The 104,826-nt window shown below is 34.7% G+C and carries 91 protein-coding genes, 1 tRNA gene, 1 other RNA gene and 1 pseudogene (1 of these 94 running past the window's edge); 45 read left to right on the top strand and 49 right to left on the bottom strand.

All coding sequences use genetic code 11. The features are described 5' to 3' along the window. From glnA to fruA, 11 genes are all read left to right on the top strand, one after another. Positions 1-292, top strand: partial view of a glutamate--ammonia ligase gene (gene glnA, locus A9G22_RS03155; protein WP_065587524.1) — the 3' end only. It extends 1,118 nt beyond the left edge of the window; only the last 292 of its 1,410 coding nucleotides appear in the window; its start codon lies off the left edge, out of view; it ends in the stop codon at positions 290-292. Between the two features lie 75 nt (positions 293-367). Then, positions 368-1,417, top strand: coding sequence for a nitrogen regulation protein NR(II) (gene glnL, locus A9G22_RS03160; protein WP_065587525.1), 1,050 nt, complete (start codon positions 368-370; stop codon positions 1,415-1,417). Positions 1,418-1,428: 11 nt separating this feature from the next. After that, positions 1,429-2,883: a nitrogen regulation protein NR(I) gene (glnG, locus tag A9G22_RS03165; protein ID WP_075508340.1), complete on the top strand. Its 1,455-nt coding sequence runs from the start codon at positions 1,429-1,431 to the stop codon at positions 2,881-2,883. A gap of 216 nt (positions 2,884-3,099) precedes the next feature. After that, on the top strand, positions 3,100-4,053 hold the full coding sequence (locus A9G22_RS03170) for a siderophore ABC transporter substrate-binding protein (RefSeq protein WP_081297031.1): 954 nt from the start codon (positions 3,100-3,102) through the stop codon (positions 4,051-4,053). Between the two features lie 8 nt (positions 4,054-4,061). Further along, positions 4,062-5,021, top strand: a complete 960-nt coding sequence (locus A9G22_RS03175) for an ABC transporter permease (RefSeq protein WP_075508341.1) — start codon at positions 4,062-4,064, stop codon at positions 5,019-5,021. Then, complete coding sequence (locus tag A9G22_RS03180; protein ID WP_065587528.1) at positions 5,011-5,982, top strand: iron chelate uptake ABC transporter family permease subunit; 972 nt, start codon at positions 5,011-5,013, stop codon at positions 5,980-5,982. Before A9G22_RS03175 ends, A9G22_RS03180 begins: the two co-directional genes overlap by 11 nt. Next, positions 5,979-6,734, top strand: a complete 756-nt coding sequence (locus A9G22_RS03185) for an iron ABC transporter ATP-binding protein (RefSeq protein ID WP_075508342.1) — start codon at positions 5,979-5,981, stop codon at positions 6,732-6,734. The genes A9G22_RS03180 and A9G22_RS03185 overlap by 4 nt, the downstream gene beginning before the upstream one ends. A gap of 188 nt (positions 6,735-6,922) precedes the next feature. Beyond that, entirely contained in the window at positions 6,923-7,927 is a 1,005-nt protein-coding gene (gene cra, locus A9G22_RS03190; RefSeq protein WP_065587530.1) for a catabolite repressor/activator, read from the top strand. Between the two features lie 225 nt (positions 7,928-8,152). Next, positions 8,153-9,355 (top strand): fused PTS fructose transporter subunit IIA/HPr protein, encoded by a 1,203-nt coding sequence (gene fruB / locus A9G22_RS03195; RefSeq protein ID WP_065587531.1) that lies wholly within the window; start codon positions 8,153-8,155, stop codon positions 9,353-9,355. Then, positions 9,356-10,291, top strand: coding sequence for a 1-phosphofructokinase (fruK, locus tag A9G22_RS03200; RefSeq protein WP_065587532.1), 936 nt, complete (start codon positions 9,356-9,358; stop codon positions 10,289-10,291). It begins immediately after the preceding gene. Positions 10,292-10,301: 10 nt separating this feature from the next. Beyond that, entirely contained in the window at positions 10,302-11,996 is a 1,695-nt protein-coding gene (gene fruA / locus A9G22_RS03205; RefSeq protein WP_075508343.1) for a PTS fructose transporter subunit IIBC, read from the top strand. A 58-nt stretch (positions 11,997-12,054) separates the two neighbouring features. On the opposite strand, the gene A9G22_RS03210 is transcribed toward fruA, so the two are convergent. Then, a complete protein-coding gene (locus tag A9G22_RS03210) occupies positions 12,055-12,630 on the bottom strand; it encodes a TIGR00730 family Rossman fold protein (RefSeq protein WP_065587534.1) in 576 nt (191 codons plus the stop codon). 148 nt (positions 12,631-12,778) lie between these two features. On the opposite strand from A9G22_RS03210, the gene A9G22_RS03215 reads away from it, so the two are divergent. Both A9G22_RS03215 and A9G22_RS03220 read left to right on the top strand, forming a co-directional pair. Continuing rightward, positions 12,779-12,854: transfer RNA gene (locus tag A9G22_RS03215), tRNA-Asn, on the top strand. A 916-nt stretch (positions 12,855-13,770) separates the two neighbouring features. After that, positions 13,771-13,980 carry a hypothetical protein gene (locus A9G22_RS03220; RefSeq protein WP_141669956.1) on the top strand — a complete coding sequence of 70 codons (210 nt, stop codon included), beginning with the start codon at positions 13,771-13,773 and terminating at the stop codon, positions 13,978-13,980. Positions 13,981-14,455: 475 nt separating this feature from the next. Here the strand turns inward: A9G22_RS03220 and ssrA are convergent. Next, positions 14,456-14,821: a transfer-messenger RNA gene (gene ssrA, locus A9G22_RS03225) on the bottom strand. 1,172 nt (positions 14,822-15,993) lie between these two features. Between ssrA and A9G22_RS11065 the strand changes: the two genes are divergently transcribed. Together A9G22_RS11065 and A9G22_RS03230 are read left to right on the top strand one after the other, a co-directional pair. Beyond that, entirely contained in the window at positions 15,994-16,368 is a 375-nt protein-coding gene (locus tag A9G22_RS11065) for a DMT family transporter (protein WP_255314938.1), read from the top strand. Between the two features lie 314 nt (positions 16,369-16,682). After that, positions 16,683-17,324 (top strand): HD domain-containing protein, encoded by a 642-nt coding sequence (locus A9G22_RS03230; protein WP_176700219.1) that lies wholly within the window; start codon positions 16,683-16,685, stop codon positions 17,322-17,324. Positions 17,325-17,440: 116 nt separating this feature from the next. On the opposite strand, the gene A9G22_RS03235 is transcribed toward A9G22_RS03230, so the two are convergent. The 10 genes from A9G22_RS03235 to A9G22_RS03280 form a co-directional block, all read right to left on the bottom strand. After that, a complete protein-coding gene (locus A9G22_RS03235; protein ID WP_075508345.1) occupies positions 17,441-18,364 on the bottom strand; it encodes an AEC family transporter in 924 nt (307 codons plus the stop codon). 24 nt (positions 18,365-18,388) lie between these two features. Beyond that, complete coding sequence (glnD, locus tag A9G22_RS03240) at positions 18,389-21,043, bottom strand: bifunctional uridylyltransferase/uridylyl-removing protein GlnD (protein WP_075508346.1); 2,655 nt, start codon at positions 21,041-21,043, stop codon at positions 18,389-18,391. Between the two features lie 137 nt (positions 21,044-21,180). Continuing rightward, positions 21,181-22,935, bottom strand: a complete 1,755-nt coding sequence (locus tag A9G22_RS03245; protein ID WP_141669957.1) for a hypothetical protein — start codon at positions 22,933-22,935, stop codon at positions 21,181-21,183. 127 nt (positions 22,936-23,062) lie between these two features. After that, on the bottom strand, positions 23,063-23,938 hold the full coding sequence (locus A9G22_RS03250) for a hypothetical protein (protein WP_065587540.1): 876 nt from the start codon (positions 23,936-23,938) through the stop codon (positions 23,063-23,065). Between the two features lie 719 nt (positions 23,939-24,657). Continuing rightward, positions 24,658-25,788, bottom strand: coding sequence for a class Ia ribonucleoside-diphosphate reductase subunit beta (gene nrdB, locus A9G22_RS03255; protein WP_075508371.1), 1,131 nt, complete (start codon positions 25,786-25,788; stop codon positions 24,658-24,660). Positions 25,789-25,932: 144 nt separating this feature from the next. Continuing rightward, a complete protein-coding gene (nrdA, locus tag A9G22_RS03260) occupies positions 25,933-28,218 on the bottom strand; it encodes a class 1a ribonucleoside-diphosphate reductase subunit alpha (RefSeq protein ID WP_075508348.1) in 2,286 nt (761 codons plus the stop codon). A gap of 280 nt (positions 28,219-28,498) precedes the next feature. Next, positions 28,499-29,860: a hypothetical protein gene (locus A9G22_RS03265; protein ID WP_075508349.1), complete on the bottom strand. Its 1,362-nt coding sequence runs from the start codon at positions 29,858-29,860 to the stop codon at positions 28,499-28,501. 452 nt (positions 29,861-30,312) lie between these two features. Beyond that, on the bottom strand, positions 30,313-31,686 hold the full coding sequence (locus tag A9G22_RS03270; protein WP_065587543.1) for a hypothetical protein: 1,374 nt from the start codon (positions 31,684-31,686) through the stop codon (positions 30,313-30,315). A gap of 604 nt (positions 31,687-32,290) precedes the next feature. Further along, the gene (locus A9G22_RS03275; protein WP_065587544.1) at positions 32,291-33,673 is read right to left on the bottom strand and encodes a hypothetical protein; all 1,383 of its coding nucleotides are present in this window, start codon (positions 33,671-33,673) and stop codon (positions 32,291-32,293) included. Between the two features lie 321 nt (positions 33,674-33,994). Next, complete coding sequence (locus tag A9G22_RS03280; protein WP_442899734.1) at positions 33,995-35,329, bottom strand: replication-associated recombination protein A; 1,335 nt, start codon at positions 35,327-35,329, stop codon at positions 33,995-33,997. Positions 35,330-35,503: 174 nt separating this feature from the next. Here A9G22_RS03280 and lolA point away from each other — a divergent pair, with 174 nt between their 5' ends. After that, positions 35,504-36,100: an outer membrane lipoprotein chaperone LolA gene (gene lolA, locus A9G22_RS03285; RefSeq protein WP_065587546.1), complete on the top strand. Its 597-nt coding sequence runs from the start codon at positions 35,504-35,506 to the stop codon at positions 36,098-36,100. 132 nt (positions 36,101-36,232) lie between these two features. Here lolA and A9G22_RS03290 read toward each other — a convergent pair whose 3' ends face one another. From A9G22_RS03290 to A9G22_RS03310, 5 genes are all read right to left on the bottom strand, one after another. Further along, entirely contained in the window at positions 36,233-37,747 is a 1,515-nt protein-coding gene (locus tag A9G22_RS03290; RefSeq protein WP_075508351.1) for a UxaA family hydrolase, read from the bottom strand. Between the two features lie 70 nt (positions 37,748-37,817). Then, positions 37,818-38,834: a zinc-binding alcohol dehydrogenase family protein gene (locus A9G22_RS03295; RefSeq protein WP_075508372.1), complete on the bottom strand. Its 1,017-nt coding sequence runs from the start codon at positions 38,832-38,834 to the stop codon at positions 37,818-37,820. Positions 38,835-38,861: 27 nt separating this feature from the next. Then, the gene (locus A9G22_RS03300; protein ID WP_065587548.1) at positions 38,862-40,301 is read right to left on the bottom strand and encodes a tagaturonate reductase; all 1,440 of its coding nucleotides are present in this window, start codon (positions 40,299-40,301) and stop codon (positions 38,862-38,864) included. A 118-nt stretch (positions 40,302-40,419) separates the two neighbouring features. After that, a complete protein-coding gene (locus A9G22_RS03305) occupies positions 40,420-41,337 on the bottom strand; it encodes a GntR family transcriptional regulator (protein ID WP_065587549.1) in 918 nt (305 codons plus the stop codon). Positions 41,338-41,429: 92 nt separating this feature from the next. After that, complete coding sequence (locus A9G22_RS03310) at positions 41,430-42,710, bottom strand: MFS transporter (RefSeq protein ID WP_075508352.1); 1,281 nt, start codon at positions 42,708-42,710, stop codon at positions 41,430-41,432. Between the two features lie 438 nt (positions 42,711-43,148). Here A9G22_RS03310 and A9G22_RS03315 point away from each other — a divergent pair, with 438 nt between their 5' ends. From A9G22_RS03315 to A9G22_RS03325, 3 genes are read left to right on the top strand one after another with little or no spacing between them, the layout of a single operon-like run. Further along, positions 43,149-44,378 (top strand): oligosaccharide MFS transporter, encoded by a 1,230-nt coding sequence (locus A9G22_RS03315; protein ID WP_065587551.1) that lies wholly within the window; start codon positions 43,149-43,151, stop codon positions 44,376-44,378. A gap of 49 nt (positions 44,379-44,427) precedes the next feature. After that, positions 44,428-45,546 (top strand): glycoside hydrolase family 172 protein, encoded by a 1,119-nt coding sequence (locus A9G22_RS03320; RefSeq protein ID WP_075508353.1) that lies wholly within the window; start codon positions 44,428-44,430, stop codon positions 45,544-45,546. Positions 45,547-45,569: 23 nt separating this feature from the next. After that, a complete protein-coding gene (locus A9G22_RS03325) occupies positions 45,570-46,568 on the top strand; it encodes a LacI family DNA-binding transcriptional regulator (RefSeq protein ID WP_075508354.1) in 999 nt (332 codons plus the stop codon). 28 nt (positions 46,569-46,596) lie between these two features. On the opposite strand, the gene smpB is transcribed toward A9G22_RS03325, so the two are convergent. Further along, the gene (gene smpB / locus A9G22_RS03330; RefSeq protein WP_065581660.1) at positions 46,597-47,079 is read right to left on the bottom strand and encodes an SsrA-binding protein SmpB; all 483 of its coding nucleotides are present in this window, start codon (positions 47,077-47,079) and stop codon (positions 46,597-46,599) included. Positions 47,080-47,112: 33 nt separating this feature from the next. On the opposite strand from smpB, the gene A9G22_RS03335 reads away from it, so the two are divergent. From A9G22_RS03335 to A9G22_RS03355, 5 genes are read left to right on the top strand one after another with little or no spacing between them, the layout of a single operon-like run. Continuing rightward, complete coding sequence (locus tag A9G22_RS03335) at positions 47,113-47,577, top strand: type II toxin-antitoxin system RatA family toxin (RefSeq protein WP_081297033.1); 465 nt, start codon at positions 47,113-47,115, stop codon at positions 47,575-47,577. Beyond that, positions 47,574-47,852, top strand: a complete 279-nt coding sequence (locus tag A9G22_RS03340) for an RnfH family protein (protein WP_065587554.1) — start codon at positions 47,574-47,576, stop codon at positions 47,850-47,852. The genes A9G22_RS03335 and A9G22_RS03340 overlap by 4 nt, the downstream gene beginning before the upstream one ends. Before the next feature lie 16 nt (positions 47,853-47,868). Further along, on the top strand, positions 47,869-48,303 hold the full coding sequence (gene zur / locus A9G22_RS03345; protein ID WP_065587555.1) for a zinc uptake transcriptional repressor Zur: 435 nt from the start codon (positions 47,869-47,871) through the stop codon (positions 48,301-48,303). Beyond that, positions 48,291-48,647, top strand: coding sequence for an EamA family transporter (locus A9G22_RS03350; RefSeq protein WP_141669960.1), 357 nt, complete (start codon positions 48,291-48,293; stop codon positions 48,645-48,647). Before zur ends, A9G22_RS03350 begins: the two co-directional genes overlap by 13 nt. Beyond that, positions 48,647-49,030 carry a DMT family transporter gene (locus tag A9G22_RS03355; RefSeq protein ID WP_065587557.1) on the top strand — a complete coding sequence of 128 codons (384 nt, stop codon included), beginning with the start codon at positions 48,647-48,649 and terminating at the stop codon, positions 49,028-49,030. The genes A9G22_RS03350 and A9G22_RS03355 overlap by 1 nt, the downstream gene beginning before the upstream one ends. 280 nt (positions 49,031-49,310) lie before the next feature. On the opposite strand, the gene mutT is transcribed toward A9G22_RS03355, so the two are convergent. From mutT to A9G22_RS03380, 5 genes are all read right to left on the bottom strand, one after another. Further along, positions 49,311-49,715: an 8-oxo-dGTP diphosphatase MutT gene (gene mutT, locus A9G22_RS03360; RefSeq protein ID WP_065587558.1), complete on the bottom strand. Its 405-nt coding sequence runs from the start codon at positions 49,713-49,715 to the stop codon at positions 49,311-49,313. A gap of 117 nt (positions 49,716-49,832) precedes the next feature. Beyond that, entirely contained in the window at positions 49,833-52,565 is a 2,733-nt protein-coding gene (gene secA, locus A9G22_RS03365) for a preprotein translocase subunit SecA (RefSeq protein ID WP_065587559.1), read from the bottom strand. 80 nt (positions 52,566-52,645) lie between these two features. Beyond that, positions 52,646-52,996 (bottom strand): hypothetical protein, encoded by a 351-nt coding sequence (locus tag A9G22_RS03370; protein WP_065587560.1) that lies wholly within the window; start codon positions 52,994-52,996, stop codon positions 52,646-52,648. A gap of 145 nt (positions 52,997-53,141) precedes the next feature. Next, a complete protein-coding gene (locus A9G22_RS03375) occupies positions 53,142-54,683 on the bottom strand; it encodes a multicopper oxidase family protein (protein ID WP_075508355.1) in 1,542 nt (513 codons plus the stop codon). Between the two features lie 130 nt (positions 54,684-54,813). Continuing rightward, complete coding sequence (locus A9G22_RS03380) at positions 54,814-55,140, bottom strand: hypothetical protein (protein ID WP_065587562.1); 327 nt, start codon at positions 55,138-55,140, stop codon at positions 54,814-54,816. A gap of 281 nt (positions 55,141-55,421) precedes the next feature. Here A9G22_RS03380 and A9G22_RS03385 point away from each other — a divergent pair, with 281 nt between their 5' ends. Next, positions 55,422-56,486, top strand: coding sequence for an MJ1255/VC2487 family glycosyltransferase (locus A9G22_RS03385; protein WP_065587563.1), 1,065 nt, complete (start codon positions 55,422-55,424; stop codon positions 56,484-56,486). A 10-nt stretch (positions 56,487-56,496) separates the two neighbouring features. After that, positions 56,497-56,997, top strand: coding sequence for a type 3 dihydrofolate reductase (gene folA, locus A9G22_RS03390; protein WP_075508356.1), 501 nt, complete (start codon positions 56,497-56,499; stop codon positions 56,995-56,997). 47 nt (positions 56,998-57,044) lie between these two features. Here the strand turns inward: folA and relA are convergent, their stop codons facing one another. The 11 genes from relA to trmB form a co-directional block, all read right to left on the bottom strand. Next, on the bottom strand, positions 57,045-59,303 hold the full coding sequence (gene relA / locus A9G22_RS03395) for a GTP diphosphokinase (RefSeq protein ID WP_065587565.1): 2,259 nt from the start codon (positions 59,301-59,303) through the stop codon (positions 57,045-57,047). A gap of 3 nt (positions 59,304-59,306) precedes the next feature. Next, the gene (gene rlmD, locus A9G22_RS03400) at positions 59,307-60,644 is read right to left on the bottom strand and encodes a 23S rRNA (uracil(1939)-C(5))-methyltransferase RlmD (RefSeq protein ID WP_075508357.1); all 1,338 of its coding nucleotides are present in this window, start codon (positions 60,642-60,644) and stop codon (positions 59,307-59,309) included. Between the two features lie 14 nt (positions 60,645-60,658). After that, positions 60,659-61,147: a pantetheine-phosphate adenylyltransferase gene (gene coaD / locus A9G22_RS03405; RefSeq protein WP_065587567.1), complete on the bottom strand. Its 489-nt coding sequence runs from the start codon at positions 61,145-61,147 to the stop codon at positions 60,659-60,661. A 220-nt stretch (positions 61,148-61,367) separates the two neighbouring features. Continuing rightward, entirely contained in the window at positions 61,368-62,366 is a 999-nt protein-coding gene (gene galM, locus A9G22_RS03410; protein WP_065587568.1) for a galactose-1-epimerase, read from the bottom strand. Beyond that, positions 62,357-63,514, bottom strand: a complete 1,158-nt coding sequence (gene galK / locus A9G22_RS03415; RefSeq protein ID WP_065587569.1) for a galactokinase — start codon at positions 63,512-63,514, stop codon at positions 62,357-62,359. The genes galM and galK overlap by 10 nt, the downstream gene beginning before the upstream one ends. Before the next feature lie 19 nt (positions 63,515-63,533). Beyond that, positions 63,534-64,565, bottom strand: coding sequence for a galactose-1-phosphate uridylyltransferase (gene galT / locus A9G22_RS03420; RefSeq protein WP_065587570.1), 1,032 nt, complete (start codon positions 64,563-64,565; stop codon positions 63,534-63,536). Between the two features lie 51 nt (positions 64,566-64,616). Beyond that, positions 64,617-65,633 (bottom strand): UDP-glucose 4-epimerase GalE, encoded by a 1,017-nt coding sequence (gene galE / locus A9G22_RS03425; RefSeq protein WP_065587571.1) that lies wholly within the window; start codon positions 65,631-65,633, stop codon positions 64,617-64,619. Between the two features lie 39 nt (positions 65,634-65,672). Continuing rightward, complete coding sequence (locus A9G22_RS03430; RefSeq protein ID WP_065587572.1) at positions 65,673-66,950, bottom strand: MFS transporter; 1,278 nt, start codon at positions 66,948-66,950, stop codon at positions 65,673-65,675. A gap of 525 nt (positions 66,951-67,475) precedes the next feature. Beyond that, a complete protein-coding gene (locus tag A9G22_RS03435) occupies positions 67,476-68,639 on the bottom strand; it encodes a histidine-type phosphatase (RefSeq protein WP_176700217.1) in 1,164 nt (387 codons plus the stop codon). Next, entirely contained in the window at positions 68,636-69,361 is a 726-nt protein-coding gene (gene nfsA, locus A9G22_RS03440) for an oxygen-insensitive NADPH nitroreductase (RefSeq protein WP_065587574.1), read from the bottom strand. Before nfsA ends, A9G22_RS03435 begins: the two co-directional genes overlap by 4 nt. Positions 69,362-69,379: 18 nt before the next feature. Next, positions 69,380-70,084, bottom strand: coding sequence for a tRNA (guanosine(46)-N7)-methyltransferase TrmB (gene trmB, locus A9G22_RS03445; protein WP_075508359.1), 705 nt, complete (start codon positions 70,082-70,084; stop codon positions 69,380-69,382). Between the two features lie 253 nt (positions 70,085-70,337). On the opposite strand from trmB, the gene A9G22_RS03450 reads away from it, so the two are divergent. Both A9G22_RS03450 and pth read left to right on the top strand, forming a co-directional pair. Beyond that, positions 70,338-71,285 (top strand): ribose-phosphate pyrophosphokinase, encoded by a 948-nt coding sequence (locus A9G22_RS03450; protein ID WP_065582387.1) that lies wholly within the window; start codon positions 70,338-70,340, stop codon positions 71,283-71,285. A gap of 73 nt (positions 71,286-71,358) precedes the next feature. Next, the gene (pth, locus tag A9G22_RS03455) at positions 71,359-71,943 is read left to right on the top strand and encodes an aminoacyl-tRNA hydrolase (RefSeq protein WP_065587576.1); all 585 of its coding nucleotides are present in this window, start codon (positions 71,359-71,361) and stop codon (positions 71,941-71,943) included. A 98-nt stretch (positions 71,944-72,041) separates the two neighbouring features. Here the strand turns inward: pth and A9G22_RS03460 are convergent, their stop codons facing one another. Continuing rightward, entirely contained in the window at positions 72,042-72,473 is a 432-nt protein-coding gene (locus A9G22_RS03460) for a DUF3597 domain-containing protein (protein ID WP_065587577.1), read from the bottom strand. 334 nt (positions 72,474-72,807) lie between these two features. Continuing rightward, complete coding sequence (uxuA, locus tag A9G22_RS03465) at positions 72,808-73,989, bottom strand: mannonate dehydratase (protein ID WP_075508360.1); 1,182 nt, start codon at positions 73,987-73,989, stop codon at positions 72,808-72,810. Positions 73,990-74,499: 510 nt separating this feature from the next. On the opposite strand from uxuA, the gene A9G22_RS03470 reads away from it, so the two are divergent. The 3 genes from A9G22_RS03470 to A9G22_RS03480 are packed head-to-tail and all read left to right on the top strand — an operon-like array spanning position 74,500 to position 78,725. Continuing rightward, complete coding sequence (locus A9G22_RS03470; protein WP_442899735.1) at positions 74,500-75,975, top strand: mannitol dehydrogenase family protein; 1,476 nt, start codon at positions 74,500-74,502, stop codon at positions 75,973-75,975. Between the two features lie 17 nt (positions 75,976-75,992). Further along, positions 75,993-77,399 carry a glucuronate isomerase gene (gene uxaC, locus A9G22_RS03475; RefSeq protein WP_065587580.1) on the top strand — a complete coding sequence of 469 codons (1,407 nt, stop codon included), beginning with the start codon at positions 75,993-75,995 and terminating at the stop codon, positions 77,397-77,399. Positions 77,400-77,444: 45 nt separating this feature from the next. Next, positions 77,445-78,725 carry an MFS transporter gene (locus A9G22_RS03480; protein WP_075508361.1) on the top strand — a complete coding sequence of 427 codons (1,281 nt, stop codon included), beginning with the start codon at positions 77,445-77,447 and terminating at the stop codon, positions 78,723-78,725. A 159-nt stretch (positions 78,726-78,884) separates the two neighbouring features. Here A9G22_RS03480 and A9G22_RS03485 read toward each other — a convergent pair whose 3' ends face one another. Beyond that, positions 78,885-79,646: an FCD domain-containing protein gene (locus A9G22_RS03485; RefSeq protein ID WP_065587582.1), complete on the bottom strand. Its 762-nt coding sequence runs from the start codon at positions 79,644-79,646 to the stop codon at positions 78,885-78,887. Positions 79,647-80,090: 444 nt separating this feature from the next. On the opposite strand from A9G22_RS03485, the gene gntP reads away from it, so the two are divergent. From gntP to rpmE, 6 genes are all read left to right on the top strand, one after another. Beyond that, on the top strand, positions 80,091-81,434 hold the full coding sequence (gntP, locus tag A9G22_RS03490) for a gluconate permease GntP (protein WP_065587583.1): 1,344 nt from the start codon (positions 80,091-80,093) through the stop codon (positions 81,432-81,434). Positions 81,435-81,717: 283 nt separating this feature from the next. After that, positions 81,718-82,179: a DUF721 domain-containing protein gene (locus tag A9G22_RS03495; RefSeq protein ID WP_065587584.1), complete on the top strand. Its 462-nt coding sequence runs from the start codon at positions 81,718-81,720 to the stop codon at positions 82,177-82,179. Between the two features lie 62 nt (positions 82,180-82,241). Next, positions 82,242-82,646 (top strand): YhcB family protein, encoded by a 405-nt coding sequence (locus tag A9G22_RS03500; RefSeq protein WP_065587585.1) that lies wholly within the window; start codon positions 82,242-82,244, stop codon positions 82,644-82,646. Between the two features lie 81 nt (positions 82,647-82,727). Beyond that, positions 82,728-84,101 carry a Do family serine endopeptidase gene (locus A9G22_RS03505; RefSeq protein WP_065587586.1) on the top strand — a complete coding sequence of 458 codons (1,374 nt, stop codon included), beginning with the start codon at positions 82,728-82,730 and terminating at the stop codon, positions 84,099-84,101. Positions 84,102-84,214: 113 nt separating this feature from the next. Next, positions 84,215-85,267: an outer membrane-stress sensor serine endopeptidase DegS gene (degS, locus tag A9G22_RS03510; RefSeq protein ID WP_065587587.1), complete on the top strand. Its 1,053-nt coding sequence runs from the start codon at positions 84,215-84,217 to the stop codon at positions 85,265-85,267. Between the two features lie 142 nt (positions 85,268-85,409). Beyond that, entirely contained in the window at positions 85,410-85,625 is a 216-nt protein-coding gene (gene rpmE / locus A9G22_RS03515) for a 50S ribosomal protein L31 (protein WP_065557564.1), read from the top strand. Positions 85,626-85,702: 77 nt separating this feature from the next. On the opposite strand, the gene metJ is transcribed toward rpmE, so the two are convergent. Next, positions 85,703-86,014, bottom strand: a complete 312-nt coding sequence (gene metJ / locus A9G22_RS03520; protein WP_065587588.1) for a met regulon transcriptional regulator MetJ — start codon at positions 86,012-86,014, stop codon at positions 85,703-85,705. Between the two features lie 177 nt (positions 86,015-86,191). Between metJ and metB the strand changes: the two genes are divergently transcribed. Next, positions 86,192-87,358 carry a cystathionine gamma-synthase gene (metB, locus tag A9G22_RS03525; protein ID WP_065587589.1) on the top strand — a complete coding sequence of 389 codons (1,167 nt, stop codon included), beginning with the start codon at positions 86,192-86,194 and terminating at the stop codon, positions 87,356-87,358. Positions 87,359-87,430: 72 nt separating this feature from the next. On the opposite strand, the gene citX is transcribed toward metB, so the two are convergent. The 7 genes and pseudogenes from citX to A9G22_RS03560 form a co-directional block, all read right to left on the bottom strand. Then, complete coding sequence (citX, locus tag A9G22_RS03530; protein WP_176700218.1) at positions 87,431-87,991, bottom strand: citrate lyase holo-[acyl-carrier protein] synthase; 561 nt, start codon at positions 87,989-87,991, stop codon at positions 87,431-87,433. A 76-nt stretch (positions 87,992-88,067) separates the two neighbouring features. Continuing rightward, positions 88,068-89,597, bottom strand: a complete 1,530-nt coding sequence (gene citF, locus A9G22_RS03535; protein ID WP_065587590.1) for a citrate lyase subunit alpha — start codon at positions 89,595-89,597, stop codon at positions 88,068-88,070. A gap of 12 nt (positions 89,598-89,609) precedes the next feature. Beyond that, positions 89,610-90,497: a citrate (pro-3S)-lyase subunit beta gene (gene citE, locus A9G22_RS03540; RefSeq protein ID WP_075508362.1), complete on the bottom strand. Its 888-nt coding sequence runs from the start codon at positions 90,495-90,497 to the stop codon at positions 89,610-89,612. After that, positions 90,494-90,784, bottom strand: coding sequence for a citrate lyase acyl carrier protein (gene citD / locus A9G22_RS03545; protein WP_065587592.1), 291 nt, complete (start codon positions 90,782-90,784; stop codon positions 90,494-90,496). Before citD ends, citE begins: the two co-directional genes overlap by 4 nt. A 21-nt stretch (positions 90,785-90,805) precedes the next feature. Further along, on the bottom strand, positions 90,806-91,840 hold the full coding sequence (gene citC / locus A9G22_RS03550; protein WP_065587593.1) for a [citrate (pro-3S)-lyase] ligase: 1,035 nt from the start codon (positions 91,838-91,840) through the stop codon (positions 90,806-90,808). A 4-nt stretch (positions 91,841-91,844) separates the two neighbouring features. Beyond that, entirely contained in the window at positions 91,845-92,690 is an 846-nt protein-coding gene (locus A9G22_RS03555) for a fumarylacetoacetate hydrolase family protein (RefSeq protein ID WP_065587594.1), read from the bottom strand. A 95-nt stretch (positions 92,691-92,785) separates the two neighbouring features. Further along, positions 92,786-94,072 (bottom strand): annotated as a pseudogene (locus tag A9G22_RS03560) (2-hydroxycarboxylate transporter family protein); the annotation flags it as partial. A gap of 282 nt (positions 94,073-94,354) precedes the next feature. Between A9G22_RS03560 and A9G22_RS03565 the strand changes: the two are divergent. The 7 genes from A9G22_RS03565 (at position 94,355) to A9G22_RS03595 (ending at position 100,635) form a co-directional block, all read left to right on the top strand. After that, complete coding sequence (locus A9G22_RS03565) at positions 94,355-95,944, top strand: ATP-binding protein (RefSeq protein WP_065587595.1); 1,590 nt, start codon at positions 94,355-94,357, stop codon at positions 95,942-95,944. A 14-nt stretch (positions 95,945-95,958) separates the two neighbouring features. Next, positions 95,959-96,660 carry a response regulator gene (locus A9G22_RS03570; protein WP_065587596.1) on the top strand — a complete coding sequence of 234 codons (702 nt, stop codon included), beginning with the start codon at positions 95,959-95,961 and terminating at the stop codon, positions 96,658-96,660. A gap of 169 nt (positions 96,661-96,829) precedes the next feature. Continuing rightward, positions 96,830-97,801 carry a glutathione S-transferase family protein gene (locus tag A9G22_RS03575; RefSeq protein WP_218058730.1) on the top strand — a complete coding sequence of 324 codons (972 nt, stop codon included), beginning with the start codon at positions 96,830-96,832 and terminating at the stop codon, positions 97,799-97,801. 22 nt (positions 97,802-97,823) lie between these two features. Then, a complete protein-coding gene (locus A9G22_RS03580) occupies positions 97,824-98,564 on the top strand; it encodes an amino acid ABC transporter permease (RefSeq protein ID WP_065587598.1) in 741 nt (246 codons plus the stop codon). Further along, a complete protein-coding gene (locus A9G22_RS03585; RefSeq protein WP_075508364.1) occupies positions 98,561-99,319 on the top strand; it encodes an amino acid ABC transporter ATP-binding protein in 759 nt (252 codons plus the stop codon). Before A9G22_RS03580 ends, A9G22_RS03585 begins: the two co-directional genes overlap by 4 nt. Before the next feature lie 14 nt (positions 99,320-99,333). Beyond that, positions 99,334-99,759, top strand: coding sequence for a GNAT family N-acetyltransferase (locus tag A9G22_RS03590; RefSeq protein WP_075508365.1), 426 nt, complete (start codon positions 99,334-99,336; stop codon positions 99,757-99,759). 54 nt (positions 99,760-99,813) lie between these two features. Then, positions 99,814-100,635: a transporter substrate-binding domain-containing protein gene (locus A9G22_RS03595; RefSeq protein ID WP_075508366.1), complete on the top strand. Its 822-nt coding sequence runs from the start codon at positions 99,814-99,816 to the stop codon at positions 100,633-100,635. Between the two features lie 1,134 nt (positions 100,636-101,769). Here A9G22_RS03595 and A9G22_RS03600 read toward each other — a convergent pair. From A9G22_RS03600 to A9G22_RS11350, 4 genes are all read right to left on the bottom strand, one after another. Then, positions 101,770-102,114 (bottom strand): hypothetical protein, encoded by a 345-nt coding sequence (locus tag A9G22_RS03600; RefSeq protein ID WP_075508367.1) that lies wholly within the window; start codon positions 102,112-102,114, stop codon positions 101,770-101,772. Positions 102,115-102,138: 24 nt separating this feature from the next. Next, the gene (locus tag A9G22_RS03605; protein ID WP_075508368.1) at positions 102,139-103,086 is read right to left on the bottom strand and encodes a putative type VI secretion system effector; all 948 of its coding nucleotides are present in this window, start codon (positions 103,084-103,086) and stop codon (positions 102,139-102,141) included. A 19-nt stretch (positions 103,087-103,105) separates the two neighbouring features. Then, positions 103,106-104,053 carry a putative type VI secretion system effector gene (locus A9G22_RS03610; RefSeq protein ID WP_075508369.1) on the bottom strand — a complete coding sequence of 316 codons (948 nt, stop codon included), beginning with the start codon at positions 104,051-104,053 and terminating at the stop codon, positions 103,106-103,108. A 19-nt stretch (positions 104,054-104,072) separates the two neighbouring features. Beyond that, a partial coding sequence (locus A9G22_RS11350) for a putative type VI secretion system effector (protein WP_218058731.1) occupies positions 104,073-104,826 on the bottom strand: 754 nt, incomplete at its 5' end.

Consider the following 104,826-nt stretch of genomic DNA (forward strand, 5'->3'; position numbering starts at 1 on the left):
TGCGCAGTTAATGGCTGGTTTAGATGGTATTATTAATAAAATTCACCCTGGCGATGCGATGGATAAAAACTTATACGATTTACCACCAGAGGAATCTAAATTAATTCCTCAAGTCGCGGGTTCTCTTGAAGAGGCACTTAATGCATTAGATGCAGATCGTGAATTCTTAACACGTGGTAATGTCTTTACTAATGATACAATTGATGCATATATTGATTTAAAACGTCAAGATGTTGATCGTGTACGCATGACGCCACATCCAGTTGAGTTTGAAATGTACTATAGTCTATAAGTTAATTTATAATAATTTAAACTATTAAACCACCGTTAACTTGCGGTGGTTTCTAATCGGGACGGAAAATCAACGATGACATTTGAAAATGAATCTGATGCTAATCTTGTTCTCGATGCTATGATTACGAGTATTTTATTACTTGATACAAAACTCAACATTCTTTATGCCAATACTGCTGCACAGCAATTATTAGTACAAAGTTCTAAAAAATTATTAGATAGTTATCTTCCTGATTTTTTGGGTTATTTTTCTTTAGATATTGATTTGATGCTCAGTGCATTGGCACAAAATCAAGGTTTTACCGATAATGAAGTCAATTTAGTTATTAATAATGAGTTACATATTTTATCGCTGACAGCTCAACTATTAGGTAATGGTCGGATTTTGATTGAAATGGTACCGTTAAATAATCATAAACGCCTTAGTCAAGAACAATTGCAACAAGCTCAACAGAGCGCTGCACGTGAATTAGTTCGAGGACTTGCTCATGAAATTAAAAATCCACTAGGCGGACTTCGAGGTGCGGCTCAATTATTATCACGAGAATTACCAAAAAATGAATTGCAAGATTACACAAAAATTATTATTGAACAATCAGATAGATTAAGAAATCTTGTTGATAGGTTGTTAGGACCACAACAGCGATTGCACCAAAAAGAACAAAGTATCCATCAAGCAATAGAACGTATCTATGCATTACTGTGTTTGGAAAAACCAAGCAATATTGAAATTTTGCGTGATTATGATCCAAGCTTACCTGATTTTATTCATGACTCTGAACAAATAGAGCAGGTAATTTTAAATATTGTGCGTAATGCTTTACAGGCGATCGGTTCCAATACTGGCGTAATTACCATTAGGACAAGAACGGCTTTTCAGGTTACTTTACATGGCCAACGTTGTCGTTTGTGTGCTCGTATTGATATTGAAGATACTGGGCCAGGTGTGCCTGTTCATATACAAGATACCTTGTTTTACCCTATGGTGAGTGGTTATGAAGGTGGTACAGGTATTGGGCTTTCTATTGCACATAATATTGTTGATCAACACCACGGTAAAATTGAATTTAATAGTTGGCCCGGACATACTGAATTTTCTGTCTATTTGCCAATTAGACAGTGAGGTAAATTAAAATGAATATTTGGATTGTTGATGATGATAGCGCTATTCGATGGGTATTAGAAAAAGCATTAACTAATGCTCATTTCAACTGTGCCTGCTTTTCGAATGGTCAAGAGGTGATAGATGCTTTGGTTACTTATGCTCAAAAGCCTACAGTATTAATATCAGATATTAAAATGCCCGGAATTGATGGTTTAACACTGCTGAAACATGTTAAAGAAAAATTGCCTAATTTGCCTGTTATTATTATGACCGCTCATTCAGATCTTGATGCAGCAGTGAATGCCTATCAAAAAGGTGCTTATGATTATATTCCTAAGCCCTTTGATGTAGACGAAGTTATTCAATTGGTTGAACGTGCAATTTTACAAACGCAAAGTAACAAAACCAGTAATAATACAACAACAAAAGCATCAACAGGTATTATTGGCGAAGCTCCTTCAATGCAAGACGTGTTTCGTATTATTGGTCGATTATCCAAATCTTCTATTAGCGTATTAATTAATGGGGAATCAGGAACGGGTAAAGAATTGGTTGCTAAGGCATTACATACTCATAGTCCTCGTTCACAATCGCCTTTTATTGCGTTAAATATGGCGGCAATCCCTAAAGATCTCATTGAATCTGAGCTTTTTGGGCATGAAAAAGGTGCATTTACAGGGGCGGCTCAAATTAGACATGGACGCTTTGAACAAGCTAATGGTGGTACTTTATTTTTAGATGAAATTGGTGATATGCCGCTTGATGTTCAAACGAGATTATTAAGGGTACTTGCCGATGGGCAGTTTTATCGTATTGGTGGATATTCACCCGTCAAAGTTGATGTGCGTATTATTGCTGCTACACATCAAGATTTAGAAGCAAGAGTAAGCGAGGGAAAGTTTAGAGATGATTTGTTTCATCGTTTAAATGTAATTCGTATATTACTGCCGCCTTTGCGTGATAGAGCGCAGGATATTCCAAAACTTGCTGAACATTTTTTGCATACAACTGCGAAAGAATTAGGTGTAGAAAGTAAAGTATTAAGTCCGAAAGCATTAAGTGTTTTATGTCAATTTAATTGGCCAGGTAATGTACGTCAGCTTGAAAACATCTGCCGATGGGTGACGGTGATGTCTTCAAATAAAGAGATTTTAGTTCAAGATTTGCCATCAGAAATGTTGCAATCATCGCCGACTAAAAAAATTGTCACAAATGAAAATATCACCATGCACGAAAACCATTTTGCTCAGCAAGAAAACGATTGGAAAGTATTACTAGAACAATGGGCAAAGAAAGCCCTTATGGAAGGTAAAACGGGGATTTTGACTGAAGCAATAAATGATGTTGAACGCACCTTATTAAAGTGTGCACTCAATTTTACTCGAGGTCATAAACAAGATGCTGCTCATTTACTAGGGTGGGGGCGTAATACATTGACTCGCAAGCTTAAGGATTTATCCTTTGACCCCAATAAAGATTTTTAACTATCTTAATGATGCTATCGAGTGAATCGATAGCTTTTTAATATATTCATTATAATTTTGTTTCTATTTAACCTGCCTTTTATTACATATTACATTTTTAAACATTTAAAGTGCATTGAACCTTGCATGGTTTTTGGTTACAATCATGATGTAAATGATAATTATTATAATTATCGTTTTGTGGTTTTTTATTCAGGTTGATAATTAGGAGTTATAATGTATTCATATATCAAAGTAAAATTTTTAGTTTTACTAACTGTATTACTTGTTTTAGTTGGATGTGACAATAAAAAAGAACAACAAACGCTTGCGGAAACGGTTACCGTTGAACATGCTCAAGGCAAAACCGATATACCTGAAAATCCTAAAAAAGTCGTTGTTTTTAATATTGCAACTCTTGATATTATTGATGCTTTGAATATTCCTGTCTCAGCCGTTCCTCAATCTGATGTGCATTTACCTGATTTTTTATCTAAATATAGCGATAAAAACTATACTAATGCGGGAACCTTATTTGAACCAAATTATGAGGTATTAAGCACAATTGAGCCTGAGGTTATTATTGCTGGTGGTCGTGCTAATGATGCTTATAAAAAATTGAATGAAATTGCACCGACGATTTCTTTAGATATTGATCCAAATGACTTTTTAGGTAGTTTAACTCAACGAACTGAGCAATTAGGCACTATTTTTAATAAGCAAGATGAAGCTAAAAAGCTTATTACTGATTTTAATCAAAAAATTGAACAACTACGGTCAAAGACAAGCACTGCCGGAAATGCATTAGTGATTATGGTTAATGGCGGTAAAATGTCGGCTTATGGTCCAAAATCTCGTTTTGGTTTTGTGTTTGATATACTTGGTTTTCAACCTGCAACCACCTTCCAAGAAGCTGGACGTCATGGTAATGCGGTGACCTCTGAATTTATCTTAAGTGTTAATCCACAGTGGTTATTTGTGTTGGATAGAGATAGCGCTATTGGTAACAAAGAAGCACAATCTGCACAGCAAGTACTAAGCAATGACTTAATTCAAAAAACAGCGGCATGGCAAAATCATCATATTATCTATTTAGATTCATCATCTATGTATATCGCAGGTGGTATACAAACTTATAACCGTTTGATGGATCAAATTCGTGAAGCTTTACAAAAAACATCAACGAATTGATGTAAAATATGGTTAAGTCCTTTTATTTTATTGCAGGCATTTTCATTTTATTGATAATGACTGCAATAAGTTTATTTATTGGCGCTGGCCATGTGACGCTATTGGAACTATGGTCTGATAGTAACATGCGCGAGATTTTTTTTGTAAGCCGTGTGCCTAGAACTGCTGCTTTATTACTAGCCGGCAGTGCTATGAGTGTTGCAGGTTTAATTATGCAACTATTAACACAAAATCGATTTGTTGAACCCTCGTTGGTTGGTACAACTCAATCTGCTAGTCTTGGCTTATTAGTGATGATGGTTTTAGCGCCTGGCGCAAGTGTTATGACTAAAATGGTCGTTGCCAGCTTATTTGCCATGATTGGCACAATGATTTTTATGGTAATTTCTCGAAAAGTCATTTTTAAATCTGCTTTGATGGTACCTCTTATTGGTATTATGTTAGGAGCGGTTATTAGCGCAATTACAACTTTTTTTGCCATGTATTTTGATTTGTTACAATCACTTGGTGGTTGGGAATCGGGTGACTTTTCCGGAGTTTTACAAGGTCGTTACGAATTATTATGGTTGGTGGGTGGATTGACATTACTCGCTTGTTGGAGTGCAGATCAATTTACTGTAGCTGGTTTGGGTCGAGATTTTTCAATTAATGTAGGGCTTAATTATCGACTTGTTATGTTGACTGGACTTATTGTTATTGCAGTAACTGGTGGTATTGTGGTTGTGGTTGTGGGTGTTTTACCTTTTTTAGGATTGATTGTACCAAATATTGTTAGTTTATTATTTGGTGACAATGTCCGTAAAACTATTCCATGGATCTGTTTGTTTGGTAGTGGGTTAGTTTTAATTTGCGACATCATTGGGCGCATTATTCGCTATCCATTTGAGATTCCAGTTAGTGTGATTTTGGGCGTGGTTGGCGCTATTATTTTTTTAATATTATTGGGTCGGAAACGCCATGTTAGTTAGCCAAAAACGCCATGCTTTATGCCAAAAAAGAGTAATTTTATTGTTTATTATTGCGCTAATTTGCGTAACTTGCTTTATGACCTTCGGTCTTAAGGGCAATATCAGTTACATTTTGAGCCATCGAACATGGATTATGCTAACTATGATTTTAGTTGCTTTTTCAGCTGCGACGTCGACATTACTTTTTCAAACGGTTACCAATAATCGAATATTAACTCCATCAATTATGGGATTTGAATCTCTGTTTGTGCTCATTCAAACTGTTGTGATCTTTTGTATTGATACACAAGGCATTCCTTATATCGGTATTATCGGCAAATTTGTATTTGAATCACTTTTATTAATCTTATTTTCTCTATTTTTGTATCGAGGTTTGTTTACGAAGCTCAAACAAAACTTACATTTGGTATTATTAATCGGCATTATTTTAGGTACATTATTCCGTAGTTTTTCTAATTTATTGCAGCGTTTGATGACCCCGTCTGAATTTGCAGTGTTACAAAGTCGTATTTTTGCGACATTTACACGCGCGGAGCCTGTATTAATCGTCTTTTCATTAATGATTGCAGCTATTATTGGTCTATTTTTATGGCGAATGCGATTTAAATTTGATGTGCTAGCGTTGGGGCGTGATAATGCAATAAATTTAGGTATCGATTACCAAAAAAATATCACTATTATTTTGTTGCTAGTCTCTGTTTTGGTATCGATATCAACAGCATTAGTTGGACCGTTTACTTTCTTAGGTCTTTTAATTGCTAATTTAGCTTATAGTATTAGTGGATCAAGTCAACATCGTTTTTTACTTCCTACTGCTTTTTTATTAGGTATTATTTTTCTTGTTGGTGGGCAAATGTTCTTAGAACGAGTATTAAATATGGTTGGTGCATTATCCATTGTCATTGAATTTATTGGTGGTTCTTTGTTTATCTTCTTATTATTGAAAAAGGTTTCGAAGTGATAAAAATTGATAATATTAGTAAAAAATATCAAACAGTACCTGTGCTAAAAAATGTCAATGCGACAATTTCACAAGGTGGGATCACTGCCATTATTGGTCCAAATGGAGCGGGTAAGTCGACGTTACTATCGATTATCAGTCGACTTTTATTCGCTGACGAAGGGCAAGTTAAAATTCAAAATATGGATGTAGTTAATACACCAAGTGATAAGCTTGCCACCTATTTATCCGTATTAAGACAGGAAAACCGTTTTAACAGTAGATTGACTGTTTTTGAGTTAGTCGGGTTTGGGCGTTACCCTTATACCAAAGGACGCTTAAATGCTGATGATTATAACCATATTCATCGAGCACTTGATTTTTTAAATCTTACCGAATATAAAGAGCGCTTTTTAGATGAATTATCTGGTGGACAACGGCAACGAGCTTATGTTGCTATGGTACTTTGCCAAGATACTGAATATGTATTACTTGATGAACCACTCAATAATCTCGATATGAAACATGCTGTTGCTATGATGAAGCAATTGCGTCGTGCTGCCGATGAACTAGGTAAAACCATTGTGATTGTTATTCATGATATCAACTTTGCATCCGTATATTCAGATTACATTTTAGCCATGAAAAATGGTGAGCTGATATACCAAGGCAACCCACAACAAATTATGAATTCGACTATTTTAGAAGATATATTTGATACCCCCGTCAAAATTGAAAATGTCCATGATCAAAATATTGCTATTTATTACTAATGATTAATGTGCTTATTATTTTGATAGGATTTAACTAAATCCTATTTTTTTATTAGCCCTTTTTATCTTTAGGCTTTTTTTATAAAACGTAAAATACAGCTAACTTGTTGAGTAGTCATTAGAATCAGTATTTACAAATTATTTTGATTCAGGTTAAATAACTAACTATATTTAGTTGGGATTGTGTTATGAAATTAGAACAAATCGCTCTCTTGGCTGGTGTCTCAAGAACAACAGCGAGTTATGTGATCAATGGAAAAGCCAAAAAGTACCGCGTGAGTGACAAAACAGTTGAAAAAGTCATGTCGGTGGTAAAAGCGCATAATTACCAACCTAATGCTGTAGCAGCAGGGCTTAGAGCCGGTAAAACACGTACTATTGGTTTTATTATTCCTGATTTAGAAAACAACAGTTACACCCGCATTGCCAATTATTTAGAACAACTAGTAAGAAAAGAAGGATATCAATTATTACTTGCATGTTCTGAAGACAATCCACAAATCGAAAAAGAGTGCGTTAAACATCTACAGCAACGCAGGGTAGATGCTTTGATTATTTCATCATCATTCGTTTCTGCTCAGGATTATATTTTTTATGATGACTGGCAAAACGAAAAGATTCCATTATTTGCACTTGATAGAATATTATCCATATCTAAATTTAGAAATATTGTTGGTGCCGATAAACAAGATTCTAAATCACTGGCCCAAGCATTTAATAACTTTGTTGAAGATTCGGTGGTTTATATTGGGGCTTTACCAAACTTGTCGGTTAGTCAACTTCGTCTAGATGGATTTAAAGATATCAAATTTAATAATAGTAATAAAATTGATTTTTTATATGCAAATAATTATAGTCGTCAAGATGCTGATTTTGCCTTTAGTCAATGGTTAGAAAGCCATGAAATGCCTAATGGCATTTTTACAACTTCTTTTTCTTTATTACAAGGAAGTATTGATGCAATTTTAAGAAAATTTGGACATCTACCCGAAAACTTAACTATTGCTACTTTTGGTGATAATGAACTGTTAGATTTTTTACCATGCAAAGTCATATCGCTTTCACAAGATCATAAAGAAGTTGCCAATGTAACAATAAAGCTATTTTTAAACTATTTACATAATGAGAGTTATCAATCAGGTACGACAATAATCCCGAGGCGATTGATCTATCGAGGTAGCTTAAGCCGTTAAGATATTGATAGATACCAAACGCAATATTGGATTTAAAACTGTTTAAATTTTAAATAAAAAATAAGATCAAGATCACAAATTATTGATCAATAGACATAATTTATTTGATAATTAATATTAATTTATTCATTATTGCTGAAACGATTCAATAATGTTAATTCAAGGATTTATATTTGTTGAGTCATTTTAGTCGACCCAACATTTTAACCCAGAGGTATTTATTATATGTTTCATTTAGTTAAAGAAAATATTCATTTAAATGAACAAGCTACCAATAAAACTGAAGCAATAAAAAAAATTGCTTCAGCCTTAACGAGTGCAGGATTTGTTGAAGAAGGTTATGTCAATGGAATGCTTGAAAGAGAAGCTCAAGCAGCGACGTATTTAGGTATCGGTATTGCTATTCCTCATGGCACCACTAAAACTCGTCATTTGGTGAAAAAAACAGGGGTGCAAGTATTTTGTTTTCCTAATGGTGTTGAATGGGGGGATGATGATGAAAAGGCCTATCTTGCAATTGGTATTGCTGCAAGCTCTGATGAGCATTTAGAATTACTTCGTCAACTTACTCATGTGCTTGGCGCTGATGGGGTAGAGGAACGAATCAAAAAAATTCAATCGGCCGACGAAGCAATTGCTATTTTAACCGGCAAAACAAGTCTAGAAGAGAGTCAATTTACTGTAAATGAATCTGCATTGTTATTGGATATCCCTGCGGATAGTTTATCAACACTACAAGCATTAAATGCTTCACGTTTAAAACAGCAAAATGCAGTCAATGCAAGTTTTATTGCTGATGTATTAGATAATAAACCAACTTACCTAGGCGAGGGTGTTTGGTTAAATGATAGCAAAGAAGGTAATTTAAAAAATGCGATGGCGATTAGCCGTACCACGAGTAATCTTAATGAAGATGGTAAGCCTGTTAAGTTACTTATTACTATGTCAGTCGTTAATGATTCTGTTTCTGAAATTATAAATCACATTGCAACTTTAGCTTTTAATCAAAAATTAGCGTTACTATTATCAGCAAATACTGATGGGCTTATCAATCTTCTTTTATCTGGTGCTCAAACTGTAGGATCTGATGAATCAGAAATTCAATCAATCTCTCCAAATGAGTCGGTTATTACCGAATCAAATAATGAATCGTTAAGTCGTGAATTCATTATTCCTAATGAGAATGGTTTACATACTCGCCCATCATCCGTTTTAGTAAAACTCGTTAAAGAATTTAGCAGTAAAGTGACCGTTGCCAATTTAGATGGTAAAGGTGAGCCAGTGAGCGCAACGAGTTTAATGAAAATTGTTGCACTAGGCGCCAAAAAAGGTAGTCGATTAAAATTTACAGCGGTTGGCGATGATGCTGCTCAAGCGCTTGATGCTATTGGTAAAGCGATTGAAAGCGGTTTAGGTGAGGGTGTTTAAATGACTTATCGTATTGCAACAATCACCTTAAACCCTGCTTATGACCTTTTAGGTTTTTGCCCAAAAGTGGAGCTTGGCGATGTTAATTTAGTCCAAACCAATGCATTACTTGCTGCTGGTAAAGGCATCAATGTGGCTAAAGTTTTGTCTGATTTAGACGTTCAATTAACTGTCGGTGGATTTTTAGGTAAAGAAAATCGTGATGGTTTTAATTTATTATTTAAATCATTAAATGTGGTTGATAAATTCGAAACAATTGAAGGTCGTACACGTATTAATGTCAAATTGACCGAAGAAAATAGTGAAGTAACAGATCTCAACTTTTCGGGCTTTACTATTAGTGAGCAAGACTGGCAAAGCTTTGTAAAAAACTCTCTTGAGTGGTTAAAAGACATTGATATGGTTGCTATCAGTGGTAGCTTACCTGCTGGAGTATCACTTGATAAATTTACAAATTGGATGGAACAAGTTAAAGCAATTTGTCCCAAAATTGTATTCGATAGTAGTCGAGATGCATTGGTCGCTGGTTTAAAAGCAAAACCATGGTTAATCAAACCAAATGATAAAGAGCTTGAAATGTGGATAGGTCACAAATTATCGACATTGGATGATGTAAAAAAAGCTGCTATGGAATTAGTTAATGGCGGGGTTGACAATGTCATCATTTCGCTTGGAAGTAAAGGTGCTTTATGGATCACTAAAAATGAAGCATGGTTAGCAAAACCGCCTAAATGCCAAGTAGTTAGTACTGTAGGTGCTGGCGATTCCATGGTCGCTGGTTTAATGTATGGTTTAATCACGGAGCAATCAATTAAAGACACTTTAGTCTTTGCATCAAGTGTTGCGGCTTTATCAGTTGGACAAGCTGGTGTTGGTATCGCTGAGCGCCAAGCGGTAAATAATATGCTAGAAAAAATTGAAATAATTGCTGCATAAAGGAGTATTCATGAATATATATATTATTGAAGGTAGTCATGCAGGTCCAGTTAATGGACGTTTAGCTAAAGCAGAATTAGCTTTAGCAGCAAATGCCTTAAATTTAAATGTCGTTGACAGTGCTGTATCAGCAGATGTTATTGTTGCTGTTGGCTCGGGAACCATTAGCGATAAAGCAGTGGCGGGTAAAAAAGTTTATGTTGTTGAAGACTTAAATCAGCTTTTTGCTAATCCAAAACAAATTTTAACTGATGCACAAAGTAAAGCGAGTGTTTATGAACAATCTGCTGAAGTGACACCAACATCCATGCCAAGTCATGGTGTAAAACGCATTGTTGCTGTTACTGCTTGTCCAACCGGCGTTGCGCATACTTTTATGGCGGCAGAAGCCATTGAAGAAGAAGCCAAAAAACGGGGTTGGTGGTGTAAAGTTGAAACTCGTGGTTCAGTTGGTGTGGGTAATGAATTAACGCCAGAAGAAGTCGCCTCTGCCGATGTGGTTATTGCTGCTTGTGATATCGATGTCGACTTAAGTAAATTTGCGGGTAAAAAACTTTATCGCACCAAAACAGGCCCTGCCCTGAAAAAAACAGCACAAGAATTTGATAAAGCATTTGAAGAAGCAACGGTTTATCAGCCAATAGCAAACTCCTCAACAGCTAAGGCAAGTAATGAGAAAAAAGGTGTTTATCAACATCTATTAACTGGCGTGTCTTACATGTTACCAATGGTGGTTGCAGGTGGTTTGATTATTGCGCTTTCATTTGCTTTTGGTTCATTTGAAATGGTTGAAGGGGTGCAAAAATTAATAGGTGAACCGCATTTAGCTCAAATTGGAGGGCTTGCTTTCTCACTTATGGTGCCATTGCTTTCAGGTTATATTGCTTATTCTATTGCTGATAGACCTGGGCTTGCACCGGGGCTTGTGGGTGGTTTACTTGCGGTATCAACTGGTGCAGGTTTTTTAGGTGGGATTATTATTGGTTACTTTGCTGGTTATTTGGCGCTATTAATCACAAAATATTTACCATTACCAAAAACGCTAGAGGCATTAAAACCGATACTCATTGTACCACTATTTGCAACGCTTATTACAGGCCTTGTGATGCAATTTATTGTTGGTACCCCTATTGCATGGTTAATGAACGTTGTAACAGTATGGTTAAACTCAATGGGTACGGCGAATGCGGTTATATTGGGGGCTATTTTAGGCGGAATGATGTGTACTGATATGGGGGGGCCAATTAATAAAGTTGCTTACGCATTTGGTACTGGTTTAATTTCAGCACAAGTTTATGCACCAATGGCAGCGGTTATGGCTGGTGGTATGGTTCCACCTTTAGCGATGGGCTTAGCAACACTTATTGCGAGCAAAAAATTTGCTAAAACTGAACAAGAAAGTGGTAAAGCTTCATTGGTATTAGGCTTATGCTTTATATCCGAAGGGGCAATTCCATTTGCTGCTCGTGATCCATTACGTGTTATCCCATGTTGTATTATTGGTGGGGCAATTACTGGTGGCATGGCTTTAGCCTTTGGTTCAACATTAATGACGCCACATGGTGGGTTATTTGCCTTAGCCATTCCAGGTGTGGTTAAACCAGTGGGTGGCTACTTGTTATCTATCGTTGTTGGTGCTGTTGTTGCTGGTGTAGCTTATGCATTTATTAAACAACCAGAGCCAGAATCTACAACTGTAGCTTAATATTGATAATATTAATAAAAAACGCCATCAAATGATGGCGTTTTTTATCATCAATACGTTATTTTTTTACCCAACGCTGTAAATCTTTAGGAATAAAGTGATCTATTTGTTGTAATATCGATTGAGGATCTTCCGAAACGATTAATGTTTTATAAAAACTATCTCGAACAAACCCTTCATTCACAGCATGTTGTAAAAAATTGAGCATAGGCTGCCAAAATTCAGCTGGATTAAATAAAGCCACCGGCTTTTCGTGATAACCGATTTGCATCCCCGTCCAGACTTCAAAAACCTCTTCTAGCGTACCTGTTCCGCCCGGCATTGCAATAAAGCCATCGGCAAGCTCAGAAAGTCTTGCTTTGCGTTGATGCATATTATCTACCACTTCTAAACGAGTGATACCGTGGTGAGCTGTTTCGGCTTTGACTAAACGTTCAGGAATAATACCAATCACCTCACCACCATGAGCTAATACCGCATTAGCGATCACACCCATTAAGCCTTTATTGCCACCACCATAAATTAGTCGCCGGTTTTGTTCAGCCAAAGTTTTGCCTAATTGTTCAGCTTGGGTACGATATTCTAGTTGGCTTCCTTCACTAGCGCCACAAAAAACACAAATATTTTTTTTCATAATTGTTATTTTATCTGTTAATAATATATCTTTTTATTTTAGCATATCTATAGTTTGATTTGATTACAAGCTGAGCAGTTGAATTTAATTAATGTATTTCAGATTGACATAATCATTATAGAACGTTAATATCTCCTGCGTTAAATGTTCCTCCATAGTTCAGTCGGTAGAACGGCGGACTGTTAATCCGTATGTCACAGGTTCAAGTCCTGTTGGAGGAGCCAATTTCCAAATTCCTAAAGCCTGCATATAGCAGGTTTTTTTTGTATCTTAAAATACCCACTTATTTATTTCGTTGTTACAACAAATACGCTTAAAACCACGTTTTTTGTGATATCTATTTAATTTTCTTGATTTTATTATCAAATTAATGAGTTGCTAAAAGAAATTTAAATGATCACAATTGGATTGAATGTTATCATTGTTGTTATTTTAAAATATTAATTAAAATCAACTTGATAAATGAACGGTTTTTTATTAAAAAATATTCTCATAATATTGTAAGGTCAATATGTCCCCCCCCCCCTTTAACCGCGCTAGAATGCGTTGACAACTAAGCGAGGTTAGCACGGCAAGTATGGATGTTTGGTGAGTTTGGGTTTTGTTAGAAATAAATTTGAACATCTGAGCAAAGTGAAGAAGGCATCAAAGAGGCGAGTATCAGGATGATACGAGTAAATATAAGTCGGCCACATTCCGTAGCCAAAGTGTGGGGTGTTAAGGAATTTGCTACTTTCTTAACTCGACTGTTGTCACTGTCACTGTTGCTATTGATTCCACCACAAAAAGCTTAAAACGTCCGAAACCCAATCACACAAGTTATAGTCAAATACCGTCACCCAAACCCGAAAACTATAAAAACAGTCAGGTAGCGTATTGATTTTATTATATTTTTATTTTGTTGTTTTTTTACAAAAATCAAAAAAATATCAATCCCTTAAAGCTTTCTCCAAAGCTTAATATGTCTTTTCCCTTACTTACCTTTACAAACAATCCCCCAAAAAACTAACCAAGATTTTTTTAAACACCATAATTTTAATGGTAAAAATTAAGTTAGCTTATTTTATAGGCTAATTATCATAAAAAATTTAATTAAAAAAATATTTTGGTTGGGTTAGGGAACGCTATGAAGTATAAGTTTTGCCTGAAGGCTGGGAAGTGTCTAAAAAAGGCTATGATACGAATAAAATTAATGGGTTAATCTTGCCAGAAGATATCGCTCACACCAGTTCTTTTATTCGATTAAATCAAGTGGAAGTATATTCCGGTAAATCAACTGATTCAGCAAAACAAATAAAACCCAAGCCCGCAACGATAAATGGGAAAAATATCAGGCAGTTTGGTTGTTAGAGAGCGGTGATTATACTAATCAATTGAGCTTTTGGGCTAGCTGTAATTATAACAAAATTTGGTAACTTACAGAATTCAATTAAAAAATATTATCTTATTTTCAAGTTACAGTGACTAAATACTAAAATTTCTTTTTTGCATTTCTTTAGAAGAATATCTTAAAATTATATATAAAGATATGTTCTAGGAGAGATTTATAAGTTCAAGTCTCCAATCATTAAATATCATCCGTTATCGTCGTCAATAAATAATCTTTACCCTATGGTTTGGCTGTTTTGGGTTGAGTATCTGTCGATGAGGTCGTTATACGATTTTTAGTTATATACTACCTGTATAACTAAGCATATACCTAAAATTTTGGTTGTAAATGTATCTAGTTGATACTTACAGAGTGATAAAACTGTCTCTAACGCTTGTTCTTACTGGGTTTTATGTGCTTTAGTGGGGGGTAAAAGAATATTACGGAATATTGAAGTGGTGGAGCTGGCGGGAGTTGAACCCGCGTCCGAAATCTCTACATCCTCGGTACTACATGCGTAGTTTGTTTTTGAATTTCATCTACCCGCTGCGAACAAACACGCCACTGATAGACTAGCTTGATTAAGTTTAATGCTTCCGCCCCAAGCAAGGCTTCCACACGATCTCGTTTGGGTTTGACTCCTCTTGATCCCCGTCCTACGAGCGGAGGCTAGGGAGAGAAGGCTCTATAACAGGTTATTAAGCTGCTAGTGCGTAGTTTTCGTCGTTTGCGACTATTTTTTTGCGGTTTATTTACGAGGCCTACCGCACCTCGGCATGCACCTTGGGTTTCGCAAATCCCGTCGAATCCAGAATCAGCCCCAATTGTGAATTGTACCTAAGCACAATATCAGGGCATTATAGGTGAATTCAAGACGGAATACAAGTTAGCCAACGGCTGAGTTAGCTCGATTTTTGAGTAGAGTATATCGCGATCGTTTTAGGATTGCTATTTAATCAAAATTTACCCATTTTAAGTTTGTAAAAAAGTTTCAGATAACTATGTGTTTCAGTATAAAAATAAAGTTTGTAACAGCTAAATTAGGCTTAGGAATTAATCGCGTTATTTACCGTAATTTGAGGAGCGACTGTCATAAATAGATATAAAAACAAAACTAATGCTGTATCGCTATTAAGCGATCTGCCCTTATATCATAAAGAAAAATAACCATCACTGATTTGGCTAAAGGTTTTATGGTCAGCAATCCGTCCATTTATAACGTGAGAAAGAAAACTCGATTGATGATAAATTAAGGCGGTAAGCTGACTATTTACTTTTTTAGGCTATATTTTTGTGAAAAATATTCAGGATTCTATACCTTATCGTGATTAACTGGACTTGACAGTCTCTATTTGTTAAATCGTGTGATAACCAGTGTATCAATCAAAAACTCACTAAACTTGCTTGCCAACAAACGAAAGAGAGGGCAGAAAGAGATATGTACTTTCATGGCGATGAGGCATAACCGCGTTTTTTATAAATTAGGTATATTACCGTCTGATTATTTTGATTAATGACAATGAGTAAGGTTTATAATATTTATAACTATTTTTAAATATTTAAAAAATAATTAATGTTTAAAATCAATATGTTATTTATTATTTAGTTAAATATTAAAAAATATATGAAATTAAATTGAACTTTTTGCCGTTTAATCTGTCTATATTAACAGATTACGTTTTTCATTTTTTGCCCTCCACTCGAATATTTGAGTGGATTTTTTTTGTCTTGTATTTTTCCGCTTAAGCAATTTATTAAGTTTCCCATTTAGTTATTATTAATTACTTTGCATTAGTGCTTTTAATTATTGCTAAAATTTTGATTATCTAAATAGTGCCTTGTTTCGTTATCAAGACTTTTCAAAAAATATGTAAAATTATTTTGAATACTCTATTTTTAATCATAGTTTAGGCTATAAATCGTGTTTTGATTTCGAATTAGTTAAGTAAGCAGAGAGAATTATTTTATTTTCAAAAAGGACACAAGGGCACCTAATTGCATTAATGACAGTGTTTCTTTGGGGAACAACATTTATCGCGACTAAGATATTATTAATTGATTTTAAACCAATTGAGATTTTGTTTTTTCGATTTTCTCTTGGCTATATAGTCCTGTGGTTCTTATCGCCACGTTTTTTTGCTTGGCAGGGCATTAAGCAAGAGTGTATGTTTTTATGCGCAGGGCTTTGTGGTGTGACTTGTTACTTTTTGTGTGAAAATATTGCATTAACCTACACAACAGCTTCTAATTATTATTGCAGCAGTTGTGATTTTGAACCAGTCTTTTACTTCGATTGCCGCCATTGGAACATTGTTTACGCTTTGCGGTGTGCTATTATCAGAGGCAAAGTTAGAGTAAGAAGAAAATAATTTATTTTATTGGTAAGTGAAATATGAAAAAGGAACTTTATATTCTTTTAGATTGTTGAAAAAACAATTCGCTTTTTAGTGGGTTATTTGAACTAATAGCGCACATAAAATAAATAAAGGTATTTCCCAATGTTGAGAAAGTCCCTACCATTGGTAGCATAAAAATAGAACAAATCTCGCTTGAAGCCTTGTTTTTATAATCTTCTTGTATACTCCAATTATGAGTAAACTAGTATTTGTTTGTATGGAAAATCAGTTTGTGTAAATTAAATTAGTGAAATTAAGTTATGAATAATCAAAGAAATAATCAACAAGTGGATGTTATTCAAGCCATACAAGCTTTTGTTAAACAAAAATTAGCTAATGACTTTTCGGGTCATGATATGGCGCATATTGAGCGAGTGGTGAGATTGGCCGAGCAGATTTTAAAGTATGAGCCAAAAGCGAATGGTTTTATTGTGATTGTGAGTGCCTATTTACATGACGTGATTGATGAAAAAGTGGTTGCTGATGTGAATCAAGCTATCATTGAGTTGCGTGATTATTTAATATTACAGGCGTTAACCGATAGCGAAATTAAAATGATTTTTGACATTATTGAAAATATGTCATATCGAAAAAATCTTAATCAGAAAAAAACATTATCATTAGAAGGGCAAATTGTGCAAGATGCTGATCGCTTAGATGCATTGGGGGCAATTGGTATTGCTCGCACCTTTTATTATGGTGGCAATAAACATCATATTATGTACGATCCTGATATTTCACCACGAACTGCATTGAATGAAGATAATTATAAACAACCCAATACCGTTATTAATCATTTTTATGAAAAACTTTTTTTGCTTAAAGATAAGATGAATACCCCAATAGCTAAAAAGCTAGCTGAGCAACGGCATCATTTTTTGGTTGAGTTTGTCAATCAGTTTGAAAAAGAGTGGCTAGGTAAGGATTAATTACCCGCTGTTTTATTTTTTATAAAAGGTAAAGTGTGGGCAATGATTTTAGCGACTTCAAACCAGATTTTAAATTATCTGGCACAACGCTTTCTGACTAGAGAGCGCTTTGACGATTAAAACGGTATTGGCGCGCCAACAAGCCACAGGACAATAGGTAATGTGATTAAGCTCAATAATGTACTAACTAAGGTTGCACTTGATACCAGTTCGGGATGAGTATCAAACTGTACTGACATGAGTGTTGTATTGGCGGCACTTGGCATAGCGGCTAATACGATTAATATTTGCTTATAAATCGGCAAAATAGGCATAAAATAGACCATGCCAAATGCAACTAGCGGTGAAATAATCATTCGGGTGAGTAATGAAAATGAAAGTTTAGGATAATCCAGTTGTTGGATCTTGATTTTGGCTAATTGCATTCCCAAAATAATCATAATTACAACGATTGATGAGTCGCCAATCATGCCAATGGATGTCATGATGGATTTGGACAAAGGAATATGGCATAACTGAAAAAGCATACCTAATAAAGCACCATAAGCCACAGGCATGCGGATAACTTTATTGATGACATCTTTTTGACTGACAATATCACTACGCACACTCCCTTTTGCTGCATAATAGATGCCAACTGTGCTCATTACAAATTGTTGTAATACCATCATAATTACGCCAAGGTCAAATCCCACCGAGCCAAAAAAAACTAAAAGTACAGGGGTACCGTAGTTGCCATTATTCATAAAGCATGCACTTAAAATCATAGCGCAGCGCTCTTTGGTTGAATATTTCATCATCATAGACCAAATGGAGATGATAAGGACTAATGAAAAACAGAGACCAAAAATATAACAGATATAAAATAGATAATCGGCAGTTAACGTATGCGTATAAAATGTTTTAAATGCTAAAAATGGGGATAACACATAAAGTGACATTTTCGATAGATTAGCAACATCAAATTTTAAGGCTTTTTGTGCGATAAATCCGACAATAAAAATAGCAAAAATGGGAAACAAAATAATAAAAAATTGCATAAGCGATGTCTTTAATTGGGTTAATTAGTTCATTGAATCAATGGTGGTTACGATTGATTCTCGTAATTGATTACAGGTAGTATCATCCAGTGCATTGTTGTATTTATCAGTTAAGATAAATAGATCTTCAATATGTTCACCAATAGTGGCAATTTTAGCACTCCGTAATGATAAATCTAAATGAGCAAATATTTCGCCGACACAAGCAAGTAATCCAGGCATATCTAAGGCAATGAGTTCCATATACGTTTGCTTTTCATTGAAAGCGGATAAAAAATTGACTTGTGTTGGTACAGAAAAAGATTGCAATCTTTTCTTTGGTGGTTTAATTGCCACCCCTTGATAAACGGGGTGTTGTAGTGCCTTTCCTAGAGCTTTGATAATACCTTGATGCCGATCTTCTTGCACTGTTTGCCCATTTGGTTCAAGTACAATAAATGTATCAAGGGCAAAGCCTTTTTTATTGGTAATAATGAGTGCATCATGAATAGTTAAATTATGCATACTGAGTGTATTACAAACAGTTGCAAATAGATAAGGCCTATCTGGCGAATAAATAAAAATCTCACTGCCACCATGGTATGGGTTTGGATTGATTAACACTAAGGTTTGCGTTAAATCATGATGTAATAAATTTTGAGCATGTATAACAATTTGTTCTGTTGTATACCGCAGAAAGTAGTCAACTCGACAGTCTTGCCAAAAATTCTTGATTTGCCATTCATCGTAATTTTGTTTGAGTAAAGTCGCGAGTGCGTCTTGTTTGTGTTGCCTTGCAATACTTCGTTGCTCTGGAATTTGGTGGATACCTGAATCAAAAGATCGCATTGCGGTAAAATAGAGCTCACGCATTAGGCTTTGCTTCCAGCTATTCCAAAGCGTTTCATTGGTTGCACAAACATCGGCAATAGTTAAACAGAGCAAATACTGTAAGCGACGCTTACTTTTTACTTGTTGAATGAACTCTCGAATCACTGCGGGATCTTGCAAATCGCGACTTTGTGCGGTTACCGACATCAGTAAGTGATAGCGTACTAACCAAATAATTAAATCGGTATCTTTGGCATCTAGCTGGTGTAATTGACAAAATTTTTCAACGAGCTGTGCACCTATTTCAGAATGATCACCATGTCGACCTTTACCTATATCATGAAATAGACCTGTGATAATGAGTAGTTCTGGTTTGGATAATTTAGCAAATACTCTCGAACTATTAGGATGCTTTTGTTTGCCGCTATCTGTTTTTAGGTTATCTAATTCAATTAGCAATCGAATGGTATGTTCATCAACGGTATAAGCATGAAAAAGATCAAATTGCATCATGCCAGCGATATGCTTCCAGTCTGGAATATATGCGGCTAATATGCCATATTGATGCATGGGTAAAATGGCTTTTTTTATTGCGTTAGGGTGTTTGATGATCATCATAAAAATTTGCCGCGATTTAGGATCTTCACATAGCAAAGCTTTTAATTTTCTTCTTGCCGAACGTAACTGCCTAATGGTGTTTGAATAAAGCCCTGTAATTTGTGGATTAAGCAAAATAGTATAAAAAAGCTGCATAATCAAGACAGGATCTTTTTTAAAGAGGTTATCCTCTTTTATATCAATTAAGTTTTCTCTAATTTGAAAATATTCATCAATATCATAAGGTTTATTTTTTGGGTTATGCTCAAGTATCGATTCATAAAACAGTTGTAATAACATCTGATTGAGTTCAGTAATGTTGTGAGCGACACGATAGTAGTCGTGCATCATTTTTTCTACTGGTGTGTTACCTTCGCCTTTGTAACCTAACATATTGGCAATGCTAAGCTGCCGATCAAAAAGTAAGCGGTTATCATAACGTGAGATCACGCAGTGTAAGGCAAAACGCATTCGCCATAAAAATTTACGGCAAGTTTTGAAGTCTTCAATATCTTCAGGGGTTAAATAATTGAAGTCAGCCATTTTTTGTAAAAATTCACCACCAAAATGGCGAATGGCGATCCATTGGATTATCTGCATATCGCGTAATCCGCCAGGACTATTTTTCAAATCAGGTTCTAGATTATAAGAGGTACTGTGATACTGCTGGTGGCGGTTTTGTTGTTCTTTAATTTTTGCTTGATAAAAAGCACGAGAAGGCCATATCTTATCGCTAAAAATTTGTTTGTGTAATTCATCTAATAGTAATTGATTGCCCGAAATAAGTCTTGATTCAATTAAATTAGTCATTATGGTGATATCATTTTTCGCTTCTTGCAAGCAAATTCTCAATGTTCTAACACTGTGACCTATATCTAAATGTAAATCCCATAACAAGCGAACCAAATCACCGATCTGTTTTTCAATCTCTTTAGTCAATGGATAATCACTTAGTATCAAAATATCAATATCTGACAATGGATGCAATTCAGCCCGACCATAGCCCCCAACGGCAACCAAAGCGATGCGATTGCGTTTAAAAAAAGAAGAGACATGTTTAGGAATTTGGTAAAAACACCATAAGCGCTCAAGTAAATGGTCGATAAATTGACTGCGTAAATGCACTAATATATCAATATCGGCTTGTTGCTCAAATTGAGACTTAGACCATTGTTGAAAATCATCAAGTTGTTGTTTGAGGTAACTAACATTTATTTGGTCATCGCTAAAATCAAGGGGAGAAATAGGGTATGATAAGCGGGTCTCATTCATAGTAATAACATTAAAACAAAGGAAATTTATTGATATCCTTACCCGATTTAGTGTTGCTGTCAAGCAACAGTTTGTTATTACTTAGAATGAAGTTGATTAACGTACCCTATTTAAATTATTTAGTTTCCATTTTGTCATTAAAAATGTTCAAACAATATCATTTCAAAACCATCAGGATTGAAAGGTAAGTTATCGTAGAGTTGTGGGTTATTTTGGTCTTTAATTTCATTAGTGGTAAATAACACGTTGCCATTCTTATCAAGATATTGGTTCTCGATATCTCCTTCACTCGATATTTCAATATGATTAGTTTTAATACCTTGTTCATTAAATCTGTCTAACATTGCAGTAATTTTCTGCTTTTTACAGTGTATGAATGTTCTGATAGTGATTCCTTGGGTATTTTTGATAACTTGAGATAACGGCACATAACTGCCTTTTTCATACTCGGTCTCTATAACTAACTTTGGCACCAGATGACTTTCAAGCACAGTCAATTTACTGCTAACAGGGGTATTTTTCTGGTATTCAAATTCAGTTGATAGCCACTGTACTCGTGTTTTTTGTAATATTGATACGATTTTGCCCATTTCTTTTTCAACACGGATATAAGAGGGGAGGCTAACCGCCTGTTCTACGCTATCTAGTGGAGTTAATTGGTCTTTATTCGCTAGTGTATAAAAATATATACCATTTTCTAATGATTTAAACTGCGCTAAAGGTAATGAGATTGGTGATTGTTGCCATTTTATTTTGTTAATTTTTTTATACTGATAATTATCTCCTATTTCTACTTGAATTAAATCGCTGTATTTATCAAGTGGGAATTGGTTTTCGGCTTCAATTAACGTTAATGGTGCCTGATGGGGAAAATTTTTGTAACGTTCAACCATAAAATTGGGGAAGGGCAATTGATGGTAATAAACTTGATGGGGCTTAATACCTAAATATTGAGCTCTATTTGCAGCTTCACTGTCATATTGATTATTATCACCCATACTATGTTCAAACATCGAACCAGTTAACAGTGCATTACTTTTTTGCACATCCATGATTAATTTATTGTAAGGATAGGGCTCATCGAGATCCTTTTCAAAATCGAAGATTTCTTCCGGCTTTTGGCTTTTGGTTTTAATCACGTTGCCATCTTTATTTAAGATTTGATTTTCTATACGCTTTGGTTTTTCATAATAAATTACGTGATTAGTCTTAACGTCTTGATTATCAAAATAATTATCAATTTCATAGATACCATTCTGTCTAATATAGGATTCAATGATATAACGTCCTGTTTTGATATTTCTTTTAATCGCTTTAGACATTAATCCAGTATTTTCATCAAACCATATTTCAGAAGAATAAATAATATTATGATTTGTATCATACATTTCTAATTTAAGATTCTTTAAGTTATTATTGGCCCAATAATCATAAGTATAATGATTTATAGATGTTAAACATCTTTTTTGGGTACTGACCACAATGCCATGTTTTTTTTCAACCCGTAAATAGCAAGGTAGCTCAAATACCTTTTCAAATGAAGCTTGTTTATGTAATTGTTTATTTTCATCTAACGTATAAAAATAAACTCCATCTTCTAATGACTGAAAAGAATCAGACGGATACATAATTTCAATAATATTGCGTTCACGTTGAAATATATCGCTATATTGATAGTTTTCATTTAATTTTACTTGAGAAATATTTTGAGTCGCCATTTTATACATCTTTGGATTGGTTTCTAAACCATTTACTGACGAAAATAAATCTTTTTCAGGAAAGCTATCTTGATTATCGATAAAGAGCATAAAATCATGTTGAAAATAGACTTTATTCGGAATAATGCCTTGTTTTTTTAAATTTTTTATTATTTGAACGTGTTGGTTATTCATTTTTACCTCGGCTAAAACATATTGAAAAGTTCCTACCCATAATAAAAAAGGGATTAAACTTATCTTTATTAAGTTTTTCATATTATCAGCAACTTCTTTAAATTTAGGTTTACTAGTTGTATTTGTATTATTTTGGTTTCGCATTTTCAGATATGTCTAATAGCTTTTCCATTAATATTCTTCTTTTAATAGTTGTTTCTTTTACGCCTTTACAGTGTTTATCTAATGATTTTTTATAACGCTTAAAATGTCTATCTAGTTCTTCTCCAATACAATCAGGATCAGCCAGATTACAGGTAGCTAACAATAAAAATAAAAAGGTATGACAATTAGTTTCCTTATAACAGTCATAGCCCCAACTCCATTCATCTTCAAACGCTTGTGCAAATGCTCTAATTTCATTAAATATCTCTTCATCGCTTCGCGTATCACTAGGCAACACATAAGGGTGAGAGGTAAATTTAATTTTCTCAGGATGAAAACGATTACTTTGATGCGGATCAAAGGCACGACTAGAATATTCATTATTATTTGATTTGCGCCCAGCTTTCCGATCTTTTGTATGAGTTAATTCGGTTAATGTTTCTTCCTCATCTTCTTTTCGTCTTTGAGCATGGTCGCCGTTTAAAATACCGTCACTTGATACTATTCTCTTGTCAATAAAAATATTTAGTAGTTGGATTTTCATTTGCACTGGATACCAACCATAACTTTCTCTAAAATTGTTGGCTTTGGTCGAGTGTTGTAGCGGATTTCCATTTTCATCATTAATGTCTTTTTCTTTCAATCCCTTTTTAAATGTATTTTTCATTAACTCATCTATTTCAGTTTCATCTTTATGTAAAAGTTCAATCCAAAAATGCCCAACTTGTGATACCAGCAAATTAACCGGTATTCTTCGAATTAAAATATTTTCTAATGGTCTCAAACCCGTCCTGATTTTAGTGGTTACTTTTGATGATTGACGGTGATCGGTGACTGATTTTGCTGTTATCCAAGTCATAAAACAATCCTTTAATCCTTTTTATATCTCAATATGACCTTATTTTCTGAATAGCCAGAGTCGGTTGTGTTGTTGTTACTCTAAGCGATTACATGATTAGCTTTATTTAATATTTGATGATCTCAATTAATAATCGGGTGGTCGTTTCCTTTCCCAATTAAAATAAATTGTGTAAGGTGATACTCACCAAAATATCAGATAGAATTTGCCTGTATAAATTACTTCTTTTAGTCATACAAGTGTTTATACTGTTGTTGTAATAACCGGTCATTGAAGGAGTACTAACGACCTTTTTATAATAATTTTAAATATATTCAAATAGTAATTTATTTCTTCCTTCCTTCCTCCGTGTTTGATAATAACATATCATGAATAATATGAGTTTTTAATATATGAAAAAATTTCAGCTATTCCTTTATCCTAATAAATTCTAGTTTGGCTCATACTTTACCTAATCCGATTCTATAACAATAATTACTTAAAATGAGCATTGTAATAGTAGTTTCCTTGGTTGCCCGTGAAGCAATTCTTTTTTAGGAAACCCCGTCGGAGAAAAATAGAGAAAATTTAAACAATATCCTTACTCTATTTTAAATGACTGTCAAGTTACAGTTAGTAGAAAGTGTATTATTAGCGACTGATATGAATTATTAAAAAGGAACAATAATTTGTTCCTTTTGTCAAAAATTTTCAGGATGGTATATGTCTGAATATAAAAATTACAATTTAAAATCGCTTAAATCTTCTTCGTTAATTTCAGAGTCAATTTGTCCAACTAAATATGAACTCATTTCGGCTTCTTGCGGTGCTACTTGTACATTATCAGACACAAGCCAGTTATTGATCCATGGAATTGGATTTGATTTAACTTCAAAGGGTAATTTTAGTCCTACGGCTTGCATGCGAATATTAGTAATATATTCGATATATTGGCATAATATATCTTTATTTAAGCCAATCATTGAACCGCCTTCAAACAGGTATTCTGCCCACTCTTTTTCTTGATTAGCGGCTTGTAAAAATAGATCATAACAATCTTGTTCGCACTCTTTGGCAATTTCTGCCATTTCGGGATCATCTTCTCCACTACGCAGCGTATTTATCATAAACTGTGTGCCAGTTAAATGTAGAGCTTCATCGCGAGCAATCAGTTTGATGATTTTTGCGTTACCTTCCATTAGTTCACGCTCAGCAAAGGCAAATGAGCAGGCAAAACTGACATAAAAGCGAATAGCTTCAAGTGCATTAACACTCATTAAGCACAGATAAAGTTTCTTTTTTAGTTCACGTAAATTAATGGAAACCGTGTGATTATTAATGTTATGTCTGCCTTCGCCAAATAAATTATAGTAACTTGCATAGCTAATAAGGTCATCGTAATAACCTGCAATATCACCTGCACGTTTTTGAATTTCTTTATTGGTGACAATATCATCAAACACGATCGATGGATCATTAACAATATTACGAATGATATGGGTATAAGAACGTGAGTGTATAGTTTCTGAAAACGACCATGTTTCTACCCAAGTTTCAAGTTCTGGAATTGAAATCAGCGGCAGTAATGCAACATTGGGACTACGTCCTTGAATGGAATCGAGTAATGTTTGATATTTTAAATTACTAATAAAAATATGCTTTTCGTGTTCAGGAAGGTGTGAATAATCAATACGATCTTGTGATATATCAACTTCTTCTGGTCGCCAGAAAAACGAGAGTTGTTTTTCAATTAACTTTTCAAACATCTCATATTTTTGCTGATCATAACGTGCAACATTTACCGATTGTCCAAGAAACATCGGTTCTTTGAGTTGATCATTATGCACATGCGAGAAAGTACTGTAATTCATACTCATAAAAGAACTCCTACTAATTTATCGTTGCTTTTACCGCTACCTTCCGACAGTGTAAAAGGTAAATTAAATGGGGAATGACTTGTTACTCCCCATAAAAACTAAGTGTTAGCGTGTAGCTATTTTTTGTTTTAATAATGGTTAAATCTTACAAGCGCCACCTTCGCAACCATCATCACTTTTAGTCAGTGCTATATCACCTTGAATATCTTCAGCACCATCGCGGGTATTGTGATAATAAAGTGTTTTTACGCCAAACTTATAAGCAGTTAATAAATCAGCCAATAACTGTTTCATTGGGACTTTATCATTTGGGAATTTAGTCGGGTCATAATTGGTATTAGTCGAAATTGATTGGTCAATAAATTTTTGCATAATTCCCACCAAATGCAAATACCCTGTATTATTAGGAATTTGCCAAAGTAGCTCGTAGAAATTTTTTAGCCCATGATAATCTGGCACAACTTGTTTTAAGATACCATCTTTCGAAGCTTTAACACTAATAAATCCTCGTGGTGGTTCAATGCCATTTGTTGCATTGGATATTTGTGAAGATGTTTCTGATGGCATTAATGCCGATAAAGTTGAATTACGTAGCCCATGAGTTTTAATTGATTCTCGAAGTGATTCCCAATCATAATGTAAAGGCTCTTTGGTAAGAGTATCTAAATCTTTTTTATAAGTATCGATTGGTAAAATGCCTTGCGCATAAGTTGTTTCATTAAATAGTGGGCATGCTCCCTTTTCTTTAGCAAGGTTATTAGAGGCTTTTAACAAGTAATATTGCATGGCTTCAAAAGTACGATGCGTTAAATTGTTGGCACTACCATCAGAATATTTAACGCCATTTTTTGCTAAATAATAAGCATAGTTAATGACGCCAACGCCTAATGTGCGACGATTGATTGAAGAGTTTCGAGCTGCAGGAACGGGGTAATTTTGGTAATCTAGTAGCGAATCAAGTGCACGTACAGTTAAGTCAGCAAGCTCTTCAAAGTCATCTAATGATTCGATTTTGCCAAGATTAAAGGCTGACAATGTACAAAGTGCAATTTCCCCATTTTCATCGTTGACATTATTAAGTGGCTTGGTAGGTAGTGCAATTTCCATACATAAATTAGATTGATGAACAGGCGCCAATTGAGCATTAAACGGGCTGTGGGTATTACAGTGATCGACATTTTGGATATAAATACGTCCCGTTGATGCGCGTTCTTGCATTAATAATGCAAAAAGTTCAACCGCTTTAACTTTGCGTTTGCGAATATTGACATCTTGCTCATATTGGTGATAAAGCGTTTCAAATTTATCTTGATCAGCAAAAAAAGCCTCATAAAGTCCGGGGACATCTGATGGACTAAATAGGGTAATATTTTCGTTTTTGATTAAACGTTGATACATTAATTTATTGATTTGTACCCCATAATCGAGATGACGAACACGGTTTTCTTCAACCCCACGATTGTTACGTAAGACTAACAAACTTTCAACTTCTAAATGCCAAAGAGGATAGAAAACGGTTGCTGCACCACCACGCACACCACCTTGCGAACAAGATTTAACCGCAGTTTGAAAATATTTGTAAAATGGAATACAACCTGTATGAAATGCTTCACCACCACGAATTGAACTACCCAAGGCACGAATTCGCCCAGCATTGATACCAATTCCTGCGCGTTGTGATACATATTTTACAATCGCACTGGCTGTTGCATTGATTGAATCTAAGCTATCATCACACTCAATTAATACACAAGAACTAAATTGGCGAGTAGGCGTACGAACGCCTGCCATAATGGGGGTTGGCAGTGAAATTTTAAAGGTAGAAACAGCATCATAAAAACGTTTAATATAGTTAAGGCGTGTTTCTTTAGGATAGTTAGCAAATAAACAAGCTGCGACTAAAACATATAAAAACTGTGCACTTTCATAAATCTGGCCAGTAACACGATTTTGTACCAAATACTTCCCTTCAAGCTGTTTTACTGCAGCATATGAAAACGACATATCTCGCCAATGGTCAATCATTTTGTCCATTTGTTCAAACTCTTCTCGGGTATAATCTTCAAGTAAGTGTTTATCATAATGTTCACTGTCGACCAATTTTTTAACATGTTCGTATAGCGATGGGGGCGTAAATTGGTTATAGGCTTTTTTACGTAAATGAAAAATGGCCAAACGCGCTGCTAAATATTGATAATCAGGGGCTTCTTGTGAAATCAGGTCGGCAGCCGCACGGATAATTGTTTCATGAATATCCGATGTGCGAATACCGTCGTAAAATTGAATATGTGAACGCAATTCAACTTGAGAAACGGAAACATTGTCTAAACCCTCAGCCGCCCACGCAATGACCCGATGGATTTTATCAAGGTTGATTGGTTCTTTATTTCCATCCCGTTTTGTAACTAGTATTGATTTATTCATTCTTTCTACTCAATTTTTAAAATTTATTTTTTACTTATGATAATTGATGTTTATCAAATTATACAATATGTAGTACCTATTAATTTATTAACTACTACATGTAGTAGTTAATAAATTAATTATATTCTAAAAAGAAATAAATCAAATTTGTTTTCGCTTATATAAAAGCAGTACAATTATCATTAAAAATGATAAATATAGTGAAATAAAAATAAAATTACGAAAGTAGAAAATCTACCTATTATTAGGTAGATCTTTTAGATAGCTTAATTGAAGGTATTTATTTTATAGCAATACAGACTCCATTTTTGTGTTCACTCTCTGAGCGACAGTGATATCTAGCGTTGTAAGGGTGTAAATCACAGTATTCTTTTGCATCGGTGTCATACACCCAGATACGTTTAAAAGACAAAGCTTGGTTAGAGGCGGCCGCCCAAGAATTAGGATAGGCTTTTTGATTTGGATCTCCCCATTCACCTAATAATGAACCAATTTCTCGGGTGAATTTTGCAGTACCGGCACTCTGACCAAATGGAGCATTACTCAATTCATCTGCATGGCTTATACGATAATTACCATTTAGTGTTTCACAACCTAAAATAACTTCTTGTACGCTACCCCTATTGGCTTTTGATTGGCCAATAAAATTTTTATCCCAGTCAGAAAACCATTTGGTAATGGTGAATGGGTATTGAATAGTGTGGCCTGTGACTTTATTTCTTCCTTGAATGATAACGGTATACCCATTATTAGACTCCATAACATGCTGCCAAGCTGTTTTGGTATTCGCTGCTTGTGCAGTATTAAACTTGACGGTGACTACATCGGCATTATTAGAAATAGTGATAAGTTCATTTCCTTTAACGATCTGCCAATCATAATTTTTAGCAAGCCCATTTTTGGCTAATAAAAGGTCAAATTGAGCACCATAAAAAGCGGTCGTTGGAAAGTTTTTATTAGTATCAATGTTAGACTGAGTTAAGAATCCATACTTTATATTCCATTGATTTTTTGTACTTGCTGAAGCTTGTGTTGGTGCTAACTCAGGCTTTGCATAACAAATTCCTGCGTCTTCTAATACGGTATAAATTTTTGATGGGTGTGTAATGATATCTTCATTAGGATATTCATTAGAATTGGGAATACCATACTTGGAGGATAATGTTAGATCAGCCGATATTTTTACTTTATATGGGCCTAATTGCCCTTTTTGTGTTAATGAGCAAAAAGTGTCGTTATCTTTAGGTGTAAATTCGACTAATTGATTCGATGCATTTGTATAATACCAAATCAATTGAGGATTTTCTTTTGTATCAAGGATGGCTAGCTCATCGCCATCAGTGTCTAAATATTGGTCACGATTGGGTTGTTTTAACGGTGCTATTTTAATGCGATTTTTAAATGAGTAGCTAATAGGTATTGACATATTACTTATTTCATTGCCATAGTAATTTTTATCATCAACGGTTAAGCCAAAAAGCTCAAAATCACTAATATTTGCTTCGATTGCAGATGAAAATTTTGGTTTAGTTCCTTGAACTATATGTGCGGTTTTTGTCGATAAAACTGCATTACTAGTTGTAAGGTGTAGTAAGCATATTGCATATATGATTGTTTTAAAATGTCCTCTAATTATATTCATTGTTATCTTCTTTCCATTATTAATTATCTTTATTTAAAAACAATCATTGCAACTTCAATCAAGGTTTTTAGTGTAAATTTTATACTGAGCTTTATATAGGGTAGAGGTTTTATTGGTTATAAACAAATCGTTTAATTCGTTCAATCAGGGTATTAATGATAGTTAAAATCAATGAAAAAAAATTTATTGATGGTTAAAACTTTTGTTAACTAATGATTAATATCAAAATAATAATAAAAAATACTTAGTTGTAGTATAACTCGATTTTTCCGGGCTGTTTATTCTTATGTATTTGGTTAAATAATCATAATGCATTTTTAAGCCAAGCTTTTTTAATTGAAATATCGACAGGTTTTAACATAAGGATTCAAAATTAAAATATTAATAAAATTATGAATAAAAAGATCTACATATTACTAAGTAGATCTTTTAGAAAATTTAATTGATGGTATTTATTTAATTGCCGTACAGATACCATTTTTTTCTTGAGTTTCTTTTTTGCAATGATATTTAGCGTTGTAAGGGTGGTAGTCGCAGTAATTTTTTACATGAGTATCCCATACCCAAATACGTTGATAAGATTTACCTTGATCGTGATTACCCTTAATTTTTGCAGCCCAAGAATTAGGATAAGCCTCTTGAGAAGGATCTCCCCATTCTCCTAATAATGTGCCTATCTCTCGGGTGTATGAGGCATCACCTTTTTTACCCATAGGTGCATTACTTACTTCATTTGCATGACTTATACGATATTTTCCTTTCAATGAGTTACATCCTGCAATTATAGCGTCTACCTCTCCTTTACTTGCTTTAGCTTGCCCTTGTGTTCTTATATCCCAGCCAGTAAACCATTTTGTAATGGTGAAAGGGTATTGAATAATATTGCCTGAGGTTTTATTTATTCCTTGAATAATAACTGTATATCCGTTATCAGATCTCATAACGTGTTCCCAAGCCGTTTGATTGTTCAATGCTTGTGGAGTATTAAATTTGACGGTAACTATATCAGCATTGTTAGAAATAGTGACAAGTTCACTCCCTTTTACTAGAGTCCAATTATAATTATTGGCACTTCCTGGTTGAGCAAATACAAGGTCAAATTTAGCACCATAAAAGCCGGTTGTTGGGAAGTTTTTAGTTGGGTCAATAGTAGATTGAACTAAAAAGCCATTAGTTGCATCCCATTGATTTGCGAAACTTTGATCTACCATTATTGGAGCTAGTTCTGGTCTTGCGTAACAAAAACCAGACTCAGAAAGTATCGTGTAAGTTTTAGAGGGTTGTTTGATAATGTTTTCATTTGGATATTCATAAGACTTCGGATCACCATATTTTGACGATAATATTAAATCAGCAGATATTTTTACTTTATATGGGGCTAATTTTTTATTTTTTGCTAATGAACAAAAAGTATCACTTTTGGTCGGAGTAAATTCGACTAATTGATTTGATTGATTTGTATAATACCACGTAATTTTTGGAGGCTCTTTTGTATTAAGAATGCCTAATTCATCACCATCAATATCTAAATATTGACTATCATCAGGTTGTTTTAACGGTGCTATTTGAATACGATCTAGGAATGAATAGCTAACGGGAAGAGGCATGTTCCTCACTTCGTCGCCATAGTAATTTTTCCCGTCTAAGGTTAAGCCAAAAAGTTCAAAATCTTCAATATTATTTTCAATAGTATCGGAAAGTTTTGGTTTATTTCCTTGTATTGTTAGTGTACTTTTTGTCGATAAAGCTGCATGGCTTATTGTTGAAAATTGTAATAAGTATATTGTATATACCATTGTTTTTAAAAATTTTTTATTACTAGTCATTGTTTGTTTATTTTCCTTATTAGTAATTTTGATTTTAATCAAAAAAGTTTTTTTTATTCAATCATAAACATATATATAACGCCGAATAGAATAGACAATTTTGGATATATAAACAAATAGTTTAATTCGATAGATTTTTATGGAAAAATTTTGTAATACCTATTGATCATTTTTAATTAAACAGCAAAAAGTATTATTTCTATATAAAATTTGCTTTTATTTGCTTAAAGAAGCGAGGATGCTTATTAAATTTTTGATTTGATGGTGATGTTTTTATATTAATATCCATATTATTAATACAATATTTCATGCAATAGTGCAATAGTGCAATAGTGCAATAGTGCAATAGTGCAATAGTGCAATAGGCTGACATAATTTCTCGAAAATTCAGTATATCGCCTAAATGGAAAGATAATGTGTTATTTTCACAAACTTATTTTAAACAAGATGGCGATACTTACAACGGTACCAATTAATATCATTATTATCTGTCTTTGGATGGTATTTTTTTGGAGATATAATAAGTTTACATTGTTTTTGTTTGTTTTTCTCTAAAGATCCACATGTTATTAAGTAGATCTTTAGGACGCTTAATTATTGGTTGTTATTTAATAGCTGTACAGACGGCATTTTTATCTTCAGTTTCTCCTCGGCAGTGATATTTAGCGTTGTAAGGATGGTAGTCGCAGTAGTCTTCGACATCAGTATCCCATACCCAAATACGTTGATAAGCTTTACCTTGGTCGTGATCACCTTTGATTTTTGCAGCCCAAGAATTAGGGTAAGCCTCTTGAGAAGGATCTCCCCATTCCCCTAATAATGTGCCTATCTCTCGGGTGAATTTTGCAGTCCCAGCACTCTGACCAAATGGAGCATTACTCAATTCATTTGCATGACTTATACGATATTTTCCTTGCAATGAGTTACATCCTGCAACTATATCGTCTACCTCTCCTTTACTGGCTTTAGGTAGACCAATGACTGTTTTATCCCAGTCACTGAACCATTTGGTAATTGTGAATGGGTATTGAATAATATTGCCTGTGGTTTTATTTCTACCTTGAATGATAACTGTATATCCATCACTTGATCCCATTATATACTGCCAAGCCATGCTAGTGTTCATTGCTTGAGAGGTATTAAATCTAACGGTAACTACATCGGCAGTATTAGAAATAGTGACAAGTTCACGCCCTTTCACGAGCATCCAATCATAATTTTTAGCTAACCCTTTTTGGGCTAATAAAAGGTCAAATTGAGCACCATAAAAAGCGGTTGTCGGGAAATTTTTAGTGGGGTCAACAGTAGATTGAGCTAAAAAGCCATTATTTGGGTCCCATTGATTTGCGATACTTGCAGCAGCCTCTTGGGGAGCTAATTCTGGTCTTGCGTAACAAATTCCTGAATCTGAACTTATTGTATAAGTTTTAGATGGGTGTTTGGTAATTCTATTATTCGGATATTGATTGGTAAGCGGAATTCCATACTTGGAAGTTAAAATTAAATCACCGGATATTTTTATTTTATATGGGCCAAATTTTCCTCCTTTTGCTAATGAGCAAAAGGTATCGGAATCTGTCGGTATAAATTCCACTATTTTATTTTTTGAATTCGTATAATACCATGTTATTTTAGCGGGAGGTTGTATTGCAAGATATCCTAATTCATCACCATCAATATCAATGTATTGATCTAAATTAGGTTGTTTTATTGGAGCTATTGCGATTTTATTTTTAAATGGATAAGCTGCTGATAAGGAGATTTGGTCTATCTCGTTACCATAATAGTTTTTGCCATCAACAGTCAGCCCAAATAGTTCTAAGTCTTCTATATTTTTTTCAATTTCTGTTGATAATGATGGTAAATTACCTTGAATTTCTTGAGCAGTTTTGGCTGTCAGATAGGCGTGGCTCATAGTGCAAAACAGGAATGGATATAGCCCAGATACAATTTTATTAAAGTTTTTTTTCGTTATGATTTTGTTCATAATACTTCTTTCTACTTTCTACTTTCTACTTTCTACTTTCTACTTTCTACTTTCTACTACTACTTATTTTCGATTTTACTTAAAACTACCCGTTACACATTTACCTTAAATTTTTATTTAAAGGAGCTAATTTATAAAATTAAAAATGTTATTTAAGTAAAAGTATACTTAAATTAATTATTGCTCAGATAATAGTTATTAGCTATTAATTATTTAGCTAGGATTCCTGTTGTTATTTGTTTTGAGTTTGTTTAACTTGTTGAAAGTTTTAAAAAATTAACTGATGATAGGTTGGGTTACATACAGAAATGCATTATAAAATCAACTGTTTCTTTTAGATTTATAGCGTTGAATCGGGCTTGTCCGGTTTTGTTCTTCTATCCATGCTATTTTATCAACATAATTTTTTTCTGCACCACGTGTTGTAGGGTGGTAATATTTTGTATTAGCCATTTCTAGTGGAAAGTAATTTTCTCCGGCAGCGAAAGCGTTGAGTTCATCATGAGCGTAACGATATTCAGCGCCATAACCTAAGTTTTTCATTAAACTTGTTGGTGCATTGCGTAAATGCTCAGGAACATCATAATCAGGTTTAGATTTGGCATCAGTCATTGCTTGTTTAAAAGCAAGGTAAACAGCATTACTTTTTGGTGCGCAAGCAAGATAAATGATTGCTTGCGCAATTGCACGTTCACCTTCAGCCGGCCCCACTCGTGTAAAGCAGTCCCATGCTGCAAGAGCTACTTGCATGGCTCTCGGGTCGGCATTGCCAATATCTTCTGAGGCAATGGCTAATAATCGACGTGCAACATAGAGTGGATCACCACCAGCAGTGATAATCCTTGCATACCAATAAAGTGCAGCATCGGCTGCAGAACCACGTATTGATTTATGTACCGCTGAAATTAAATCGTAAAAACGATCACCTTGATTGTCAAATCTAGCGCTGCGTTCTCCCGTCACTTCTTTAAGTAAATCTGGTGTAAGTTCATGGCCGTCTGACATTTCAATTAATAGTTCAAGTGTGTTGAGTGCTCGCCTTGCATCGCCTCCTACAAATTCAGCAATTTGTTTTTTTATTTCTTCAGATAGAATGATGTCTCGATTACCGTAACCACGGTTTGGATCGTTCATCGCCTGCTGTAAAATTTGTTCAATTTCATAGTTGGTTAATGATTTGAGCAAATAAACTCTGGCACGAGATAACAATGCAGAGTTTAATTCAAATGAAGGATTTTCGGTTGTTGCACCAATAAACGTGACAGTACCATTTTCGACATAAGGCAAAAAAGCATCTTGTTGACTTTTGTTAAATCGATGAACTTCATCAACAAATAAAATAGTGCGTACCCCTGCTTGCTGATTGATTTTTGCACGCTCGATGGCTTCGCGAATATCTTTGATACCTGATGTTACAGCCGAAATTCGTTCAACTTTAGCATTCGCATGGTGGGCAATAATTTCGGCTAAAGTGGTTTTGCCTGTGCCTGGTGGTCCCCAAAGGATCATTGAGTGTAAGTTTCCTGCTTCGATAGCTTTGGGTAGCGATTTATCTTTACCTAATAAATGAGATTGACCTATATATTCAGATAGATTACGTGGACGCATTCTTGCCGCTAAAGGCTTAAACTCTTCAGTTGTAAATTCAAAAGACATACTAGGCATGGTACACTATATCCAGTTTTTGCAATATGAAATATATTATATACTTGTTAATCAATAAGTGAAAAAGAAAATAGCTTTCTTTGTAAAGCAAAAAGTAAGATTTTAATCTAAATTAAACTGATTAAAATGTAGTTATAGAGCCGAAAACAAACATAAGGACTCGTCATGAAGAAATTTTTATTATTGTTAGGATTATTGATTGGTGCATCGTCAACATGGGCTAGCGATAAAGAAGTATTGCAACAACGCCTAGATAAAATTGAAGGATTTTATGCAAGATTTTCTCAAGATGTGAAAACTGTCGACAATCAGCTGGTGCAAGAAGGAAAAGGTGATTTATGGGTCAACAGACCTTATTATTTTAATTGGACAATGAACGAACCAGATGAAACATCAATTATTTCTGATGGAAAGAATATTTGGGTGTATACGCCATCTGTTCAACAAGTTAGCGTGATGGACTTAAAAAAAGCAATTGATAACCGATTAATGCTATTAATTACTAATAGCCATAATCCAATTTGGGATATTTATAATGTGACTCGAAAACAAGATTCATTTACGTTAAAACCAACAGATGGTTCTAATCAAGATTTTATTATTTCGGTATTGCCTACCGGTATAATTTCTAACTTTACTATTATTGAAGAAGATGGCCAACGTAGTTTTTACAACTTGTCTCACCAAACACTGGGCAAGGTGTCGTTAGAAAAGTTCCAGTTTATGCCACCATCAGGTGTGACCATTGATGATCAACGTTAGTTGATTAAAACACCTTAATAAATCAAATTAGCTTAAATTTAATCTGATGGTTGTTTTATTTTTATTCAGTAGCTGTCAGGTTAAGTATGATTATTAATATTAACTTTAAGTTACCATTAATAATAAAGAAAGTTATTCTGTTACGCCATTTTTAAAGATGGATAGATCTTTAAAATGGTTGATTTCATTACATGTCTGTTTACCATTAACTATTTGTACAATTAAATCAATAAATTGTTCTAGTAACTTATCCATTGTTATTCCATTTACTAATTGTCCCGCATCAAAATCTATCCAATGTGTCTTTTTTTGTGCCAATGCTGAATTAGTAGCAATTTTTACTGTTGGCACGACACCACCATAAGGTGTTCCTCGTCCTGTGGAAAATAGCACCATATGACAACCTGCTGCGGCTAATGCTCCCGTTGCAACAGCATCATTGCCCGGAGAAGATAATAAATTTAAGCCTGTTTTTTGGAGTCTGTCACCATAATCTAATACATCCATAACGGTACTATTTCCCGCTTTTTGTGTACAACCTAAAGATTTATCTTCTAGTGTAGTAATACCTCCAGCTTTATTACCAGGGGAGGGGTTTTCGTAAATAGGTTGATTGTATGAAATAAAATACCGTTTGAAGTTATTAATCATATTTACAGTTTTGTCAAATATTTGTTCATTAATGCAATGAGACATTAAAATCGTTTCTGCCCCGAACATTTCTGGAACTTCGGTTAGTACACTTGTTCCTCCATGAGTAATTATATAATCAGAAAATTTGCCCAATAATGGGTTAGCTGTAATGCCAGATAAGCCATCAGAACCTCCACATTCAAGTCCAAATTTAAGTTCGCTTAGTTTACCCGGTAGACGCTGATCTGATTTCATGATTTGGTAAATATCGTGCAAATAATTGATACCTTGTTTAATTTCATTTTCAACTTCCTGGGCAACTATGAAGCGAACTCGCTCGCCATCATACTCTCCAAGACTTTCCTTAAATGTATTAAGTTGATTATTTTCACAACCTAAGCCAATGACTAAAACTCCGCCTGCATTAGGATGTTTAACCATATCTTGTAATATGGTTTTTGTTGTTTGATGATCGGAGCCTAATTGTGAACAACCATAAGGATGAGAGAGCAGATAAACACCATCAAAATTAGAGGGTTTTTGTAAAAGGTCTTGAGAAATATCGGTTAAAAATTGTTTACGAATTTGTTCAGCAATACCATTAACACAGCTAACTGTAGGAATGATCCAAAGCTCGTTACGTATACCAACATCGTTATTGTTTCTTCGATAAAGATTAACTTCTTTATCTCCAAATTGAGTTGAATTTTGTCCTGTAACAGGTTGATATTGATATTCGTGAAATTTGCCAAGATTAGTTTTCACATTATGAGTATGAACATGCTCGCCTACTTGAATCGCTTGTGTTGCATGACCAATTGGGAAGCCATATTTTACAATATTTTCTCCTTGTGCAATTGGTTTTATTGCTATTTTATGACCTGATGGGATAGTTTGTAATGCAGTAATTTGATGTTGAGTTACAGGTTCGCTAATTATTTTATCGCCTTGATGTAATGGTTCTAAGGCAATAATTACATTATCATTATCGTTTATTTTAATAGTTTTTTTCATAAACCCATTCCTATAAATGCACATTTTCGCTACTTTTAGCAAAGGCATTAATTAGCAGATTGTTATTGATTTAACTGATTTTTATTACTGATTTTAGTCGAGCATGTGGGGCATCTCGCATTTCTTGGAATGCATTTTCAGCATCAGATAACGGGTATACATCGGTAATGATTTTTTTGACATCACATTTTCCTGATCTGACTAAATCAATTAATTCGATAAAATCTTTTTTGAGGGCATTACGAGAACCAAAAATATCTAACTCTTTTGTTTGAATTTGGGTAAAAGCAAAATCTAACGTTTGCTTACTGACACCGACTAAACCAATGCGCCCACGGTACGTTGCTGCATCAATGCAGTTTTGAAAAGTTTGTGGTAGTCCTGCACATTCAATGCAAACATCAAATCCATCGCCTTGAGTAAGATTTTTTACTCTTTCTTCAAAGTTTTCTTTATCTGTTCGAATAACACCTTTTGCACCTAATGATAATGCTTTATCTAATCGTGATTGCATTATATCACTTACATATACTTGAGCTCCTTTTAATACGGCAGCCATAACTGCAAATAAACCGATAGGTCCTGCGCCAACAACTAATACTTTATCACCTTCTTTTACTGATGTTCGTTGAACGGAATGATAGCTAATACAAAACGGTTCAATCATTGAAAGCGTTAATGCATCTAACCCTTTACCGTCATAAATACGTTCAATTGGCATGCTATAATATTCTCTAAAAATACCATCACGTTGTGCTCCAAGAGTTTGATTGTTTGTGCAACAATTAACAAATCCACGACGGCAAGAGTAACATTTACCACAGTTAAAATAAGGATTTGCTGTCACAATCATGCCTTTTTTGATGCCATGATTATTTTCGCCAACCTCTACAACTTCGGCCGAAAATTCATGGCCAGGAATGCGAGGATAGCTGGCATAAAGGAAAGTACCTTTATACGTTCCCATATCTGAACCACAAATCCCACCATATAGCACTTTTAAAATGGCTTCACCCTTTTGTAATGTTGGTTTTTCCATTTCATTGATTTCAACTTTTCCTGGTTCTGGAATAACAATATATTTCATTTTAGACATTTGATTGACTCCTGATGTTTAATTATTTGGAATATAATTTTTAATATCGTGTGATAAAATGTTTTTTAGATTTTCCGTGACTAAATCGGTTAATCCATTGACATTATTTAGATCTTGTCCCCAATGCTCAGTCATTTTTAAGACATTTGTAACTAATGTTTTTACGTCATTTTGATAAAGTGGTTGCCATTCATTAAATTTTTCTAATAAATGAGCATCATCCGTTAATGAAATCGTTTGACCTTGGTACTCTCCACGATAAAAAGCAATAAGTGCAGCTAATGAAAATGAAATATATTTTGGTGGTTGGTTAAATCGTTGACTATAGGTTAATAACTGTGGTAGCAAGCGAGTTTTAAATTTAGTTAATGAATTTAATGAAATAGACATTAATTCATGTTTGATGAATGGATTTTTAAAACGTTTTAATACCTCATCGGCAAATTGTTTTAGTTGTTCTTTATCCAAAGATAGGGTTGGAATTACTTCTTGATTAAGGAGATTTTTAACAAAACTTTCAATTTGCGGATTATTCATACATTGGCCGACAGTACGTAGTCCAGCAAGGTAAGCGACGGGAACCATTGCTGTATGGGCACCATTTAAGATTCCAACTTTTCTTTCTTTGTAAGGTTTAATATCATCAACCACTAAAATATTAATATCTACTTGATCAAGCCTTAATTTTTGTTTTAACCAATCGGGTCCTTGAATAACAAATAAATAGAAGTATTCTGCTGTATCTAAAAATCGGTCTTGGTAGCTTAGTTGTTGTTCAAGCTGTGTAGCTTCATCTTTTGGGTAGCCTGTTACTATACGATCAACCAACGTTGAGCAAAATGTATTACTTTCGTTAATCCATATAATAAAGCTATCACTAAGTTGCCATAATTTTGCATATTCTAGTACCAACTCTTTTAGTTTTTCGCCGTTATAATCAATGAGCTCACATGGAATGATAATTAAACCTTTATCTTTTTGCCCGTTAAAAAATTCGAATCGATGATGTAAAAAACAGGTTAATTTTGCTGGGAAAGTTGTTGGTGGTGCATCGGTAGCTTTATCTTTATCATTAAATACTATTCCTGCTTCAGTTGTATTTGAGAAAATAAATTCTAAATCAGGATTTTCAGCACATTTTAAATATAATTGATAATTTTGATATATCAAGATTTCACGATTAACTGAGTAGATAATTTGAGGTATAGCAATAGCATCACCTTGTTCATTAAGACCGCGAATAATAGTTGTATAAATTCCATCTTGTTCATTAATTGAGGGTTGATGGGTATCAATAGGCCTTATAATTGTTACACCACTATTGAAGTCTGTTTTTGTGTTTAGATTATCAATAATCCAATCAACAAATGCTCTTAAAAAATTACCTTCACCAAATTGGATAATCTTTTCAGGGTAATTTCGACCAGGAAAGTTAGTTCTATTTAATTGTTTAGCCATATAATAGTTCTCTTTAATTATGTGGTTAGGCAGTAAATAAAGAGAACTATAAAAGAGGATTAAAAACCGTATTCATTTTTTTTGTTTTTTCGTGTTGAGTATAAAATTTTTTTGTTTTTTATCTGTTTTTTATGGTTAATGTTCGACCAATCGACTCTTGCATTGATGTTTTAGCTGTATTTAGATGTCGGCATAATGCTGCGATGGCAGCCTGTTCATCTTTTTGTAAAATTGCTGTTAATATCGCAATATGTTCCGATACGGCAATATTATTACGTTCTTTTAAATTACTGTTGTCCCACTGATAATGAAAATGAAAGATAACCGAAATTAAATCAAAAGACTGCATGAAAAATGGATTATCATTACAAGACAGAATTAACTGATGAAAATCACGATCAAGCGTTGAAAAAAGTGTATATTCATCTTGTATATTTTTCTGAAAATTCTTATGGTGTTGTAATAATTCTCGTGCTTTTATCCAGTTAATGTGATTATCAGGTTGAGCCATAAATGCTTTAAGCGCAAATATTTCTAAGACACTCCTAAATTCATAAAGTTTTTCTGCATAATCTTTGGCAAATGTAACTAATTTCCATTCTCCTTTTTTTATGTTATTAATCAGTCCATAATGTAAAAAACGTAATAAAAATTCACGAACTACAACGGGATTCACTTTTGTATCTTTTGCAAGTTGAATTTCGTTAAAATTATCACCAGGTAATAACTTCTTATGATTTATTAAATGGTAAAAATAGGTTTCGAATTTTTTATCTTGTAACGATCTTTTTTCAAAAATACAGGCTATTTTATCCTCATTTGTTGGTTCTCGTAATAAATGGTATTGATTATTGTTAAACAGGAGAATTTCTGTTTTGCATAAATGCTCTAGTACTGCTCGAATAGTTGTTCTACTCACATTAAAAGTATCAGCAAGAATTGAAATAGAAGGTAATGGAAAAGATAATATTTTGTTATTAATACAATCAATAAATTGATTAATGGTATTTTGCCTTAGTGTCTGACTTCTGCCCATATTATGTTTCTCGATAATGTTATGGTGATTATAAGAATTTAAGAAAATCCTACCAAATATTTTTAATAGGATTTTCTAATAAAAAGGCTAAGTTATAAAGTAGATTGAATTTCTGTAATTGGTTTAATATCTTTCAATACGAATAAATATACGAATGCACCTATAGCACAAGCACAACCTGAAACCACGAGAGCATACATAAATGAACCTGTTGCGCCAATAATATACCCAGTTACAATGGGTCCTAATATGCCACCACAATTTGAAACCGTATTTTGAATTCCACCTAAAACGGATGTCATATTTCTTGGTGCAATATCGCCAGGTAGACACCAAATAGCTGAACCAGCAAAGGCCAGCCCAATATATGAAATACAAAGTAAAGCCATCATTATGATTATAGAATCAACTAAGCCGGCAAGTGTAATTGATGTTGCAATTAACATTCCTGCAACCAAATTAAATTTTCTAGCAAGATTGATATTATTGGTTTTTATGTAAATAAAATCAGTTAACCAACCACCAAACCATTGTCCAATTATACCACATAAGGGCGGTAACATGGCCAAAAAGCCCATTTCAGTTAAGCTTAAACCACGTTCTTTCATTAAATAGGTGGGGAACCAAGTAATGAAAAAATAGACTGCATAATTAAGCATAAAAAATCCAACACACATAGCAACTACATTGCGGTATTTTAATAATTGATACCATTTCATTGGTTGTATGGTATCTATTCCTTCTTTTTTGATTTGACCTTCACGAATATATTTTAATTCTGTTGTACTTATACTTGGGTGTTGTTCTGGATCTCGGTAAATACATAACCACCAAACAACCCAAACAAGACCTAAAGCACCACAAATAAAGAATGTCGCATGCCATCCCCAGACCGCAATAATCCAAACAACAAGAGGCATCGTAAAAGCTGTCCCGAAGCGTGAACCACTATCAAATAGTGCGGTAACGCGTCCTCTTTCTTTATCAGGGAACCATTTTGCTGTAATTCCGCCATTGCAAGGATATGCGGCAGCTTCTCCAATACCCATAAACACTCGAGCAAAAATGAAACCGATAGGAGATGTTGCTAATGCCGTTGCGCCAGTTGCTAAAGACCACCAAGTTACTGATACTGCAAGCGTTCTTCTTTGCCCAAAACGATCTGCAAGGAATCCAGCAGGAATTTGACAACACGCATAACTTAAGAAAAATGCAGACATGATCCATCCCATTGCTTCAGGTGAAATATTTAAATCAATCGCAATAATAGGTGCAGCTGCAGACATTACAGTTCTATCTAAATAATTAATCACAATAGCAAATAACATAAGTATTGCTATATGGAATCGAACACGACTATTCTTTTTAGGCATAAAAAACCTCTTTATATAAATTATTCAATAATATATTTAATTATTTATATTGTTAATTAGGATGATAAAGACTACTAGTGCATAGGTCATTTCATTAAAATGGCTATATCGATAGTAGAGAAAAAATTTATTGAGATAAGGAATTATTTGTTTGATTGTGGTCGGGATAATATTTTTCTGTTTTTTATTTGTTTTTTTTATTTTTGTTCGTTCATATTAAATCTTCATCAATTTAAAGCATTCCTTTTTTATAACAATAGCGTGTTATTATTATTTAATTTGTTGATTTTTAATATTTAAATTTTTGATTTTAGCTGTTTTTGTCTAAGTTAATAAAATAATTATGATATTGATCACATTTATCCAATAAATCTTTTAAAGCTAAATTTTTAGCTCTGCATACTCAATTGCAGTGGTTCACTCTTTATAGGATAAATTATGATAAGTGCATTTTATAACAAGCCGACTTATTGGTTCGCTTCCTGTTACAGCTTTATGTATTACGCTGCAGGTAGTTTCGTTTTTTCGTTTTATGCCATATGGCTAAGTAAGGAGATTGGCTTAACAGCAAAACAGACTGGCATTATTTATTCATTTAATTACTTTGTTTCGCTCATCATTATGATTGTGTATGGTGTTTATCAAGATAAATTAGTACTGAAAAAACAGCTTATCTGGTTTCAAAGTATTATTATCACATTAGCCGCGCCTGCATTAATTTATGTTTATGAACCGCTACTAAAGCATAGTTTTTATATTGGTGTCATCTTTGGTAGTTTTTTTTTAGGTTTTGGTTGGGTTGCAGGGATGGGGTTAATTGACTCTTACTGTGAAAAAATCAGCCGCGCTTTTGGTTTCGAGTTCGGTCAATGTCGCACGTGGGGGTGCATTGCTTATGCAGTAGGAACTTTTATAGCCGGTATTTTAATTAGTCTTAATCCACATCTAAATTTTTGGGCTGCATCGGGTGTAGGTATCTGTTTTATGCTACTTAATCTCAATTTTAAACCCGATTTAAGTCAATCAGCAGAAACTGTCTTCCAAAAAAAGGACAAGCTAAGTTTTAATGAAATTATATCAGTCTTTACACTGAAAAAATTTTGGATATTTGTTATCTATGTGCTTGGAACTTATAGCCTTTACAATATTTATGATCAACAGTTATTCCCTGTTTATTTCACTCAGCAGTTTGACGATATCAATGATGGTTATCGCTTATATGGCATATTAAATTCGTTTCAAGTTTTTTTAGAAGCGGTGGTCATGTTTTGTGTTCCATTTGTTGTCAATCGTGTGGGAGCAAAAAATGCGTTAATTTTTGCTGCGTTTATTTCAGCTTCTCGCATCTTCCTTACTGGACATGTTAATAGTATTGCGATTATTTCCATAATTAAACTCATGCACTGCTTGGAGATTTCTACCATTTTAGTCTCAGTATTTAAATATATTGATATTAATTTTAATGCTCGTCTTTCTGCAACGGTCTTTTTAATCGGTTATCAGGTGGCAGGTTCTATCGGTGTTATTTTGTTTTCCACCCTTGTTGGTGATTTTTACGATACCGCCGGTGCGGCAACCACATTTAATAATCTTGGGTTAGTTGTTTTAGGATTTATGATTTTTGCTATTTTCTTCTTAAACGGTGATAAAAAAAGAAGATACAAATAATAAATAGTTAAAGAAAATTACGTTTAATAAATGTTAGTAAGGATTCACAATGAACATATATAATTCAGTCACACAATTTCACTTTGAACAAACCAGAACCATTTCGCCTGAAAATATGACGGGTGAAAAAGGTCAATCTTGCATGAAAGCGAGCGCTTTAGGACCAAGTCGTAAAGGGCAAGGTTGCATAACAATACCAGCAGGTGAAACAGTCACTATCGCTGAAATTACAGGACCTGCGGAAATTCGTCACATGTGGTTTACCTTAACAGATAGAACACATCGCGGTAGTTTTGTGTTACGTGATGTTGTTATCCGCATTTATTGGGATGATGAAAAAGTACCATCAGTCGAAAGCCCAATCGGTGATTTTTTCTGTAATGGTTTTGGCGCAAGATGTGATATTAACTCCATGCCCATTGTGGTCAATCCAACAGGGGGATTTAACAGTTACTTTAGAATGCCTTTTAATAAAAAAGCAAGAATTGAAATTCAAAATGAACATGAAGCAGATTTACAACATTTCTTTTTCACCATTAATTATGCCTTAATGCCACAACCATTTGATGCACCGCTTTATTTTCATGCTCAATGGCGCAGACAAAGAGTAACCAATTATGCCGAAGATTATGTATTATTAGATAATATCGAAGGTTATGGCTACTATGTTGGTACTTACTTAGCATTAACAGCCTTGGAACGTTACTGGTGGGGAGAAGGGGAATTTAAATTCTATCTGGATGATGATAGCGAATATCCAACCCAACACTCAACAGGCTCTGAAGACTATTTTGGTGGGGCATGGGCATTTCATAATCGTGATAGCCATGGTCGGCCATCAGCTAAATGTTTTCAAACGTTATTTATGGGCTACCCCTATCAGACTAATCGTGATGCAACGCGCGATTTTTTTCAAACTGGAGATGCGAATCCAGTACACGGTTTTGGCGACGATGCATTGCCTATGCATGGTTTATATCGTTGGCATTTACCTGATCCGATTGCATTTCACAAAAATATCAAGCTTACCTTTCAACAAATAGGTAATGATGATATAAGATTATATGAGCGTTGTGATGATATAGCCAGTGTTGCATATTGGTATCAAAATCCATCGGTTAACTGTAATCCAACATTTCCTAACAAACAGCTACGCACTCCTCGTTGATATAAAAGGAAATAGTAATATCTATGGCGAGTAATAAATTAAAAATCAATGATATTGCTCGTTTAGCTGGCGTGTCGGCAACGACCGTCAGCCATATTTTTAATAAACGAGATAAAAAATATCGTATTTCACCACAAACGAGGCAACGTGTATTATCCATTGCTGAGCAATACAGTGAACAGGCCCATATTCGCCAATATCTAGTTAAAGCAAATAGTACCGATACGATAGGTGTGATAGTGCCAGACATTTCCAACTCTTTTTTTTCCATGTTTTTGCACTATTTAGAAGCTTCATTCAGGAAAAAGAACATACAATTATTAATCACTTGTAGTCATTATAATAAAGACGTAGAAATTAAAGTGGCACAGAACTTAGTTGAGCGAAAAGTCGATGCAATGATTGTTGCTACTTCATTAGATAGCGATGAGTTTTATATTAGTATTAATCAAAATACGCCTGTATTATTTTTCGATCGTTACCTTAAAGATACACGGTTACCGTTTATTGCCAGCGAATCATTAAACTCCGTCGCGGAGTTGATTCAGCCGTATGCTAGGCAACTAGATGAATTTTATTTTATTGGTTGTGACACACAGTTAACTTCGATTGAAGCTAGACTTAAAGGATTTAAGCAAGGGCTTAAAAATGTTGGTTTAGCTGTTAATCCACAATGGTTAGTGAGTGATAACTACCATCCAAATAAAGGTTATCTGTTACTTAAAGGGGTTCATGAGAAATTAGGGCGATTACCTAAAGCTATTTTCACACCATCTGGTAATTTGCTACAAGAGGTTCTAAGTTATTTAGTTGAAGTTAAAGTAAAACCTCAAGATATCTGCTTATGTTCTTATGATTATCATATCTATCTAGATTATTCCTACTACCCAATTGATGCAATTATGCAGGATTTTGAAAATATGGCTCATACTTGTGTTAATGTGATTAATGATTTGCTCAATTTCAACGAGTTAAAATATAATGCGTTTTTTATCAAACCACAAATTATTCGTCATAGATAATTGAACATTTTTTCATAACATTATACAACTATCGATTAGCATTTTTCATAATTCGTGCTTTATCAACTTGCCATTGTCGTTCTTTGATATCAGTTCGTTTATCGTACTCTTTTTTACCTTTGGCCACACCAATTTTTACTTTTGCCCATGCGTTCTTCCAATATAGCGAAAGCGCTACAACGGTATAACCTTGGCGATTGATTTGACCAAATAATGAATTTAATTCACGTTCATTTAATAACAATTTACGTGTGCGCATAGGTTCACAAACAACATGTGTTGATGCGACATTAAGTGGTGTGATAGTTGCACCAAAGAGCCATGCTTCGCCATCTTTAAGTAAAACATAACTGTCACTAATGTTGGCTTTTCCTGCACGTAGGGATTTTACTTCCCAACCTTGTAGGGATAATCCCGCCTCAATTTCCTCTTCAATAAAGTACTCATGGCGCGCACGTTTATTTAATGCAATGGTTGCCGAACCTGGCTTATGTGATTTTTTCTTAGTCATAATGTGCGTTATTATAAAGTTACATGATATGATATGCCACAAATTTTAACTTTTTATTTTATTATTATGGCACATGTTTTTCACGAAGTTATCGAGCCTTATTCTGTAGAGCAAATGTTTTGCTTAGTGAATGATATTGCTCGGTATCCTGAATTTGTTCCTGATTGTATCGCAACTGGCATTATTAGCAAACAAGATAATACGTACACAGCGTTTATTGAAGTTGAGAAATTAGGTTTTAAAAAATCTTTCACTACAGTAAATCAAATTAATCAACCACATTCTATTGAGATGAAATTGTTTGAAGGGCCATTTAAACACCTATCGGGAAGATGGCAATTTAGTTCACTCGGCGAGAGCAAAAGTAAAATTAGTTTTAGTTTAGACTTTGAGTTTAAAAATAAGTTATTAGATATTGCTTTTTCTCCGGTGTTTAAAGAGGTGATGACGAGTATGGTTAATGCGTTTTCAAAACGAGCAAGGCAGATTTATAAATGATAAATATACAAGTTGTTTATGCGTTACCAAATAACCCGACGGTAATTAATTGCGATGTAGATGAGCAAACGAATGTCTTGCAAGCAATTACAAAATCCAATATCTTATCGTTATGCCAGATAAAATTAGAAGATCATCTAATTGGTATTTATGGAAAACGTTGTGATCTTAATGAAGTGGTTAAAAATGGCGATCGTATTGAAATATATCGGCCTTTAATCAATGATCCTAAAGAAATAAGACGAAGAAAAGCTGCACAAAAAAATAATGGCTAACGGCAAAGGAAACCGAATGCATAATCTGCTAATTGAAAAGATTGAAACTTTATGTAAAAAGCGAGGTATTAAACTGACAACGCAACGTCGTACAGTTTTAGATATTATGCTAACTGCAAATAAAGCAATGAGTGCATATGATCTTTTGGATCTACTTAAAGTAAGTGAGCCACAAGCCAAACCACCTACAATTTATCGTGTGCTTGAATTTTTACTTGAGCAAGGTTTCATCCATAAAGTTGAATCTTCTAATAGTTATATTATTTGCCCACATTTTCAAGATCCACAGCATATTTCAATTTTATTTATTTGCGATAAATGTCAGCAGATCATTGAAAAACATTCAAAAGATATTGAATATCAATTTAAACAGTTAGCACAGCAAAGTGATTTTTTAATCAAACATAGCGTGCTTGAAATACACGGATTTTGTCAGCAGTGCCAACCTTAATTGTTGTTCTTTGGTTAATTAATATTATTTGCGATACCGTTGGACAAGTTGCATTTAAGTATGCAGCGATTACTTCTAAAAATAAGTCTGGTTTGCATTATTGGCAAAAATTATTTGGTAATTTTTGGCTGTGGTTGGGATTTGGAGCATACTTTATTGGTTTTATTTTTTGGCTAGCATTTTTAAGTGAAGTACCTTTGTCGCAAGGCATTTTATTAGGATCATTTAATATTATCACTGTTATGTTGGCTGGGCGTATTTTATTTCAAGAGCATCTTACTTTATTCCGTGTCATTGGTATATTTTTTATTACTAGTGGCGTAGTTTTAGTGGGGCTTACATAATGAAAAAATTTTACATTATTGGATTTTTCTTACTATTATTTTTTGATACGTTTGGACAAACAAGCTTTAAATTAACAGCGTTATCGGCTATTCCATTTGAAGTAAGTACAGCTTGGTTAATTCGTATTTTTACTTATGGTTGGGTTTATTTAGTCATGCTCGGTTATACAGGGGCATTTATCACTTGGATGGTATTATTAAAAAAAGCACCAGTAGGGCCTGCTTTTGCCGCTTCTCATTTACAGGTAGTTACGGTGATGTTAGTTTCGATTATTGTTTTTGATGAGCAAATTACATTAACACGCATGCTTGGTGGATTATGTATTATTATTGGTATTGTTTTTTTGGCTTTGGCAGAACAAGATTTACAGCGTAAATCATAATTTTTTGTTTTATATTGAAACACAGTATTATCTAAAATTTTTTAGCAAAACCAATAATACTCGAAATCCACTTCGACTACAAAAATGTCAAAAAATACTTAGCATAAAAAATATGATCAAGATTTTATGATAGCGAATTTTTCTACTTTTGCATCGTGTTATTTCAATGGGGGGAAGAGGAGAGTGAAGTTGTTTTATTATTTAAACATAATAAATCTATCATTTAACAAAAATATAATTTTAGCTAGACAAGCGAACACGCTAAATCATAATAATTTCTTTAGATTTGTTTATCCAAGTTTTTAAGCATTTCGATAATCGGTCGATTAGCGTCAGGGAACTCGTCGGCATTAAGATCTTCTTGGTCAACCCAACGGCTTGGTTGACCTTCTTTTGCAAAAGGAACACCATCCCATTCTTCAACTAAATAAGCGTGAATTGTAATATAGCGATCTTCATAACTGTGTTCAAAGATTTCTAAGAATTGGGCTTGATGGATATGGATGTCTACTTCTTCAACAATTTCACGTTGTAAGGTTTGATATGGGGTTTCTCCTGCCTCAATTTTTCCACCAGGAAACTCCCAAAAACCAGCAAGATGAGAATCTTCACCGCGCTGGGTGATAAAGATTTGACAATTTTGAGAACGAATTATACCTACAGCAATTTCAATATGTTTTTTCATAATTATATTTGCCTATGAGTAAAATTAGGGAAAGTTGCGACTTTCCCTTTCAATCAATTGTCGATCCAAATCGACTGTTTAATCATCATTTTCGCTTGATGATACTAAATTTTTTCCTTACTGAACAGCACCATGACAATGTTTATATTTTTTACCTGAACCACAAGGACAGGGATCATTGCGACCAACTTTGACTTGGGTTCGAACTATTGGTTGTGGTGCAGCCCCTGCTGATTGTTCTTCATTTTCACTATTTATACTCGCTATCGATTCATGATTAGCTTGCTGTTTAGCCTTTAGCTTTTCCATTTCAGCTAGGCGTTGGCGTTCTGCTTCGTCAACTTCCTCTTGTGAGCGAATTTGTACTCGACTCAAAATACCAATAACATCATATTTTAACGATTCTAACATGTTAGCAAACATATTAAATGATTCACGTTTATATTCCTGTTTTGGATCTTTTTGTGCGTAGCCGCGCAAATGAATACCTTGACGTAAATAATCCATTGCTGCTAAATGTTCTTTCCAGAGAGTATCAAGTGTTTGTAGCATGACACTTTTTTCAAACTGTCTGAATGCTTCAGCTCCAGCAGTATTTTCTTTTTCTAAATATCTGTCTTGTGCCATTTGTAAGATACGTTCGCGTAATGTTTCTTCATGCAGATTTTTCTCTTCATCTAGCCATTTTGCGATTGGTAAATCTAAATCAAAATCTGTTTTTAGTGCGACTTCAAGCCCTGAAATATTCCACATCTCCTCAATGGATTGTGGTGGAATGTATTGGTCAATTAGGGTGTTAAATACATCACCTCGAATTGAGTCGATGGTATCTTTTATATCGGTATTATCAAGTAATCCATTTCGTTCACGGTAAATTACTTTACGTTGATCATTGGCGACATCATCGTATTCAAGGAGTTGTTTACGAATATCAAAGTTGCGACTTTCAACTTTCTTTTGTGCATTAGCAATGGCTTTTGTGACCCATGGGTGCTCAATAGCTTCGCCTTCTTGCATACCCAGTTTACGCATCATATTACCGACACGCTCAGAGGCAAAGATTCTCATCAATGGATCTTCAAGTGATAGGTAAAAGCGCGAAGCACCAGGGTCACCTTGGCGCCCTGCACGCCCACGTAACTGGTTGTCAATACGACGTGATTCATGACGCTCAGTACCTAAAATATAAAGTCCGCCTAACTCAATTACTTCATCGTGTTTTGTTTGCCAAACTTGTTTTGCTTTTTCGATATCTTCTGGTGTTGGATTTTCAATTTTTGCTATATCGCTTTGCCAATTACCACCAAGCATAATATCGGTACCACGTCCTGCCATGTTAGTTGCAATGGTAACGGCACCTTTACTTCCTGCATTAGCAATGATTTCAGCTTCTTGAGCATGAAATTTGGCATTTAGCACATTGTGTTTAATGCCTGCTTTTTTAAATGCCTGTGAAACTAACTCTGATTTTTCGATTGACGCTGTCCCAACTAAAACGGGTTGACCGCGTTTGACACATTCTTGTACATCAGCGACAATTGCGTTGATTTTTTCCTTTTCGGTCATATAGATAAGATCAGATTGATCTTTTCTTTGCATGGGGCGGTTAGTTGGAATAACAATCGTATCTAAGCCATAAATTTGGTTAAATTCAAACGCTTCAGTATCCGCTGTTCCTGTCATACCCGCTAATTTTTCGTATAAACGGAAATAGTTTTGGAAGGTAATTGAAGCAAGTGTCTGGTTCTCATTTTGGATTTTTACGTGCTCTTTTGCTTCAACTGCTTGGTGTAAACCATCAGACCAACGGCGACCATCCATGGTTCTTCCGGTATGCTCGTCAACGATGATAATTTCGTTATCTCTGACAATATAATCAACGTCACGATGGAATAAGTGATGAGCGCGCAGGGCAGCATTAACGTGATGCATTAATACAATATTGCTCGGTGCGTAGAGTGATTCATCACCTTTCATGATACCCTGTTTTATTAATAGTTCTTCGACTTTCACTAATCCGCGTTCTGTTAAGTTAACTTGGCGTGATTTTTCATCAATTGAAAAGTCTCCGTCCCCTTGGAATTGGTCAGAGTCTTCTTTTTCTTGACGGATCAAATAAGGAATAATTTTATCAACGCTAATATATCTGTCAGAGCTATCTTCAGCTTGACCCGAAATAATTAGAGGCGTTCTTGCTTCATCAATTAAAATTGAGTCAACTTCATCGACTAAAGCATAATGCAATGGCCGTTGTACACGAGCATCTTTGCTAAATACCATATTATCGCGTAGATAATCAAAACCATATTCATTGTTAGTACCATAAGTGATATCAGCATTGTAGGCTTCACGTTTTATGTGTGGCGGCATATTAGGTAAATTAATACCAACAGTTAATCCTAAAAATTCGAATAATGGACGATTATTTTCTGCATCACGCTGTGCTAAGTAATCATTAACCGTAACAACATGTACACCTTTACCAGTTAATGCATTTAAATAGGCCGGTAAGGTTGCTGTTAATGTTTTACCTTCACCGGTGCGCATTTCGGCAATGCAGCGTTCATTTAATACCATACCACCAATTAACTGTACATCAAAATGACGCATGCCAAACACACGCTTACTTGCTTCGCGTACCACAGCGTAAGCCTCTTCCAAAATATCATCTAATTGGGTTCCGGCGGCAATCTTTTGTTTAAGTTCCGTGGTTTTTGCTTTTAATTCATCATCGGTTAAAGCTTCCATGGCTGGTTCAAGTGCATTAATTTTGTCAACTCGCTTGCGCATGCTTTTTAATACGCGCTCATTGCGGCTACCAAATACTTTTGTTAATAATTTTAATAACATAAATTTTCTCTTGTTTTTTCAATACGGATTTAAGGAATTAACCTTATATAAAAATTAGTTTTATTTGAGTTATAAACTCATTAAGCGGTAGCTTTAGGTCCAGCTCGTATGCCGTTATAAGGAGATAGCCGAATAACTTTACTTGGTGAAAGTTCAATACAGTTGGGTGTGATAAATAGCTCAGTATTGTATTTTTTTTGTAAATACAGCAGTAGTAGTGTTTGTGAATTTTTTCGTTCTATTTCTTGATGATCTTGTACAATAGATGCAATTGCAATAATCCCAATTTGCGAAACAGAAGCTTCCGAAGGAAGCGCTTCATGTTGATATAAACCAAACCCAGCAGCCATTACACCTAACAATAAGTGAGATAACGCGGTTTTAATAATCAAGCATTTGCTGATTTTTTGCCAATAATATATCATTGTCATAATGATGATATATTAGCATTTTTAGCAAAAATGAAAAACAATTATTATTTTTTATAGATATTGTGTCATAAGGATTTTGTATAATACAGATCCCCGCTATTAATTCAATGATAATTAGACTATAACGGGAATCATATTAGGTAGGTTATTCTACCATTAATTGTCCCATCATACCGAGTGTTTCATGTTCAACAATATGGCAATGATACATACGTAATCCGGGCATATTTTGTTGAATTTTTATGGTGATCTTTTCATGTGGACGTAAATTAATAGTGTCTTTTAAGCCGACATATTCAGGTGGATTTTTTTCACCATTCAATTCGTGTGAAACAACAATAAACTGTGCGCCATGTATATGAAAATTGTGATCCATATGAGAGTTATTGAAAATTGTCCACTCTTCAACCTCATGAATTTTGCTTTTCAAATCGATCCTTTGCATATCATGGCGTTTACCATTAATTAAGAATAGCACGCCACCACGCGGTTCCTTCATGTCCATTACTTCGGTATATTCAATAGATTTATAGGTCGTTGCCTGCCCTAGTTTTGGCAATGCTCGTAAGGCTGATGGGATAGTCATTGATTTTGACTGTGTCAATACCAATTCTCCAAGTATGATATCTTGCTCTGGTGGTACATTGCCCATTTTTCCGCGATCGTAACCGATAGATTGTAAATACACTGTACCAGATTGTTTTGGCAAAATGACAAGTTCTGCACGTTCAGCTGGCGACAATAGCAGTGGTTTATTGAGTAAAACAGGGGCCGGCATTAATCCACCATCCGTACCAACCAAATAAACATCACATCCAGGAATAGATAAATTAAGATAACGACCAGAGCATGCATTCCAAACTCGTATCCTTGTTGCCGTATTTATGGTGATTTTGGGACGATAGGCACCATTTATTAATACAAATTGTCCTTCTCGACCATTCATCCAATCAACCATTGAATTATCAGCAATTTCGCCTTTATCAGTTAATTTTAAATCTGAAAAAAACCAGTGTTGTTCGGGCAAGAATGCAAGCGGATCGTTTTTGCTGCGTACAATAAATATGCCCGCTAATCCTCGCGCAACTTGTTCTGCTACGGTTTCATGACCGTGTGGATGATACCAATAGGTACCAGCATTCCCTTCCGGTATAGTAAACTCATAAGTTCGGCTACTTCCAGCAGGAATTTGATCTTGTGGATTACCATCTTGATTAGATGGGATCAGCAAACCATGCCAATGTACGGTTGTCGCTTGTGGTAAGTTATTTTTAACAGTAATTTTAACGTTATCCCCCTCAAAAGCTTCAATCACAGGACCGGGGATATGACTATTATATGCCCAAAATTCTGTTGTAATATCTTGTGTTAACTTTAACTTAATGGGTTTAGCCTCCAAGATTGCTTCAAAAATACCTTGTTTATTACTGGTATTTTCTAAATGAGTTAATTCTGGTAAATTTAGACCTTGTGACAAAGCTGAGGTCGGTAATAATTTTTGTGAAACTTTGTTACCCATATTCATCTTCATATTCATGTCTCCCATTTCACCTGTTTTACACTGATCAGAGTTGGCTTCACAAGCCATACCTGACATAGTTAAATTATCCATTTTGGCAAAGGCTTTTGTAACTGCTATCCCACTTAAAGCCGCTGTAATATTGAACAAAAAATTTCGACGTTTCATAATATTCCTATAATCATTTTTTTATGATAAACAATCACTATTTAGTGATTAGTGATAAAAACGAAGAACAAAAAATTTTTACTCCAAAGATAGATATTTCGACTAATTTTTTATTGAAAATACAAATTAATTAAACAATTCTTAGTAGTTTTAATTCAGGAATAAACTTTTTATATTTTTGAGCAAAGTTAAATGTAAGGTATAGTTCGCAATGTGGTAAAAACTGAAGATTAAAAGTGGTACAAGCTGAATCATGAGATGATTTTTGTAATAAAGAATGGCAATCATTATGCTCATTTATGCCTAACTTAGCAATTGTGTGATGTGAAACATCATTAACAGTAACTAATAAGCCAATTGTGATTGTCAAATATCTAGCGGAATAAACAAATAAAAAGAAAATAATTGCTAATGCAACAATAAGGTAATTTTGTTTATTGATGATTCTTAATGACATATGCAAATCTCACTATTCATCTAACAATTACTTAGGCTATTGTACTGAAAAAAGAAGCAAAGTTATACAAAATTTATATACTTTAAGTGAGACTATTTTATCGTAACTATTTGAAGCACTGTTACTTCATTTAGACTAATGAGTAATAACGTTAACCAATGTTGAATTATGACAACTAATCATGAATATCATGTTGCATTTAATCATACAAAATAATTTACATAATAATAAGTTGTTCTGCTATTATATTTACATAACTTAAATTAACAAATCATAAAGATATGAAAATTCTGTTTGGTGTTCAAGGAACAGGAAATGGCCATGTCAGTCGTTGTAGAACATTAGCTAAAGCACTAAAAAAAGCCGGTGCTGATGTTGATTATATTTTCAGTGGCCGTGATCCTAAAGACTATTTTGATATGCAAGCTTTTGGTGATTATAAAACCTATCGTGGTGTTACGTTTGCAACGCTTAATGGTAAAATTAATTTTCGTAAAACCATACAGCGAATTCGTGCATTTCGACTGATTAAAGATGTGCGTGAACTTAATTTATCAAAGTATGATTGCATTATCAGCGATTTTGAGCCTGTAAGTGCTTGGGCCGCGCATTATCAACATCGTAACTGTTTAGGTATAAGTAATCAGGCTGTATGCCAATATCTTAAACCTAAGGAATATGGGTTAGTCGCAAATGTTATTATGAAATATTATGCTCCTGCCACTAAACCAATTGGTTTACATTGGTTTCATTTTGGGCATAAGTTACTACCACCAATGATTGATTCATTTCAGACCACACCAACAGAAGATGGTAATATTGTGGTCTACTTACCATTTGAAAGCATAGATGAAATCATGGGTATGTTAAAACAATTTAGGAATAATCAATTTATTTGTTTTCATCCGGATATAAAACAAAAATCGCAACACAGTCATATTGATTTTCAACCACTTGGACGTGATAATTTTACACGAGCTTTAGTAAGTTGCTCTGGAATTATTTCAAATACAGGTTTTGCATTGATTTCTGAAGCATTAACACTTGGTAAAAAAATTCTTACTAAGCCTGTTTCTGGTCAATTTGAACAAATTTATAATGCTCAATGTTTACAATCTCTTGATATGGCGACGGTTATGGAAAATTTAAACTGTATCAAGCTCAAGTATTGGCTTGATTTACCTTCGCCAAAACCGATAATCTATCCTGATGTAGCTACAGAGCTAGCTAATTGGATCGTTGCTGGGCAAAAGGAGTCGTTACTTTCTTTAAGTGAACGGCTATGGAGTCAAACTATCTTTCCTGAGAATGTAAATTGGCGAATAAAATCTTTAGGGTATGTGTAAAGGAATGAATATGATATTAAGTATTATTGTAGCCATGGCAGATAATGGTGTAATTGGCTTAAATAATCGAATGCCTTGGCATTTACCCGCAGATTTGGCGTGGTTTAAAAAAAACACACTTAATAAACCTGTTATTATGGGACGAAAGACATTTGAGTCAATTGGTCGCTCATTACCGGGTCGTCATAATATTATTATTTCAAGGCAAGCAACTAAAGAATCTAACTTGGTTGCAAATGTAAGTTGGGTACAATCAATTGATGCCGCCATATTGTTAGCTCAAACACAGCATGTTGATGAAGCGTTTATTATTGGTGGAGGTGATATTTATAAGCAGGCGTTACCTTTAGTAAATCGACTTTATTTAACTCATATAGAGGCTGACCTACAGGGCGATACCTATTTTCCTGATTATTCGCCTGAAAAATGGCACGTTATTTATCAAGAAACGCATCAACCCGATGATAAAAATGGCTATCCGTATCAGTTTGAAATTTTAGAAAGAAAGTAATAAATACTAAACTATTGCCACTAAAAAGTGGCAATTTAGCATGTTAGCTAGCTTTGAAAACGCTTGGCTTCAATAACATCGGGTAGCTGTTTTATTTTATTGAGTACTCGATTTAAAGAATCCTGATCAAAAATTTCCATATCTACATCAATAGTTGCTAATTGTTGCTTCATATCCGAGCGGCTAATGAGGCCAAGGACATTAACCTTTTCATTAGCTAAAATCGTAGTAATATCTCGTAATAAACCGCTTCGATCGTTGGCAACAATTTGTACTACCATGGTATAACTTGAGTAGGTATTGTTGTTCCAAACAGCTTGGGTAATACGTTCAGGAGCATGATTTTTAAGCTCTTGCAATTGTTCACAATCAGCGCGATGAACCGAGATACCGCGCCCTTGAGTTACAAACCCCACAATCGGATCACCAGGAATAGGGCGACAGCAGTTGGCAATGGTATACATTAAGTTATCCACACCCTCAATAATAATTTCACTGCCTTTTTTATAGCCGTTTTTATTGATACTTTTGGTTTGTATGTTTGATTTTTGGGCAATTTGTTTTAATACTGCTTCATCTTCTTCTTCAGCTGTTGGTTTGTTAAATTGTGCCTTGATGAAGTTGACTAATTGATTAATCCTGACATCACCACTCCCAATACCGGCTAGTACCTCATCAAAGGAATGAGCGTTATATTTATTGATTAAGATTTTTTCAACACTTTTTAAACTAATATTTAAAGGTTCAAGTTCGTGTTCTAAAATTTGCTGACCGGCTGCGATATTTTTATGCCGATCTTGTTTTTTGAACCAAGCTTGAATTTTAGCTCTTGCTCGACTACTGTTTACAAATCCGGTATTAAGATTTAACCAATCTCGGCTTGGATTTGGTTGTTTTTGGGTAATGATTTCAACTTGATCACCCATTTTTAAATTGTAGGTAAATGGTACAATTCGCCCGCCTACTTTGGCACCAATACAACGATGTCCAACATCACTGTGTATATGATAAGCAAAGTCAAGTGGAGTTGATCCTGCTGGTAAGTCAACAACATCGCCTTTCGGTGTAAAAACATAAACGCGGTCATCAAAAATCTGGCTACGAACTGTTTCCTGAATTTCACCACTTTCAGACATTTCTTGTTGCCATGTTAATAATTTACGTAACCAAGAAATCCGCTGATCATAAGCGGTCATTTTGTCGGTACTGCCTTCTTTATACTTCCAATGAGCGGCGATGCCTAGTTCAGCATCATTGTGCATTTGTTCCGTACGGATTTGAATTTCGATTGTTTTATCTTGTGGTCCATAAACCACAGTATGGATTGATTGATAACCATTTGGTTTTGGGTTAGCGACATAATCATCAAATTCTTTGGCGATCTGTTTGTAATTGCTGTGGATAATGCCTAATGCATTATAACAATCCTCAATACGATCGCAGATGATCCGTACCGCACGGATGTCATATAGATCTTCGAACTCAAGATGTTTATGCTCCATTTTTCGCCATATACTATAAATATGCTTAGGGCGACCATAAACCTTTGCACGAATATCATCTTGATTCATCAAATCTTGTAAATGGTTAACACATTGCTTGATATACCATTCACGATCTAATCGTTTTTCTTGCAATTTTTGGGCAATCAAGCGATATTCATCAGGATGTAAATAGCGAAAGCAGAAATCCTCTAACTCCCATTTTAATTGACCTATACCTAAGCGGTTGGCTAAAGGGGCATAAATGTTAAAACACTCTTTGGCTGCAAGTACTTGTTCTTCTTGAGGAGCATTCATTAAATTGCGTAAATAGGTGATGCGTTCTGCCAATTTAATGATTACACTTCGAAAGTCATTGACCATGGCTAGCAGCATTCGACGAATACTATCAATTTGTTCGGTAGTAGCACTACCATTGCGAATTGCTCGTAATTGGCGAATTTCTTTCATTTTAACAATGCTAGAAATGATATTAAAAATTTCCCGATCAAAATCTTCAGGAATATCTTCTCGACGGATAATTTTGGTATCAACAAAAGGAAGTAATAAAGCAGCACATAAGCTATTGATGTCCATATTAAGTGTCGATAGAATCTCGACCATTTCTATCGCATTTTGGAAACAAAAAATTTGCTCTGGCGCACCTGCGCTGTTTTCAAAACAAAACCCCCAAACTTCTCTAAATTTTTTATAAGATTGAGGATTAGTTAATAACAATTCTTGTTTTATCCATTGTTCAATATCAAATTGAGCAAGCGAATAATGCTCTTCACTATGTTGGTGTGCGCCTCTAATCGATACCATAATTTATGTCCCTGATTTTATTAGCAACAGCATTGATTCAATGTGTTTAGTTTGCGGAAACATATCTAAAATAGCAACTTGATCAATTTGATATCCTGCTTCAATAAGTTGTTTACTGTCTCGTGCTAGAGTAGCAGGATTACACGATATATAAACGATTTTTGATGGAGCTAATTTTGCAATTGCTATTGTTGCATTAAACGCACCAGCTCTTGCTGGATCTAATAATACTTTATTATATTTTAATTGACTCCATCTCGAAAATTGTTGGGTATCGTCTAAGTTGCTGGTTAAAAAATTGGTTTCCGCACAAATCTCAGTGCTATTTAATATAGTGTTAAATTTTGCTTTTTCAACCAGGGCATCAATACCTTCAATGCCTGTTAGTGTTTTACTTAATGTTGCTATAGGTAATGAAAAATTACCCATACCACAAAACAGATCTAAGACTTGGTCAGAGGGTTGCAACGTTAGCCAATCAAGTGCTTGTTCGATCATTTTTTGATTAATTTTACTATTTACTTGAATAAAATCGAGAGGACTGAACGTTAATTTTAAATGATTAATGAAATAGAAATGTTCAGTATTACCTGTAATATGGACTAAATCTTTGCCATGAAAATAAAGTGAAATCTTATTATTTTCGGCGAATTGCTTTAATAAGTTAATATCATCATCGACAAGGGGCATGGTGTGCCTTAACACAAGAATGATACCGCTATCGACCGAAATTAATTCAATATGACCAAGTGCTTTTTTCTGTTTTATGCAATTGAGTATGCTTTGTAATGGTGCTAGCAAAGAATCTAATTCATCAACTAATACTGGACAATGTTTGATATTGATTATTTGATTTGATTCAGCTTGGCGAAATCCAATAACTAATTTACCTTTAATAATATTAATCGAAAGTCTTGCCCGTCGACGATAATGATAAGGCTGATCGGCAATAATTTGGGGAGGGTTTTCAATAATATTTGTTAAAGGTTTTCCTGTTTCTTTTTGCAACAGGTTGATTAACGCATCATATTTTGCTTGTTGTTGCAAATTTGGTGCAATGTGTTGTAATTCACAACCTCCACATTGTTGATAATATTCACATTGTGGTCTAACGCGATCTTTGCTCTGATTATGATATCGAATGACTTTAGCTTTAGCGTAATTTTTTTTATTTTCAGTCAGTTCAATATCAACGGTTTCATCAGGCAAGGCGGATTTAACAAAAATTGTTTTACCCTTATGATTGGCAACGCCTTGCCCAAAAGTATCTAAGGATGAGACTGTTACTGTCAATTTTTGCGGTGTGAGCTTTTTTTTCTGTGGAGTATAAAAATTAACCATAGACGTTTTTTAATTTATTCTAAGCGCTTTAATAATGCTGTTTTGACATGCAATGGCACTAAATTTGTGATATCACCACCGTGATAAGCAACATCTTTTACGATTGTAGATGAAATAAACCCCATTGCAATAGATGGCATTAAAAAAATAGTATCTAAATCAGCTTTTAACGCACGATTCATTTCAGCAAGTTGTCTTTCGTATTCAAAATCGTGTGTTGTTCGAACACCACGAACGATGACTGTTGCATTATGGATTTGAGCAAAATTGGCCATTAAATTATCAAAGCCGATCACTTCCACATTAAATAGGTGTTCAACAGCGGTTGAAGCTAAATTAACGCGTTCTTCTAATGAGAAGAGCGTATTTTTATTTGGACTTTCTGCAACGGCAATAATTAAACGAGGAAAGAGTAATGACGTTCGCGCAATAAGATCGATGTGACCATTGGTAATTGGATCGAAAGTGCCAGGGAAAATAGCCGTTAAGGTTTTGCTTTTCATATTTCATATTATCCATTAGCGATGATGTTTATATGATACCTAATTTTGTTATGGATTGTTAGTTTAAGCTGGGAAAATCCTATTTATTGCATAAAACCAAATAATGGGTTGATATTGCTTGGTAGTATCTTTGTTAATAATATTTTTAATAAAAATTGTCAGATACAAGGTTGATTTTATTTAAGTTTTTATTAATCCTTTTTTGATGTTATTCAATTGCTTATGAAATAATAAATTGATAAGTTGTTTGATAACGGTAAGTTTGATCTGAGTGTAAAAAACAGCTGGGTTGTGGCCAGTTTGGATGATTAGGACTATCGGGTAAAAATTGTGCTTCTAGTGCTATGCCAGCAAAGTTGCCATATTCACCGTTGTGCCGATTTGGTGTATGTTGTAAAAAATTGCCAGTATAAACTTGTAATGAAGGTTTGGTTGTAATCACATTCATCATTACTTTTTTATCGGATGAAATGAGCTGTGCGGCGATAGTTTGCGTTTTATCTAATAAATAAGCGTGATCATAACCACCAGTTATTTGCCGTTCTTGACTTTCAAGCAGTTTCTCTGATAAAAGCTTTGGCTGTCGCAAATCCATATCGTGCATGGTGACACTAACTAAATCATTGCTGGGGATACCGTTGGCATCCACAGGTAAATAATAGTTAGCATTCACTTTTAATCTGTGATTAAGTATATCTTTGCTTGTTTCGCCATCAAGATTAAAGTAAGCATGATTAGTCAAATTAATAGGCGTGGTTTTTGTTGTAGTTACGTTAAACGCGATAATGATTTGATTGTCATCGGTGAGTCTATAAGTTGCCGTGACATGGAGTTCGCCAGGAAAACCCTGATCACCATCAGGTGAAATTAATTTAAAGATTACTTGCTGATCGGATTGAGATTGAATATGCCAAAATTGTTTATCAAAACCTCGTTTTCCTCCATGCAATTGATTTACACCTTGATTAGCAGTGAGCTGATAGCGTTTACCGTTAATATCAATTACCGCATTGGCAATCCGGTTAGCGTATCGTCCAATGGTGGCACCTAAATAGGCATCTTGTTGGTGATATTGTTCAAGTGATTGACAGCCGAGTAATACTTCACGTTTTTGTCCATTAACGGGTAATACACAAGATAGCCATGTCGCTCCCCAGTTGGAAAGTTTGATCTGGGTTCCTTGTGTGTTCGAAAGCGTAATAATTTGTTTTATAGGCATATCGCATGGGCTCCTTCACTTGGTGTACAGACATAAAAATCTTCTTTAAAACCAAAATTTTTAGCATAATTGTCACTAACAACGGTTTTAACTGAATCTATTTTATCTTTTGGTACTAATGCCACAACACAGCCACCAAAGCCACCGCCAGTCATTCGTACACCGCCTTGTTCACCAATGACTCCTTGAATTATTTCAACAAGGTAATCAATAGCGGGTACTGTGATTTCGAAATCATCACGCATTGAGATGTGACTATACGCCATGAGTTTTGATAACAATTTATAATCGCCATTCACAAGAGCTTGCGCTGCTTTTAGCGTGCGTTCATTTTCGGTGATAACATGATGAGCCCGCTTAAAAACGATTGGATCCAAGGTGGTTTCAATATTTTTTAATTCAGTTAACGAGGCATCTCTTAGCGCTTTCACCCCAAGAGCCTGAGCTGCAGCTTCGCACTGTTGACGTCGAGTATTATATTCACTATCAACTAATCCGCGTTTAATATTTGAATTGATGATAACCACAGCAAAATCTTTAGGAATTGAAACTGGTCTAGCTTCTAGTGATCGGCAGTCAATTAACAATGCATGTTGAGTTTGACCAAGGGCAGATATGAGCTGATCCATGATACCACAATTGCAACCGACAAATTGATTTTCGGCTTCTTGCCCAATTAATGCCAACTGATTGCCATCTAAAGGCAAGTCGTACAAAATCTGGAACATTTTAGCTATCGCAACTTCTAGAGATGCTGATGAGCTTAGCCCTGCACCTTGGGGAACATTTCCACTAATAGTAAAATCAACGCCATGAATATTATTTGCATATTTTTTTAAGTGTTTTACCACACCACGTATGTAGTTAGCCCATCTATAATTTGGATGTTTTTCAATAGGAGAATCTAACCAAAATTCATCTTGTTGATTATCGTAATCTACTGCAATGACTCGAACGAGATCATCAGAGCGCTTATGGCAGCTTATTACTGTTTGATAATCAATAGCACAAGGTAAAACAAAACCTTCATTATAATCGGTATGTTCACCAATCAGATTTACACGACCGGGAGCTTGTACAACTATATTCGTTTTATAACCGAATTTAAATTCAAATGCTTGTGTAGTTGTTTGGATTAATGCGTTCATCTATTTATCCTTTTTATTTTTAATAATACACATCACTAACGTTGCGTAACCTTTCAGCTGCTTGTTCTGGAGTTAAATCTCGTTGTACTTCGGCTAACATTTCGTAACCGACCATAAATTTTTTTACTGTAGCGGAACGTAATAAAGGGGGATAAAAATGCGCATGCACTTGCCAGTAATCATTTTTATCTTTCATAAATGGCGCACCATGCCAACCCATAGAATAGGGGAAAGAACAATAAAATAAATTATCATAGCGACTAGTTAATTTTTTAAGCGCAATGGCTAAATCACTTTGTTGCTCGTTATTCAACATGGTTAATTGTGGAATATGGGTTTTTGGTAATAATAATGTTTCAAATGGCCATATTGCCCAAAAAGGAACGACAGCAAGCCAATGCTTCGTTTCAACAACGATTCGTTCACGATGAATGAGTTCTTTTTCGACATAATCAACTAATAAATTTCGATGATATTTTTCAAAATAATTGCGCATGTTTAGATCTTCGCGCGCAATTTCATTGGGTAAAAAGCTAGTAGCCCAAACTTGTCCATGTGGATGTGGGTTAGAACATCCCATTGCCGCCCCTTTATTTTCAAATATCTGTACCCAAGGATAGTGTGTACCCAATTCTTGTTGTTGATCTATCCAAGTTTTAATTACCCCTTTAATTGCGGATAAATCAAGTTCAGGTAATGTTTTACTGTGATCGGGTGAAAAACAGATCACTCGACTGGTACCTTTTGCATTTTGCATTTGGAACAGCGGGTCATGGTTCTTTGGTGATTCAGGCGTGTTTTCTATTAATGCTGCAAAATCATTAGTAAAAATAAATGTTCCCTTATAATTAGGGTTGATATCTCCAGTTACCCGTTTGTTACCTGGACACAAAAAACAAGTTGGATCGTAACTCGGTTTTTGTTCTTCATTTAATACTTCTTGTTGTCCTTTCCATGGGCGTTTCGCTCTATGTGGTGAAACAAGTACCCATTGATTGGTTAATGGATTGTAACGACGATGAGGATGGTTAACAGGATTAAAAATATCCATTTTTGCCTCTTCTTTTAATTTTGCATGTTTTAGTCTTATTTAATCTAATGATTAATCAGGATAACCTTGCGGGTTATTTGATTGCCAATTCCATGAGTCTTTTACCATGTCGTCAAGCGTGAGTTTAGTTTTCCAACCTAGAATTTGCTCAGCTTTGTTAGCATCGGCCCAAAATTCGGGTAAATCGCCTGCTCGTCTTGGTGCGAAGTGCCAATTAAGCGGTTTTCCTGATGCTTTCTCAAAAGCTTTGATGACTTGTAATACGCTGTAACCCACACCTGAACCTAAGTTATAAATATGTACTCCAGCTTTATTATGATCGGCTTTGAGTGCAGCAATATGCCCATCAGCCAAATCCACAACATGTATAAAATCACGAACACAAGTTCCATCTGTTGTTGGATAATCATTTCCAAAAACCGCTAATGATTCTCTTTTTCCTACCGCAACTTGGGTAATATAAGGCATAAGATTATTAGGAATACCAAGTGGATCTTCGCCCATTAATCCACTTGGATGCGCGCCAACAGGATTAAAGTAACGCAGTAAAGTGAGTGACCAATCTGGTTCGGCAACGGCTAAATCCATGATACATTGCTCTACCATTAATTTACTTTTTCCATAGGGACTGGTTGGTAAACCTTGTGGTAAGGTTTCAACATAAGGTACGGGTGCTAGTTCACCATAGACAGTGGCTGATGAGCTAAACACTAACTGTTTAACACCCGCTGTACGCATTGCTTTCATAAGTACAATACTGCCGTAGACATTGTTTTCATAATATTCAAGTGGTTTATGTACCGATTCACCAACGGCTTTTAGGCCAGCAAAATGAATAACTGCTTTAATATCATGCTTTGAAAAAATCTTAGTTAATAGCTTTTCATTGCACACATCGCCTTCATAAAAATTGGGGGACTGGCCAGTAATTTTTTGTATTCTATCTAACACTGATGCTTTGCTGTTAAATAAATTGTCAAGAATAATGGGTGTGTAGCCTGATAGAATAAGTTGGACACAAGTGTGACTTCCTATATATCCACAGCCACCAGTTACTAATATTTCCATAATAAATCCTTTCTCTAATGTAATAGTTATCGTATGCTTTTATGAATCTTCAAATTTTTCACTGCACTTATGTTTCCATAGATCCCATGGTCTACGCCCTGATAATGTGAAGGAAGAAATCAGTGTAAAACTAAGTGCAATCAAGCCAAGGACTAGATATGCTCCTTTAAAGCCTATTTTAACATACATAAGCCCCGCAAAGGTGGACATAAACATAATAGATAATTGTTTTGCAAAACAAAATGCAATTAAGTAGACAGTTGCAGATAAGCGAATAGGGAAGTGTTGAGTAATATATTTAAATGCGCCAACAAGCAATAAAGGTGCTTCGAACATATGTAAAGTTTTTAATATAACAACTTCAACTGCTGTGCTGGCAAATGCTGAGCCTGTAATACGAATAGACATGATTGCACCCGCAACAAGTAATGTATTTTTACTGCCTATTTTCTTCACAATTAAAGGGGCAAAAAACATCACAGAGGCATTTAAAAATTCACCCAGTGTGGTGACATAACCGAATGCTTCTCGACCAGCTTGTTCGCTAGAAAAAAATGAGGTGAAAAAGTTAGCAAACTGTTGATCAAATACATCATAAGTACAAGCAACTCCAATTATGTATATCATAAAAAACCAAGTTTTACGCATACCAAGTAAATTGATTGCCAGTTTTAGATTAAATGGTTCAGGTTTATTTAATCCCATTTTTGCAACGACTTCAGTCGTTGCCGTTTTTGCAGGGTCAGCGATTTTTACTAAAACTAGAAGAATCAATGCAAATCCAGAACATAACCAGTAAACAGCATTGACATCTTTAGATATCATTATTCCAACAAATGAAGCACAAATTGCCCAACCAAAACAACCAAACATACGGCATCGACCAAATTCAAATCCACTACGTCGACTTATTTTTTCAACGAGTGCTTCGATGGCTGGCGCACCACCACTAAATACCATACCAAGATAAAATCCACCAACAATTGCACCCAAGCTTACATTGAGTTGAAGCAACGGCCCCAAAATGAAGATAAAAAATGGACCAAATAGCACAAGAAGTAGCGTGATAATCCAAAGAAGGTGTTTTTTTAACCCCAACTTGTCAGAAATCAACCCAAACAGAGGTTGAAAAAAAAGTGCAAATAATGAAATAAATGAAAAAACATATCCCGTATTTGCCTCATCTAGGCCATTCATTTTCAACCAAACAGGGAAAAACGGGAAGTACGCTCCCATAATAAAAAAGTAAAGGAAGAAGTAGAGACTAAATATCCAATAATTTTTATTATTTAGTGATGACTTAATTTTTTGATTCATAATAAATTTCCTTTGCTAGGCTTTAAATGATTACATAATCATTTAGACATCGTTTACACTTTTTATGTACAGGGAAGTTATTAATGGCGATGATAGCATTTAAGGAATGTGGAAAAAGTGATCTTGATAACATTTTATGAAATCGATTACATTTAATAATTATTTTTTTGTCAAAAAATTTCAGTAAGATACGAATTTGAGTATAAGTGTTAGCCATTTCACTAATTTTATCAGATGGATATACAATAAATAAGATAACAGCGTAATGTAATCGTTTTCAATTTTAACTGCAAACTACTTATTTAAATCAACCTCAATTAATCAACTTAAACCTTATTTTCGATAAATATCAATCATTAATCTTTGAGGTTATTCATCATAAAACAGAAAATTTATACTCAACCAAATATCTCACTGAAGCTTTTTTCAAAGGATTTTTTAAATAATATTCTCCTCACTTTTTATCAGTATTAGTTTATTCAACTCCAGCTTTAAATAGGAAGAATTGGATAATCTGCTTGCTCATTATTTAGTTTTTATGGGTTTTATTCGTTTCTCAAAATCTGACCACACATAATAACCATCACTATTAACAGAAGCGTTTTTCAAATGAAGTTGATAATGTTGTGGCGGGTTATTGGCATCAAGCGCTTGTCCGTTATGGAGTTGTTCAAAACTCTGATAAATATATTCGGTTTTAAAAAAGTATTCACCCGTTATTATGTGACGAAAACGCTGTAAAGCGACTTTTCCTCCAATTGGAGTTGTTTCAAATTGATTTGGTAGTTGATAGTCTTTAAAGTCTAAGGCGCCAAGTAATGCTGCAATAGTACTATCGTGCCCAACAAGTAAATTTACTTTATTATCTTGTTGCATAAGATCGTTTATCATGTTGATAAGAAGTGCAGCAGAATGTTTGGCAAGTGTTTTAGAATGGAAAACTAAATTAATATATTGATTACGAATCGAGATAAGTTGTTGCCACTGTTTTTGGTTAGTGAGTCTTCCCCATGCGATTTGTTCTGATGGAAAGGCTGAATAGTATTGTAATAAGAAAGCGTCAACGGCAGAAATCCCTATTGCCAAAGGTCCAAGCAGTACCGGCTCTTCGTGTTTCTTAAAATAGAGCTCTGATGGAATATCGGCTAAATTACATTGATATTCGGCATATAATTTTGAACGCTTATAATCTAAAATATCGGAAAGGATTTCATAAGCTGGTGCTAGATTTTTAAAGATATTGGCTGCTTTGTCAGCTTCATCAATATCACGCAATACGGCATGTTTAAATTCGGGTGAATCGTCTTGTAAACTAGGATCGAAGATAGGATCCATATTTTCAATGGGATATTTATGATGTATAGGAATATCATATCCAGCAAAGGCACCTGTTGTCAGGAATTGTGCTGTCGCAACTGTTCTTTGCAGGCTGTTAGCATACACAAACAATTCAGTGTTATGTGTTGATAATTTTATATTGTGCTTTTCAAGCCAAGTTGATAAATAGCGACCAAAATAGACTTCTAATATTCCACCACGCGTAGTTAAATAACCATATGGATGATCCCATTTGGGCCATTTAAAGGGGGTGATTTTTTCTAAAAACTGCAAAGTGTTTTGTAATGGTGTGCGAATCCCATGACGGCTAAGTATAATGACTTTATCTAATTGGTAATGGTTATTTTTCATTTGGTGATCCATCCTTGTTTGTGCAAATAATTTAGAATAAAATCGCGTTGCTCGTTATTGATTGTATTAGCAATTTTATCACTCCAACCTCCGGATTTCTGATTAGTACTACGGGTTTCATAGTAATTATCCATTTGAGCATCATATTTTTTCAAAATGGCAGGATCAATTGGTTGATAGTGGTTTTCAAAAAACACTAGCTCTTTTGGTAATCTTGGTTTGAGTTCTGGATGATGATCGGGGTAGCCAAGACAAAGCCCAAAAAGTGGAAGAACGTATTTGGGTAAATCGAGTAATTTCGTTACTTTGTCAAGATGATTGCGCAATCCGCCAATATACACAGCACCAAGCCCTAAGGATTCAGCTGCAGTCACAGCATTTTGAGCCATAATTGCTGTATCAACACAGCCCAATAATAGCTGTTCCGCTTTGCCAAGATTAAGTTTTGGTTCAATTTGATAATGGCGATTAAAATCGGCGCAAAACACCCAAAATTCAGGTGCTTGACTAACATACTTTTGATCGCCCGCATAATGGGCCAGTATTTCTCGCTTGTTGGGGTCTGTAATACGAATAATGGTCGAACATTGAATCAAATTAGAACTAGAAGCCGACTGTGCTGCGTTAACAATTAAATCTATTTGCTCTTGAGTTAAGTTAGTTGCTTTATAAGTACGAATAGAGCGATGCCGACAAAGTAGATCGATCGTTTCATTTTGCATAGTGGCTCCTTAGCATCATTATTTATTTACAAATTGGAGATCCCAAACACCATGACCTAAATTTTGACCCCGTTTTTCAAATTTGGTAATTGGTCTATCAGCGGGTCTTGGAATGTAGTTACCACTTGGTGATAAGTTTTCAAAACCTTCTGCTTGGGTTAAAACATCTAACATATGTTCTGCATAATGTTGCCAATCCGTTGCTAGGTGCAAAATACCGCCCAATTTTAATTTTTGCCGAATCAACTGTACAAATTTGGGTTGAATAATGCGACGTTTGTTATGCCTTGCTTTATGCCAAGGATCAGGGAAAAAAATTTGCACTTTGTCCAGCGAATGATCTGGGATCATATTTTCTAATACTTCAACAGCATCATGGCACATCACGTTTAAGTTTGATAATTGGTTTTCTTCAATCGCCATTAAACAAGCACCAACCCCAGGTTTGTGTACTTCAATTCCTAAAAAATTTTTATCAGGTGTATTTTTGGCCATTTCAATTAATGAGGACCCCATACCAAATCCAATTTCTAGAATAGCCGGTTTGTTAGCTTCAAAACAAATAGGTGCATTTGCATCATATTCAATACCAAATACAGGCCATAAATTTATTAATGCTTGTTCTTGTCCTTTTGTTAAACGACCTTGTCGCAAAACAAAACTACGAATGGTTCTTTTAGATTTGATATTTTCATTATCTGAGTTTAATTGTTCGTTCATCACGTTATCTACTTTGGTTGTGGAATTTATTAAAGCTAATTGATGGTTTGTTTGCTAGTTTACTCGATTTTGAGTTCACTGCAAAAGCATCTTATGATCGAATTTTTTTAATTAATGATTTCTAAAAATATATCAAATATTTTTGATATATTTTTATATTGTGGTTGAGCATGATAGATAAATGATTATATAATTATAGCCCCGATTTAACCGATTACGAATTAAGTAATCATGAATACATGCTTGAGGATTTCTCGTGCCTGATATGAAGCTTTTTGCTGGTAATGCCACACCCGAACTAGCAAAGCGTATAGCTAATCGTCTTTATACTTCTCTTGGTGACATTGTTGTAAGCCGTTTTAGTGATGGTGAAGTTAATGTCCAAATCAATGAAAATGTCCGTGGTGAAGATGTTTTTATTATACAATCAACTTGTGCTCCAACCAATGATAATTTAATGGAATTACTGGTTATGATTGATGCAATGCGTCGTGCATCTGCTGGTCGTATTACTGCTGTTATTCCTTATTTTGGTTATGCTAGACAAGATCGACGAGTTCGTTCGGCTCGTGTACCTATTACCGCTAAAGTTGTTGCAGATTTTTTATCAACAGTGGGTGTTGATAGGGTATTAACCGTTGATCTTCATGCAGAACAAATTCAAGGTTTTTTTGATGTGCCTGTCGATAACGTATTTGGTAGCCCAGTTATTTTAGAAGATATGTTGCAACGTGAGTTTGAACGTCCGATTGTGGTATCTCCAGATATTGGTGGTGTGGTGCGCGCTCGAGCAATAGCTAAACTACTTAATGATACTGATATGGCAATTATTGATAAACGCCGTCAGCGTGCAAATGAAGCTGAAGTGATGAATATTATTGGTGATGTTGCTGATAGAGATTGTATCTTAGTTGATGATATGATTGATACAGCAGGAACACTTTGTAAAGCAGCCGACGCTTTAAAAGCGCGAGGTGCAAAAAGAGTGTTTGCTTATGCAACGCATCCAATTTTTTCAGGTAAAGCAGTGAGTAACATTAAAAGCTGTGCTATTGATGAAATTGTTGTTTGTGACACAATTCCATTAACGGCTGAAGTAAAAGCATTGAAAAATGTTCGCCAATTAACGTTATCTGGTATGCTTGCTGAAGCAATTCGTCGAATCAGTAATGAAGAATCGATTTCAGCTATGTTCCATCAATAATCTATTTTATCATTGAGTTAAATGCTCCTTTTGGGGCATTTTTCACAATAAAATCAGTGACAATAAAAATATTATGACAACGATAAAACTGGTAGTAGGACTTGCCAATCCCGGAAATGAATATGCAGCAACGCGCCACAACGCAGGTGCATGGTTTGTTGAACAATTGGCTCAGCGTTATAATCAATCATTAAAAAATGAACAAAAATTTTGGGGTTACACATCACGTATCAACATTTTTGGTCATGATGTGCGTTTATTAGTTCCAACTACTTTTATGAATTTAAGTGGTAAAGCAGTGCAAGCTATGGCGTCATTTTACCAAATAAAACCAGAAGAAATATTAATTGCACATGATGAGCTCGACTTGAATCCAGGTATAGCTAAACTTAAGTTTGGTGGTAGTCATGGTGGACATAATGGGCTAAAAGATATTGCCAGCAAATTGGGTAATAATTTAAATTTTTATCGATTAAGGATTGGTATTGGTCACCCCGGAGATAAAAATAAAGTGGTGGGTTATGTCTTAAACAAACCATCTAAATCTGAACAAGAATTAATCGATAAAGCCATTGATGAATCTGTACGTTGTACTGATATATTATTGTCTGAAGGGATAGAAGTTGCGATGAACAAATTACATGCCTTTAAAGCTTAGTTTCATTGTTTAATAACGTAAAAATCAATAAATGTCTGCTTTAATTAAAAAAATCCACCTAAAACATTAGATGGATTTAATTGCCTTAACACGTTCTTTTAAGAAAAAAGATGAGTTACATTACCGCCTTTTTCTGCAATTTTTTTCAACACTTCTTTGATTAACCATGTATTCATTGCTGCAGTATCATCAGTATTGCCGGTATAGTTCAGTTCTTTTGCTAAATTTTTTCGTGCATCTAAACTGCTATCCATACCTAATAATTTCAATAGATCGACGATAGATGTTTTCCAATTGAGTGTTTCAGGATGCTTTTTAGCTAAATTATCAAGGATAGAGGTGACGTCAACATTCGATGCGGATGTGTTTTGTTCTACCTTTTCTTGAACTTTCTCTGAACTATTTGATACCGTATCTTTGACAGATGCAGTAATATTTTCAACTTTATCTTTCACTGCTTCAACAGTATTATCTACTGTTGCTTTAGCACTAGGAAATACTTTAGAAAAAATATTATTTAAAATACCCATATTACACCTCTTTAATTTTAAACTGCTTTAAAAAAGACTGCTTAATGATATAGATGTAGAAAAACAAAACTAATATAACGTTTAAAAGGATTGAATGTCAAAATAGTTATGCTATTAATAATAGCATCTTGTGTATTATGACACAATGTTTACCAAAATAGTTAATCAATTCTTATGAAATACTCTTCTAATATTAAGTAAATTGATTGCAATCGAACAAAGGATTATTCATCTGTGAATTTATAATATTTTTATGTAAAAATGCCCTTAAAAGGGCATGGAGATTGTTAGGATTAGTGGCTGTAATAATTATAATTTATTGAACTGATTTCAACTAATTAAAAAAAGCGCGAAGGATTGCATATTCAATACCTCGAATTTCAGCTAAACCTCGCAAGCGACCTATAGCTGAGTAACCCGGATTGGTTTTTTTCTTCAAATCATCTAGCATTTGATGTCCGTGATCTGGGCGAACAGGAATAGGGCGTTTGATTCCGGTCTTTTTACGCCGTTGTTCTTCGGTAATCAGTGCTTTCATTACAGCATACATGTCAACATCACCAGCTAAATGGTCGCCTTCATGAAAAGATAGCGGATTTTCTTCTCGAACGGTTGCTCGTAAGTGGATAAAATGAACACGATCAGCAAATTTTTCTGCCATTGTAGTCAAATCATTGTCATGACGAACACCATAAGAGCCTGTACAAAAACAAAAACCATTATGAATACTGTCAACGGTATCTTTAATCCATTGCATATCTTCGACAGTTGAAACTATACGTGGTAGACCTAAAATTGGTCTAGGAGGATCATCGGGATGTACCGTTAATAACACACCAACTTTTTCAGCAACAGGTACAATAGCTTTTAAAAAATAGGCATAATTTTCACGTAATTTTGCTTTATCAATACCATCATAGGTTGCAAGATGTGTCCTAAATTGATCAAGAGAATAACCTTCTTCAGCACCCGGTAAACCAGCAATAATATTTGCAATAAGTTTGTTTTTCTCTGCTTGCGTCATTTTTTCAAAGTAAGCTTTCGCTAAAGCTATATCTCCTATTGAGTAATCTTTTTCTGCATTAGGCCTTTGTAATATATAGATATCAAATGCTGCAAAAGCGGTTTGGTCAAAACGCAATGCTTTTGAGCCATCAGGTAACTCGTAGGCAAGATCAGTACGAGTCCAATCTAAAACTGGCATAAAATTGTAACAAACAGTATCAATGCCACAAGCCGCTAAATTACGAATTGATTGTTGGTAATTGGCGATATGTTGCAGAACGTTTCCAGTGTGGGTTTTGATTTCTTCATGAACAGGAATACTTTCTACTACAGACCATGTTAATCCTTTTTCTTCAATAATATTTTTTCGTTTTTGAATTTCTTCAAGGCTCCAAACTTCTCCATTGGGAATATGGTGTAAAGCTGTAACAATTCCAGTTGCTCCTGCTTGCTTTATATCATCTAATGATACTGGATCATTGGGCCCAAACCAACGCATCGTTTGTTCCATAAACATCTCCCTAACGATTTCATGTATTTGTTTTTCTAAAATAAAAAAGACCTATAAACAATGCTGATTATTTATTGCCTATTGATTAATAATGTTAACTGGGATTAAGTCAAATAGGTAACCATCAAAATTTGGATTTTTACTATTAGAAATTATCATTAATGCTTGTAAAATTTTTCTTGATTATCAAGTCATTTTGAATAACTCGATTTAATTTCCAATTATTTGATAAAGACCATTAAACTCGCCTTTTATTTAATAAATACTATGAATCATAGCATTTCACAGAATATTTAATGTTAGTGTTTTGTGGTTTAAATTATACATTTAAATTGGAATACCAATATTAATGTCAGAATATTAGCATTGTCAATATTAAATAGAAATAAACCAATTTTAGTGATATTGATCACAATTAAATCAAAATAATAGTGAAAATTTATTTTTTAAATGGAAATATATCTAACCAATAGATAAATATATCATTAAACTTTAAATTTGAATGGTGATATAAGTATGCTAAAAATTTCAGCTTTACCTCAATTTATAAAAAACCGCCCAACATATGATAGGAAAGAGATAGTTTCTAGAATTGTCCATTTAGGATTTGGTGCTTTTCATCGCGCTCATCAAGCTTTGTTTATAGACCGATTATTAAATACAGGGAAAAGTGATTGGGCTATTTGTGAGGTAAATATTGTTGGTGGTGAACGGTTAATTGAAGATCTTCGTAAGCAAGATCATCTCTATACTGTTTTAGAAAAAGGTGCGCAATCGGAAGAAGCTTTTGTTATTGGGAGTGTTAAAGAATCACTATTAGTACCGATTGATGGTATGGAAGCTATTTTAGAAAAGATGGCCAGTCCTGTAATTGAAATAGTTTCACTCACTATCACTGAAAAAGGTTATTGTATGTTACCGGGCGGAGTCGGATTGGATCTTAATAATACTTTAATTCAATCCGATCTTGTTAATCCAGTGCAACCAGTGTCAGCACCAGGTGTTATTGTGGAAGCACTTTATCGAAGGATGCAACGAGGCCTGAAATCTTTTACCGCTTTGTCGTGCGATAATATTCCCAAAAATGGTGTAGTTTTAAAAAAAGCAATTTTAGATTTAGCCAAAGCGCGCGATCCTCAACTAGCTCAATGGATTGAATGTAACACAACTTTTCCGTGCACAATGGTCGATCGGATTGTACCTGCTGCGACAGCAGAAACTTTAATAGAAATTGAGAGGGTATTAGGAGGGATGGTTGATCCCTGTGGTATTGCTTGTGAGCCATTTATCCAGTGGATCATTGAAGATGATTTTGTAACAAATCGACCAAATTGGAACGAAGTCGGTGCAGAATTTGTTAAAGATGTTGTACCTTACGAAGAAATGAAGCTGCGTATGTTAAACGGAAGCCATTCGTTTTTAGCATATTTAGGCTATCTAGCCGGTTATCAGCATATCAATGACTGTATGAATGATGCAAGCTATAAAAAAGCCACTTATCAATTAATGATAGCACAACAAGCTCCCACTCTTCATGTTCCATCACATGTTAACTTACTAGAATATGCAAACAAGCTTATTGAACGATTTAGTAATCCATCATTAAAACATCAAACATGGCAAATTGCGATGGATGGAACTCAAAAACTTCCACAAAGATTGCTTGATTCAATTCGCTGGCATATAAAAAACAACTCTGATTTTTCATTGCTTGCACTCGGTGTTGCAGGGTGGATGCGTTATGTCAGTGGTATTGATGATAACCACCAGCCAATAGACGTGCGAGACCCAATGTCTCAGCAGTTACAAACACTCGTTGAAGCTAGCGCAGATGGAATAGAACGAGTCAATTGTTTATTAAAACTCGAGATTATTTTTGGTGCTGATTTGCCGAACAATTCTCAATTTAGAGAGCAAGTCACAACACACTATCTTACGTTAATGCAAAAAGGGGCAAAACAAACGATCCAAGAACTAATAATCTAAAATTAGGATGAAAAAGAATGAAAACATTTTTAGATGACAATTTTTTATTGCAAAGTGAAGCGGCTCAAAGGCTCTATTTTGATTATGCAGAAGGACAGCCAATATATGATTATCATTGCCATTTACCACCTAAAGATATAGCTGAAGATAAAAATTTTCGTAATTTGGCCGAAATTTGGCTAGCAGGTGATCATTATAAATGGCGAGTACTGCGTACAGCTGGTGTTGATGAAAAGTTTATTACTGGCGATGCGTCTGATTATGACAAATATCTCATTTGGGCTAAAGTTGTGCCATTAACACTTGGTAATCCAATTTATCATTGGACACATTTAGAGTTGCGTCGCCCATTTGGAATCAAAAACACGCTTTTTAATGAACAAACAGCGGATAAGATTTGGCATCAGGTTAATGAACAGTTGGCTACCCCAGAATTTTCAACTCGTGGAATCTTAACTCAAATGAAAGTCAATACGGTGGGAACAACTGATGACCCAATTGATTCATTGGAATATCATAAAAAAATCAGCTTAGATACGACTTTTAAAACAAAAGTAACGCCAAGTTGGCGACCCGACAAAGTATTTAAAATTGAATTACCAAATTTTGCTGATTATATCTTGCAATTAGGTAATATTACCGATATTGAAATTAATTCCTTTGAAAAATTACTCTCTGCATTAACTAAAAGGCTAGATTATTTTGAACTTCATGGCTGTGAAGCATCGGATCATGGTATAGAAATATTAAGGTATGCTGATATTCCAACCGAAAGAAAGCTTAACGAAATACTCATTAACCGTTTAAATAATCATGAAATTTCTGAATTAGAAATCGCCCAATTTAGTACAGCAATTCTTATTTGGCTTGGACAGCAATATCACAAACGTAATTGGGTTATGCAGTTACATTTGGGCGCTTTACGCAATAATAATCAACGGATGTTCAAAATTTTGGGGCCTGATGCTGGTTTTGACTCAATTGGTGATAGGCCTATTGCTGAACCACTATCTGCGTTTCTGAGTATTTTAGATCTGACAGGCCAATTACCTAAAACGATTCTATATTGTTTAAATCCTCGTGATAATGAAGTGTTAGCAACTATGGCAGGCAATTTTCAAGGCTCTGGTATTGCTGGCAAAATCCAATTTGGTTCAGGTTGGTGGTTCAATGACCAAAAAGATGGTATGGAGCGCCAACTAATGCAGCTTTCACAAATGGGATTGTTAAGTCAATTTGTCGGAATGTTAACAGACTCGCGTAGTTTCTTATCGTTTACGAGGCATGAATATTTTAGGCGCATCCTCTGCAATATGGTTGGTCATTGGATGGAAAATGGTGAAATTCCAGCTGATTTTAATCTGGTAGGGACAATGATTAGTGATATTTGTTTTAACAATGCCAATCGTTATTTTCCTAAGTAATAACAAAACTAGTTAACTTTCAATATGATTATAAAAGGAAAAATGATGAAAACAATAAAACATTTTCGATGGTATATGATATTGCTTGTTTGTGTTATCACAATTGTCAATTACCTTGATAGAACTGCATTAGGCATAGCTGCGCCGACAATTTTGGATGCGACAGGTATATCGAAAGAACAATATTCGTGGGTAGTAAGCACATTTCAATTAGCTTATACCATTGGTCAACCAATTATAGGTTTCTTTATTGATACCATCGGGTTAAGACTTGGGTTTGCTATTTGCGCTATTATTTGGGGACTAGCTACTATGGGACATGCTTTAACTGGCACATGGCAAGGATTAGCTTTTATGCGTGGAATCATGGGTTTTAGTGAAGCTTCAGCGATACCAGTTGGCATCAAAACAGCTTCAATCTGGTTCCCTGCAAAAGAGAGGGGGATTGCTGCTGGTATATTTAATATGGGAACTTCTTTTGGTGCTATGTTGGCTCCTCCTTTAATTGCTTGGTGTATTTTATTCCAAGGTTGGCAATTTGCGTTTGTTGTTTCTGGCTCTCTGGCTCTAATTGCCGCTATAATTTGGTTTATTTTTTATCGTGACCCTAATGATGCCAAAAAACTAACTGCTGAGGAAAGAGAATATATAGAAGCAGGGAAAGAGGATCATTTAGAAATAAATAACAAAGAAAAAGTTTCTTTTATGTCAATTATTACTCAACGTAACTTTTGGGGTATTGGTATTGCACGTTTTCTTGCAGATCCAGCATGGGGAACCATCAACTTTTGGGTGCCTATCTTTTTTGTAGAAACCCTGCATTTTAGTTTAAAAGAAATTGCGATGTTTGTTTGGCTACCTTTTTTAATGGCTGATTTGGGGTGTTTAGCTAGTGGTTTTGTTGCTAAATTTTTTAATGATAGAGGTTTTTCTTTAATCAATTCAAGACTTATCACATTTACCATTGGTGCTATTCTTATGATGACTATTGGATTTGTAAGTATTGTTGAGGATCCTTATCTTGCTGTATTTTTAATTAGTCTTGGCGGGTTTTCTCATCAGTTACTCTCAACTGTCGCTTCAACACTTGGTGGTGATTTATTTAAGAAAAATCAGGTCGCAACAGTGGTCGGTATGGCTGGAGCATGTGCATGGTCAGGTCAGTTAAGTTTTAATTTATTTATTGGAGCATTTGTGGGTCTTATCGGTTTTGGTCCATTTTTTATTGCGTTAGCATTTTTTGATGTAATAGGCGCAATTATTTTATGGATTTTTATTAGAGAAAATAAAACTCAGCCCACCAACTTTCAATTAGAGACAAATTAGCTATCTGCCCCCTGTATTTTTAAACTGACAAAAACAATGCTTGAACTGCATTTGTCAGTTTTTTTATCAATTTGCTGCTTTATTTTTTACTAACAATTTCTATGGTGAGATTTAATTAACTTGTTTAAAGAGGAAATTTACAAACAATGTTGATATTTGCTACGGGTTAACAATGGTAACCGGAATAGAATCAAATAAATAACCATCAAAGTTAGGATCTTCACTATCTGAAACAGTCATTAATGTTTGTTTAACATTTTCTAGATGTTGCCACATAGCTTGTCGTGCGCCTTTTGCATCTTTTACTTGCAGAGCTTGTAATATTTTTTCGTGATCATCAAGCCATTTTTTTCGGTAACTATTATCGGTAATACGATTATGAAGTTGATTCCACATTTTGCTAGCATGGCGTTTTTGCCACAAGTCTTTTAGTAAATCTTCTAATACGGCATTTTTGGTAGCCTTTGCTATCGTAATATGAAACATTTCATCTGCACTATAGTCATCAAGTACACCCTTTTCTAATATCTGCCGTTCTTGTTCTAAGATAGACCTGAGTTTTATTATATCTGCTTTCACTATCTGAGAGGCGGCAAATGCTGCAATATTACTCTCAATTAATTGCCTTGCTTGTAAGAGTTCAAAAGGTCCAAAATCATTTTCTTCTATTTGCTTATCCTGCTCAGATAACGATGCATTTGGTAAACCAATTACATAAACACCCGATCCTTTTTTTACTGTAACTAAATTTTCAAGTTCTAGCATTATTAATGCTTCACGTACTATTGTACGACTTACGCTAAATGTTTCTGCAATATCTCTTTCAGGTGGTAATCGATCGCCAATTTTATAAGTACCATTTTTTAACAAAAACTTTAGTTCGTTACCAATTTCTTGATAAAGACGACTAGATGATTGCATTTGATTGTCCTTTATTTAATAAACACTATTAATTAATAAGATAAATTATACGCTAGTTATCTCGTTTAGTAGAATATTTAATGTCCCAGCCTCGATAATTACACAATCAAATTGGCATGCCTATTTGAGTATCACAATAGGAATATTTCCTATGAAATAAAAATAAACCATTTTTGGTGATTATGATCACAATTTTATCAAAATAATAGTGAAAATTTATTTTATCAATGGAAATATGTTGAGCCAATAAATGAATATTGTCATAAAACTTTAAAAATGAATGGTGATATAAGTCTGCTACAAATTCACAGGTTAAAGAACCGATAACTAAATATTATCAATCATGCACGACATTGATGATAAGCAAACTGTTAATAATTATTTTTTACCAAATTAATGCTTACCCAATAACAAAAAATATAAATAAAATAGGAGCTATGATTCATGGAATTTTTAAATATTCTTTGGGTTATCCTTGGAATAGGATTAATGTTACTTTTAAACATTCGCTTTAGAATAAATTCAATGATTGCATTATTAGCAGCGGCGATATTTGTTGGTTTGATGGCTAAAATGGATTTATTGAGTATCCTTAAAACGATTAAATCAGGATTTGGTGGTACGCTTGGTGAACTTGCTATTATTGTCGTATTTGGCGCAGTGATTGGTAAATTAATGGCTGATTCTGGCGCTGCTCATCAAATTGCTCAAACCTTGTTAAAAAGGCTAGGAATCAAATATGTAAAATTAGCAATTATTATTATGGGGCTTATATTTGGTCTTGCGATGTTTTATGAAGCAGCATTTATAATATTGGCTCCATTAGTCATTGCATTAGCCAAAGAGGCTAGGATTCCATTTTTGAAATTAGCGATACCTGGAATTGCGGCGGCAACAACAGCTCACTCGTTGTTGCCGCCACAGCCGGGGCCTGTTGCGCTTGTTAATGCTTATGGTGCTGACATGGGAATGGTTTATATTTATGGATTAATCATCGCAATTCCTTCAGTAATCGGTGCAGGGATAATTCTTCCAAAATTTCTCAGTAATTTAGATAGACCCACACCTCAATTTTTGCAATCTGAAACACCTGTTGATGAAAATAATCTTCCTTCATTTTTTACATCAATCACCGTTCCTTTGATTCCTGCTTATATTATGATTGTAACGACGATTGCAAATATCGGATTAGATAAAGAAACAACCGTTTACTCTGTTCTCAATTTTATTGGTTCATCCCAAATTGCCATGTTTATTGCGATGATTGCTGCATTTATATTATTTGGGAAAAAACTTAATCATTCAATGGAATGGATTATGCATTCTTTTGATAATGCGGTAAAAGGCATTGCCATGGTAGTATTAATTATTGGCGCAGGAGGTGCACTAAAACAGATTATCATTGATACTGGAATTGGTGATGTTATTGGTCAATTAATGTCAACAAGGGGAATATCGCCTTATATCATGGCATGGTTAATTACTGTATTAATTCGTTTAGCTACAGGACAAGGCGTTGTCTCAGCGATGACAGCTGCGGGAATTATTGGGGCCGCAGTTATTGATCGCACTACTGGATTTGTGAATGGCGTGAATCCAGCCTTACTTGTGCTGGCAACTGCTGCAGGTTCTAATACGTTGACTCATATCAATGATGCTTCTTTCTGGTTATTTAAAGGTTACTTTGATTTATCGATCAAAGATACTTTAAAAACATGGGGTTTATTAGAACTAGTCAATTCAATTGTTGGTTTAATTACTGTGCTCATTATAAGTATCATTGCTTAATAATACTGTTTTTCAAAAAGATTAACTGTTATATGTTGAAGTTAATCTTTTTTATTATTTCTGATGAAATTTCAATTCATAATCAGTTATATATTTTTATCTATTTTCTTTAACTGAAGTTTTGAACATCATTATAGTAAAGAAATTTTTATCAAACTGTAAATAAAGTTTTTCAATAAGACTTTTGACGATAAATAGAGTAAATTATTGAGCTAATACTTTTTTTAGTTTTTAGAAGAAAACTTATTTTGTTATTGATTGAGAAAGTAGAGGAAGTCAAAGTATGCGTTTTAATGAGCCACAAGTATTGACGTCAATAATGACACAAGCCTCTTGTTTTTCTAAGATTCAAGAAAGAACTAATGCATTAAGAACATTGGCTAAAGTCGTTAATGACTTATTGCCATCCCCATTGCATCAACAGTGCCGAGTGGCTAATTATCGTGAAGGAGTATTGATTTTAGAGGTAAGTACAGCTGGTTGGTTAACGAGATTGAAATATGAACAAAGCAATTTAATATCTGAGATACGAAAAAATATTTTACCGTCTCTATCTTCTATTCAATATCAGATTAATCCAGATATTTCGGTAAAGTTGGCACAGAGCCATTTTCAGACTACCAAATCATTTTTAGACTCAAGTGTGATGACACCAAAAAGTGCAATGTTTTTATATGCATTAGCAGAAAATGCACCAGACAAGTTAAAAAAACAATTGATAAAACTTGCTAACCATGCAAAATAAGTGCTGATAATTAGGCTTTAATTTTATAAAATTATATATTTTAAAGATATAAGGAGTGAATTATGGATAAAGATATGTATGTTTATCTTATAATTGGGTTAGTAATTGGTTTTATTATTGGTTTTATTTTTGTGAGCGTTATTAGCCCTAAGGCGCGTAAATATGCCAAAGTTAAACAAGAGCTAGATCAAACAAAAGATGAATTAAGAGTACAAAAGCAAATGATTGCTAAGCATTTTTCGCACAGTGCAGAAATATTGGATAGTATGGCTAAGGATTTTCGTCGTCTTTATCAACATATGGCTGAAAATTCTAGCCAATTTATGGATAGTGATAATGTGCAATCTTTGGATTTTGATTCTAGTTCTGATTCAAATGAAAAAAAAGAAGTTACACTTGATAAGCAGCCTAGAGATTATTCTGATAATTCTTCTGGTTTATTTAAAACGGATGAAAATAAATCTTAAATATTATAGTTTTATTTGCCGTTACTTAATGGCAAATCATTTTTATAGAGATTAAATTTTTGTAAAAGCGAGAGTTATAAGATGATTAATTCATTAAAACACCAAAAAAAGTTGCTAAGTATTTTGACTTTAAGTTTAGGTGTAAGTTTATTTGCACTGCCGAATGCGTATGCTTCTTTTCCTTCTATCCCAACTGATAATAATGTACAGCAACCAAGTTTGGCTCCTATGTTAGAAACAGTGTTACCTTCAGTTGTAAGTATCAAAGTTGAAGGTATTGCTCAAATGCAAAATAATATGCCAGAAGAATTTAGACGATTTTTTGGTTACCCAGATAGTCAATCAAGATCGTTTACGGGTCTAGGATCTGGTGTGATTATTGATGCCGAAAAAGGCTATGTTGTGACGAATAATCATGTTATTGATAATGCCGATAAAATTACAGTTGCTCTAAATGATGGGCATGAATTTAAAGCAAAACTAATTGGTAAGGATCCACAAAGTGATATTGCATTGCTTAAGATCGATGATGCAAAAAAATTAACAGCAATTAAATTGGCCGATTCTGATAATTTGCGTGTTGGTGATTATGCTGTTGCCATTGGTAACCCATTTGGCATTGGTCAAACCGTTACTTCAGGGATTATATCAGCTTTAGCTCGCAGTGGGCTTAATATGAATGGTTTCGAAAATTTCATTCAAACAGATGCTTCAATTAACCAAGGAAACTCTGGCGGGGCACTTGTCAATTTAAAAGGTGAGCTTGTTGGTATTAATACTGCGATTATAGCACCAAGCGGTGGGAATGTTGGGATTGGCTTTGCAATTCCTAGTAATATGGTGAAAAGTTTAACTTCACAGCTTATTGAATTTGGTGAGGTAAAACGTGGTGTGCTGGGTATCAAAGGTAATGAATTAACATCTGATATAGCAAAAGCATTTGATGTTGATGTTCAAAAAGGTGCTTTTGTTAGTGAGGTTATTGAAAATTCAGCCGCGCAGGCTGCAGGAATTAAATCTGGCGATATTATTATTTCGATGGATGGTAAACCAGTTGATAGTTTTGCTGAATTAAGAGCAAAAATTGCGACAACTGGAGCTGGGCGAACTGTACTATTGGGCTTAATTCGAGATGGTAAAGAAATGTCAGTTGAGGTCAAACTAAAAAATAGTGATGAGGCAACAACCGAAGCAAAATCACTACATACTGCTCTTGATGGTGCAACACTTAGCAATGGTGAAATAAAAGGACAAAAAGGTGTTTTAATAGAAAATATTGCTAAACATTCACCAGCGTCACGACTCAGCTTACAAGAAGGAGATCTGATTACTGGCGTTAATAAAGAACGAGTAACTAATATTGCAGATCTTCGAAAAATTATTGATAGCAGTCCGTCTGTAATTGCATTGAATATAGTTCGGGGTCATACTCGTTTATATCTAATTTTACGATAATTATTTGATCTTTATATCGTCGATGCTTTGCCATCGACGAAAACTCTAATTTTAACCTTCATACAAATGTGTTAGAATTCTTACTATCCTTCTTTATTGCAATCCTGAAACTAATGCTCAAAAAAATTCTATGGCCAATATTAATTGGAACGGTTTTAGCTATTGTCTTATTGATTATTTTTCCCTCTTTACAAAAGGGAAATCAATCAAATTTTCCAAGATCAATTTTTAGTGATGATCCATTAAGTTATTCTAGTGCTGTTAAAGTCGCTGCTCCTGCCGTGGTTAATATTTATAGCCGCTCAATTAATTCTGTTTCCCAAGGATCACAAGATAGCCCGATTACTCCGCTTGGTTCAGGAGTGATTATGAGTGAGCAGGGGTATATTGTTACTAATTATCACGTTGTTGAAGATGCAGAACAAATTATTGTTGCGCTACAAGATGGACGAATTTTTGAGGCTTTATCTGTAGGTTCAGATAAACTTGTTGATATCGCTGTATTAAAAATAGAAGCTTCTAATATTCCAGCTATACTTATTAATCCTCAGCGTGAGCCCAAGATTGGTGATGTTGTCTTAGCCATAGGCAATCCTTACAATATTGGGCAAACCATTACTCAAGGTATTATTAGTGCAACAGGACGTGATGGGCTAAGCCCTTATAGAAGACAAAATTTTATCCAAACAGATGCCTCGATAAACCACGGTAATTCTGGTGGCGCACTAGTTAATACCAAAGGTGAATTAATGGGAATTAATACTCTTACTTTTGCAAAAAATTTGGGTAATGATGTTCCGGAAGGGATTGGGTTTGCGATTCCGGCTTCTTTAGCTGTTAAAATTATGAATAAATTGATTCAAGATGGAAAAATTATTCGAGGGTATATAGGTATTGATGGATTAGAATTTGCACCAACTCAAGAGCCAAGTGATATGCCAGTGGTGTTAGGTATTTTAGTTACTAATGCTGAAGGACCTTCATTGCAAGCCGGTATACAAGCGAACGATATCTTAATTATGGTGGATAATAAACCAGTTAAATCAATTGTTGAAACCATGGATCAAATAGCTGAGTTGAAACCGGGTACGACTGTCCCCATTATTGTTTTGCGAAATGGGGAAAGAATTGAACTACAAGTGACAATAGGCCAGTTATCCGTTTAACTAGTGTCTTTTATTACTTGATTAACCCAAACATTGGTCGTATAATTTGCAGCTTATCTTGTTTTTTAACATTCGTATGGTGTATAGATTTTGCTATTATAGCCATTTATATAGCGATACGAACAAATTTTAGAGGCTTATTATGAAAGAAGGTATCCACCCAGAATACACCGCAATTACAGCAACTTGCTCTTGTGGTAACGTTATTAAAACGCATTCTACTATTGGTCATGATATTCATCTTGATGTATGTGGTGAATGTCATCCGTTCTATACTGGTAAACAACGTGATGTTGCAACTGGTGGACGTGTAGATAAGTTCAAACAACGTTTTGCTATGGTTGGCGGTAAAAAATAATTTTCCAAAAAACCGTATCTGAAAAGGCGCATAATGCGCCTTTTTGCTTTTTGAAAATTAATATTTTTAGTTAATAATCAATCGAATTCTGGGGTGATGCCTAAATCTTGCATCATTTTTTGAGCTTGTTTGGGAATACCGTCTTCACGGTCTCTTTGTAAATCATCATCACAAGGTAAAGGTTGACCAGTATAAGCATGAAGAAAAGCTTCACATAATAATTCACTATTTGTTGCGTGACGTAAATTATTAACTTGTCTGCGAGTACGCTCATCAGTTAATATTTTTAATACTTTTAACGGAATTGATACTGTAATTTTTTTTACTTGCTCACTTTTTTTACCATGTTCAGCATAAGGGCTTATATATTCGCCATTCCATTCCATCATATTTTCACCAAATTACATCACAAATAATGTGGGCAATTCTAACGTTTTTTTTATCTTTCTGCAATCTACACATCAAGATAGTTAGACATCTAGACATGTTGACGTCTATATTTAGTGTGCTATTCTTATACAATCTAATCTTGAAATAAGCAAAGTATTATTTAGAGGAGTGTTATTATGGCTAGTCAATCAAACAATCTAAGCCAAGGAACTATTGCTGTTCGCGGTGGGCTCAATACTGATGATCAATATGGCAGTGTCGTACCTGTTATCACACCATCTACTTGTTATCGTTATGAAGAATTTGCTAAACCCAGAGAATTTGATTATGCGCGAAAAGCAAATCCAAGTCGGCGATTGGTGGAAGAAACAGTTGCAAAATTAGAAGGTGGTGCCGATGCTATTTTAACTAACTGTGGCATGTCAGCAATTCACCTTATTAGTGTTGCCTTATTAGCACCAAATGACTTAGTTGTTGCTCCTCATGATTGTTATGGCGGTAGCTATCGGCTTTTTAATAGTTTAAGTCAGAAAGGTTATTTTAAAGTAAAATTTGTTGATCAGTCTGACTTGGTCGCATTGCAAGAAGCATTAAGCTTACATCCCAAGTTAGTCTTGATTGAGACACCAAGTAATCCATTACTGCGTGTTGTTGATATAAAAAAAATTGCGCAACAAGCGCATGATGTAGGTGCTTTGGTTTTAGTCGATAATACGTTTATGACGCCTATTTTACAAAAACCATTGGAGCTTGGCGCTGATATTGTTACCCACTCTTGTACTAAATTTTTAAACGGACATTCGGATTTATTAGCTGGGATTTTAGTTTTTAAGGACCAACAACTTGCTACAGATGTTTTATGGTGGGCCAATAATATTGGTACGCTGACTTCATCATTTGATAGTTATCTTTTATTACGTGGATTACGAACCCTTGCTGCGCGTGTAAATTTGCAACAAGACAATGCGCAAAAAGTGGTAGGGTTTCTTGCTAATCATCCAAAAATAGCTAAAGTATTTCATCCCTCTTTACCAACTAATCTTGGACATGATATTGCTAAAAAACAGCAGAAAGGCTTTGGTTCGTTACTCAGTTTTGAATTAGTTGGCGAGGCCGATGTCATGCCGAAATTTTTAAAAGCGCTTAATATTTTTACATTGGCTCAATCACTTGGTGGAGTGGAAAGTCTTGTATGTCATCCAGCAACAATGACTCATTCAGGTATTAGTGCCGAAGCACGAAAAACGGCTGGGATTTCAGATCAATTATTGCGTATTTCGGTGGGATTGGAAGATATTACTGATTTACAGGCTGATTTACAGCAAGCACTTGAAAAAGTATAACTGATTTTTCAGATTATAATTAGGATTGATGCTATATCATATATATAGACATGCTATTCCATCAATCCGTTATTAGCAATGATTATTATCACTTTTATTTTTCTGAAATTTTTCTATCTTGTTTTCAATCGCTGTAAAAATTTCATCAATTGAATGACGTTTTGCTCTACCGCAAAGTTTTGCCGTTTTATGACAGACTAAGCATTGTCTTGGTTGGTTGTCGAATTGTGATCGTGACAGGCTTTTTTGTGTAACAATGTCAATAACATCAATATCCCACAAACGCCCTAAAGGGTGATTATTTTCAATATCAATACAGTATTTTTTAAGGACATTAGCTGAACATTTTATTGCTATAATAGCTTCTGAACCGGTGATATAGTGATAATGATCTTCATTGATTATTGCGATGTCATTTTGTAAAAAACAGTGATGTAATGTTTTGATTGCCTCGTCAAAAAGATAACGAGCACCGCTACTATTTTTTATAGCACCTGGAATAACTAGGCTTAAGGATATGATGGGATGTTTATAACATATCATTGCCTGTTTTTGGTTTTCCACTCGCTTTTCCTTGGCTAATAGCATTTGCTCAAGGTTAATTGGAGTGCCATCATCAAATTTAATTAGCATTTTTCCATTGGATAAAAACAGTAATAGCATAACACTTTTACATGTCAGGCTATTACTTTATTAATTAAAACTAAAATTAATCTTTAACTTCACGCACGACATCAATAACTGAACCGTCGCGGAAATGGACAATACCAACAATTTTATCTTTAAACTCGATTGGTTTTGGCTCACCAGTTAAAGATACAGCACGTTGATAAAGCTCTTCAATGCTCATAATTGGTAAATTAGCTGCTTTTAAACGTTCAGCAATTTCTGGACGATTAGGATTAACCGCAATACCATGGTCAGTTACTAGCACATCAACGCTTTCACCAGGAGTGACTAATGTTGTTACCTTTTTAATTACCGTTGGAATACGGCTACGAATAAGTGGCGCAACAACGATTGTTAAGTTGGCACCAGCAGCAGTATCACAGTGACCGCCAGATGCACCACGCATAACGCCGTCAGAACCCGTTAATACATTAACATTGTAATCAAGGTCAATTTCTAAAGCACTTAAAATAACAATATCAAGTTCATCAACGCTCGCACCTTTTGATGCCGGGTTCGCATAAACGTTGGTTGATACTTCAATATGATCTTTATTTTTACCCAAAGATTGTCCAGCTGTGCCATCAAAGCTTTGAGTGTCTAATAAACGTTTAACTAAACCTTTTTCATGAAGATCAACAATACTTGCGGTAATACCACCTAATGCAAATGATGCAGTAATATTTTTCGCACGCATACGATTTTCAAGGAAACGCGTTGCCGCAGTTGACGATGCACCCGAACCAGTTTGAATTGAAAAACCATCTTTGAAATAGCCTGAATGTTCAATAACGTCAGCTGCATAACGCGCGATCATCAGTTCGCGTGGATTGCTAGTGATACGCGCTGCACCTACACTAATTTTAGTTGGATCACCCACCTCATCAACTTTAACAATATAGTCAACTTGATCTTGGCGAATACTTGCCGGATGGTTAGGATATCCAACGATATCTTCAGTTAGTAGTACCACTTTTTTAGCAAATTGTGCATCGACCATAGCATAACCAAGTGCACCACATTGTGATTTACCCGATACCCCATTGGCGTTACCTTGTTCATCAGCTGTTGATACGGCTAAAAATGCGATATCAATGTTAATTTCACCACTTTGGATAAGTTTTACTCGACCACCATGAGAATGGATATGAACAGGGTTTTCCATTAAGCCGTGAGAAATCGCATCGGCTAACTTACCTCGTAGACCAGAGGTATAAATTTTAGTAATGACACCTGATTCGATATGAGGTATTAAAGCCGAGTTACAACTTAATAATGAACTTGAAGCTAACGTTAAGTTTTTAATGCCTAACTTACTGATCGTTTCAACAACTTTATTGATAACCTTATCACCTTCACGGAATGCGTGGTGAAAAGAGATAGTCATACCATCACGTAATTCACATTTTTTTATTGCCTGTTCAATAGAATCACACAATTTACGCGTGTATTTAGACTCATCTTTTAAATAAGGTGTTGTTGCGTTAGCATCAACAAAAGGCGTAATATTCTTGAGATCAGGGTGCTGTTTAAGCAAATCATCAATTTTTTTGTTTATAGAAGTAGTCATTTTTCAATCCTATCAAATTTCTTTACGTACACCGGAATATTTAGCCAACTCGATAACTTTTCTAGCACGAGCAATAATCGGTGCATCAATCATTTTGCCGTTTAAGGAAATAACGCCAAGGCCTTTTCTTTCACCTTCTTCTGCTGCTTCAACCACTTTTTGAGCATGCTCAACTTCAGCTGCGGTTGGAGCATAAGCATTATGTAATAGTTCAATTTGTCTTGGATTGATCAGTGATTTACCGTTATATCCGAGTTTTTTGATTAGGCTAACTTCTTTTAAGAAACCTTCATCATCATTAACATTTGAATACACCACATCAAAGGCATCAATGCCAGCTACACGTGCTGCATGTAATACTGCGCAGCGAGCATAAAATAACTCAGTACCATCGCCACGCTCAGTTTGCATATCAACAAGATAGTCAAATGCAGCTAGTGCAATACCAATTAAACGTGGGGAAGATTTAGCAATAGAAACGGCATTAACAACCCCTTGAGCGGATTCAATCGCGGCCATTAATTTAGTGCTGCCCACTTCACGCCCACACTCTTTTTCAATTCTTTCAACGTGTGCTTCTAACTCATGAATATCTTCAGCGCAGTTAGTCATCGGTAAACGTACTACGTCAACACCAGCCCTTACTACTGCATCAAGGTCTTTTAAACCAAATGGAGTGTCAAGTGCATTGATTCGAACCACCGTTTCAATTCCGTGCTCTTTATAAACAGGAAGAAGCAATGTTTGTGCCACTAATAAACGTGCTGAATCCTTTTCTTTAATTGAAACAGCATCTTCAAGATCAAACATGATCGAATCAGGTTTATAAACAAACGAAGTTGATAACATTGCGGCGTTTGCACCTGGAAGAAATAGCATACTTCGACGTAATTTTTTCATAGTAATTTACTCCAATCTAAGTTTTCTTCTTCTGCGCCACGTAATACTGCACATTGAACTCTGGCTTTAATAGCACAATCAAGTGCACCTTTATCATCAATAATAATTAAACCGTCGGTTACATTAAGCTCATTTAAAGTTTGCTCAACAACTGCACGGATTTGATCGCCAAATTGTTTATTAACATCACTATTAATGACAACTTCAATTCCGGTGTTTGGCATGACTTTGACTAACAAATCGCTAGATTCAAGAGTCCCTGCCATGGCTTCTTTTTGTATTTTCATTTTTTTACCTTTTAAAACGTATTAAATTTTAAATTTATCCAAATTAGCTGAAAGGTAATCCCATGTAGTAGATGGAACCAGCTTTTTTACCTCTTCATATTGCCCAGATGCCAATAATTTTCGTACTAATGAGGCCGATACAATAGTATCACCTTCAGTTATTCGTGGAACTTCAACAACAGTAATAGCTGAATGATCACTGACAGTTTTATTTTCAAGCCAATAAGACATCGCTTCATTATAAGCCTTAGTGACTTCATCACAAGGTTCAGTACCAACAAATCGATAGGTAATATTAAGGGTTGGCGCGATATAATTTCGGAATATAAGCAAATCGATACCCATATAGGCTCGATCAATTTTTGCCTTATCTTTTAGAAAATAAGTTGGGAATGTTGCTCTTGAAATAATATAAGGTGAACTTGCATGCACAGTAACATTTTTTATCTGTTTAGTACCATCTTCAACTAACTTTAAACGTGTATCAAATGAAAATTGCGATGCATTTTCATTCACGACAAAAACATGTAACCAATCACATTGACTTGCAGCATATTGGATAAGATATTGATGACCTTTAGTGAAAGGATTAGCATTCATAACAATGCTACCTATTTTATTCCCCTCTTTTTGCTGTGTGCTTAGTTGTTTACAATATAGCCTTATTCCAACTGGATTGTTTTCCATTAGGACAACAAGATCGGTTATTTCAACAATAGGATAAAAGCCACATCCTTTAAAAAAATCTATATTTTCAGGCTTTGTATATAAAAAAAGGTGAAAATAGCCACTTTCGTTAGCATATTTTATGGTGTGATCCATTAAAGTTAGATTTAGCTGATTACCTCGATAATTGGGATCAATGGCAACACATTTGATAATATTGTGATCGATTCCTGCACAAGCAATAATTTTTGCGTTAACTTTTGCTACCATAAAAACAGTAACTTGTGAGTCAAGGTCAAGATTAGCTTGAGATAGCAACTGTTTAACTTCTCGATAATCTTGTTCTTTTTTAGAAATATCAATAACGGTATAATCAACCAAATCGTACATAATTTTACCTTTCTTCAGCTACTACATAATTGATTAAACGACCAATTCCTGTAATTTCGACCTCTATTGTATCACCATCTTTCATAAAGACTGGTGGATTACGTTTTTTACCAACCCCACCTGGTGATCCTGTAAGAATAACATCTCCTGGGGATAAATGCGTAAAAGTACTAATATAAGAAATTAATTCAGGTACAGTATGCACAAGATTTTTGACTGAATCATGTTGCATTTGTTCGCCATTTAAATAAGTGGTTAAAGATAATACTTTTGGATCAGGAATTTCATCGCTCGTTGTAATACATGGACCGAACGCCCCTGTGCTTGGCCAGTTTTTTCCTGCGGTAAACCACGTGTATTGCCAGTCACGTATTGAACCATCCATATAACAGCTATAACCAGCTACATATGATAACGCATCTTCTTGCTTAATACGAAAACCAGCTTTACCAATAATAATAGCTAATTCGCCTTCATAATCCAACTCATTAGTAATGGCTGGTTTAATAATGTTGGTTTTATGACCAGTTTGTGAGTCAGGAAAACGAACAAAAAGCGTCGGTGCTGAGCTAGTTTCATTAAATTCTGCTCGTTTTTCGGCATAGTTCATGCCAACGCATAAAATTTTGTTTGGATTTGGAATGACGGGTAAATAAGTAATGTCTTGTTCATCAATGTCACTTGGGGCATCAAGATACGTTTTGGCAACAGATAGCCCTTCTTTGTCGGCAAGTAGTGCTTTTAAATCGGCGTATTTATTACCTAATTTTTGCTTTAATTCAACAATACCGTTATGAGTGAGAAGACCAAAACTTGCTCTACCAGAGACAAGATAACTGACAAGCTTCATGAAAACTCCTTAAAAGCTGTTTTATGTTAATTGGAAATATAAAATAAAAAGAACAACCTTAGTATAAACTAAGGTTGTTCATTAATATGTTAAATCTATACTAAGAAATTGCCGAGAATGAGTAATGATATTGACACATTAATTGCACCACCAATACGAGTTGCAATTTGTGCAAATGGCATAAGTTCCATCCGTTCTGCGGCAGTTAAGATTGCCACGTCGCCTGTTCCACCTTGACCACTTTGACAACAAGAAATAACAGCAGCATCAACAGGGTACATACCAAGTTTTTTAGCAACAAAGAAACCAGTAGTAACTAAGCTAACTACTGTACAAACAATAACAATTAGGTTTGTGATTGTGAATGCATCTACAATTTTTTCCCAAGGCGTGATTGCAACACCTACCGCAAATAAAATTGGGTAAGTAACAGAAGTTTGGAAAAATTTATAAACTACTTGTGAACCACTTAATACTTTAGGTGAAACACCAGATACTAATTTAACAAAAACTGCTGCAAATAGCATTCCTACTGGCGCTGGAATTCCGGTTAATTTGTGACCAATCATGCCGACCATATAAAGAATAGCTGCTAATAATACACCTGAAGCAAATGTAGTTACATCAATAATCGATTCAGTTTTAGCTGCTTTTTTATCAGCAACTTCATCATCTGCAGGTAATAGTCGACCATTACCAGTTAAGTGCGGATAAGCTTTACCGATACGATTAAGGATACCACCACAAATAATACCAGTTAAACCGCCTAACATTACGATTGGTAACACACGACCAAGCGCATCACCTTGCTCCATACCTAAAATTGAAGCGTATCCGATTGAAAGTGGAATTGCACCTTCACCAACACCACCGGCCATAATAGGTAATACTAAGAAGAAGAATGTTTCAAATGGTGTTAAACCAAGTAAATAACCAACGCCTACACCAACAAGCATACCAACGATTTCACCACATACCATTGGGCCGAAGATTTTTAAGAATCCTTGGATAAGTGTTTTCTTATCCATATTCATAATACTACCCACGATGATACAGCATATATATAAATAAAGAATATGCGTATCTTTATAGAATTTGGTCGTTGCTTCAACAACTGGTTTAGGTAAAATACCATAATAAACAAGTGCAGATGGAATAAAAGTTGCACAAATTGCGGCAGCGCCCATTTTACCCACGATTGGTAAGCGTTTACCAATTTCACCACATAGGAAACCAAAGAAAGCACAAGTTACTACCATCACAACGATTTCGCTAGGTAATTTACCTGTTACCAACACTTCAGTAAAGATAAGGATACCGGCAATAATAAATAATGGAAGTGGGATTACACCAATTTTATAATTGTCCATAAGGCGCCACCAATTATATGGCCAGCCATATAGCTTCTCTTCAATAGGATTACCTGTTGATTCTTTTCCATTAATATTTTTTTCAGATGAGTTAAAATTCACCATTTAATTTTTTCTCCAAAATAACTTAATTTTATTCAAATTTAATGGAGTGTATCTTTACAAAAATTTAATAAAATTTTTGTGATATACATCATAAATTAACTATGGTTTTTATGGTTTTAAAGGCTATATGTTTTTTTATGCTGTGTTACACTTATTTCACTTTAATTTAAAAGCAAATGTAAAATAAAAATGCGAAGAAAAATCCAATTATCGTTTACAACAAAACTTTTTTTATCTCTTTTGTTTTTTTCTTTGATTGTCTTTGCGTTATTACAAAGCTATATTTGGAACACGACAGAAACAAATTTGTATCGAAGCTTGGGCGAAAAAGCACAGATTCAAGCAAAAGAGTTATCTGTTTTACCAAGTTTAATTGAATATGTCAACGATAAAGACACTAATAAAATAGCCAATTTAATCATAGGAATATTTGAACAAAGCGATGCGAGCTATATTGTTATTGGCGATGCTAATGCCAACCGTCTATTTCATACCGCTAATAGTCCTTTACACTCCCCCATGGTTGGTGGCGATAATCAAGAGGTTCTCAACGGTAATAGTAGCATATCCATTAGTGAGGGTTCTCTTGGGTTAGCATTAAGGGGTAAAGCACCGATTGTCGAACATGGTAAAATTATAGGGATTGTCTCGGTTGGTTATATGATTGATGATATTTATGCATTGCATATACAGCAATTTATACCTTTTATCTTTTTTTGTTCATTATTGTTCTTAGCTTTATTTATCTTTTCATACTGTTTTTCAAAAGCAATTAAGAAACAGATGTTTAATTTAGAACCTAAAGCAATTGCACTACTAGTCAAAAGTCAAAAGTCAATCATGGAATCGATTTTTGAAGGAGTTATTGCAATTGATCTTAATTATAAAATTATCAATATTAATCAATCTGCCCGCACAATGTTAGATATTAAGATAAGTGACGATGATTTGCTTGAACATGATTTGAGTGAGTTTATTAAATCAAGTGACTTTATTTATAAAAATGAAAACCAAACCAAAGATATGCATGATCATATTTGTTATTTCAATAACATTATTGTCATTGCAAGCAAAGTTCCGGTGATCATTGATGATAAAATTCAAGGCTGGGTAATTACGTTTCGTAACTTTGATGATATTAATATATTAAGTATGCAATTAACACAAGTAACTCAATATATTGATAATTTACGCGCATTAAGGCATGAGCATCTTAATTGGTTGGCAACGTTATCGGGTTTAATTTATATGAAACGGTATGAAGAAGCTCAGTCTTTTATCGCATTGCATTCTGCTGATAATCAAAGTAATTTAGACTTTATTACCGCACATTTTAAGATACCAGCTGTATGTGGTTTATTAATTGGTAAATATTCAAAAGCACACGAATTTGGTTTAAATCTACTATTTGATCCTGCATGTCAATTAAGTGCATTACCTTCACTCATATCCGAAATAGAATTTATGTCAATTTTAGGTAATTTGCTTGATAACGCTTTTAATGCCAGTTTGAAAAATGATCTTGGTGATAAAACAATTTATTTATATCTTAGTGATGCAACAGATGAAATTGTACTTGAAATCAGTGACCAAGGTTGTGGTATCGATGAAAATATTCGTGATTCAATTTTTGAACCTGGCGTCACATCTCAAGAGGGTAAAGAACATGGCATTGGTTTACACCTTGTTTCAACCTATATAAAAAAATCCAATGGTTATATTACATTTGAAGATAATACCCCCTATGGAACCATTTTTTCTGTATTCATACCTAAATAATAGAAAGGCATTATATGAAAGAATTTCATGAAGATCACATTAAAGTACTTATTGTTGAAGATGAGCCCATTTTAGCAGAACTCAATGCCGAGTTTATTCAAAAAGACACAAAGGTCAAAGTGATTGGTATCGCGTCGAATTTATCCGAAGCTAAAAAAATGGTAGAAAAACTAAAACCAACCTTAATATTACTCGATAACTATTTGCCTGATGGTAAAGGAATAGAGTTATTTGAATATATCATCAACAATCATTTAGATTGCTATGTTATTTTTATTACCGCTGCAAGTGATATGGATACGTGTAGTAAAGCAATTCGTTTAGGCTCGTTTGATTATTTGATTAAACCTGTCTCTTATCAACGATTAAAGCATTCGCTTGAGCGTTTTGAACTCTTTTTATATCGACAAAGTTTACAAAAACACGTTAATCAGCGAAAAATTGATGAGCTTTTCAATTTGCAAACTAAAGACTTTGTTAATATGAACCGACACTCAAAAGGCATTGAGGAAATCACATTACAAAAAGTGAAAGACATTTTTATGCAGAGTGATAAAGCTCTCACCGTTGACGAAATAGTAGAGAAAGCCAATATTAGCAAAACAACTGCTAGGCGATATTTAGAATATTGTGTCCAAATCAAATTATTAACAGTCGAACTTAATCACGGAAAAATTGGGCGTCCAGAAAGATTATATAGACGTTTAGGAAAATAAATATTTAAGTTAAGATAATTTTCATATAGTGACTTATCTTCTATATAATTGATAATTATATAAATATGCTTATTTGTTATTTTAACTGCCAAATATTTGATGCTAGATTGAACTAACCTAGTTGTCAGATAGTTAAATTTTGCAGTACCAAATGATAAGGAGTAAGCGTATGTCTTTGGCTATAGGAAAGATCGTTACTAATGAAAATAATGAGATTGGTAAAGATGGCGCATTTATCCGCCAAACTAACCGATTTGATACACCATTTGGTGATAAACCCGGACAGTTACCCATTGAAGCGAGTCGTTATCGTTTAATTTGGGCAGCTATTTGCCCTTGGGCACACCGCTCAATGATAGCTATTAAATTATTGGGGTTAGACGATGTAATTAGTATCGGTAAAGTAAGTCCGATTAGAACTTCTCATGGTTGGGAATTTTCGCTTGATGTTGGCGGTGTTGATCCTGTACTGGGTATTCGTTATCTACCTGAAATCTATGCTTCAACAGATCCTGAATATGATGGCAGGGCGACAGTGCCAACCGTTGTCGATGTAAAAACAGGCAAAGTAGTCAATAACGATTATTTTAATCTGACTTATTATTGGGAAACTGCATTTAAACCTTTCCATAAAACGGACGCACCTGACCTTTATCCTGAACAATTACGAGCGGATATTGATGCGCTAAACGATGTAATATTCCATGAAGTCAATAATGGGGTATATAAAGCGGGTTTTGCACGTTCGCAAAAAGCATATGAAGATGCTTATCATCTTGTTTTTAATCGATTAGATAAGCTAGAACAGCGTTTGAGTCAATCACGTTATCTGTTTGGTGATAAAATAACTGATTCTGATATTCGCCTCTATGTGACATTGGCTCGATTTGATGTTGCCTACTATGGTGCATTTAAAACTAATCGTAACCGAATTATCGACTATCCCAACTTATGGGCTTATGCTCGAGATCTTTATCAAATGCCTGCTTTTGGGGAAACAACTGATTTTGAAGCAATAAAAAAAGGCTATTTTTTGGGCGATAATGCGCATAATCCTTATGATATTTTACCCTTAGGTCCAGATGTGAGTCATTGGCATACACCACATAACCGAGATAAACAGTTTAGTTCAAGTCACTAATTTAGTTAATGGGATAATGATAATGCCAAATATATTAGATGTTGGATTGATTTTTACTCAAATCCCAATGTTACTTGGTTATTTGCCTGTAACTCTTTTTATTACTTTTTTCTCGATGTTACTTGGGGTAATGCTCGGTCTGATTATTGCTATCATCAAAATGAATAAAATACCGATATTATCACAAATAGCAGCGGTATTTGTCTCTTTTATAAGAGGAACGCCATTATTAGTACAGCTCTATTTAAGCTTTTATGGTATTCCTATCTTACTGCGTTATATCAATTATTTTTATGATACTCACTATAATATTAATGGCATATCCCCAATATTTTTTGTGTTAATTGCCTTTTCGTTTAACGAGGCAGCCTATAATTCAGAAACAATCCGCGCCGCATTACAGTCTGTGAATAAAGGTCAGATTGAAGCTGCGCAATCATTGGGCATGACCTATAGCCAATTGTTACGTAGAATTGTCATTCCTGAAGCTATTATTGTGGCCTTACCTAATTTAGGTAATGCGCTAATTGGTTTACTAAAAGGCACATCATTAGCGTTTGTCTGTTCGGTGACCGAAATGACCGGTCGAGGGAAAACTTTAGCTGGGCATAATTATCGTTATTTTGAAGTTTATATTTCATTGGCATTAATTTACTGGGCATTAACCATTATTATTGAACTGATTATGAAATATTTAGAAAAGCGTTTAACCATTTCTGACAGTGTTAACACTCCAAGTTATCGCCGAGGAAAATTATTATGATTAATGTGCAAAATTTAACATTATCTTTTCATCATAATCTGATATTGGATCACCTTAATTTTCACATTCATCCCCATGAAATTGTCGCGATTATTGGGGCATCCGGTGCCGGTAAATCAACGCTATTAAGGTGTTTAAATTTATTAGAAAAACCACAACAAGGTAAGATCCGTATTGATCATTTTGAATTTGATGTCAGTTGTAGAAAAAGGCATAAAATTGTCGCATTTCGTCAGCAAACAGCAATGGTGTTTCAACAATTCAATTTATTTCAACAAAAAAATGCGTTAGAGAATGTTATGGAAGGGCTAATGATTGTGAAAAAATACCCAAAGGATAAAGCCCAGCAGATAGCCTATGAAAAATTGGCTCAGGTTGGTCTTGCTGAGCGAATTTATCATTATCCAAAACAATTATCAGGTGGGCAACAGCAACGAGTTGCAATTGCCAGAGCATTAGCTATGGAACCGAAAGTGTTATTGCTTGATGAGCCCACCTCGGCACTTGATCCTGAACTAGTGGGTGAAGTATTAGCAACCATCAAAATAGCCGCTAAATCAGGTATTACTATGATGTTAGTTTCTCATGAAATGAGTTTTGTACATGACATTGCAACTCGGGTGTTATTTTTAGATAAAGGGCAAATCATTGAAGATAGTTCACCGCAGCAGGTGTTTTCAAATCCAACTCAACCAAGAACGAAAGATTTTTTAGCCAGATATTATTCTGCAGGGCATATAGATTATGAAATTTAATAAATGGAGTATGGATGAATATTATTATTCAGCAACATTGTGATGGGATTAATTGGCAAGAAGTTGCTGATTTACTCGCTTTTTATGGACTTAGTTCATTGGATGCTAAGACACAAGAGCAAGTGTTTCGTAATAGCTATGCTGTTGTATTTTTATTGGAACAAGATCGCATTGTAGGTGTTGGACGTGCATTATCTGATGGTGTTTGTCAGGCGGCTATATATAACATTGCATTGGCAAAACACCTACATGGACAACAGTATGGACGGCTGCTTGTTGATAAACTCGTTGAACAAGTAAAACAGTGCAATATCATTTTTTACACCCATCCACAAACTGTCAAGTTTTATAAAAAATTAGGCTTTGAAGTAATGAAAACGGGCATGGTACGTTATCAGGTTGATCATCTAACGGATATGAAAAACATGGGGTTTATTTAAAATATCGATAAAAAACAGTTCTAATTTGAGCTAAATTTACAGGGGAATAGTTTTATGAATTACAAAAAATGGTTAAGTATTTTAGCAGTAGGGTCTTTATTGTTAACTGGCTGTGATAACCAAAAGAAGGCCTCAGAGGCAAAAGGTAAAGAAACAATTATTATTGCAACATCGGGCGCGCCGAGCCCATTCACCACAGTAGATGAGAAAGGTGAGTTAATGGGGTATGATATTGATGTGGTAAAAGCTATATTTGCCACGCTACCACAATATGAAATTAGCTTCGAACTTACTGAGTTTCCATCGGTTTTAGCCGGGCTTGATGCGCAGCGTTATCAGGTGGGTGCTAATAATTATGCCATGAATGAAAAGCGCAAAGAAAAGTATTTTTATTCTGAGCCTATTTTTAAAAACCAATATGCCATTGCGGTGGCAAAAAACAATAACGATATTAAACAGTTTGCCGATCTAAATGGCAAATCAACCGAAGTGACACCAGGACTGAATTATGCTACCGCATTAGCGCTTTATAATGAACAGCATCCCAATAATCCTGTCAAAATTGTTTATAGTGAGGCCGACTTATTGTCCGTACTGCAACATGTTGAAACTGGGCAATATGATTTTCAATTAATCGATAAAGTAATGCTATCACAATTGATTAACGAACATAATCTTAATCTTAAAATAATAGAATTAAACAAAGAAGATGCTGATTGTATTGGTTCGCCATACAGTTACTTATTGATCAGTAAAGGAGCTAAAGGCGAACAGTTAACCAAAGATATCAATGAGGGTATCACAAAGATCATTAGCAATGGTGAATTATCGAAAATAAGTGATCACTATTTTCGTGCTGATTACTCACCTGAATAATCAATTTTCCTATTCTTTTGGATTGATAATCGATTCTTTTATGCTCATGGCAGATAAATATCGGTTATCATCTCATCAGGTCGAATATTTAAGCCAACATTGACATAATGAAAAATGGGGGCAAAGAGAGCCATTTGCACACCACCTTGTGGAAGCTAAGTTTCGAACAAGTAAATGATAGCTTGATTCTTTGTTTTGGAACCAATGTTTCTAGCCTTAACACAGCATAGGTGGCTGATTATTTTATTGATAATTCCATAAGGATTTTTGGAAATTGATTTATCAATTAATAAACTAAATTCAACGCGCTGTTTTTCTAAAGGTATGGTATTCGGATTTGTGTAGTGAATGCCATAACTTTGGTATTGTTAGCAATCTAAAAGATTGTTCTCTTGTCACCATTTAATTAGTTTATTGACAGTTTTCATTTTCTAATAAAGGTGAATCGTAATGCTCAATAACTGCTAATTGTGTAATAGGGGGATGGTACAATTTGTATTTTCATAATATATACCGGTAAAGAAATTTTAATTAAACTGAATACTATTGCTTTTTTACTTCTAGCGAAATCCTCAAAACCATTAAAATCTTAATTTAGTAAAATGATTTTATTTAATTTTTTCGTGTTATTTTCTGATACAAAATAAACCTATTTTCATCAAAAAAACTTCAGGAAACGTATTGATTTTATTATATTTTTTATTTCAAATTCTGCTGAGTCAAAAATAAGTAATCGCAATTAAATTAACCGACTCTAGGAATTAAATTTCGTTTTATTAATTCGGTGCCAAGTTGATAGAGATTTTGTCATCTTATAGGATAAATATTGAAATTAAACAAATGAAATTAATGCAGAAATAAAAAATCTGATCAGATACTATCTTACGAAGAAGAGCATAGTAATTATTATTGGGATAAAGTAAGCGATCATCATGGAATAATACGCTATGAGCACCTTTATCCATGTTGTAAATTCCGCCAAAACATAAAGGGACAAGTGGATAATTTGTTCACTAGGTTTAAGCATGGCGTACACTTCGTAATGGTCATTGTGCTTTTCGGCGACCACCTCGACCTGATCGCCATCGTTAAATTTATAAAAACCGAGCCAACCTTTTAACGTGATGGTGCCGTTTAATTTGGCGGTGATATTTGTGCGGAGAACAAATTACTACGGTCATTACCATTAGCATGCCCTAAACCGGCTAATGCGGCAATGCTATTACCATTTAAAGTAGCAAGTAGTGCGCCCTTTCTAAGTTGGTTGTTGTGTTTTTGTTTTTGCTCGTCACTTAAATAAGCACCATCCCCCAGCTGTGCATAGCAAAACAGACCTTTAAATTCGGATAGGGTGCCGGTTAATTTAACCAAATTTTTGGGCGGTAGGATTGGATCGGTAATACTAATACCGGTTTTTTTTAATAGCTGCTCTTTATCTTTATAGATAGGGTCGTTACCATCATATTTTGCGTAAGGCATAATAATATTCTCTAACGTATTATTTTATTTTTTTCTGTTTTTATTATTAACTCGTAAGGGTGTCTTGCCTTTTTTGCATAATACCTCTGGATCGTAATAAAAAAATCCCCAACCTGCACCGGGTTCAGGCGGCTTAATAAATTGATCCGTGATGCTATATTTAGTTGAATATTTACCTTGTCCAATTAATTTAACTATATATCGTTTACTGATTTTGACTAAATTGATATTGGTGACATTTTGCCAATCCAATACTGTAAAAATGCGCTCGGCAAGGGTAATGTATGTCACGATTGAATTTTTATAAACCATAAAAAAAGCTGCCCCTAATATTACCCCTAATGTACTAAAACCAATGGTCAGATTTTCCAACGAAAAATCGAGAAAAAAGTAGTTCATAAGTAGAGTGCAAACAATATAAAATATAAAAAAAGGTATATAAAAGTGCTTAAAGGCTTGTTTTCTTCCCCCTAGACATGGCGGAATGAGCGAGATAATTTGTTCACTGGGTTTGAGCATGGCGTACACTTCGTAATGGTCAGCGTGCTTTTCGGCGACCACCTCGACTTGATCGCCATCATTAAATTTATAAAAACCGATCCAACCTTTTAACGTGATGGTGTCATTTAATTTGGCGCTAATATATTGTGCTTGCACATAATTACTACGGTCATTACCATTGGCATGCCCTAAGCCGGCCAGCGCAGCAATGCTATTACCGTTTAAGGTGGCAAGTAGTGCGCCCTTTCTAAGTTGATTGTTGTGTTTTTGTTTTTGCTCGTCACTTAAATAAGCGCCATCAGCAAGGGGTGCATAGCAAAACAGACCTTTAAATTCGGATAAGATGCCGGTTAATTTAACCAAATTTTTGGGCGGTAGGATTGGTTCGGTAATACTAATACCGGTTTTTTTTAATAGCTGCTCTTTGTCGTTATAGATGGGGTCGTTACCATCATATTTTGCGTAAGGCATAATCGAATTCCTTATGAACTTATTTTCTTTTTTTATTTTTAACCCGTAAGGGTGGCTTGCCTTTTTTGCATAACACCTCAGGATCGTAATAAAAAAAGAACCAGGCTTCGCCAGATTTGGGCGGTCTAATATATTGATCAGTCTTATTATTATATTTTTCTACATATTTCCCTTGAGCAATTAATTTAGCTATATATTGCTTACTGATTTTGGCTAAATTAATGTTAGTAACTTCTTGCCAGCCCAATAGTGTAAAAATGCGCTCCGCCAGCGTGACATGCGTGGCAAGCGAATTTTTGTAAACCCTAAAAAAAGCTGCCCCTAATATTACCCCTAATGTACTAAAACCAATGGTCAAATTTTCCAACGAAAAATCGAAAAAAAAGTAGTTCATTAATAGCACGCAAATAACATAAAAGAAAAACATAGGCAAACGATAGTGTTTAAATGCTTGGTTACGCCCGGCAAAACATAAAGGGATCAGCGAGATAATTTGTTCACTGGGTTTGAGCATGGCGTACACTTCGTAATGGTCAGCGTGCTTTTCGGCTACCACTTCGACCTGATCGCCATCATTAAATTTATAAGAACCGAGCCAACCTTTTAACGTGATGGTGTCATTTAATTTGGCAGTAACATACTGGGCATCTATCTCATTACTGCGGTCATTGCCATTGGCATGGCCTAAGCCAGCCAGCGCAGCAATACTATTACCATTTAAAGTGGCAAGTAGTGCGCCCTTTCTAAGCTGATTTTGCTGTTTTTGTTTTTGCTCGTCACTTAAATAAGCGCCATCAGCAAGTGGCGCATAGCAAAACAGACCTTTAAATTCGGATAGGGTGCCGGTTAACTTAACCAAATTTTTGGGCGGTAGGATTGGATCGGTAATACTAATACCGGTTTTTTTTAATAGCTGCTCTTTATCTTTATAGATGGGATCTTTGCCATCATATTTTGCGTAAGGCATCATTGAATTCCTTATGAAATTATTTTGTTTTTTTATTTTTAACTCCTAAGGGAGACTTGCCTTTTTTGCATAATACTTCTGGGTCGTAGTAAAAAAAACTCCATCCTACTCCCGACATAGATGGTCTAATATATTGATCAGTCTTATTATTATACTTTTCTACATATTTCCCTTGAGCAATTAATTTAGCAATATATTGCTTACTTATTTTAACTAAATTGATATTTTTGACATCTTGCCAGCCCAACACGGTAAAAATGCGTTCCGCCAGCGTTACATGGGTGGCAAGCGAATTTTTGTAAACCATAAAAAAAGCTGCCCCTAACATTACCCCTAATGAACTAAAACCAATGGTCAGATTTTCTAAACTAAAATCGAAAAAAAAGTAGTTCATTAATAGTACACAAATAACATAAAAGATAAACATAGGTAAACGATAGTGTTTAAAGGCTTGGTTACGCCCGGCAAAACATAAAGGGACTAGTGAGATAATTTGTTCACTGGGTTTGAGCATGGCGTACACTTCGTAATGGTCAGCGTGCTTTTCGGCGACCACCTCGACCTGATCGCCATCATTAAATTTATAAGAACCGAGCCAACCTTTTAACGTGATGGTGTCATTTAATTTGGCGGTGATATATTGAGCATCAAAATCATTACTGCGGTCATTGCCATTGGCATGCCCTAAGCCGGCCAGCGCAGCAATGCTATTACCATTTAAAGTAGCAAGTAGTGCGCCCTTTCTAAGCTGGTTGTTGTGTTTTTGCTTTTGC

It is taken from the genome of Gilliamella sp. App2-1 (assembly GCF_001690255.1).
Taxonomy (GTDB): domain Bacteria; phylum Pseudomonadota; class Gammaproteobacteria; order Enterobacterales; family Orbaceae; genus Gilliamella; species Gilliamella apicola_G.

Coding starts and splice junctions, on each gene's coding strand:
- zur (WP_065587555.1), top strand. CDS start 47,869: ATGCATAATCTGCTAATTGAAAAGATTGAAACTTTATGTAAAAAGCGA.
- cra (WP_065587530.1), top strand. CDS start 6,923: ATGAAATTAGAACAAATCGCTCTCTTGGCTGGTGTCTCAAGAACAACA.
- A9G22_RS03245 (WP_141669957.1), bottom strand. CDS start 22,935: ATGAATAACCAACACGTTCAAATAATAAAAAATTTAAAAAAACAAGGC.
- smpB (WP_065581660.1), bottom strand. CDS start 47,079: ATGACTAAGAAAAAATCACATAAGCCAGGTTCGGCAACCATTGCATTA.
- A9G22_RS03375 (WP_075508355.1), bottom strand. CDS start 54,683: ATGAAACGTCGAAATTTTTTGTTCAATATTACAGCGGCTTTAAGTGGG.
- A9G22_RS03335 (WP_081297033.1), top strand. CDS start 47,113: ATGCCACAAATTTTAACTTTTTATTTTATTATTATGGCACATGTTTTT.
- citD (WP_065587592.1), bottom strand. CDS start 90,784: ATGAAAATACAAAAAGAAGCCATGGCAGGGACTCTTGAATCTAGCGAT.
- A9G22_RS03500 (WP_065587585.1), top strand. CDS start 82,242: ATGGATAAAGATATGTATGTTTATCTTATAATTGGGTTAGTAATTGGT.
- degS (WP_065587587.1), top strand. CDS start 84,215: ATGCTCAAAAAAATTCTATGGCCAATATTAATTGGAACGGTTTTAGCT.
- glnD (WP_075508346.1), bottom strand. CDS start 21,043: ATGAATGAGACCCGCTTATCATACCCTATTTCTCCCCTTGATTTTAGC.
- A9G22_RS03480 (WP_075508361.1), top strand. CDS start 77,445: ATGAAAACAATAAAACATTTTCGATGGTATATGATATTGCTTGTTTGT.
- glnL (WP_065587525.1), top strand. CDS start 368: ATGACATTTGAAAATGAATCTGATGCTAATCTTGTTCTCGATGCTATG.
- nrdB (WP_075508371.1), bottom strand. CDS start 25,788: ATGAATTACAGTACTTTCTCGCATGTGCATAATGATCAACTCAAAGAA.
- nrdA (WP_075508348.1), bottom strand. CDS start 28,218: ATGAATAAATCAATACTAGTTACAAAACGGGATGGAAATAAAGAACCA.
- A9G22_RS03555 (WP_065587594.1), bottom strand. CDS start 92,690: ATGAAGCTTGTCAGTTATCTTGTCTCTGGTAGAGCAAGTTTTGGTCTT.
- coaD (WP_065587567.1), bottom strand. CDS start 61,147: ATGAAAAGCAAAACCTTAACGGCTATTTTCCCTGGCACTTTCGATCCA.
- pth (WP_065587576.1), top strand. CDS start 71,359: ATGACAACGATAAAACTGGTAGTAGGACTTGCCAATCCCGGAAATGAA.
- A9G22_RS03340 (WP_065587554.1), top strand. CDS start 47,574: ATGATAAATATACAAGTTGTTTATGCGTTACCAAATAACCCGACGGTA.
- mutT (WP_065587558.1), bottom strand. CDS start 49,715: ATGAAAAAACATATTGAAATTGCTGTAGGTATAATTCGTTCTCAAAAT.
- lolA (WP_065587546.1), top strand. CDS start 35,504: ATGAAGAAATTTTTATTATTGTTAGGATTATTGATTGGTGCATCGTCA.
- A9G22_RS03325 (WP_075508354.1), top strand. CDS start 45,570: ATGGCGAGTAATAAATTAAAAATCAATGATATTGCTCGTTTAGCTGGC.
- secA (WP_065587559.1), bottom strand. CDS start 52,565: ATGTTATTAAAATTATTAACAAAAGTATTTGGTAGCCGCAATGAGCGC.
- A9G22_RS03565 (WP_065587595.1), top strand. CDS start 94,355: ATGCGAAGAAAAATCCAATTATCGTTTACAACAAAACTTTTTTTATCT.
- A9G22_RS03315 (WP_065587551.1), top strand. CDS start 43,149: ATGATAAGTGCATTTTATAACAAGCCGACTTATTGGTTCGCTTCCTGT.
- A9G22_RS03180 (WP_065587528.1), top strand. CDS start 5,011: ATGTTAGTTAGCCAAAAACGCCATGCTTTATGCCAAAAAAGAGTAATT.
- citE (WP_075508362.1), bottom strand. CDS start 90,497: ATGAAAAAATTACGTCGAAGTATGCTATTTCTTCCAGGTGCAAACGCC.
- A9G22_RS03595 (WP_075508366.1), top strand. CDS start 99,814: ATGAATTACAAAAAATGGTTAAGTATTTTAGCAGTAGGGTCTTTATTG.
- A9G22_RS03460 (WP_065587577.1), bottom strand. CDS start 72,473: ATGGGTATTTTAAATAATATTTTTTCTAAAGTATTTCCTAGTGCTAAA.
- A9G22_RS03305 (WP_065587549.1), bottom strand. CDS start 41,337: ATGGGCAGAAGTCAGACACTAAGGCAAAATACCATTAATCAATTTATT.
- A9G22_RS03170 (WP_081297031.1), top strand. CDS start 3,100: ATGTATTCATATATCAAAGTAAAATTTTTAGTTTTACTAACTGTATTA.
- fruB (WP_065587531.1), top strand. CDS start 8,153: ATGTTTCATTTAGTTAAAGAAAATATTCATTTAAATGAACAAGCTACC.
- A9G22_RS03495 (WP_065587584.1), top strand. CDS start 81,718: ATGCGTTTTAATGAGCCACAAGTATTGACGTCAATAATGACACAAGCC.
- galE (WP_065587571.1), bottom strand. CDS start 65,633: ATGGAAATATTAGTAACTGGTGGCTGTGGATATATAGGAAGTCACACT.
- A9G22_RS03295 (WP_075508372.1), bottom strand. CDS start 38,834: ATGAAATATATTGTTATTCCAGAACCAGGAAAAGTTGAAATCAATGAA.
- galT (WP_065587570.1), bottom strand. CDS start 64,565: ATGGATATTTTTAATCCTGTTAACCATCCTCATCGTCGTTACAATCCA.
- A9G22_RS03435 (WP_176700217.1), bottom strand. CDS start 68,639: ATGAAAAATAACCATTACCAATTAGATAAAGTCATTATACTTAGCCGT.
- metJ (WP_065587588.1), bottom strand. CDS start 86,014: ATGATGGAATGGAATGGCGAATATATAAGCCCTTATGCTGAACATGGT.
- uxaC (WP_065587580.1), top strand. CDS start 75,993: ATGAAAACATTTTTAGATGACAATTTTTTATTGCAAAGTGAAGCGGCT.
- nfsA (WP_065587574.1), bottom strand. CDS start 69,361: ATGCAAAATGAAACGATCGATCTACTTTGTCGGCATCGCTCTATTCGT.
- A9G22_RS03175 (WP_075508341.1), top strand. CDS start 4,062: ATGGTTAAGTCCTTTTATTTTATTGCAGGCATTTTCATTTTATTGATA.
- A9G22_RS03270 (WP_065587543.1), bottom strand. CDS start 31,686: ATGACTAGTAATAAAAAATTTTTAAAAACAATGGTATATACAATATAC.
- rpmE (WP_065557564.1), top strand. CDS start 85,410: ATGAAAGAAGGTATCCACCCAGAATACACCGCAATTACAGCAACTTGC.
- citF (WP_065587590.1), bottom strand. CDS start 89,597: ATGACTACTTCTATAAACAAAAAAATTGATGATTTGCTTAAACAGCAC.
- A9G22_RS03235 (WP_075508345.1), bottom strand. CDS start 18,364: ATGCAATTTTTTATTATTTTGTTTCCCATTTTTGCTATTTTTATTGTC.
- metB (WP_065587589.1), top strand. CDS start 86,192: ATGGCTAGTCAATCAAACAATCTAAGCCAAGGAACTATTGCTGTTCGC.
- A9G22_RS03250 (WP_065587540.1), bottom strand. CDS start 23,938: ATGACTTGGATAACAGCAAAATCAGTCACCGATCACCGTCAATCATCA.
- A9G22_RS03355 (WP_065587557.1), top strand. CDS start 48,647: ATGAAAAAATTTTACATTATTGGATTTTTCTTACTATTATTTTTTGAT.
- gntP (WP_065587583.1), top strand. CDS start 80,091: ATGGAATTTTTAAATATTCTTTGGGTTATCCTTGGAATAGGATTAATG.
- fruK (WP_065587532.1), top strand. CDS start 9,356: ATGACTTATCGTATTGCAACAATCACCTTAAACCCTGCTTATGACCTT.
- A9G22_RS03605 (WP_075508368.1), bottom strand. CDS start 103,086: ATGCCTTACGCAAAATATGATGGTAACGACCCCATCTATAACGACAAA.
- A9G22_RS03370 (WP_065587560.1), bottom strand. CDS start 52,996: ATGACAATGATATATTATTGGCAAAAAATCAGCAAATGCTTGATTATT.
- A9G22_RS03570 (WP_065587596.1), top strand. CDS start 95,959: ATGAAAGAATTTCATGAAGATCACATTAAAGTACTTATTGTTGAAGAT.
- A9G22_RS03280 (WP_442899734.1), bottom strand. CDS start 35,329: ATGTCTTTTGAATTTACAACTGAAGAGTTTAAGCCTTTAGCGGCAAGA.
- glnG (WP_075508340.1), top strand. CDS start 1,429: ATGAATATTTGGATTGTTGATGATGATAGCGCTATTCGATGGGTATTA.
- A9G22_RS03210 (WP_065587534.1), bottom strand. CDS start 12,630: ATGAAAAAAAATATTTGTGTTTTTTGTGGCGCTAGTGAAGGAAGCCAA.
- A9G22_RS03585 (WP_075508364.1), top strand. CDS start 98,561: ATGATTAATGTGCAAAATTTAACATTATCTTTTCATCATAATCTGATA.
- galK (WP_065587569.1), bottom strand. CDS start 63,514: ATGAACGCATTAATCCAAACAACTACACAAGCATTTGAATTTAAATTC.
- A9G22_RS03590 (WP_075508365.1), top strand. CDS start 99,334: ATGAATATTATTATTCAGCAACATTGTGATGGGATTAATTGGCAAGAA.
- galM (WP_065587568.1), bottom strand. CDS start 62,366: ATGCCTATAAAACAAATTATTACGCTTTCGAACACACAAGGAACCCAG.
- A9G22_RS03580 (WP_065587598.1), top strand. CDS start 97,824: ATGCCAAATATATTAGATGTTGGATTGATTTTTACTCAAATCCCAATG.
- fruA (WP_075508343.1), top strand. CDS start 10,302: ATGAATATATATATTATTGAAGGTAGTCATGCAGGTCCAGTTAATGGA.
- A9G22_RS03300 (WP_065587548.1), bottom strand. CDS start 40,301: ATGGCTAAACAATTAAATAGAACTAACTTTCCTGGTCGAAATTACCCT.
- rlmD (WP_075508357.1), bottom strand. CDS start 60,644: ATGGTTAATTTTTATACTCCACAGAAAAAAAAGCTCACACCGCAAAAA.
- A9G22_RS03505 (WP_065587586.1), top strand. CDS start 82,728: ATGATTAATTCATTAAAACACCAAAAAAAGTTGCTAAGTATTTTGACT.
- A9G22_RS03275 (WP_065587544.1), bottom strand. CDS start 33,673: ATGAACAAAATCATAACGAAAAAAAACTTTAATAAAATTGTATCTGGG.
- A9G22_RS03380 (WP_065587562.1), bottom strand. CDS start 55,140: ATGTCATTAAGAATCATCAATAAACAAAATTACCTTATTGTTGCATTA.
- A9G22_RS03610 (WP_075508369.1), bottom strand. CDS start 104,053: ATGCCTTACGCAAAATATGATGGCAAAGATCCCATCTATAAAGATAAA.
- A9G22_RS03385 (WP_065587563.1), top strand. CDS start 55,422: ATGAAAATTCTGTTTGGTGTTCAAGGAACAGGAAATGGCCATGTCAGT.
- A9G22_RS03290 (WP_075508351.1), bottom strand. CDS start 37,747: ATGAAAAAAACTATTAAAATAAACGATAATGATAATGTAATTATTGCC.
- relA (WP_065587565.1), bottom strand. CDS start 59,303: ATGGTATCGATTAGAGGCGCACACCAACATAGTGAAGAGCATTATTCG.
- A9G22_RS03485 (WP_065587582.1), bottom strand. CDS start 79,646: ATGCAATCATCTAGTCGTCTTTATCAAGAAATTGGTAACGAACTAAAG.
- A9G22_RS03265 (WP_075508349.1), bottom strand. CDS start 29,860: ATGAATATAATTAGAGGACATTTTAAAACAATCATATATGCAATATGC.
- A9G22_RS03430 (WP_065587572.1), bottom strand. CDS start 66,950: ATGAATCAAAAAATTAAGTCATCACTAAATAATAAAAATTATTGGATA.
- A9G22_RS03600 (WP_075508367.1), bottom strand. CDS start 102,114: ATGCCTTACGCAAAATATGATGGTAACGACCCTATCTATAAAGATAAA.
- folA (WP_075508356.1), top strand. CDS start 56,497: ATGATATTAAGTATTATTGTAGCCATGGCAGATAATGGTGTAATTGGC.
- uxuA (WP_075508360.1), bottom strand. CDS start 73,989: ATGGAACAAACGATGCGTTGGTTTGGGCCCAATGATCCAGTATCATTA.
- citX (WP_176700218.1), bottom strand. CDS start 87,991: ATGCTAATTAAATTTGATGATGGCACTCCAATTAACCTTGAGCAAATG.
- citC (WP_065587593.1), bottom strand. CDS start 91,840: ATGTACGATTTGGTTGATTATACCGTTATTGATATTTCTAAAAAAGAA.
- A9G22_RS03320 (WP_075508353.1), top strand. CDS start 44,428: ATGAACATATATAATTCAGTCACACAATTTCACTTTGAACAAACCAGA.
- A9G22_RS03310 (WP_075508352.1), bottom strand. CDS start 42,710: ATGCCTAAAAAGAATAGTCGTGTTCGATTCCATATAGCAATACTTATG.
- A9G22_RS03575 (WP_218058730.1), top strand. CDS start 96,830: ATGTCTTTGGCTATAGGAAAGATCGTTACTAATGAAAATAATGAGATT.